Source organism: Microbaculum marinum, assembly GCF_037855135.1.
Classification (GTDB): Bacteria; Pseudomonadota; Alphaproteobacteria; order Rhizobiales; family Tepidamorphaceae; genus Microbaculum; species Microbaculum marinum.
In genome coordinates this window covers 229,272-343,102 of record NZ_JAZHOF010000007.1, presented here as the reverse complement: position 1 = coordinate 343,102, position 113,831 = coordinate 229,272, and the positions used below count along the sequence as shown (strand labels likewise).

Sequence of the window (113,831 nt, the reverse complement as noted above, 5' to 3'; positions counted from 1 at the left end):
CATCGGATTGTCGGCAGGCGGCCTGTTCGTCGGCAATTTCGCGCCACGGAGCGTGTGGCTCATCGAGCCGTCCATACGTCTCGTCGACGAGGGGGGGCGTCTGCACCTGGAAGCCGGCGACCCGGAAGAACCATACAGGGATCCGGACCCGGGGGCCCGGCGGGTCAATCCGGTGGCGGCATTCGCCGTGCTTTTCGCGCTGCTCGACGAGCCGGGGGAAGCCGGGGGACGAGGGCTGCACTCGCTCGGAGCGCGCGACGCGAAGGTCAGGATCGATCATGCGGACGGCACGTCGGGGACGGTCAAGAACGTCGACGTTGGTCTCTACCGCGGCGATGCCGCCGGCGTCGTGGCCTTCAATGCGGCGATCGGCCGGGAAGCGGGCTCGCCCGCTCTGGAAGGTGAACTGCGGCGCGAATCGGGGCATTTCGAACTGAATGGCGAGTTTGCCAACCTGTCCGCCACCGATCTGACGCCACTAATGCCCGGCGCAACGCAAATCGTGGTGACGGGGCCGATCTCCGGGTCGTTTCGGTCCAATATCGCCCCGGACGGACAGTTCGATCAGTTGTCCGCCGATCTGGCAATCGGCGCGGGCTTTTTCGGCATGGGCGACGTCCGCCGCCTGGTCGACGAGGTGGACATCGCCTTCGACTGGAACTACGCGACCGGTGTGGTCGACATCCGGCCGTCCCGGATACTGGTCGGCAACAGCCGGGGAACCGTCAGCGGCCAGATCGCGGTCCCGAGCCGTGGGGATTTCAGCTACGGGACGTTGCCGCTCAGGCTCGAGTTCCGAGACATCGTACTTGACGATCCCGATACGGGGGTTCCGGCCAGTTACGATTCGGCGACGCTTGAAGCCTTCTTCGTTACCAAGCAGAAGTTTCTGCACATCTCCAGGCTGGACCTGGTCGGTGCAGGAACCGCGGGCTCATTCGTCGGTTTCGTCGGCGGCGAAGGGGAGTCTCCGGGCGTCAAGCTGGCGGGCACGCTGACGCCGACATCTGTGGACTCGCTGAAAAGGGTCTGGCCGCCGTTCCTGGCCGACAAGGCGCGCCGCTGGTTCGTAAAGAACGCCCTTGATGGCGACATCGTCGAAGGACGCGTCAACGTCGACATTGCGCCAGGCGACATCGCCGCAGCGATCCGCAAGGTGCCGCTGCCGCGCGAGTCGTTCAGGATCGACTTCAAGATCGACGACGCGGTCCTACGGTTTCTCAAGCAGATGCCGCCGGTGCGCGATGTCGATCTCGAAGGCAGCGTGGACGCGCTGGAATTTCTCGCCCGCCCGCTCGGGCCGGCCCGCATCGACCTTCCCGACAACCGCTCGATCGACGTCACCGACGCGCGTTTCTTCATCCCCGACATCCCGGCGAAGCCGTCCACCGGCATCTTCGACGTCGATCTGCAGGGCAGCGTATCCGACATCCTCCGCCTGCTGGACTATCCCCCGGTCGAACTCGCAAAGCGCCGCAACATGGACATCGAAGGATTCCAGGGCGAAGGCGAAGTCACGTTTCGTCTTGAAATGCCGTTGATCGAAGGGTTGCGGTTTTCCGACGTCACGCTCTCCGCAGATGGCGACATCGACAACTTCGGCGCGGAGGAATTCGCCGGCGCCCGGCAGATCGAGGATGGCGACATCGACGTCGTGGTCGCCGACGGACGCGTCACGATCGACGGCGATGCCCTGGTGGAGGGCGTTCGCGCCGACATCTTCATGGAAGATTCCATCGATGCGTCCGGAGAGCCGGGTGCCAGGTCGATGACCATGACGCTCGACGAGGAAGCGCGCGAGCGGTTGGGAATGCCGCTCGATTCGATCCTGAGCGGGCCGATCGTCGCGACGGTGTCCGACGTCAAGGCGACCGCCGACGGGACGACGCAGTCGATCGAAACCGATCTGACGGATGCGACCATCTCGTTCCCGGCGCTCGGCCTCGAGAAACCGGCAGGCGAATCCGCCAAGGCCAATTTCCAGCTCACCCAATCGGGCGGCGCCACGACGCTGAGTGAACTGAAGGTGGTGTCGGAATCGATGCGCGTCGAGGGATCGGCGGAATTCGGCAAGGGCGGCACGCTGATCAGCCTCTCGCTTCCGGTCCTGCGCACGCCGCGCGGTACCGACGTTTCCGTTTCCGGCCGTACCGAATCGGGCGTTCGCAGCTTCACACTCGAGGGAAAGTCACTGGACCTGCGGGACGTACTGGCAAATGCCTCCGATGTTGCAGAAGCGGATTCAGACGCAGACGGCGCGGAGATGCGGATCGCGATCGACGTGGACAAGGCGATCGGCGTGGGGGGAGCGACGCTGTCCGGGCTGCAGGGTGCGATGACACGGGTCGGGAACGCGACGCGGCGCGTCGACGTCAGCGCCATGACCGCGAGTTCGGTGCCGGTGACCGTGCGATACTCCGACGACGGCGACAACGCCGACCTGTCGATCAAATCGTCCGATGCCGGCGGCGTTCTCGCATGGACTGGCTACTATCCCCATCTGCGCGGCGGTGAACTGCAACTGACCGCCTCGCGTCGAGGAGCCGCGGCGCCGCTTGCGGGCTCGATCGACATCAATCACTTCCGGATCGCCGGCGATCCGTCGCTGGCCCGGCTCATAGAGGACGGCGAGCAAAAGGCCGCCGCGGCTCCCTCATCGCGGACCAGCCCGTCACCCGGCGTCCCGCAACGGGTCAATGCCACCGATGTCGGCTTCGACCGGCTGACCGCCGACTTCGAGCACGACAAGCAGGGAATGCGGGTCAGCAACGGCGTGCTGCGCGGTCTCGCGGTCGGCGCGACCGTCGAGGGCACCATCGATTTCGAGTCCGGGCGGATCGCCCTGCACGGCACCTACGTGCCGCTCTATGCGCTGAACAATCTCTTCGGGCAGTTGCCGCTGTTTCTTGGTCCGCTGCTCGGCGGCAAGAAGAACGAGGGGCTGCTCGGCATCACCTACTCGCTGTCGGGCTCCACGAAATCGCCGGTCCTGACGATCAATCCGATCTCCGTGGTGGCGCCTGGCGTGTTCCGATACATCCTCGGCATGGACAATCCCAAGGCGTACACGCCCGGCAATCGCGCGCCGGTCCTCGACCCCGCAAGTCCGATACGCTGAACGGCGAGCCTATACGGGCCGCAAGAGGACGTGCTTCTTGCGGCCGAACGAAAGCTTGATCACGCCCTCGGGCCCGACATCGGCGGCGCCGAGCGTCGCGGCGGGATCGGTGACCGGCCGGTCGTTCACGCGGATCGCATTGTTGGCTACGGCGCGGCGGACTTCACCATTGGATGCCGCAAGCCCTCCGGCCACGAAGGCGGCGAGAACGCCAATTCCCTCGGTGATTTCGGCGGCAGATATCTCGACCGTCGGCAGGGACGCGGCGAGCGCGCCTTCTTCGAACGTGCGCCGCGCCGTGTCGGCCGCCTGTTCGGCCGCCGCGCGGCCGTGCAGCAATGCGGTCGCCTCGTTGGCGAGCACTTTCTTGGCTTCGTTGATTTCCGAACCGCCGAGCGCTTCCAGGCGGGCGATCTCGCCAAGCGGCAGTTCGGTGAACAGCTTCAGGAACCGGCCCACGTCACCGTCCTCGGTGTTGCGCCAGAACTGCCAGTAGTCCCAAGGGCTCAGCATGTCGGACTTCAACCAGACGGCGCCGGCGGCGGTCTTGCCCATCTTGGCGCCGGAGGAGGTGGTCAGCAGCGGGCAGGTCAGCGCGTAGAGCTGGCCCGTTCCCATGCGACGGCCAAGATCGATGCCGTTGATGATGTTGCCCCACTGATCCGAGCCGCCCATCTGCAGCTCGCAGCCGTAGCGCCGGTTGAGCTCGACGAAGTCGTAGGCCTGCAGGATCATGTAGTTGAATTCCAGGAAGCTGAGCTCGTGCTCGCGGTCGAGTCGCATCTTCACCGAATCGAAGCTCAGCATGCGGTTGACGGAGAAGTGGCGTCCGACATCGCGCAGGAAGTCGATGTAGTTCAGCGGCGCCAGCCACTCCGCGTTGTCCGGCATCACCGCACCGGTTTCGTTCTCTCCGTAGTCGACAAAGCGGGAGAAGACCTCCTTCAGGCTTTGCTTGTTGTCCTCGATCTGGTCGTAGGTCAGCAGACGCCGGGTCTCGTCCTTGCCCGACGGATCCCCGACGCGCGTCGTGCCGCCGCCCATCAGGGTGATCGGCTTGTGCCCGGTCTTCTGGAACCAGCGCAGCATCATGATCGACAGCAGGTGGCCGACATGCAGCGAGGGTCCGGTGCAGTCGTAGCCGACATAGGCGGTTATCCGGCCTTCGGAGGCCATGCGATCGAGGTCTGCAGCGTCGGAGCACTGATGGATGAAGCCGCGTTCGTCGAGAATGCGGAGAAAATCGGACTTGAAGCCACTCATGGCGTCTGGTTATCCCGGCTGCCAGTAAACAACGACGATGCCTGCGACGGCCGGGATCGTCTAACAGAGGCGACCCGATGACGGAAGCGCTGACCGCAGTCGGATTGATGAGCGGCACCTCGATGGACGGTGTCGACGTGGCGCTGATCGAGACCGACGGCGTGGACATCACGGCATTCGGCCCGACCAGTTCGAGACCCTATCTGCCGGCGGAGCGACAGACGATTGCGGCTGCGGTGAGCGAGGCCCGTGGCATGACCCATCGAACCGGCCGCGGCGGTGTGATCGGCGAAGCGGAGCGCGTCGTGACGGAGGCGCACGGCGAGGCGGTCGAGACGTTCCTGCGCGACAACGGCATCGAAGCGGCTTCGGTCGACGTCGTCGGATTTCACGGCCAGACGATCCTGCACCGTCCGGAGCGGCAACTCACGGTGCAGCTGGGTGACGGGCAGGGCCTAGCGGACCGGCTCGGCATCGATGTCGTCTACGACCTGCGCGCCGCCGACGTGGCGGCTGGGGGGCAGGGGGCTCCTTTCGTGCCGGTGTTCCACAAGGCGCTCGCGGCGCGGACCGGGCTTCGGACCCCGATTGCGATCCTCAATCTCGGCGGCGTGGGCAACGTCACATGGGTCGGCGACGGTGATCCCATGGCTTTCGATACCGGCCCGGGCAACGCCCTGCTCGACGACTGGGTGCAGAAGACCGCCGGCAGGTCCTTCGACGAAGACGGCCGGCTCGCCGCTGCGGGCACCGTCGACAATGCGATCCTCGCCCGACTGATGGGCAACCCGTATTTCGACGCAAGGCCGCCGAAGTCGCTCGATCGCAACGACTTCGATATCGCCCTGCTGGAGGGCCTCGGGGTGGAGGACGGGGCGGCGACGCTCGCCGCCTTCACCGCGGCTTCGGGGGCGCGATCTGCGGAGTGGTTCGCCGAACCCGTCCGCCAGTGGATCGTCGTCGGAGGCGGCGCCCGCAATCCGACGATCCTGGCAATGCTCGCTGCCCGTGTCGACGCTCCGGTGACGACCGGCACGGATATCGGCTGGTTGGGAGACCATGTCGAGGCGCAGGCCTTCGCCTATCTCGCAGTACGCTCGCTCCGCGGCCTGCCGCTGTCCTATCCTACGACCACCGGCGTGCCCGGACCGTTGACCGGCGGGGTGCTCGTCAGGGCCGCACGATGATCTTGCCGACGGCCGCCGCCTCCATCGCCTCGTGCGCGGCGACGATATCGTCGAGTCCGAATTCGGGGCCGAGATGGTGAACGAGCTTCCCCGCTGCCAGCATCTCGGTGATGGCGGCAATTCCGGCGGCGCGTTCGGCCTCGTTGAGTTCGTAGACCAGGAAGAACTGGTAGCGGATCGTGTTCTGGAGCGAGAAGGATCCCGGAATCGTGACCTCCGGGCCGACGCCGTAGATGACTACCGAGCCGCGGGGTTTCAGCACGTTCGGGATCAACGAGGCGTTGGCGTTCAGGTCGAGATCGATGATCGCGTCGACGCCCATCTGCATCGTCAGGTCGCGGATCCGCGCAGCGACGTCCTCGCGCTTGTAGTCGATGGCTTCGTCGGCGCCGGCCTTCCTGGCCATCTCCGCCTTTTCCGGCGACGACACGGTCGTGAACACGCGGGCGCCGCGTGCCTTGGCGAACTGGATGGCGTAATTCGCCACCGCACCCGCTCCACCGGGAACTAGAATGGTCATGCCCGGCTCCGCCTGCGCGTAGGCGACGGCCTGCACGGCCGTGAGCGCCGGAATTCCCAGGCACGCGCCGACTTCGAAGCTGGTATCGCCGGGCAGCGTAACGGCCATATCCTCCGGCAACGTCACATATTCGGCCGCGGTGCCGAACGGGCGCTTCCACTGGCCATTCCAGATCCACACCCGCTCGCCCAGCCGATCGGCGGAAACACCTTCTCCGACCTCGTCGATGGTGCCGGCGCCGTCGGAATGCGGAATGACGCGCGGAAAGGCGATCTTGCGGGTGCGGCCGGCGCGTGTCTTGACGTCGGAAGGATTGACGCCGGAAGCGGCGATCTTCACCCGCACTTCGCCAGGGCCCGGCTCCGGCGTGTCGACCTCACCGATCTTCAGGACATCGGCGGCCGCGCCGTTCGCTTCATAATAGGCTGCCTTCATTTCAGTTTCCCCCCGATGGACATTGACCCGGATCCTCGCGGCGACACTTACCACCTGCGCCGGCGGGAATGTAGGCCAAAGCAGTGTGCCGGCCATGCGGGAGGGCAGAAATGGCTGGAGGCAAGGGCGTCGCACTGATCGTCGGAGCAGGATCGGGCCTGAGTGCCTCCCTGGCGCGGGCGCTCGCGAAAGACGGGTATCGCATCGCACTGGCGGCGCGATCGACCGACAAGCTGGCCGCACTGTGCGACGAGACGGGTGCCACTGCGTTCACCTGCGACGCATCGGATGCCGACGACGTGGCGAGACTGTTCGAGGCGGTCGACCGTCTCGCGGGCGAACTCGAGGTGGTGGTGTTCAACGCAAGCGCACGCGCCCGCGGAGCTTTGGTGGATCTGGATCCAGCGGAGGTCGAGAAGACATTGCGCGTGTCCGCCTTCGCCGGATTTCTGGTGGGGCAGCAGGCTGCACGGCGCATGATACCTCGCGGCGAGGGGGCGATCCTGTTCACCGGAGCATCGGCCAGCGTGAAGGGTTACGCCGGATCCGCTCCATTCGCCATGGGCAAGTTCGCGCTGCGCGGTCTCGCACAGAGCATGGCCCGGGAACTCGCGCCGAAAGGGGTACACGTGGGTCATTTCGTCATCGACGGCGGTATCCGAAGCGAACGCCGGCCCGCGGATCCGCACAGGCCCGATGCGCTGCTCGACCCGGATGCCATCGCGGCGTCCTATCTGCACGTTCTCAAGCAGCCGCGCAGCGCATGGAGCTGGGAGGTCGAATTGCGGCCGTGGGTCGAGACGTTCTGAGCGCGTCTATCTAAGCGGCCCCGAGGCGGCTAGGTTTGAGGGACGGGACCAGGCGCGGGGAGATTGAGGCAATGGCGATCGGGGAAACGGCGTCCCGCGGTGTCCGTGTGGCCACGGCGAGCCTCGCGGCGACGCTGCTGGCGATAACCGGATGTACCACTGCGCTCGAGCCCATGGAGCCGGGCTCGTTCTACAGGATCGCAGCCGATCGTATCGGCGGCGCACCCGGCACGATCCTCCGCAGCGAGCAGATGGCCGGCGCGCCGGCGGGAACCTCCGCCTATCGCGTGCTCTACCGATCAACCGGCCTGAAAGACGAGCCTATCGCGGTGTCCGGAATCGTCGTGGTGCCGGAAGGCGTCGTCCCCGATGGCGGCCGCCCGGTGATCGCCTGGGCACATCCGACGACGGGGGTGGCCAACCGGTGCGCGCCGACCCTTACGCCCAATGTCTTCAAGCAGATCCAGGGGCTGCCGGAGATGCTTGCTCTCGGCTACGTCGTCGCCGCCACCGACTATCCGGGGCTCGGGACGCCCGGCACGCATCCCTATCTGGTGGGGGTCAGCGAAGGGCGGGCCGTGCTCGACTCGGTGCGCGCCGCCCGCAATCTGGCCGAGGCGCAGGCGAGCGGCACCTTCGCGGTCTGGGGACATTCCCAGGGCGGCCAGGCATCGCTTTATGCCGGCCAGCTCGCCCGGACCTACGCACCGGACCTGAAACTCGCCGGCGTGGCCGCGGCCGCACCGGCGACCGACCTGGCGCAGCTCCTGCGCGACGATATCGGGACAAAGGGCGGCAAGGTGCTGACGGCCTATGCGCTGTGGTCGTGGAACAGGGTCTACGATGCGCCGCTGGGACCGGTGCTCGATCCGGCCGCCAAGCCCACCGTCGATGCGATCTCCGCCGACTGCATCGAGAACCTGGGAGAGGATCTGGCCGTTGCCAGGCTCGAGAGCAGGATCAACACCAATTTCCTGCACGGCGACGTGACCGAGATCGAGCCCTGGAAGACGCTTCTGGCTCAAAATGCCACCGGCGGGGCGCCGGCGGGTGCGCCGGTCTTCCTGGCGCAGGGAACAGCCGACGAAACGGTTCGGCCGCAGGTCACTTTCCAGTTCGCCAAGTCGCTCTGCGAGACGGGCACGCCGGTGCGCTTCGACTGGCTGCCTGGCGTCAATCACGATCGCGCCGCGGCGGTCAGTGCGCCGACGGCGGTCGAATGGATGCAAGGCCGCATCCAGGGTCTCGCAGCACCGAACGACTGCAGGCGCTTGCCGCCGCCGCCAAACGTCGCTTCGAGCGGCTGACCGCCACGCCGTGCGCGCGAATGGGAGCGCGGCGGCGTCTTTCGCTGCGCGATGACGCGGCTGCGGCAGGCGATGTCGCGGGCGGTGCGAAAAAACGACGATGTGAAGCGTAGCCTCGGCTGAACTCAGGCATGGCCCCGGGGCGATCGTCGATGTTCCTGTCCGTATTCGAACTGTTCAAGATCGGAATTGGCCCATCGAGCTCCCATACCGTCGGACCGATGGTTGCGGCGTCTCGCTTCCTGGCCCTGCTGGAACGGCGGGGCTGTGCCCATGTGGCCAGGCTCTCCGTATCCCTGCACGGTTCGCTCGCTTTCACCGGCATGGGACACGCCACCGACCGCGCCGTGATCCTCGGTCTCGCCGGAGAGAGGCCGGACGGCGTCGATCCGGACGGTGTGGACGCGATCCTTGCGGAGGTATCGGCGCGCAGGACCGTGTCGCCGCCCGGTTTGCCTGCGCTTTCGTTCGATCCGGCGACCGACATCGTGTTCGACTACGGACCGCCGCTCCAGGGCCATGCCAACGGCCTGCGCTTCTTCGCCCACGGCGTGGGCGGCAATGTCGTGCTCGAGGAAACCTACTATTCGATCGGCGGCGGCTTCGTGAAGACGCAAGCTGAACTGAACCGGGTGGGGGATGACGAGAGCCCGCTGACCCGCGACCTGGACGTGCCGTATCCGTTCGCCAGTTCGGCGCAGATGCTTGCAATGGGCCGCGAGTGCGGCCTGTCGATCGCCGAGATGAAGCGCGCCAACGAACTCACCCGTTGCGCCGACTGCGACCTCGATCCGAAGCTCGACATTATCTGGCAATCGATGAACGGCTGCATGGGCCGCGGCCTGACACGGCAGGGCCAGCTTCCTGGCGGCCTGAAGGTAAGGCGGCGGGCCGCGGCCATCTACGAGAAGCTGAAAGCCGAAGCCGGCCGCAACCGGACCTTCGAGCACACGGTGATGGACTGGCTGTCGGTCTATGCGATGGCGGTCAACGAGGAGAACGCCGCCGGCGGACGGGTCGTCACGGCTCCGACCAACGGTGCCGCCGGCGTCATCCCCGCAGTGATCCGCTACTACCTCGACCATTGTCCGGACGCGGATGCCGCCGGCATCCGGACCTTCCTGCTGGCAGCCGCGGCGATCGGCGGAATCATCAAGCACAACGCCTCGATCTCCGGCGCCGAGGTCGGCTGCCAGGGCGAGGTCGGATCCGCGTCCGCGATGGCGGCCGCGGGTCTCGCCGCGGCGCTGGGCGGCACCAACGAGCAGGTCGAGAATGCCGCCGAAATTGCGCTGGAGCATCATCTGGGCATGACCTGCGATCCGGTCGGCGGCCTCGTCCAGGTGCCGTGCATCGAACGCAATGCGCTGGGCGCCGTGAAGGCGGTCACCGCCGCGTCTCTGGCCCTCAGGGGCGACGGTAGCCACTTCGTCCCGCTGGATACCTGTATCGAGACGATGCGCCAGACCGGTCTCGACATGAGCGAGAAATACAAGGAAACCAGCAAGGGCGGGCTGGCGGTCAACGTCGTCGAGTGCTGACGGCGCGGCGCGAACGTTCCGACCCGAAATGCGTCCGCCGGCCGCCCCGCCAGTGGCTCAGAAATTCACTGGATTGCGATCTTGGGTTGTGTCACCGTCGCGCGTTTTCGGGCGACGAGGTCAACGGGGTTCGGGGTCCATGGAGATGCATTCAACACGTTTGCCGTTTGCCGACGCAAGCGGCCGCCTGTCCCGCATTCTTCTGCCACTGGTTCTGACGGTTGCATTCGCCTCGCCGACGATTCCGGCGCGGGCCGACGACGACGTACCCGGGTTCGTCGCCGAGATCGTGCCGGAACTGGAAGAGTACATATCCCAGGGCATGTCGTCCTTCGACTTGCCGGGCCTGGCGGTCGGCATAGTCACCGGCGACAAGCTCGTCTACGCCAAGGGCTTCGGAACCCGTCGGAAGGGTGGCGAGCCGGTCGATACGAAGACGGTTTTCCAGATCGGTTCGACGAGCAAGGCGTTCCTGGCCACGATGCTGGCGATCTCGGTGGACCGCGGAGATTTCAAGTGGGACGACCGGGTCGTCGATATCGACCCCACGTTCCAGATGAAGGATCCCTGGGTCACGCAGGAGTTTCGGGTCTTCGACATCATTTCGCAGCGGTCGGGCCTGCCGCCCTACGTCAACGACATCTTCAGCATGCTGGGGTTCGACAGGACCGCGATGATCCGGTCGCTGCGGTTCGTCGAGCCGCGGACGAGCTTTCGCTCGACGTTCAGCTACACCAATCTGACGCATCTCGTGGCCGGCGGCATCGTGACCCGTGCGGCCGGTGCTGAGGACTGGGAAGCGGCTCTCCGCAGCGAGATTTTCGAGCCGCTGGGGATGGACGATTCGTCGGCCAGTGCCGCCGGTATCGAGGCAGCCCCGAATCATGCCGTCGGCCACCGCTGGACGGCGGACGGTACCGTAGAGGTGCCCTTCACGCATCTGTTCCCGTACAATCTCGACGGAGCCGGTGCGATCAATTCCAACGTCGAGGACATGGCGCAGTGGCTGCGCCTGCAACTCGCAGACGGCAAGTTCGACGGGGACGAAATCGTTTCGAAGGAGAACCTCGCGGCCACCCGGGTGCCGCGGGTCGGCCTGTCGGACACGTACTCCTATGCGATGGGGTGGGGTCTCCAGTCGACGCCGAACGGCGAGATCATCTGGCACAACGGCGGCACACTTTCCTTTGGCGCATTCGTTGGAATCCTGCCTTCCAGAAATGCCGGCATAGTCGTTCTCAGCAACGAGACGAACATGGGCTTCCCGGACGCCGTCGGCTTGTGGGTTCTCGACCGGTTCCTCGGTAATCCCGAAATCGACTACGCGGCGCAGAAACTGAACGCGGCCAAAGCGCTGGGCGAGACCGCGTCGGCCCAGCAGGACGCCTCGGCCGGGCAACGGTCACCGATGCCGTTCGAGCAGCTTGCAGGTGACTACCGCAATGATGCCATGGGCCCCGTGACTGTGACGCAGGAAGGCGATGCCCTTGCCGTGGCGTTCACCACCGGGGCCTCGATCACTCTGACGCCCTGGCGCGAAGACGTCTTCGCAGCGACCCTTGCGCCTGTCAGCGGATTCGAGACGATTTCCGAGTCGCTTGGTCCTGATCCCATCGCCTTCGCGCAGTTCCAGATCGACGGATCGGGCAGCCACAATCTCCTTCGGCTGTCCATGGAGGACGGCCAGAGCTACGTGTTCACGCGGGTTCGGTCTGCCTCGGAGGAAGGATCCGGCGAGTAGCCGCTCGGCATGGCCGCCGGAAGTCGAACTGCAGATTGCCCCCAGCCGGTTGCAATGACATAAGAACGGGATGTTCGACACCCTCCTGATCGCCAACCGGGGCGAGATCGCGTGCCGGGTCATCGCCACTGCCCGTCGCATGGGGCTGACGACGGTCGCGGTCTATTCGGATGCCGACGCAGGAGCCATGCATGTCGAACTGGCCGACATGGCGGTGCGGATCGGTCCGGCACCAGCCACCGACAGCTACCTGCGTGCCGACCGCATCATCGAGGCGGCGCGGGAGACCGGGGCCGGGGCGATCCATCCCGGCTATGGCTTCCTGTCCGAGAACGCAGCCTTTGCCGAAGCCTGCCAGAACGCCGGATTGATCTTCGTCGGGCCGGATGCATCCGCGATTCGCGCGATGGGGCTTAAGGACGGTGCCAAGGCGCTGATGGAGAAGGCGGGGGTGCCGGTCGTGCCCGGCTTTCACGGCGCCAAGCAGGACGCGGACTTCCTGCGCGAGAAGGCATACGAGGTCGGCTATCCGGTTCTGATCAAGGCCGTCGCCGGTGGCGGCGGCAAGGGCATGCGCCGCGTCGACAAGGCGATCGAGTTCGACGATGCCCTTTCGGGCGCCAAGCGGGAAGCCAAGTCGGCGTTCGGGGACGACCGCGTCCTGATCGAGAAGTTCGTTTCCAAGCCGCGCCACATCGAGATGCAGGTGTTCGGCGATTCCCACGGCAACGCCGTCCACCTGTTCGAGCGCGACTGCTCGCTGCAGCGCCGCCATCAGAAGGTCATCGAGGAAGCGCCGGCCCCGGGCATGACCGAGGGCCTCAGGACCAGGATGGGCGATGCCGCGGTGAAGGCCGCGCTCGCCGTGGGCTATCGCGGCGCCGGAACGATCGAGTTCATCGTCGACGGTTCAAAGCCGCTGTCCGACGATTCGCCGTTCTATTTCATGGAGATGAACACGCGGCTGCAGGTCGAGCATCCGGTGACGGAAGCGGTGACTGGCCAGGACCTCGTGGAGTGGCAGTTGCGCGTTGCCGCGGGAGAGCCGCTGCCGCTGATGCAGGAGTCGATAGCGCTGTCGGGGCACGCCGTCGAGGCGCGGTTGTACGCCGAGGATCCCGATAACGGCTTCCTGCCGTCGACCGGCCGGTTGCAAGTCCTCGAACTCGCTGCCGGCGATGGCATCCGCATCGATACCGGTGTGCGCGAGGACGACACCGTCGCACCGTTCTACGATCCGATGATTGCCAAGGTCATTGCCTGCGGCGCAGGCCGCGACGAGGCGCTGGACCGCCTGTCGGCCGCGCTGCGCGCCAGCTTGGTTGCCGGCCCCCGGTCCAATATCGGCTTTCTCCAGAAGCTCGCCGACGATCCGGATTTTCGCTCGAACCACTTCGATACCGGCCTGATCGATCGAAAGCTGGACGGCCTCGTCAGCGTCCCCGACTCGTTGCGCGAGGCCGCGGTGGCCCTAGGCGCACTGCGGCTGATCGAACGCGAGGGGGAGCGCATCGAGACAGAGCGGAGGCGCCGCTCGAACGAGGCAGCCTCCCCGTGGAGTGTCGCCGACAGCTTTCAGCTCAGCGGCATACGGCACGTTGCCAGGCCCATCCTCGTCGACGGGGCACCAGGGACGGTCGGGATTGAATGGGCCGAGGGCGGTCCGGCGGTACGCGTCTCGGGCCCGGTCAACGGCGAGGACGAGCTGGATGCGGATCTCGTCGACACCGTCGAGGGGATCTATGTCCTCGTCGACGGTCGGCAGTTCCTGGTCGCGAGCCGCAATGCGCTTTCCGGTGACCTGGACACGCCGGATGGAGACGCCATCGTTCGCGCTCCCATGCACGGCAAGGTGATTTCTCTACATGTGGAGACGGGAGCGACCGTCGCGCGCGGCGACAAGCTTGCGGTGATCGAGGCCATGAAGATGGAGCATACGCTGACCGCCGGTCGGGCCGGAACGGTCTCCGAAGTGGCTGCGAACGAAGGCGAACAGGTTGGCGAAGGCCAGAAGCTGATCGTCATTCACGCAGAGGAATAGGCCGGCCGTACTCTATCTCGCGATAAGCTCGACCTCGGAATCGCGGCCCGGCTCGACCACGAATTCGCGGCTGTACAGATTGCCGTCGTGGCGGGCGACGACCGAATACTCGCCTGCGGCCAGCACGTGTGCGGGGAAGGCCCCGTAACTTTCCTTCACCACGTCGCCGCCCGGAGACAGGATGCTCCAGGCGGTATTCGCCAGAGCTTCGCCACCCTGTTCGTTGACCAGCTTCAGCGTCACTTCGGCAGCGCGATGCATGATCGTCGCCTCGGTGAGTTGGCCGGGCTGCACGCGAATATCCGCGCGCATCACGGAATTGGCGTCGCCGAAGCGGCTGACGACATGATAGGTGCCGGCGTTGAGGGGAATGATCTTGCCTGCGGGCGCCTCCTCGACGAGCAGCTTGCGCTGTCCGTATTCATCCTGTTCGGACGAGTAGATCGACAGCGACACCTGTCGGTCCGACAGCGCTTCCTCGAGCTCGCCAAGCGGCGATACGCGCATTCCACCCGCATTCAGGTCAAGCGCCTGCTGTTGCGGGCCGTCGACCAGTGAAACACGCGACGCCGTGTTCGCCAGGCCGTAGGCGACATGGACGATGTAGTCGTCCGCCGGCAGGCTGAAGACCGGGGCCGCATTGTGGCTTTCCTCGACGAGCTCGAATGACCCGTCGGCGGCGGGCTGGGCGCGATAGATTCGCCAGGACAATCCGTCTAGCAACGTCTCGCCACCCTCGACGAGACGGGCGGTCACCTCGAGCTGCCGGCTCGGCCTGGCAATGTCGCTGAGCGGCGTTTCGAAATTGCCGTCCGGATTCATGTCCAGCCCCTGCAGCAGATCGAGCGGCGTGCCGCCGGGCAGGGTGACCGGTCTGTCGGAGGAGGGGGCGCGCATCAGCGGTCGTGCCCGCGGCAGCGGGACGGAGGTGACCTGGGCGACGACGATTGGCGATGCGGGCGCCGCCCCGGCGACCTCCTGCTCGCCGGTAGCGTGGACGGGCGACGCTGCAGCCACCGGCGCGGCGAGTGCGGCGAGCACAATGGGACCCAACCAGAATCGTACCGGACGTGACAGGAGTTTCTGGAGTACGGTCATGGAATCGGTGCCGGCTGGATTCGTCACCGTGGAACGTATCGTGTGACGGGATCCGCTGTCGAATTACTAGTGGGTTGTAGCCGGCCGATACTCTCGGCCGGCTGCAACTGAGAGCAGAGAATGTGGCATGGATGCGGCGTCGTCGCGCGGCTGCGGCCGTTCGACCGCAACCGCGCGACCGGCCCATTGCTCACGATGGCGGTGCAACGCGGATCTCCTTGGATTCCGCAGAGCCGATCGAAAAGGTCTCGGTCGTGGCAGTGTCGCCGACGGTGAGGCGAACCTCGTAGTCGCCGGGTGCGAGAACGTAGTCCAGCTCCTCGCGCACCGAGGCCCCGACCTTCTGGCCGCTGGCATCCATCACGTCCCAGCGCACCCGGTCGGAAGGGTCGCCGTCCACGACGAACTTCACGAAGCCGGCCTGCTGCTCGATGGCGACTTCCGCCAGCTGGCCGGTCGAAACTTTGACGTCGGCCTCGGCGCGGACGTTCTGCGAACCCAGCCGGGCGACAACGAAGTAGTCGCCGCTGGGCAGACGGAACACCGGCACCGGCCGCGTCGAGGCGGTGATGCTGGTCCTCTTGCCCGACATGTCCTTCGTGGCCGAATAGACGTCGTAACGGATCGGCACTCCGGACGGTTCGCCGGACAGGCCGGTCACAGATGTCTTCAGTTGAAGTGCCCCGAGGTCGATGACGATCTGGCGCTCGGTGCGTTGGTTGGCAGCGACTTCGACCTCGGTCGATCCTTCCGCTTCGCCGGTGGTTGCAACCACGCGATACTTGCCTGCGGGCAGCCCGAATTCGGCGATCTGGCGCGCCGACCTCGCGATCTCCTTTCGTTTGCCCGACAGGTCGGCATTGGCTTCCTGCACAATGAACATGACATCGTCGAGGGGATCGCCGTTTTCGGTGACCGATGCCGAAACGACCAGCATGCCGGCGCCGAGCACCACCGCTTCCTCGGTGAGCTTGCCGGCCTCTACCGACACCTCTTTGCCGGCCTTTGCGCTCTTGAACTGGCCTTCGACGTAGTAGTCGCCGGCGGGCAGGAAGAAGTCGGCCTTGGCGCTGCCGCTGCGCGCGATCTCCTCACGCTTGCCGCTCATGTCCTTGGCTGCGCTGTAGACGATCCAGTAGGCCTGGCCAAGCGGCTCGGCGCCCTCGCTGGGCAATGCCACAATCGTCAGACGTCCCGCGCCGAAGACGAAGACTTCCTCGGCGACGCCGTTCTCCGGGATCTCGATTTCCCGCCCCTGTCGGGCCTGCTTGTGGGAGACCTCGACCCAGTACCGGCCGGGGGGAAGTTCGAGTTCCGGGAGGGCACTGCCGCTGCGCTTTACCTCCTTGCGCTTGCCGCTCGCATCCGCCTGGGGCTCGGATATGACCCAGTATGGCCCCTTCTGAAGCGGTTCCATGCCTTCCGCCGGTACTGCCGAGAGCTTGAGGTTGGGCCCTGTATGTGCCGGTTGCTCAACTGGCTCCGGCTGCGGCTCGGGTTCCGCTGCGGCGACCTCCTGAACGGCGGTGTCGAGCGCGTCGGTGAGCTCTCCGGCGTTCCTGGCCTGGAAGAACTGACCGCCGGTGAGTTCGGCAAGGCAGGAGAAGCTTGCGGCTTCCTCAGCGGAGACGTCGAAGCCGACAACGTGTGCCGTGAAGTCGATCCCGGCCGACTCGAGCTCGGCGGCAAGCGCACACGGGTCGGCGTTGCAGGTCTCGATGCCGTCGCTGACGAGGATGACGGTCGCCGGCACGTCGGTATATTTCAATGCCTCCGCGGCGCGGCGGACCGCCTCCGTGAGCGGCGTCCTGCCCTTCGGCGAAATGCCGTCGATCACCGACATGTAGGCGGAGGAATCGACCGGGCCGACAGGGACGACGGTTTCGATGTCGCCGCAGTCGCCTTCCGAACGGTGCCCGTAGGCCAGGATGCCGAGGCGCACGTCCGAGGGAATGTCGCCAAGAACGTCGCGTACGACCTCGCGGGCGATGACGATCTTGTTCTTGCCGTCGATCTGCCCCCACATGCTGTTGGAGGCATCGAGCACCAGCATGACGTCGCGCTGTTGGGCGTGAATCGGACTGGTCAGGCTTAGGGCGGCGAGAAGAAATACGACGATTGAGACAATTTGCTTAAACATGATTGGAAATCCGGATCTTTGAACGATAAACAGCAGGAGATCCCTCTATAAAGCGGCAGTCCGCCGACGTCACGACCCCATTGGCAGGCGGCCGCCCCGAAAAATCGGCACCATTGAGCATGACGCAAACGTCTACCGAACTGATGACCTATCTTTCGGCCCGCCGGTCGATTCCGGCGGCCAGGCTGATCGAACCGGCGCCGTCGGGCGCTGAACTGGAACGGATCCTGACCGTCGCGGCGAGGGTGCCCGACCACGGCAAATTGGCACCGTGGCGGTTCATCGTCCTCGCCGGCGCGGACCGGAACGCGTTCGTCGACCGGCTCATGGAAATCTGGCGGACGAACAATCCGGACGCCTCCGAGGAGGCCGGGCGTATCGAACGCGGCAAGCGCGACGGCGGCCCGCTGCTGGTCGTCGTCGTATCGCGCGCCGGTGAGCACCCGAAGATCCCGGTGTGGGAACAGGAACTCTCCGCCGGTGCCGCCTGCATGAACTTCATCCACGCCACGAACGCCCTCGGCTATGCGGCGCAGTGGCTTACCGGCTGGCCGGCCTACGATCGCGACGTGGCCGCCGTACTGGGTATGGAGGAGGGCGAGCGCATCGCAGGATACATGCATGTGGGAACTCCGGACGAAGGCCCGATCGAGCGCGACCGGCCGGACCTTGCCGACATCGTCAGCCATTGGCGCGGCTGAGATGGCCGGGCGCCGTCAGGTCCGCGGCGTATTGCTCGACAAGGACGGCACCCTCATCGACTGCGACGCCACCTGGGAACCGGTTATCCGACAACTCGTCGCCGAGCTTCGGCCCACCGGCGAACCGGCAGCGCTGCTGGAGGCGGCGGGCCTCGACCGGGCGACGAGCCGGTTCCGTGCCGGCTCGGTCTGGGCAGCGGGCTCGACAAGGGACCTCGTGCGACTGTGGTGGCCGCAGCTGGAGGCGGACGACGCCGACGCCCAGTGCGCCCGCGTCGATGCCATCTGCGCGGCGATGGGCCCGCATACGTCTGCTCCGCTGCTCGACCTGGACGAATTGATCCGGGAACTGGAAAGGCGCGACCTTGTTGTCGGCATCGCCACCAACGACTCCATCGCCTCGCTTTCGGCGTTCCTGGATAGGCAGGGCCTGGCCGGTCGCATCCCCCATCTGATCGGCTACGACAGCGTCGCCCGCGCCAAGCCGCACGCCGACATGGTTCATGCTTTCTGCGGCGCCACAGGGCTCGATCCGGAGGAAGTGGCCGTCGTCGGCGACAACACGCACGATCTTGAGATGGCGCGAGCGGCGGGGGCAGGCTGGGCGGTCGGCGTCCTAAGCGGGAACGGCTCGCGCGACGACCTGGCGCCGCATGCCGACGTGATTCTCGACGGGGTGTCCGATCTTCTCGCCTGGATCGACGGCGGGGCGGCGTAGCCAGGGCCGCGCCAAGTCGGATCGGCTCCCGGGCGCGCCTGCACTTTCCTGTTCATAGCGCCGCAGGCGAGGCGTCGCGGCTTTGCCGTTCGGCATCGAGACGCTAGTTTCGGGTCCATGACCGTCAATCTCATCAAGCTTTGCGTCGGCGCCGACTCCGTCGAGGATCTCTCCGGGTGGATCGATCAGCGGCTTGCGGCGAAGCGTCGCGCAGGGACGGTTGCCGAGCAGGTCCATGTCACCCGCATGACCCCGAAACGGCAGGATGAACTGCTCGACGGCGGGTCGCTGTATTGGGTGATCAAGGGGATCATCCAGTGCCGTCAGCGCCTTCTGGAACTGAGACCCGTGACCGGCGACGACGGAATTTCGCGATGCGGTTTCGTGCTGGAGCCCAAGGTCGTGCTGGTCGAGCCCCGGCCGCGCGGGCCGTTCCAGGGCTGGCGGTATCTCGATTCCCGGGACGCACCGCCCGACCTGGGGGCATCGACGTCGGGCATCGCCGAAATGCCCACCGACATGCGTCGCGAGCTCGTCGAGATGGGCCTGCTGTGAGGTCCCGACATTGCGATTCTGCTCAAGGACGCCAATTCTAGGGAGAGCAAAGCGTCCAGGCGGCACGAAGGATAACAGCGAAGATGTCCGGGGACCGGAAAACCCCAACGACACGAGCCGATGCGAATCCGGTCGAGGAGGCGAGCAGTCGCTCGCAGATCGATGCCTTTCTGGCCCAGGCGCGGACCATGTCCTCCGCGCGTCCGGCGGGCGGGCGGGGCAGGCTTGTCTTCGCCATGGACGCGACGATGAGCCGCCAGCCGACCTGGGACACCGCGTGCAAGCTGCAGGCGGAGATGTTTCACGAAACGGCAGCGATCGGCGGTCTAGATGTGCAACTGGTCTATTTCCGCGGTTTCAACGAATGCCGGGCCAGCCGATGGGTCAGCGACCCCGGCGCGCTCGCCGGGCTGATGACCCGGATCGATTGTCGTGGCGGCCACACGCAGATCCGCAAGGTGCTGTCGCGGACGCGAGACGAGAGCCGCAAGAAGCCGGTCCAGGCGCTCGTCTATATCGGCGACTGCATGGAGGAATCGATCGACGAGTTGTGCGCAATCGCCGGCGAAATCGGATTGACCGGCACCCGCGCGTTCATGTTCCACGAGGGCCGCGACGCGATCGCGGAGCGCGCTTTCCGCGAAATCGCGCGCCTGACCAACGGTGCCTACTGCCGGTTCGATGCCGGATCGGCACAGCATCTGCGCGAACTGCTGTCGGCCGTTGCCGTCTATGCGGCCGGCGGGCACAAGGCGCTGTCCGATTACGGCAAGGGACGGGGCGAGGCCCAGCGGTTGCTGCAGCAGCTGCGCTGAGGTGAACTAGACGATGGGCGCCTTCTTGCTCGGTCTGATCGGAATCGTCCTGGCGATCCTGGCGTTCCGCGCCTTCGTCCAGGCCAATCCCGCGTCTCTTGCCGTGGGACTGCGAAGGGGAGGGGGCATCGCCCTGCTTGTGGTGGCAGCCGGCCTTGCCGTGCTGGGACGCTTCGCGTTTGCCGCGCCGATCGCCCTCGTCGGCCTCTCCCTGCTGGGCTTCCGCAGCAATCCCTTTGCCGGGATGGGGGCGCGCACCCAGCGCACCGGCGGTCAGACCTCCTCGGTCCGATCTCCCTGGCTCGAGATGATTCTCGACCATGACAGCGGTGAGCTTGGGGGGCACGTCCTGCGCGGCCAGCATGCCGGCCGCGCCCTGGAATCGCTCGACGAGGAAACCCTGCTCGACCTTCTCGCGGAACTCGACGACCAGGAGAGCCGGCAGCTACTCGAAGCGTATCTGGACCGCCGGATTCCCGGTTGGCGTGAACACGCTGAGGCGGATCCGGGTCCGGGGGAGGGAGGTGCGACCGGGTCTGGCCAGCGCGGTTCCCAGGGGCCAATGACGGAGCAGGAGGCCTATGAGGTGCTGGGCGTGACGCCGGGGGCCGATGAATCCGACATCCGCAAGGCCCACAGGGAACTGATGCTGAAAATGCATCCCGACCGGGGCGGGTCGACCTACCTTGCCGCGAAGATCAACGAGGCCAAGGAGTTTCTGCTTCGCAAACATGGCCGACGCTCCTGACCGCATCAGTTCCGGGCCGGGAAGCAGCCGAAGGCGTGCTGCTTCAGTTCGGCGCAGGCAGTATAGGCGGTATTCTGATCAAATCCCGCGAACCGGGCCCGCCACAGTGTCTCCCCGCCTTTCGACGTCGTTTCCGTGAATGCGGTTGCCGAGCCCAGCATACCGGGAGCCCGGGCCCGCGCCTTCTGCAGCGTGGCATACGCCAGTTGCTCGTTGTTGAAAGCGCCGACCTGGATGACCCAGTCGCCATTCTGGACCGTTGCCGGCGCCGCGGCATTGGTGTCGCCCTGCTCGACGACCTGGGCGGGGACCGGGGTGGCGGCGGCGGCGACAGCGGGCGGCGCGACGCTGCCCGTGGTGTCGCTCGGGGCTTCGAGGGGCAGCGACTTGCCTGCGGCACCGGCTGTCACCAGGGTACCGGGAACCCGGATTGACGGTACAACCAGCTTCGGAACCGGGATGATCTGGGCGGCCGAGGTCCGCACCGGCAGGGACGCCTGGTCCGGGCGGCTCGGCGGCAGCGGCGCGTTGGCGAACATCATCGCGCCGCTCGTCGCGGCTTTCTTGATGTAGGTTTCCAGCAGGTCCTGCATGTGCGCATCGCGGGTCGCTCCAGTCCTGCCGCCCATCACGACGCCGACGATGTGGCGTCCATCCCGCCGCATCGATGACACGAGATTGAAGCCGGACGCGCTGATGTATCCCGTCTTCATCCCATCGACACCGGCGACGCGGCCGAGCAGCTTGTTGTGGTTCCCGTACGTCGCACCTTTCCACGTGAAGCTCTTGGTCTGGAAGTATCCATAGTACTGCGGAAAGCGCCGCATGGTCTGAATGGCCAGCGTCGCCATGTCGTGCGCCGTCGTGTACTGGCCGCTGTCGGGAAGACCGTGCGGGTTGCGGAAGTTCGATCCGCGCATGCCGATGGACCTTGCAGTCTGGGTCATTCGGGCTGCGAAATTCGACACCGAACCGCCGAGATTCTCGGCGACCACCACAGCCACGTCGTTTGCGGATTTCGTTACGAGCGCGCGGATCGCCTGATCCACGGTGATCGTCTCGCCCGGCCTTATTCCGATTTTCGAAGGCGCCTGGTTGGCGGCGTTCTGGGATGCCTTCAGCGGCGTATCCAGCCGGATCTTCCCCGCATCCAGGTCCTCGAAGACGAGATACAGGGTGAGGATCTTGGTGAGCGAGGCGGGATAGCGCTTGTCGTCGGCATATCGCGAGAAGAGGATATTGCCGTTGGACGCGTCGATAACGAACGCAGCGTACCTGTCCTCCGCCTTGGCCGGCGGTGCGGCGAGAACCGCGATCCCGACTGACGCCAGCGCGACACCCCTGGCCAGTCGTCCGAACGATGAACTGAAGTTCTTCCGGAATTGCCGGAGTACGCCGATCATAGATCGATCCCCATTCCGTTAGCAGGTCGTTGCGTTCCGAAGAAAGGCTGGCGCGAGATGCTCAACGACGATGCCGTCGACCATTGATGCAGTCTCAAACCGGGATCCGCCTGGTCGTCAGGTCTTCCCCGCCTTCCCCGCAGTCGTGCAAGCAACCTCTAAACATGGTCCCAATTGCAGCGATTATGCGGCGACGTCGAACCCGCCGCATAGATTCAACGTTGAGCGTACGGGCGAGCGAGTTAGGAAACCGTAAAGGCTGTTCCTGATCGGGCCATTTGGCCGCCGCCTCATTTATTGTGCACTGCAAAACAATCTTGACATTAATGCTGCAATGCATATATCAGGATCGCAATGCAATAAGGCCGGTCGCGCCGGCCATGACGCCGCCCCGATCTAATGAAGGAGACCCGCCCATGATCAACGGTTTCGAAGATTTCCAGAAGCTCGGCAAAGAGAACATGGACCAGGCGATGAAGAGCTTCGGCTCTTTCAACAAGGGCTTCCAGGTGCTCGCCACCGAGATGGCCGACTACTCCAAGAAGTCGCTCGAGGATGGTGCCTCGACCTTCGAGAAGCTGATGTCGGCAAAGTCGCTCGATAAGGCCTTCGAGATTCAGACCGACTACGTCAAGTCGTCTTACGAAGGCTTCGTCGCGCAGGCCACCAAGGTCGGCGAGCTTTACGCCGACCTGGCCAAGGACGCCTACAAGCCTTTCGAAGGCGCCGTTGCCAAGGCAACGAAGTAAGCTGCAGGCGACAGCCTGACCTGAGTTGAGTATGCGCGTAGGGCCCGGCCGTAAGGTCGGGCCTTTTGCATTTTTTCGACGCCGTGAACCCCTAAGCGTCGAAATTTGTCCGCCCTGCCGTCGCGGCGGGTGGAAACGGGCACCTTCTCTCCCTAACTTAATCGTCGTCTAGCCTGTTGTTGCCCGTGCCCCTAAGATGGGAGTCGCGGAAGGTGGCCGCGGCTTTTTTTGAATGTCTATCGTCCTTGTTGCGCGATGCTGACAGGTGCGGGAGAGCGCATAGAAATGAAAGGATCGAAAGGTTCCGATCCCCTCGTGCACAGGCAACTGGTCATGGTCCGCCGGGGGGCGGATGGCGGTGGCGACGATGAATCCGGAACGGGCATCGTCACCAAGGTTCGTCCCAAAACCAAACGGCCGAACCTGTACCGCGTCCTCATACTGAACGACGACTACACACCGATGGAGTTCGTCGTTCACGTGCTCGAGCGGTTCTTCAACAAGGGACCGGAGGAGGCGACCCAGATCATGCTGCACGTCCACCACAACGGCGTGGGCGAATGCGGCGTTTACACATACGAGGTCGCCGAGACGAAAGTGACCCAGGTCATGGATTTCGCACGCAAGCACCAACATCCATTGCAGTGCGTCATGGAGAAGAAGTAGGATCGACACGTGCCATCGTTCTCGAGAAGTCTTGAGCAAGCCCTGCATCGCGCGCTCGCCGTCGCAAACGAGCGCCATCACGAATATGCGACCCTGGAGCACCTGCTGCTGGCGCTGGTCGATGACCAGGATGCCTCGGCGGTCATGCGGGCATGCAACGTCGACATCGACGCCCTGCGCCAGAACCTGACAGACTACATCGACAACGAGCTCGACAACCTGATCAGCGAAACCGGCGAGGATTCCAAGCCAACGGCCGGATTCCAGCGCGTCATCCAGCGCGCCGTCATCCATGTGCAGTCGTCCGGTCGCGAGGAGGTGACCGGGGCGAACGTGCTGGTCGCCATCTTCGCGGAGCGCGAGAGCCACGCTGCGTTCTTCCTGCAGGAGCAGGACATGACGCGCTACGACGCTGTCAATTACATCAGCCACGGCATAGCCAAGCGGCCGGGCTATTCGGAGACGCGCACCGTGCGGGGATCTGACGACGAGACGACGGAAAGCGAAGACGGCGAGAAGAAGAAGTCGGATGCTCTCGAGGCCTATTGCGTCAACCTGAACCAGAAGGCGCGCGAAGGCCGCATCGACCCGCTGATCGGACGCGAGTCGGAGCTGCAGCGCACGATCCAGGTGCTCTGCCGGCGCCAGAAGAACAATCCGCTGTTCGTCGGCGATCCGGGCGTCGGCAAGACGGCCATCGCCGAGGGACTTGCCCGTCACATCGTCAACGGCGATGTGCCGGAGGTGCTGCAGAAGGCGACGATCTTCCAGCTCGACATGGGCACGCTGCTCGCCGGCACGCGCTATCGGGGTGATTTCGAGGAGCGTCTGAAGGCTGTCGTCAAGGAGATCGAGAAATATCCCGGCGCCATCATGTTCATCGACGAGATCCACACCGTGATCGGCGCCGGTGCGACATCGGGCGGAGCCATGGACGCCTCAAACCTGCTGAAACCGGCCTTGCAGAGCGGTCAGCTGAGATGCATGGGCTCGACGACCTACAAGGAATACCGCCAGTATTTCGAGAAGGATCGGGCTCTCGTCCGCCGGTTCCAGAAGATCGACGTGAGCGAGCCGACGGTTCCCGACGCAATCAAGATCCTCAAGGGACTGAAGCCATATTTCGAGGATTTCCACGGCGTCAAGTACACCAACGACGCCATCAAGTCGGCGGTCGACCTGTCTTCGCGCTACATCCATGATCGCAAGCTGCCGGACAAGGCGATCGACGTCATCGACGAGTCCGGCGCCTCGCAGATGCTGTTGCCCGCTTCCCGGCGCCGCCGTTCGATCGGCGTCAAGGAGATCGAGGCGACGGTCGCGACGATGGCCAGGATTCCGCCGAAGACGGTGTCCAAGTCGGATTCCGAGGTGCTCGCGCATATCGAAGAGAACCTCAAGCGGGTCGTGTTCGGCCAGGACAAGGCAATTTCGGCCCTGTCGGCGGCGATCAAGCTCGCGCGCGCCGGCCTTCGCGAGCCTGAGAAGCCGATCGGTTCCTACCTGTTTTCTGGGCCCACCGGTGTGGGCAAGACCGAGGTCGCAAAGCAACTCGCCCAGCTGCTCGGTGTCGAACTGCTGCGCTTCGACATGTCGGAGTACATGGAGCGCCACACGGTCTCGCGCCTCATCGGCGCGCCGCCAGGCTATGTCGGCTTCGACCAGGGCGGCCTGCTGACCGACGGCATCGACCAGCATCCGCACTGCGTGTTGCTGCTCGATGAGATCGAGAAGGCCCATCCCGACCTCTTCAATATCCTCCTGCAGGTGATGGATCACGGCAAGTTGACCGACCACAACGGCAAGCGTGTCGATTTCCGCAACGTCATCCTGATCATGACGACGAATGCGGGCGCGGCCGACATGGCGCGTGCTCCCATCGGCTTCGGACGCAGCAAGCGCGAGGGCGAGGATGTGGAAGCGATCAACCGCATGTTCTCGCCGGAATTCCGCAACCGGCTCGACGCCACGATCGCGTTCGACAGCTTGCCGGCAGCCGTGGTGGCGACAGTCGTCGACAAGTTCGTCCTACAGCTCGAAGCGCAGCTGTCCGATCGCGGCATCACCATCGAGCTGACGGAGGAGGCCAACAAGTGGATCGCCGACCGCGGCTACGATGAACAGATGGGCGCACGGCCGCTGTCGCGGGTCATCCAGGAGCACATCAAGAAGCCTCTCGCGGACGAGGTGCTGTTCGGCAGGCTGAAGGGCGGCGGTGTGGTTCGGGTCATCGTCGAGACACCGGAAGGCGGCGAGACCAGGCTGGGCTTCGAATTCCCCGAGCCGGAGGCCAAGCCAGCGCGCGAGAAGCCGGTCAAGAAACCGTCCAAGCCGAAGAAAAAGACGGCTGCCCAGAAGGGCAACGGGTCTCCCGAGACCGATAGTCCGAAAGGCGGCGGTTCACGCACTGGGCCGAGCGTTCCGAAGATCCCGCTGACGAGTGAATAGCGCGCCTCGACCTCCGGCCCGCCGGTAGGTCTCGCCCATGCGCGGCGAGACCACCGACGCCGGCGGATGGAGCCGGAGCGATGCGGTGCGCATGGGCGCGGCCCGGGCGCTCAGCGTTCCCGGCATCGTGCTGTTCGGCTCGTTCCTTGGATTTGGCGCCTTCGCGCGCGCGGCAGGACTCGATGCCGGCCAATCGCTGTTCGTGACCATCGCAGTCTTCGCATTGCCCGGACAGGTCGTGCTGGTCGATCAGATCGCCGGTGGCGCGGGAGTCGTGGCCACCGCCATTGCGGTGACGCTGACGGCCGTCCGTCTGCTGCCGATGACCGTCGCAATCCTGCCCGTCATGCGGACGTCGAGGACGTCGATCCCGAAACAGGTACTGCTGTCGCATTTCGTTGCGGTGACGGTCTGGATCGAGTCGATGCGACGAATGCCCGATCTCGACCGCCGGCTCCGCATTCCGTTCTTCCTCGGCGTCGTCCTGACGCTCTGGCCGATCTGCATGATAGCCACCGTTCTCGGCTACTACATGGCCGGTGGTGTGCCGTTGCCGATCTCGGCGGCGCTGATCCTGCTCACCCCGCTCTACTTTCTGCTCTCGATGATGTCGGCAGCCAGGCATCGGATCGATTGGCTCGCGATTGCCGGCGGCCTTTGCCTCGGTCCCGTGTTTCACCTCTATGCTCCCGGCCTCGATCTGCTCTGGACCGGGCTTGCGGGGGGGACGTTCGCCTACCTGCTCGGGCGCGCGAGGCGCGCATGAACGGTGTCGGAGCAGGGGTGTGGCCTTACCTGTTCATCGTCCTGGCCGGCTTTGCGGCGACAGACCTCTGGCGCATTCTTGGCGTGTTCCTGTCAGCCCGGATCGATGAGGACAGCGAGGTCCTGCTGTGGGTGCGCGCAGTCGCGACTGCCCTGGTCGCAGGGCTGGTCGCCCGGCTGGTCATCTATCCCGTCGGCGACCTGGCCTCCACCGCACTGACCGTTCGCCTCGCGGCAGCCGCCATAGGAATCGCCACCTTTTTCATCGTCCGCCGCAACATGCTCGCCGGCATTCTTGCCGGTGAGGCCGCTCTTCTCGCCGCCGTGTGGCTTGTGCCGGGCTAGGGCGGATCACGCCGCGAAGGCCGCCTTCACCGTCTCCGCGGTCGCCGCCAGCACGTCCTTGTCCTCCATCGTCCGGCCGTGCGGCTTGAGCGGCACGTCGGCCCAGCGGGGGATGATGTGGAAATGCAGGTGGAACACGGTCTGGCCGGCCGCTTCGCCGTTGAATTGCTGGATCATGAAGCCGTCGGCGCCGAGAGCGTCCGTGAGCTTCGGGGCAAGTTTCTGCACGACGCCCATGAGATAGGAGAGGTCGTCCGCACCGATGTCGGTCAGCCCGGTTGCCTTCACTTTCGGAATGACCAGCATGTGCCCCTTCGAGCGTGGCATGATGTCGAGGAAGGCAAATGTCCGATCGTCCTCGTAAACCTTGAAGCAGGGAATCTCGCCGCGCAGAATCCTGGCGAAGATGTTGTCGTCGTCATAGGCGGGCATCGCGGCCTCCGTGCCGTTGGGTTTCGACCGCTAGAAGCCAGAGCAGCCCGGCCCGGTCAACCGCGCGCACATCGGGTGCGCGCGAGGCAGTGCGAAAATCTTCTCCCAGGCATCGCCACCGCCGTAGTCCGGCCTATGTTGCAGCGGGTCGGCATCTCAACAGCAAGGAGCCCCCGATGGGAATCAAGCCGCTTTTCACCGCGACCGCGACTGCCGTCGGCGGCCGCAATGGACATTCCGAAGCATCGGACGGGTCGGTTTCGGTCGACCTGTCCGTACCCAAGGAGATGGGCGGGCCCGGCAATCCGGACACCACCACGCCGGAGCACCTGTTTGCGACCGGGTATGCCGCCTGCTTCGGCGGAGCGCTGGACTTCGTTGCGAGCCAGCACAAGAAGAACGCAAAGAATGCCGCCGTCACCTGCAGCGTCACGATTGGCCCGCGCGACGAGGGCGGCTTCGGCCTCATGGTGAAGCTGCACGTCAAGGACACCAGCCTTCCGGAGGCCGAGCTTCGGGAACTGGCCAACGAGGCGCACGAGAAGATCTGCCCGTACTCTCACGCGACCCGCGGGAATGTTCCCGTGGAGATCGAGGTCGAGGGCGTCTGAGCGCCACGGCGCCGGGAGGCTCGTACAGACATCGGAACTTCGGGAGGCCGTGGCGGCCTCCCGCTGTCTCCGGCGACGTCGAGATGCGAGTTACCCGGCCGCCCCGGCTTCGGTCGCTTCGGGGACTTCGACGAGCTCGCCGGTCCTGACGTCGTAGATGTACCCGTAGATCGGGATGCGGGCCGGCACCAGCGGATGATCTCGCACACGCTTGACGTCGGCGACGACGCTCTGGGCATTGTCCGAGATCGTGAGCCAGTCGATATAGTCGCCTTCATGCGAGCCGGGACCGGCGCCGTGGTCGTGCCAGCCGCTGGCATCCACGGTCGACGTTTCGAGGCTCGATTCCAGCAGGCCGCGCATGACATCGTCGGTGAACGTCTCCATCCCGCAGTCGGTATGGTGCACGATGAACCACTCGCGGGTTCCAAGCAGCTTGTAGGAGATGACCAGCGAACGGATGGCATCGTCGCTCGCACGCCCGCCGGCGTTGCGAATGACATGGGCGTCGCCTTCGGACAGGCCGGCATACTTCGCCGGGTCGAGACGGGCATCCATGCAGGTGAGGATGGCAAATGCTCGTGCCGGCGGCATCGGCAGGTCGCCCTTGTCGAAATCTGCCGCGTACTTCGCATTGGCCGAAAGGACTTCGTCGCGAATCTTGCTCATGCCGTGCTGCTCCCGTTTGTGCTGGCCGGTGTTCCGGGCAAACCCGAACCCGTGCCGCTGAGGATCATTCGCGCCACGAAGCGTTGCAGAGGTGCAGAGCGGATGATCCCGCACATATCTAGCGCAGGGGTCGATTTCTCCAATCGGTCGAGGTCCGCGAACAACTGGACGCGGATCCGAAATTCGCCAACGAATCGAGGTTGAGCGCTATGAAAGCCCATGCGTTTCCAGTCTGCCCGGAGACGACAACTCGAAAGGACATTGGAGATGGATGAAGTTCCCGTCCATGTTCTGGTCGCCGCGGCAGGTTTCGTCGCCGGGATCGTTTTCGGGGCCACCGTGCAGCGGACCAATTTCTGCACCATGGGGGCGCTGTCAGACATCGTATTCATGGGAAGCTATTCGCGGTTCCGCGCCTGGCTTCTGGCGATCGCCATCGCGATCCTCGTTAGCCAGGCAATGGACTATGCGGGTATCGTCGACCTCGACCAGTCGATCTACCTCACCACCAACTTCGGGTGGCTCGGGGCAATCGTAGGCGGTCTGCTGTTCGGCTTCGGCATGACGCTTGCGGGAGGCTGCGGCAATAGGATCCTTGTGCGCGCCGGAGGCGGCAACCTGAAGTCGATCGTCGCAGTGCTGTTCCTCGGCATCTTCGCCTACATGACGTTGCGCGGCCTTGTCGGCGTGGCGCGCGTGGAAATGGAGCAGGCCGCCAATATCGACCTCTCCCGCTACGGCCACGCCACGCAGGCCGTGCACGACGTGCTGGCGACATCGCTGGGCCTGGGCGGCGAGGCGATCCGCTGGCTGGTTACCGCCGTCGTCGCATTCGGGCTGCTGTGGTACTGCTTCAAGGATCGGGAGTTCAGGTCGTCGCCCCGCGATATCGCGGCGGGCGTCGTCATCGGCCTGCTGATCCCGGCCGGCTGGTGGATTACCGGCGTACTCGGCAACGACGATTTCGACCCGACGCCTCTCGGGTCCTTCACCTTCGTGGCGCCGACTGGCGACAGCATCCAGTATCTGATGACCTTCACGGGTGCCGCCATCAATTTCGGCATCGCCACCGTCTTCGGCGTGATATTCGGTGGCTTCGTAGCTGCAGTCGCCTTTCGCGAATTCCGTCTCGAGACCTTCACCGACGCCAATGACGTCCTGCGTCACATTTTCGGTGGAGCGATCATGGGTATCGGCGGCGTCATGGCCCTCGGCTGCACAATCGGTCAGGGCGTCACCGGCCTGTCGACGCTGGCGCTCGGGTCCTTTGTCGCCTGGTTCTCGATCATGGCCGGTGGTTTCCTCGGCCTGAAATATCTGGAAGAAGGGTCGCTGCCGGGTGCCGTCAAGGCGCTCCTGACGCGATCATGACCCCTGCGGGACGTCGGAGATTTCCTGCAACGCCTTCCGCATGGCAGCGGGCAGCGGCCGGGGACGTCGCGAGGCCGCGTCGACATAGACGTGCACGAAGCCGCCCTGGGCGGCTGCGGTTTCTCCGTCCTTGGCAAAAATTCCGACGCCGTAGGTCACGCTCGATGTGCCGATACGGTCGACCCTCAGGCCGCCCTCGATCGGCTGCGGGAACGCCAGCGGCGCGAAATAGTGGCAACTGCTGTTGACCACGAGCCCGATGATGTCGCCGCTGTGAGGGTCGACGAGACCGTTCTCTACCAGGAAGCCGTTCACCACCGTGTCGAATAGCGAGTAGTAGACGACATTGTTGAGATGGCCGTAGATGTCGTTGTCCATCCACCGGGTGGTAATCGGCTGGAACACGCGGTAGCGATCGCGGCTGTCCGGAGTGGGGCGGGACACGGGCAGTCATTCCTTGGCTTGCAGGGTCTTCTGAGGCACGCGACCGTAGTCCCCGCGCGTCGGGCGCTCAACTGCCCTTTCGGAACGGTGCGTATTCCTTCAGCGCTTCCGATTCCGCTTCGACGTAGTGGCGCTCCCGATTGAGATAGTCGGAGACCGCATCGCGCAGACCCGGATCGGCTATGAAATGGGCGGAATGGGTGGTGACCGGAAGGTAGCCGCGGGACAGTTTGTGCTCGCCCTGTGCACCGGCTTCCACGAAGGCGAGCCGATTGACGATGGCGTGCTCGATCGCCTGATAGTAGCAGACCTCGAAATGCAGGAACGGGTGGTCCTCGAGACAGCCCCAGTTGCGGCCGAACAGCGTCGTTCTGCCTGCAAGATTCAGGGCGCCGGCAATCCAGCGCCCGCCGCGACGCGCCATCACGAGCACGATGTTATCGGCCATCGTCTCGCCGAGCAGCGAGAAGAAGGTCCGGTTCAGATACGGCCGCCCCCATTTGCGCGAGCCGGTATCCATGTAGAACGCGTAAAACGCATCCCAGTGGTCCTCGGTGATGTCGCTGCCCGTCAGCCGGACGATGTCGATTCCCGAAGCCACTGCTTCCCGCCTCTCGCGCCGGATCGCCTTTCGTTTGCGCGACGACAGCGCGGACAGGAAATCGTCGAAGCTGTCATAGCCTTCGTTGGCCCAGTGGAACTGGCGGTCCGTGCGGCGCAGCAGGCCCAGGCCGCCCAGCAGGTCGGCCTCGTCCTTTTTCAGGAACGTCCAGTGGACGGAGGAGGCATGGTGGCGACTGCAGAGCTCGATGGCCGCCGCGGTCAGCGCGTGGCGGTACCGGTCGCGCTGCGGCCCCGGCGCAACGAGCAGCCTCGGCCCGGTGACCGGGGTGAACGGCACCGAGACCTGGAGCTTGGGATAGTAGCGTCCGCCGGCCCGTTCGTAGGCATCGGCCCAGCCGTAATCGAACACGTACTCGCCTTGCGAATGGTTTTTCAGGTAGCACGGCATGGCGGCGACGAGACCACCGCTGTCGTTCTCGATCAGCAGGTGCTGGGGCAGCCAGCCGGTCTTCGCCGAGACGGTGCCGGAGTCCTCCAGCGCCTTCAGGAAGGCATGGGAAACGAAAGGATTGAAGGTCTCGACCCCCTGGGACATTCCCGCATCCGGCGATTGGTCGACGCCGATGCTGCAGGAATCCCAGTCGGCCGCGGCCACCTGTCGCAGGCCATCGACGACCCGCACGGCAATAGCGGCATCCTGCTCGATTTCGCAGGCCGGTCCGTTTTCCGTGCTTCTCACGCTCTAAAACCCTCGAAGATGATCTGGTCGGCCCAGCGCCGCCCGCGCTCGCGCTGAGCATCCGTGCGCACCGTCCAGGTCAGCAGCGGCGTGCCGAAGATCCAGCGCAACGCAAGCGGCGCGACCGCCGGCAGATCGTCGATGCAATAGGCGACGAAATGCGGTCTGGTCCGCCCCGCGTGAAGCAGATGTCTCTGGACGTACGTGTCCCAGGCGCTGGCTCCTTCCGGCTTCTCCTCCTTGAAAGATTCGGCAACGATCCCGCGAGGCAAGGCCGGCGCCTGAATTCGGAAGGAATCAACCGTCTTCGGATCGAAAGACATGACCGCCACGGGGCCGCCATAGCCCTCCAGGACCTCGGCAATTCGGCCGCAGAACGCGGACTGTCCCGACCCGTCGGTCTTGACCTCGATGATGAGCGGGACCTGACCGGCGACGACGTCCAGAAACTGGCGCAGGGTAGGGATCCTGTCATCTGTTCCCTTGAAGGGTACCGCGGCGAGTTCCGCAGCGGACATCGCCGAAAGGCGTCCGCTGCCGGTCGTCAGCCGGTCCAGCGAAGAATCGTGAAAGACCACGGGTTGGAGATCGGCGTCCGCCTGCACGTCGATCTCTATCGCATAGTTGCCCTCGATGGCCCTGCGCGCCGCCGACAGCGTATTCTCGATCACGCCGCTCGCAGCGTCGTGCAGGCCGCGATGAGCGACTGGTCGTCCGGTCAGCCAGTCGAGACCGGCCATGCGAGGTCAGTCTTCGATCTCGAAGACGCCCTCGACCTCGACTGCGACGCCGAACGGGAGCGAGGACGAACCGACCGCCGCGCGGGCGTGCCGGCCCTTGTCGCCGAGCGCCTCGACCATCAGGTCCGATGCTCCGTTGACGACCTTCGGCTGATCGCCGAAATCCGGGGTGCAATTGACGAAGCCATTCAGCTTGACGCAGCGGACCTTTTCGAGATCGCCGACGGCCACCTTCACCTGGGCCAGCAGATTGATCGCGCACAGCCGCGCGGCCGCCTGTCCCTGTTCCACGGAATAGTCAGCACCGAGCTTGCCCTGATGCTCGATGCCGCTGGAGCCCATCGGCACCTGTCCCGACACGAACAGGAGGTTGCCGGCGCGCACGAAGGGCACGTAGTTCGCGGCCGGCGCCGCTGGCGACGGCAGGGTGATGCCCATGTCGGCAAGGCGCGATTCGACGGTGTCGGACATGATGTGCTCCTGGCTGGCGAATTGATTTCTGTCCGTTGATCCCCGATTTGATCGCGACTGGCAAGCGCCCCATTTCGGTCCTTGTAAATCCTTACCGCTTTCGCGGAAAGTAAGGCGACATTTCGATGAAAGAGTCACATCAGATGATGCAGAAATTCGGTGCCTTCGTCCTCCTCGCGCCGGCTCTTCTCGTGGCCCGCCCTGTCGAAGCGGCGATGCCGTCGATCATTCCACACCGGGCGATTTACGATCTCGAACTGGACGTTACGCGCAGCAGTTCGGGACCCGGCGACATCAAGGGCCGCCTGGTCTTCGAAGCGACGGGGACCGAGTGCGAGGGCTTTACTGTGAATACCCGTTTCGTCACCCAGATCATTGGGGAGCGCGGGAGCCTGGTCAACGATCTCCAGTCGGCCACCTGGGAAGCCGGCGACGGTTCGAGCTACCGTTTCATCACCAAGAATTTCCTCAACCGGAAGCTTCAGGAGGAGACGGACGGCATTGCCTCGCGAGACGGTGACGATATCAGCGTCGATCTAAAGCGGCCTGAGGAGGAGGAGTTCGAGCTCTCCCCGAAAACCCTGTTTCCCAGCCAGCACGTGCGCAGGATCCTGCAAGCGGCCGAGGCGGGTGAGAGGATCGTCGCCGCCGACGTCTATGACGGCTCGGATACCGGGCGGAAGGCCTTTGCCACGACAACGGTGATCGGCGAGCGCCAATCCTCCAGCGACCACACCGAAGAGGTCGGCGATGATGTCCTCGGCGGCTTGGCCAGCTGGCCGGTCACGATCGGCTATTTCGATCCGGACAGCGACCAACCCGAGATCCCGACCTACGAGTTCAGCTATGATCTGTTCGAGAACGGGGTCAGCCGTTCCATCGTCCTCGACTACGGCGACTTCGTTCTGACGGGCGAGCTGTCCGGGCTGGAGATGCTCGCCAGCACGCCCTGTGAGCAGTAAGGCGCGCCGACCCTCAGTCTGCTTGCCGTTTCAGGGGCCGGCTCGTGAAGCCGATGCCCCGCTGGACTGCGGCGTCGCCGAACCGGTCGCGAACCGCATCCACCGCGCGTTCGGCGGCTGCACGGCGGGCCGGGCCGGGATCGATGAGATCGGTCAGGTCGGCCGGCGCCTCCGGGCCGAACTCCGAAACGCCGATGCCGATCAGCCGGAACCGGGTGCCGTCGGCCGCGTCCAGCAGCATGCGCCGGCCGGCGTCGAAAATGCGGTCGGCCAATTGGGTCGGCGCGCTCACCGTTTGTGACCGGGTCAGAATACGGAAGCCGGCGGTCTTGAGCTTCAGCGTAATCGTCCGTCCGGAGAGGTCGGCCTTCTTCAGGCGCCGAGACACCTTTTCGCTCAGGCCCCAGAGGATGCGGTTCAACTCCTCCGGATCGGAAATGTCGTCGTTGAAGGTGGTTTCGGAGCTGACGCTCTTGGCCGCCCGGTTCGGCGAAACCAGCCGGTCGTCGAGACCGCGCGACAGGCGTGACAGCCGGATCCCCTGCGAGCCATAGGCGCGGGCGAGATCTGCCTCGCTCCGCGACTGCAGATCGCCGATCAAGCGGATCCCGTCGCTCGCAAGCCGGTTCTGCATCGCCGTGCCGACGCCGAATATCGTCCCGACCGGCTTCGCCTTGAGGAACGCCATCGTCTCCGCGCGGCCAATGACGGAGAAGCCGCGCGGCTTCTTCAGGTCCGAGGCAATCTTGGCGAGGAACTTGTTGTGGCTGAGACCGATGGAAACCGAGATCCCGATCTCGGCCTCGACGCGCCGCGCGAACCGCACGAGCGTTCCCGCCGGTGCCATCTTGTGGACACCCTCCGTGCCGGTCAGATCGAGAAACGCCTCGTCTATCGACATCGGCTCGACGAGCGGGGTCAACTCCTGCATCAGCCCACGCACCTCACGCCCCACCGCGACGTATTTCTGCATGTTCGGCCTGATGACGACGGCATCGGGGCAGGCCTTCAGCGCCTTGAACATCGGCATGGCCGAACGCACCCCGTTGATGCGGGCGATGTAGCAGGCCGTCGACACGACGCCGCGCCGGCCGCCGCCTATGATCACCGGCCTGTCGGCAAGCGACGGGTCGTCTCGCTTCTCGATTGCCGCGTAGAAGGCGTCGCAGTCGATGTGGGCGATCGAGAGACTCAGCAGTTCGGGATGCCGGATCAGTCGCGGGCCGCCACAGCTCGGGCATCGCAAACCTGCTTCGAGCGGCTGCGCTGAGCAGTCCAGACAGATGGCGGGCACAGCCGGCATTCCGTCTCTCGGCCGGTGGAACGGAAGGTGATCATAGAGCCGTACGCCCCGATCTGCGCAAGCGTTTTCAGGGGTGTTCGCCGATGCTCCACAACCTGGCCGCGCCGCGCACGCCGCTGGCGTCGCCGAAGCGGGGCGGGCGGATATCCGCCCTGACGGGGGCATCTGCGAAGATGAAGGGCATCATCGCGTCCGGCAGCCCCGTGTAGAGATGGCTGAGCTGCGAAAGACCGCCGCCCAGGACGATCACCTCCGGGTCGATCATGTTGACGATCATGGCGAGTGCGCGCGCGAGGCGGGACTGGTGGCGGTCCAGCGTTGCCTGGCAGCCAGGATCGTCGGCTGCTCGCGCGGCAATATCGCGCGCGCTCAAGACCTCGCCGGTCGCTGCCTCATGGTCGCGCTCCAGGCCGGTGCCGGAGATCCACGGCTCCAGGCAACCCGGCCGCCCGCACCAGCACATCGGGCCGGGGTGCTCGTCCGGCTGCGCCCACGGAAGCGGGACGTGGCCCCATTCGCCCCCGGTGCCGTTCGGCCCGTCGACGATCTGCCCGTTGACGACGATGCCGCCCCCGCAACCTGTGCCCATGATCACGCCGAACACGCTTCTGGCGCCTGCGGCCGCACCGTCGGTCGCTTCCGAAAGGACGAAGCAGTTGGCGTCATTGCAGAAGCGCGCCGGCCGTCCGAGAGCTGCCTGGGTGTCTTCGGCGAAAGGCTTGCCGTTCAGCCAGACGGAGTTCGAATTCTGCACGTAGCCGGTAACCGGCGAGACCGAACCCGGCATACCGATCCCGATGGATCCGCGCGCGCCGGCCAGCGACTCGAGTTCACCGATGGTGTCCACGATCGCAGCGATCGTCGCGTCGTAGTCGTTGCGCGGGGAATCGCGCCGGGTCTCGGCGAGGATGCGATCGGAACGATCGAACGCAATCCCGGCGATCTTCGTGCCGCCAAGATCAATTCCAAGCCGCAAGGGCGTTTCGGTATCGGTCATGCCTCGATGTCGCGCGAGGGGAGTGGGGCATATGTTCTATCCCTCCGCATCGTCCATGAGAACCCGCCGCGCCGCCGCCACTGCGGTCGGGTTCAGTCCGGCGTCTTCGGAGAACATCAGCAGCAGCGGCTCATCGGACATCAGGTGGTCCAGGACCGCGCCGAGAAAGCCGGGTTCGCCTGCGGCCTGCCGCAACTGCTCCGGCCCGATTCCGGCATTGGCCAGAAATCGTGCGATCCGCTCCGGCTCCCGTGCAAGGAACGACAGGGCCTGGAGCGCCAGGGCCTCGGCTGCATCACGGTGGGAGAGAGACGTCATGTGACTTTGACCGGTTTGCTTTTGCGTAAGGATTCACTTCTAAGGTTACCGTGGTTCGCGGCAACTTCGAAACCGGCGTTCAACAGACCGGGATGCGGGCCGAGAATTCTCCCGAGGCGTCCGGGGACACGATGGCTATGGCGAAGAAGATACTGATCGTCGAAGACAACGAGCTCAACATGAAGCTCTTCAACGATCTGCTCGTCGCCAACGGCTACGAGACGGTGCAGACGCGGCAGGGCACCGAGGCGATGAAACTCGCGCGCGAACACCGCCCCGATCTCATCCTGATGGACATCCAGTTGCCCGAGGTGTCCGGCCTCGACGTCACCCGCTGGATCAAGGAAGACGACGAACTGCAGTCGATTCCGGTCATCGCGGTCACCGCCTTCGCCATGAAGGGCGACGAGGAACGCATCCGGAAGGGCGGCTGCGAAGCCTATATCTCCAAACCGATCTCCGTGGCCAAGTTCGTCGAAACCGTGAAGCACTACCTGGGCGACGGCGAGGCGGACGATCAGGCGAAATAATTGCAGTCCCTCGATACGAGCGCCGTGCGCGGACCGATTGTCTCCGCATAAGGCGGCTTAATAGATATCGGCGAATTCGACGCGGATTCAGCGATCGGCGCCGAGACATCTTTACCTTAATGGCCTATTGCCGTTCCCTTTCGTAAAATTAAATTGATTCTTTCGCCTGCGGGGCTAACCTCTGGGCCGATTAATTCCTGTCCCGTTGGGGCCCGAGGCAGGGCGACTCCATGGACAGCGACCGAATACCCTACGGAATGCTCAGGTCCGCCGCATCTCCTGGGTCCGTGGGGTTAGGCCGGTCGGAGTGCGGTTAGAGTGGCCTCCTCGTATGACCCGCCTCCGACCGGCCACCGATTGCCGAGATGCGCGCGGCTTCCAGCGATACTCAACTCCCGGGACCGCGCTCAGCTCAGCGCGATCCAGGTCGTCTTCAGTTGAGAGTACTTGTCGTAGGCGTGCAGCGACTTGTCGCGGCCGATGCCGGACTGCTTGTATCCGCCGAAGGGCGTCGTGATGTCGCCCCCGTCAACGTCGTTGATCGCCACGAGGCCGCACTTGATCGAACGCGCAAGCCGGTGCGCCCTGTTGATGTCGCGCGTCCATACCGCGGCGGCGAGCCCGTACATCGAATCGTTGGCGATCCGCAGCGCCTCGTCCTCGTCCTTGAACGTGATGGTGGACAGGACCGGCCCAAAGATCTCTTCCTGGGCGATGCGCATCTTGTTGTCGACACGGTCGAAGATGGTCGGCTCGACGTAGACGCCGCCGGTCTCCTCGAGTGCACGGCTGCCGCCGAATGCGAGTTCGGCACCTTCCCCGCGGCCGGTCTCGATGTAGCCAAGCACGCGATCGAGTTGGGTCCGGTCGACCACGGGTCCCATGGCGGTCTTCTCGTCCAGCGGATTGCCGGGCTGCCATTGTGTTCCCAGGGCCTTGATCTTCTCCATCAGGGCGTCGTGCACGCCTTCCTGCACGATCAGACGCGTCGCCGCCGTGCAGGTCTGGCCGGCGTTGTAGAAGACGCCGACGGCGGTCTGCTTGGCGATCTCGTCCAGATCGATCGCATCCGCGAACACCACGTTCGGCTTCTTTCCGCCGCACTCGAGGCTGACGTGCTTCATGTTTGACTCGCCGGAGTACCTCAGGAAGTACTTGCCGACCTCCGTCGATCCGGTGAAGGCGATCATGTCGACGTCCATGTGCCGGCCGAGCGCCTGGCCGGCCGTCTCCCCGAAGCCCGGCAAGACCTGAACGACGCCTTCGGGGAAGCCTGCCTCCAGCGCCAGCTCGCCTATCCGGATTGCGGTCAATGGCGACTGCTCGGCCGGTTTGAGTATGACGCTGTTCCCCGCCGCCAGCGCCGGTCCGAGTTTCCACGAGGCCATCAGCAGCGGATAGTTCCAGGGAACGACGAGGCCGACGACGCCCAGCGGCTCGCGGGTGATCATGCCAACGGCTTTGGGACCCGTCGGCGCCAGTTCGTCGTAGACCTTGTCGATTGCCTCGGCGTACCACTCGATGCAGCTGATGGAGCCCGGTATGTCGACGGATCGGGAATTCGAGATCGGCTTGCCGACATCCAGCGTCTCTAGCATCGCCAGCTCTTCGGCATGGTCCTGGAGGAGCTTGACGAAGGCCTTCATCACCGCCTTGCGCTTGCGCGGGGTCGCCATCGACCATTCGCCGCTGTCGAAGACGCGTCGGGCCGCCTTCACGGCGCGGTCAACGTCCTCCACGTCGCAGGCTGCGACCTGCGCGAGCACGGTACCGTCGATCGGGCTGACGCAGTCGAAGGTCTTGCCGGACGCGGCATCCCTCAGCCCTCCGCCGATGATCGCCTGGTTGGGGATCCGGACGGACCTGAGCGTGTCGGTCACTATCGGGGCATTCATGGCGCGCTCCTCATCGTGATTGTCATTGTTGAGGCGATCATACCAAAAAAGGCACCGTCCTGGACGGTGCCTTTGCAAGTCGCAGCAATCCGATTTGCGGCTATTTGATCTTGGCTTCCTTGAACTCGACGTGCTTGCGCACGACCGGATCGTACTTCTTCACGGACATCTTTTCCGTCATCGTCCGGGTATTCTTCTTGGTCACGTAGAAGTAGCCCGTGTCGGCGGTGCTCACGAGCCGGATCTTGACCGTTGTCGGCTTGGCCATCTGCATTGTCCTCGTTGTGGAACCCGTCGTCCACCGCAATGGTGCGGGAGCGGGAATGTATTTCGTGCGGCAACCTACGCCCCGGCGGTCAAAAGTCAAGATTGCGGCGGCGAAATCAGCGGTTCGCCCTTCGTCATCCATCGGATGAAGGCCATCGCCGAATAGAGGCCGAAGAACAGAGCTATGGCCATCGGCATGCCGAAGCCCGGCCAGGCGTCCATCGCAACCCCGGCGATCGGCGGACCGATGATCATTCCCAGTGCGTAGAGCATGACGAAGAGGCCGTTGGCGGCCGCCAGGTCGGCACCTGTAAACCGGGCCCCGAGCTGCGTCAGGCCAATGGTGTAGAGGCCGGCCGATATGCCGCCCCACACGAAGATGATGGAAAAGATCAGCCAGGGCGTGTCGATCGTGAACGGCAGCAGCGCGGCCCCGACGAAACCAAGGGCTGCGCAGACGGCCATGGCCAGTGTCCGGTTCGTCCGGTCGGCAATCAGCCCGAGAGGTATCTGGGAAACGACGTTGCCGAGTCCGGCCATGGTAATCAGGAGTGCCGCCTGCGTCTCGCCCATGCCACCGCGGATCCCCCACAACGCCATGAAGGCGAACATGGTTGACTCGCCGGACCCGTAGACGAAGGCCGCAAGTGTCGCGGCCGGCGCCATGAAAAGAAGCGCAACGAGCCTGTGTCTGGCGCGTCCTTCCACTTTCGGTACGAAGCCGCCGGCCATGGTGACCGGAACGGCGGCAGCCAGAAGGGCACCGATTGCGATGATGAAGGGGATCGGGCTGTCGCTCCCGAACACCGCGAGGACGGCAGGTCCCAGTGCAAACCCGATCGACAGGACCGACGCATAGATGCCCATGATGAATCCCCGCCTGTGATCGGGGGCGGTGGCGTTGATCCAGAATTCACTGGTCACGAACAGTACGGTGATCGCTGCGGTAAGAATGAAGCGGAGCGGAAACCAGAGCCAGAACGGCGCCGGCGACAACAGCAGGAGCGAGACGCAGCCTGCGAGGATCGACAGATAGATGAGCCGCGTGGTTCCGAACTGTCGGACCAGTGCGGTCGTCATCGGGGAAATGACAAGTGCGGCGAAGCCAGCGAATGCCGTGTTGATCCCGATCCATGTGTCGGAGATGCCCCGCGCCTCCAGCATCAGCGAGAGAAGCGGCAACGTAAGGCTCAGCGAAAAGCCGACGACGGAAATGCAGGCGATCGCCGCAATGATCGAGCGCAGGCGCCCGGCGGCGGCCGACGCCGATTGCGTCTCCGATCTGTCGACCGAATGCTGAACCACGATACGACATCATCCTTGGCGGGAAGGCCGTCGGTCCGATCTTGTCAGAGGAGATCGCGGCGGAATCGGCTTCCGACCGCGTAATAGTAGGGGACCGGCAGGTCGGCGGCGAGTCCCCCAGCCGTATCGAGGTGCGCCTGCAACTCTTCCATCGCGACCTTCGTGATGTTGGGAAGCCTGAGCGACTTCACGTCCGAGAGCGGCACCCAGACGAGGTCGCCGAGTTCGTCGCTGGGGCGCTGATCCCTGGGAAGGTCGAGTGCGATCGCGGAGGCGTCGATGGCGAAGAACCGATTGTCGAACCGCCTGGGCCGGCGCGGTGGCGTGATCGCCCGCATGAAGTAGACGAGCGACGAAGGATCCGGCAGCAGTCCGTGTGCGATGAAGCCCTGCCAGTCCTCCGGGGCGCTTTCAGGGGCGGGCGCCGGTCTGCCGATCAGCAGGCCCGCCTCCTCGAATGCCTCCCGGATGCCGGCAAGCGCGATCGCTCGCGCCCGCCTGTTGCTTGGCCTGCCGCGCATCTTCGCCTTCAGGCGGGCGATCGCGTCCTCGCTGGGCTCCGCCGCTGCCGGTGCGCTGGCATCGTCCGGATCGACCCGGCCGCCGGGAAAGACAAAGGCTCCGGGATAAAAGACGTGCGCATTGCTGCGTTGCCCCATCAGCACGTGAGGCACGCCCTTCCTTCGGTCCAGAATTACTATGGAAGCTGAATCGGCCGGTTTGAGATTGGGATACCGGAGGCGTTTCTCCGCCTCACCGACGAGCGGTATCTCTTTCGTCATGTCTCGAGTTTGGCCGGGGCATAGCGTTCGGGATCGAGGCCGTCCCAATCCTCTCGGCCGTCCGAGCGGGGGTCGAAGCCGTGCATGTAATTGGCCCATTGCAGACCAACCAGCGCACCTTTCACGCTCGGCAACAGGATCATGCACATCGCCACGATGATCGCCGTCCAACCGACCGCCTGCAGCCAAAGCGCGGGCGCGAACATGCGCTCGATGACAAGCACCACCGGCACCACGATGTGGCCGACAATGACGATGGTGAAATAGGGAGGCGCGTCGTCGGCTCGATGATGGTGCATCTCCTGTCCGCAGGACGGGCAGGAATCGACGACCTTGAGATAGCCCCGATAGAGCTTGCCCTGTCCGCAGGACGGGCAGCGCAGCGTCAGTCCTCGCAGCATCGCTTCGCTGACGTTGCGAGGTTCAAGCGCCATCTGGCCCTCGTGCCATCGCATGGATTGGGAATCGGTCATCGTGGTCCTATCGACGTTTCTTGGTGCCGCGGCCCTTGCTGCCTTTGCCCGGGGGCGCACGACCGGAATCCCTGCCACGCGCACCGCCGCGCCGTGCAGTGCGGCGGCTGCCGGCCTTCGCACTTACATAGCGACCCTCACTGACGATCTCAAACCTCAGGGCGCCGGCAAGCGGTACGGCCTCGACGAGTTTCACCTCGACCTGATCGCCGAGCGTGAAGGACTCACCGGTCTTGTCGCCCACCATTCGCTGACCGCCCTCGTCGTAACGGTAATAGTCCGCGCCGATCGTGCCCGCCGGAATGAAGCCGTCCGCGCCGGTTTCCTCAAGCCTGACAAAGAGGCCGGAGCGGGTGACGCCGGTGATGCGTCCTTCGAACACCGCTCCGATACGGTCGGCGAGGAAATTCGCCGTCAGACGGTCCACGGTTTCCCGCTCGGCTGCCATGGCGCGGCGTTCGGTCGCGGAGATATGCGCGGCGATTTCGTCGAGTTCGCCGATTTCGGCGTCGGTCAGCCCGTCCTTGCCCAGATCGAATGCACGGACGAGGGCCCTGTGGACGATCAGGTCCGAATAGCGGCGGATCGGCGAGGTGAAATGCGCGTAGCGGCGCAGGTTGAGGCCAAAATGGCCGTAGTTCTCCGCCGAGTACTCCGCCTGTGCCTGGCTGCGCAGCACCACTTCGTTGACCAGCCGCTCGTGCTCGCTGCCGGAGACGCGCTCGAGAATGCCGTTGAAATGGTGGGGCAGGAGAACACCGGCCTTCGGCAGCTTCAGATCGATGGACGTGAGGAAGTCGGCCAGCGCAGCGAGCTTTTCCGGAGAGGGTGAGTCATGCACGCGGTAGAGCAGGGGAGTGTGACGATTTTCCAGTGCCTCGGCAGCAGCGACGTTCGCCAGTATCATGAACGCCTCGATGAGGCGGTGGCTATCGAGCCTCTCGGGAACGTAAACCCGTTCCACCCGGCCGTTCTTGTCGAGAACCAGCTTGCGCTCCGGGATGTCGAGTTCGAGAGGTTCGCGCGCGTCCCGCGCCCTGGCGACGGCAGCGTATGCGTCCCACAGCGGCTCGAGAACTGTCTCCGCCAGCGGCCCGGACATGTCGTCCGGCCGCCCGTCTATGGCCGCCTGCGCCTGGGCATAGCTGAGATTCGCCGCGACCTTGATCATCGCCCGGGCGAACCGGTGCCGGCGCATCCGCCCGTCCGGGCCAACGATGATCTCCGCCACGATGGCAGGCCGGTCCTGTCCCGCCTTCAGGGAACAGAGGTCCGCCGAAAGCCGCTCGGGCAGCATCGGCACGACCCGGTCGGGAAAGTAGGCGGAGTTGCCGCGTTCGCGCGCCGATCGGTCGAGCGGGCTTCCCGGGCGGACATACCAGGCGACATCGGCGATCGCGACGGTGATGACGAAACCGCCGGGATTGTCCTGATCTGTGTCGGGAGCGGCATGCACCGCATCGTCGTGGTCCTTCGCGTCCGGCGGATCTATGGTGATCAGCGGCAGCTTGCGCAGGTCCTCGCGGCCTTTCAGCGGAGCGGGCTTGGCGGCATTCGCCTCCTCAATGGCCGCTTCGGGAAATTCATGCGGGATGCCATGCGTGAGGATCGCGATCAGGCTGACGGCCTTCTCGCCTCTCATGTCGCCGACGATGTCGCGGATGATCGCGTGGGACGGGCCGGAGCGTGTCCCCCGCTTCACTTCCACCGCGACCAGGTCGCCGCGTTTCGCGTCTCCCGCATCGCCTGGAGCCACAACCAGGTCCCGGCGATCCTTCTTGTCGACGGAATGGATTACGCCGCCGCCGCCGGACTGCGGTTCGAACACGCCTATGACCGTTCGCGGCTTGCGGTCCAGCACGCGAACGACACGACCTTCGTGAAGGAACCCGCCGTCTTCCCCCTCGATCTGCCTGATGCGCACCATTACCCGGTCGCCGATGCCGGGGGCGGGAACGCGCGACTTTCTGTTTCTTTCGGCAACGATCGAGATGATCGGGGCAGCGCCGTGCGCTTCATCGTCCCAATCGGTGGGACTTGCGATCAATTCACCGTCGCGGTCGCGGCCGGTGATTTCCAGTTCCTCGACCGGGGCGAGGTGTCCCGCACGCTTGATCCCCTTCCGCCGCCCCTCGATCAGGCCTTCATCAGCCATTTCGCGGAGCAGCCGTTTCAGGGCGATCTTGTCATTGGACTTGATGCCGAAGGCCTGAGCGATCTCGCGTTTGCCCGCCTTGCCGGGATGCTCCCGCAGGAATTCGAGTATCGCCTCACGGCTGGGCAGCGTAGCCTTGTCCCTGGTCCGTCCACCTGCGGGCCGGCGACCGGCTGCCATCAGTTTTTCCCGGCCGACTTGGAAGCACGCTTGGAGGTTTTCTTGCCGCCGCCCTTGGCCGCCTTGGCGGCAAGCAGTTCGGCGGCCGTATCCATTGTGACCGATTCCGGGTCGGTCCCCTTGGGCAAGGTCGCATTGATCTTGCCGTTGGTGACATAGGGACCGTAGCGGCCCGCCTTGACCTCGATCGGGCCGCCGAAATCCGCGTGGTCGCCGAGCGCCTTGATGGTTGCCGCGGCGCCCCGCCTGCCGCCACGCTGCTGCTTCTCCGCGATTGCCGCGACCGCACGGTTCAAGCCGACGGTGAAGACCTCCTCCACCGAATCCAGATTGGCAAAGGTGCCGTCATGCAGAACGAACGGGCCATAGCGCCCGATGCCTGCCGTGATAGGCTTGCCGGACTCCGGATGGATGCCGACCTGGCGCGGCAGCGACAGGTAGGCCAGGACCTGTTCGAACTCAATCGAGGCGGGATCGACGCCCTTCGGCAGGGAGGCGCGCTTCGGCTTTTCGCCGTTCTCGGCTTCGCCAAGCTGGGCGTAGGGGCCGAACCGGCCCGTGCGGACCGTCACTTCCAGTCCGCTTTCCGGGTCGGTGCCCAGAACCCGCACGCCGTTCTCCAGGACGGCGGTCTCGTCGCCGTCGCCCAAGGCCGTCAGATCGCGGGTATAGCGGCAGTCGGGATAGTTCGAGCAGCCGATGAACGGCCCGTTCTTGCCGCGCTTGATCGACAGCCGTCCGGTCTCGCAGGACGGGCACGTTCGCGGATCGGTTCCGTCGGTCTTCGGCGGGAACAGGTAGGGACCGAGGATTTCGTTGAGCGCCTCGAAGACCTCGGAGGTCTTGAGGTCGCTCGTTGCCTCGATCTCGGCGGTGAAGTCGCGCCAGAACTCGCGCAGCACGTCCTGCCAGCCGATCTCGCCGTTCGAGATGCGGTCGAGCTTCTCTTCCAGATCGGCGGTGAAGTCGTACTCGACGTAGCGTTTGAAGAAGCCTTCGAGAAATGCAGTAACCACCCGCCCCTTCGCCTCCGGGAGGAGGCGGCGTTTGTCCAGGCGGACATACTCGCGATCCTGCAGTACCTTCAGCGTCGCCGCGTAGGTCGACGGCCGGCCGATGCCGAGTTCCTCCAGCCGCTTGATCAGCGTCGCCTCGGTGTAGCGCGGCGGCGGTTCGGTAAAATGCTGCGTCGCCGTGATCTTTTCCAAATCGAGGCTTTCGCCTTCCCTGACCGGGGGCAGGCGGCGGTCGTCCTCGTTTTCCGCATCGTCGTCGCTGCCCTCCTGATAGAGGGTGAGGAACCCGTCGAATCGCTGCACGGTTCCTACAGCACGAAGACCGTAGACCTTGCCGTCGGAACCGGCCGCCTCGATGTCGACGGTGGTGCGCTCCAGTTCGGCCGATTCCATCTGGCTGGCCAGCGTGCGCTTCCAGATGAGTTCGTAGAGGCGCGCCTGATCCTCGTCGAGACTGCGGGCGACGTCGGAGGGCCGACGTCCCAGGTCGGTCGGCCGGATCGCCTCGTGCGCTTCCTGGGCGTTCTTCGCCTTCGTGCGATAGACGCGCGGTGAGGACGGCAGGTAGCGCTCGCCGTAGTCGGACCGGATCACGTTGCGCGCGGCGTTGATCGCCTCGGGAACGATCTCCACGCCGTCGGTACGCATGTAGGTGATGAGGCCGACCGCCTCGCCGTTGACGGTGACGCCTTCGTAGAGCCGCTGCGCGGTGCGCATCGTCCGGTCGGCGGAGAAGCCGAGCTTGCGTGAGGCTTCCTGCTGAAGCGTAGACGTCATGAACGGCGGCTGCGGATGGCGCTTGACCGGCTTCTTCTCGACCGAATTCACCCGATAGGTCGCGCCTTCGAGCGCCTTCCTGAGCGTATCCGCCCAGTCCCCGGAGTTGACCGTCAGGCGGTCGATCTTCTTGCCGTCGGCGGCCGTCAGACGCGCCTCGAAGCCGTTCCCCTCGGACAGAAGGCCGGCCACGATCGACCAGTACTCCTGAGGGACGAAGCTTTCGATCTCCGCTTCGCGGTCGCAGACGATCCTGAGCGCCACCGATTGCACGCGGCCGGCGGAACGGGCGCCGGGAATCTTGCGCCAGAGGACCGGCGACAGCGTAAAGCCGACGAGGTAGTCGAGCGCCCGGCGGGCGAGGTAGGCCTCGACCAGCGGCCCGTCGATCTCTCGGGGGTGGGCGATGGCGTCGAGAACGGCCTGCTTCGTGACCGCATTGAACACCACGCGCTCGACCGGCTTGTCCTTGAGCACGCCCTTGCGGCGAAGCACCTCCAGCACGTGCCAGGATATGGCCTCGCCCTCGCGGTCGGGGTCCGTCGCCAGGATGACGCGATCGGCCGCCCTGACGGCCTTGGTGATCTCCGAGACCTGCTTGCTCTTTTTCGGATCGACCTCCCAGGTCATCTCGAAATCCTGGTCCGGCTGGACGGACCCATCCTTCGACGGCAGGTCGCGGATATGGCCGAACGACGCCAGCACGTTGTAGTCGCTGCCGAGGTATTTATTGATCGTTTTGGCTTTCGCCGGTGACTCGACGATTACAACATTCATGGTGATGCCGGTGACTTTCGGTAAATCGAAGCGGCGCTTCGCCGCGAGATATCGGCCGCGAAAATGGGGAATGCTTCATCCCAAGTCAAACTCCGCCTTCTCCCCGGCCAGCATGGCCGTGCCCCGCGCAGTACGGACATACACTTAAAAAGTGTATTTATTTAAATGCACAACTTAAGGTAAATACATTGGCGGGATGCACGATCGCCACAGCCGCGAATGCTGCCTTGGCTATCTGAGCGTCACATCTCGAGGCAACGCTTGAGGCTAAGGGGCATTATGTGGCACGACTACGGAAAAATCAGAACACATCCAAACAAAACAAGCACTTAGACGGGATTCCCGCATCGGATGCGGTAGAATATCTGTCCGGTGTCCTGCCGGAGATGATCCAGCTCGCAGAGAGGGCCGGCCTGGATCTGGTAGCGTATCTGCTGAAGATGGCGGATGACGCGGCCAGGGAAGAAGCCGCAACCGCGAAGCGCACCGGTCGCTAGTCCTATCTACTCTTTAGATCAGCGAGACGCGTTGGCCGGCGTGGCGTTCGATTCGTCCCGCGAGCTCCAGTTCGATCAGAGCCAGCATGACCTGTCCGGCCGAAAGGCCCGTCAGCCGCAGGATGTCGTCGATCGCGACCGGGCTCGGTCCGAGTGCATCGATAATTTGTCGACGGTCCGACTCGTCGATGTCCTCCGGTCTTCTCGAGCCCGTATCAGGCTCGGACAGAGGTGCAACCGGCGGCGGCGGCATCCCCAGCATGGGACGCAGGACTTCCAGCACATCGTCGGCCTTTCGGGTCAACGTCGCTCCCTGCCGAATCAACCGGTTGGTGCCGTCCGCTCTCGGGTCGAGCGGCGAACCCGGCACCGCGAAAACCTCACGACCCTGCTCAAGCGCGCAGCGTGCCGTGATCAGCGAGCCGGACCGGGCGGCCGCCTCAACCACGACCACTCCGTACGACACACCCGAGATAATCCTGTTCCGGCGGGGAAAGTCCTTGGCACGGGCCACCCAGTCCGGCGGCATCTCGGAGAGGATCGCGCCGGAAGTCTTTATTTCCTCCGCCAGTGGAACGTTCTCGGCGGGGTAAAGGTGACCGTGTCCGCCCGCAACTATGGCGATTGTTCCACCCGCGAGCGATGCCTGATGAGCGGCAGTATCGATCCCGCGCGCCAGCCCGGAGACCACCACGATTCCCTCCGCCGCCAGGTCGTTGGCCAGCATCGTGACCAACCGGCGCCCGAGCGCAGAGCAGTTTCGCGATCCCACGATGGCAACCATCGGCCGGCCGGTGACCGCAAGGTTGCCGGATGCGTAGAGAAGCGGCGGCCCGCCCTCCACACCGGCAAGCCGCGGCGGATAGCCGGCTTCTCCCGCCGTGACGAGGCGCGCACCCAATCGCGACGCCATTGCCAGTTCGCGTTCCGCATCGTGGAGCGGACATATGCGGATCGACCGCTTCAGACCTCCGCGGGCCGACAGTTCCGGCAGGGCTTCCAGCGCTTCCCTGGCGCCCCCGAAACGGTTGATCAGGAGGCGGAAGGTGGCCGGCCCCACATTTTCGCTGCGCAGAAGCCGCAACCATTCAAGCTTCTGGCGATCCGTCAGGACGGCGGCGTGCCTTCCCCCTTTGCCGGTCACGACCTGGCGCGGCCGATGCGGCTCTCCTCGCCACGAACAAGTCGACGGATGTTCGCTGCGTGCCGGAAAAACAACAGAACCGTGAGACAGGCGAACAGTCCGGCATTCTGCCATTGGCCGACGACCGCAAACAGGATCGGAGACAAGAAACTGGCGACGAGCGCGGAGAGCGACGAATACCGCGTGGTGAAGGCGGTCAGCAGCCAGAGGGCGGCGAAGAAGAACGCGGCCGGCCAGTACAGCCCCAGCAGCAAGCCGATGTAGGTGGCCGTCCCCTTGCCGCCGCGGAATTTCAGCCATACCGGGAACAGGTGGCCGAGAAAGGCGCCGAGCGCAGCGCACAGCGCGGTGTCCGCCCCCCATTGGGCGGCGATCACCACCGCTGCGGTACCCTTCAACGCGTCACCGAGAAAGGTCAGTCCCGCGGGCAGCTTGCGGCCGGTGCGCAACACGTTGGTGGCGCCGACGTTGCCGGAGCCGATGGTCCGAAGGTCGCCCAGCCCGAACAGCCTCGTCACGATGGGACCGAACATGATCGAGCCCGCGAGGTACCCGAACACCAGCGCTGCGAGCAGGTAGGGCAGAGCGGCACTCCAACTTGTCGGTTCGGGCATGTCGTGCGTTCCGGCCTCGGTCAGCGGGAACCGTAATCGTAGACAGTCCGCCCGGCAACGATCGTCCGCAGAACGCGACCCTGCATCCGGGCATCCTCGAATGGCGTATTCTTCGATCGCGACGACAGTTCGTCCACCTTGACGATCCACGGCATGTCGGGATCGAAGAAGATGATGTCGGCTGGTTTGCCCGCCTCCAGGCTTCCCCCTTCCAGACCGAGAAGCCCTGCCGGCCGTGTGGACATGGCATCGATCAGGCGGATCAGCGGCACGTCTCCGGAATGGTACAACCGCAGCGCGGCAGCCAGCAGCGTCTCCAGACCTATGGCACCGTCTTCGGCCTCGGCGAAGGGGTGGCGCTTGGTCTCCACGTCCTGAGGATCGTGGCTCGAGACGATCACGTCGATAAGGCCTTCCGAAAGAGCCTCGACAAGCCCCAGCCGATCGTCTTCGGTCCGAAGTGGCGGCGACAGCTTCACGAATGTGCGGTAGGCGCCGACGTCGTTCTCGTTGAGCGTCAGATTGTTTATGGACACTCCGGCGGTGACGGGCAGGTTCTTGTCCTTGGCGCGGCGGAGGGTCTTCAGCGAGGCTGCCGCGGACAATTGCCCGGCGTGATACCGACCTCCCGCGAGCCCGACGAGCTTCAGATCCCGCGACAGCATGACGGTCTCGGCCTCGGCGGGAATGCCGGGAAGGCCGAGGCGTGTCGCCGTTTCGCCTTCGTGCATGACGCCTTCGCCGACCAGGTCGGGATCTTCCGGATGGTGCACGATCAGGGCATCGAAATCCCTGGCGTATGTCAAAGCGCGGCGCATGGTCTGGGCGTTGGTGATCGGCCGCCTGCCGTTGGTGAAGGCGACAGCACCGGCCTCCGAAAGGAGCCCGATCTCCGATATCTCCACGCCGTTGAGATCCTTGGTGAGGCCCGCCATCGGCCGCACGCGTACGATCGACGTGCCGCGCGCCAGCCGCTGTACGTAGTCGACGAGCGCGACGTCATCGATCACCGGATCGGTGTCCGGCATGCACACCATTGTCGTGACACCTCCGGCCGCTGCGGCGCGGCTGGCGGAGGCGATCGTTTCGCGATGCTCGAAGCCGGGTTCGCCAGTGAACACCCGCATGTCGACGAGCCCCGGCGCGACGACCTTGCCGCCGGCGTCGACGATCTCCGCGTCTTCGGGAAACGTCTCAGCGCTGAGATGCGAGCCGATATCGGCGATGCGCCCTTTCCGTACCAGCAGCCCGCCGATTTCGTCGCGACCTGTAGACGGATCGACGAGCCTGGCGTTGTGGAAGCCGACCGGAGCCACACGCTCGCGCTCGAACCTTTCCGGAGATCCCCATACTGCCATCTGCGACCTCACGCGTTCGGCAGGTTGCGGGCGAGAGCCTCGAGCACCGCCATACGCACGGCGACGCCCATTTCGACCTGCTCGCGGATGACACTCTGCGGGCCGTCGGCGACGTCGCTGTCGATTTCCACTCCGCGGTTCATCGGGCCGGGGTGCATGACGATGGCATCGGGTCTGGCGAGGGCCAGTTTCGCCGCATCGAGGCCGAAATAATGAAAGTACTCCCGGACCGACGGCACCAGCGCACCCTGCATGCGCTCTCGCTGCAGCCGCAGCATCATCACGACATCGGCGTCGCGGATACCGGTTCCAAGGTCAGTGTAGATCTCGACGCCGGTGCGCTCGATACCAGCGGGCAGCAGCGTAGACGGCGCCACGAGACGGACCCGGGCGCCGACCGCGCTGAGCAGCAGGATGTTGGAGCGGGCGACGCGGCTGTGCAGGATGTCGCCGCAGATCGCTACCGTGAGACCCTGCAGGCGACCCTTGTGGCGGCGCATCGTCAGCGCGTCGAGCAGTGCCTGCGTCGGGTGCTCGTGTGCACCGTCCCCGGCATTGACCACCGAACAGCCGACCTTCCTGGCGAGAAGTTCCACCGCGCCCGCCGAATGATGGCGAACGACGATCAGGTCGGGATGCATCGCATGCAGCGTCACGGCCGTATCGAGAAGGGTCTCGCCCTTCTTCACCGACGACGAACCGACCGACATGTTCATGACATCCGCCCCGAGGCGCTTGCCGGCGAGTTCGAACGAACTCTGCGTCCGGGTCGACGCTTCGAAGAACAGATTGATCTGGGTTCGGCCGCGCAGCGTCGACAGCTTCTTCTCGACCTGGCGGTTGATGTCGACGAAGCCGTCGGCGAGATCGAGGAGGCTGACGATGTCGGCCGGCGAAAGCTGGTCGATGCCCAACAGGTGGCGATGCGGAAAGGTAATCGGCGAGGGGGCGGGCGCAGCGGTCATCAAAGCCGTGCGTATAGGCGGAGTCCGCGCGGCCGGCAAGCGCGCACTTGGCCTTCCGGGACAACTGTGGACGAATGGCCGGCGGGCGCGCTTGACGGGCCACGCAGGAGTCGTCAACTCTAGTGGCGGCCCGGTCGGGGCCTCCACGTCCGCGGAAAGGGCTGCGCCCACGATCGCTCCGGACTGGACTGACGTTCTCAGATCCCTTTTCGGTCTGCCGGCGGACACAGGCCTCGGAAAGGGGATTCCGTCATGACCGACCGCGACCAGCGGGCAGCCGACCCGTTTCGGCTCAATCTCGAACAGCAGAAGAAGCGCGCCAAGGACCTGCTCAAGGCGCTGAAATCGGGCGACCCGGACGCAATGGAACGCATCCGGGCGAACCATCCGGATGCTCGCCGCGACGGCTCCCGCCCGGACGGCCTCGACCGGCTATCGGACGCCCAACTCGTGATCGCACGTGAACTCGGCCTCCCGAGCTGGCCCGCCCTCAAGAGCCATATCGCGGCTATGGAGCGCAACCGGTCCGACATGCAGTCGGGTCGAACGCTGGACACTGACATGGACACGCTGCACATCCGGTGCGGAATGGACGTGAAGCAGGCCCTGTCCGACGCAGGGTTTTCCGGCGACTTCCTCGAATACTCCGATCCGTTCTGCCAGGGCCCGGTTGTGGCTGCCGACGACTTCCTGGACCGGCGGGCCGGCTTCCTGGCTGACGCCTACGGCGCGGAAATGGGGCTGACGAAGGCGCGATGCCTGGCTCGACTCGAAAGCGAAGAAGCGGCACTGGCGTCGGCCGCCGCCCGGTACGAGCGGGTGGTGCTGTGGTTCGAACACGACAGCTACGATCAGCTCATTCTGGCCCGTTGTCTTGTGCAGTTCGCCGAGTTCGGCGCGGCTTCGACGCTGGAACTGATAGACATCGACCGCTTTCCCGGCTCGATCAGGTTCATCGGTCTCGGGCAGCTGCCGCCCGAGGCGCTGAGGCTGCTCTGGTCGAAGCGCCGGGCCATCTCGCGCGAACAACTGGACCTGGGCGCCCGGGTCTGGAGGCATCTGCGGGCTCCGGAACCCGTTTCATTGTACGGCGCCGTGGAGGCGGCTGCGAGGGGCCCCGGCGCAGCGGCGCTTCCCCACATGCGGGGCGCCGTCCTCCGGCACCTCCAGGAGCTTCCTTCCGTGCGCAGCGGCGCGGGCTTCACCGAGGCGATGGTGCTGGAGATCCTGTCGGGCGGCCAGATGCCGATCGGCATGGTCTACCGCGACCTGATGGTGGAGAAGGAGCCGCAGCCATGGCTCGGCGACCTGATGTTCCTGCACATCGTCGAGACGATGCTTGCCGCCGCCGATCCGGCAATCGCCGTCGATCCCGACGGCGCGGACGCGCACTGGCCGCAGCGCCGGATCGCGCTGACCGGGGCGGGACGGGCCGTGCTGGCGGGCGAGCGCGACTACATGTCCCTCGGCCCGCCGGAACGCTGGGTCGGCGGCGTGCGGATCGCCGCAGGATCGGACAACTGGCGGTGGGATTTCGAAGGCGGGCGGCCGGTGCGGATGCCGGCTCAGGTCTGACGCACAAGGCCGGCCGCGTCGTCGCCGGGTTCGCCATCGGTCCCCACGACGCGATTGCGGCCGGTGGTCTTCGCCGAGTACAGGCGCTTGTCGGCCGCCGACAGCAGCGAAATGAAGTTGGTCCCGTCCTGGGGGGACGTCGCAAGCCCGATGCTGATGGTCAGCGGCTCGCGCAGGTCCGGGTTCCTCAGCGTCGCCGTCTGCCAGTGCAGCCGGTCGGCAAGCGACCTGGCGCCATCGGCCGCCAGATTGTTGGAGACGACGACGAACTCGTCCCCGCCAAACCGGTAGATCCGGTCCGAATCTCGCAGGCTGTGCGTCAGCATCTGGGCCAGCGACCGCAGCACCGCATCGCCGACGAGATGGCCGAACTCGTCGTTGACCCGCTTGAAGTCGTCGATGTCGATCAGCAGCACGCTGACCGGCATGCCGCGCTTGATCGATCCCATGATCATGTTCTCGGCCTCGCTTTCCATCTGGCCGCGATCCGAGACCCCGGTCAGCCCGTCGCGGCCCGTGCGCTGGAGCAGTTCCTCGTAGCGCTGCCGGTAGGTGAGGGCGTCGAACACGTCGAGCAGGCGGGGATGGGCGAAGCCGTCGAAGACCCGCGGCTCGAAATACCGCAGGTAGGCGGTCACCAGGACGGCGCAGATGCACGCCGTCGTCGCCTTTGCCACCCAGCCGCCGAGGAAGGTGTCGACCGGCACCTCGGCCACCAGGTGCAGCACCGGCCAGAACATCAGCTGGTCGAAGGTCAGCACGATGACGCCGCTGGCGGCGAGGCGCGCCAGCATCGAGCCCCTGTACCAGCGGCCGAGTTGCTCGTAGACGAGGATGATCAGGATGCCGTCGGCGAGCAGCAGCAGCGTGCCCCAGATCATCAGCGTGCCCATCTGGTCCATGAACAGGAAGTCGGGGGCGGGGCCGGCGGTGGGGACGATGACGTTGGCGCGCAGCAGGGCGACGAGGCCGATGGTCAGGATGTTGCCCATGAACAGGCCGTAGATCGGCTGCCGCACGGCGACGGCGTCCTCACGGATGTAGACGAGCAGCAGCAGCATGATCTTGCCGGAGAACAGGATCGTCGATCCCGGCGAGACGACGATGCCCGGCGGCACCGCGACGTAGAAGGTGGCGGCAAGGTAGGTCTCGAGGAAATGCATCGCCCCGAGCGCGCAGAAGAAGATGCCGATGCCGTAGCGATGCCTCAGGCCGAACAGCGTCGCCATGACCATGAAATACAGTGCGAGCTGCAGCAGCAGCAGCCCCAAATCCGCTATCGCCACGAATCATCCCCAAGCGTCGGATGTTCAGCCGCACAGTCGACGCAGTGCAAATCAATACGCCACTTAAGTTCTGATTTGCAGCCCCCGGATGCCTAAAAATTCCGCAGATCCGGCCGAATCCCGGCGCGGCCGGACGCGTGCCGGAGATATTATACCACCACCAGCAGTGTCAGCCACATCGGAAGGGTCACCGTCGCGCAGATCGTTTGCAGCGTGATGATCTCCGCCATCAGCCTGTCGTCGCCGCCGAGTTGCCGGGCGAGGAGGTAGGCGTTCGCGGCGGTGGGAGCGGCGAGTGCCACGATCGCCGTGCCGAGGGCGGCGCCGGACAGCTGGAAGACGGTGGCGTATCCGAAACCGATCAGGGGCATGACCAGGAGCCTGAGAGCGGTGCCGATCAGGTGTCTGGCGCGCGGTCGGCGCAGGGCCCGGATATCCAATCCCATCCCCACGGCGACGAGCGCGATCGCAAGCGCCGCACGCCCGAGGATGTCCAGCGTCGCGGCGACCGGTCCGGCAGGCCGAAGCCCTGTCGTGCTGAGCACAAGCCCGATCACGCAGGCGATGATCAGCGGATTGCGGGCGATCTCCCTGACCAGCACCAGCAGAGGCGGTCGCGCGCCGCCGGCATAGTGGGAGAGCACAACGACGGCCATAAGGTTGAGGACCGGCACCATGGCGACGATCGCCACGGCGATCAGCGTCAGCCCTTCGGTCCCGAAGAGACTGCCGGCCAGCGCCAGCGCGACAAAGGTGTTCCAGCGTGTCGCGCCCTGGAAAACCGAGGTGAAGGCGGGCCCCTCGAGCCCGATGGCGGACCTGAGCAACGGCTGCAACATCAGGCACAGCGCGCCCATCGTTACCACCGACAGGAACAGGGTGGCGCCGAGCGCCCGCCAGGACAGCACGCCATAATCGGCGAGCCCGAGGGTCAGCACGATCAGACAGGGAAAGAGCACGTAATACGCCAGCCGGTCGATGCCGGTGCGCCCCGCCTCGTCGATGAGTCCGAACCGCCGAACGGCCCAGCCCGCCGCGATGACGACGAGCACGGGCAGCAGGCTTTCAAGCGCTGTCAGCATGGCGCGCTCCGGGTGGCACTGTCACGGCGCGGGGTCCGGCCGCAAGGCGGCGAGGCGGTCGATGGCGCCTTGCAGGATGTAGGCGGCCGCCACCTTGTCGACGATCTCGGCGCGCTTCCGTCGGCTGGTGTCGGCGTCGATCATCGCGCGGGTAACTGCGACGGTCGATAGCCGCTCATCCCAGAGCAGGATCGGGAGGTCGACGATTCCGGCGAGATTGCGCGCAAAGGCCCGAGCGGCCTGTGCCTTGGGACCCGACGTCCCATCCATGTTGAGCGGAAGACCGATCACAAGGCCCGCCACCGCGTTCTCGGAACACAGCCGTGCGATGACTGCTCCGTTGTCCCTGAACTTGCCCTTTTTGAGGCCCACGAGCGGCGACGCAATACGCCGTCCGCCGTCGCAGAGGGCGATTCCGATCGTTCTTTCGCCCGGGTCGATGCCAAGCAGCGCCCCGCGGGCGGGCAGGGCTGCAGCGAATGCTTCGGCATCGTCGTAGGGCGCGTTCATGCCGATGCTCCTACCAGACTGAGCGCCGCTCCGCAGCGGTTGTTGCCGTAATGGGGGTGCGCTAAGTGTCGGAGTGAATTCCCAGACGGCGGCCGCGACCGCCGCCAGGCGCGAGAGGGAGACCTTCCGACATGAGGATTACCTGGTTCGGACACTCGGCGTTCCGAGTTGAAACCGGCAACGCCGTCATCATCATCGATCCGTTCCTGACCGACAACCCGACCTGGAACGGATCGGTCGACGATGCCACGAACGGTGCGACGCATGTCGTGCTGACGCACGGCCATTCCGATCACATCGGCGACACGGTCGATATCTGCAGGTCGACGGGCGCGGTGCTGGTGGCCAACTTCGAGATCTGCATGTACCTGTCGGGCAAGGGCGTGGAGAACTTCAGTCCCGCCAATCACGGCGGACGGCTGCACTTCGACGATTTCGACGTTGCATTTGTCCAGGCCTGGCATTCGTCGTCCGAGATCGTCGACGGCAAGCCGCTCTATCTCGGCAACCCCGCCGGGGTGATAATCTCTCCCAAGTCCGGCGCCGGAAAGGTGCTGTACCACATGGGCGACACCGACATCTTCTCCGACATGGGACTGATCAACGAGATCTACAAACCCGCCGTGGGCATCGTACCGATCGGCAACCGCTTCACGATGGGCGCCGAACTGGCGGCGATGGCGTGCAAGAAGTACTTCGACTTCGAGACGGTCATCCCCTGCCACTACGGTACGTTCCCCATCATCGACGCGACAGCCGACAAGTTCGTCTCCGAAGCCTCGGGCGTGAACGTGGTGGTGCCGGATCGCGGCGTGGCCATCGACGTGTGACCGGGTCGCCGGGCAGGGGAAGGATGCCGGCGAGCGACGGCGGCCGTCCGGCCCTGTCCCGCTGGTCGACCTGGTGGCCGCACGATCGCCGATCGTGCGGCAGTCGTAGGGGGTCGGGTGTTTTCGGGCCCGATTGACGCGTGCTTCCGGGGGCGCCTAGTATTCGAAGCTTAAAATAAAGCTCAGCTTCCAGACGAACCGGGGAACACAATGAAACGCACACTGTGGCTTGGAGCTGCGATTGTCGCCGTCCTCTCGGGGCCGGCCCACGCCGAGGAAGTCACATTGCGCGCCGCGAGCGCGTTCGGCCTGGGCACCGCGTTCGCAAAACCTTTCGAAACCTTCGTCGAATGGCTCAACGCGAACGGCAAAGGCGTGATCCAGATCGATCTCGTCGGCGGCCCCGAGGCGGTGCCGCCGTTCGAACTCGGCAATGCGGTGTCGAGCGGCGTCGTCGACATGGGCAACGTGCCCGCCGCCTTCTACACCAACATCATTCCGGAAGGCGACGCGCTGAAGCTTGCGAAGAACCCGATCGAGGAACAGCGGCAGAACGGCTGCTACGAGCTCATCGACTCACTCCACCAGGAGAAGATGGGGGTGAAGTATCTCGCCCGGTTCGGCGACCGGATCCCGTTCCATCTCTACCTCACAAAGCCGGTGGAGGGTCCTGACCTGAGCGGCCTGACCATCAGGACGACGCCGGTCTACCAGGCGATGTTCGAGACGCTGGGCGCAAACCTCGTGCGCACCGCCCCCGGCGACGTCTACACGGCGCTCGAACGCGGCACGATCGACGGATACGGCTGGCCCATTCAGGGCGTCCTCGATCTCGGCTGGCACGAGCAGACCAAGTACCGTGTCGATCCGAGCTTCTACGGTGTCGAGGTGGGCGTGATCGTCAACCTCGATACCTGGAATGGCCTGAGCGACGAGCAGCGCGCATTCCTGGAGAAGGCTGCGGGCGAACTGGAGGCGATGAACGCCGAGTCGATCGAGATCAACGCGAAGGAAGACGCCGCCCAGCGCGAAGCGGGGATCGAGGTGATCGAATTCACCGGCGATGATCGCGACAAGTGGCTGAACACGGCCTACGACGAGGGCTGGAAGGCGATCGACTCGATCAATTCGGATTTCGCTGCGAAGTTGAAGCCCTGCTTCGGCTAGGCCGGCAGCCTTTCCAGGATGGCCCGCTCCTCGATGCGGTCGGTCCGGCTGGAAGGCGTCTATCGCACCGTCACGACGGCGCTCGCAATTCTGGCCGGCATCATCCTGTGCGCGATCGCGCTGGCGATACCGGTCGACGTGACACTCAGGGCCTGCTGCTCGTCCGCGATCTTCGGCTTGGGTGACCTGACCGAGCACGGCATCGCCGCGGCGACGTTTCTCGGTGCGCCCTGGGTGCTCTGCAAGAACGCCCACGTCGCCGTCGACATCTTCGTCAATCGCCTGTCCGAGCAGTCACGCAACCGTCTCGACGTGATCGTGAACCTGATAGGGGCAGCTGTCTCGGCCGTGTTCTTCTGGTACGTCCTGCAGGCCCTGATCATTGCCGCCTCGCGCGGGTCTATGGTGCGCGGCATCATCGTCGTTCCGGAGTGGCTGACCTTCCTTTCTCCGACGGTTTCGGGGGCTCTGCTGGCGATCGGCTTCCTGCTCAGGATCGGCGTATCCGCCCGGACTTGCCACGCGCCGGGGCTGTAGCCGATGGACTGGCCGCTAACACTCTGCCTGATGCTCGGCGGTCTGGTATTGCTGCTCGCCATCGGGCTGCCGGTGGCCTTCGGCTTCATCGCCGTCAACGTGGTCGGCGCGTTCTTCATCCTCGGCGGCGAGAACGGCCTCGTCCAGATGGCGCGCAATTCGGTCCAGTCGGTCAGCAGTTTCCAACTGGTGCCGATCGCCCTGTTCATCCTGATGGGCGAGATCATGTTCCAGTGCCGGCTGGCCCACAGGGCGATCGACGCGGTGGATCGTGTTGTGACGAGGATCCCGGGGCGGCTTTCGATCGTCTCGGTGCTGGCCGGCACGATATTCGCCGCTCTCTCCGGTTCGACGATCGCGAACACGGCGATGCTGGGGTCGACACTGCTCCCGTCGATGCTGAAGCGCGGCTACCATCCGATGCTGGCGATGGGACCGATCATGGGATCGGGCGCCATCGCGATGCTGATCCCGCCATCCGCGCTGGCCGTGCTGGTCGGCAGTCTGGCCGGCATATCGATCGCCGGCTTGCTTGTGGCGGGCATCATCCCGGCGCTCATCCTGTCGGCCCTGTTCGTGGCCGTGATCATCTCGGTCGCCACCCTGCGTCCCCAGTACGCCCCGTCGGACGATCTGCCGGAAATGGACCTGTGGAGCCGTTGGCAGCCGTTCCTTGTCCACGTCGTGCCCCTTTCAGGAATCTTCGTCGTGGTGATCGGCAGCCTCCTGGCCGGGCTTGCGACTCCGTCGGAGTCCGCGGCACTCGGCTGCGTCGCCGCGCTGATCGCGGCCGCCGCCTATCGCTCGGTCTCCGCCGACGCGCTCATGACTGCCGTGATGGAGACCGTGAAGCTCTCGGTGATGATCCTGTTCATCATCGCGGCCAGCCAGACCTTCAGCCAGATCCTGTCGTTCAGCGGCGCGACGCGCGGGCTGATCGGGCTTATCGAGGCCTACGATCTGACGCCGATGCAGATCCTGCTGGGAATCATCCTGATCCTCCTGTTTCTCGGCTGCTTCATCGATCAGGTGAGCATGCTGATGGTCACCGTTCCGATCTTCGTTCCGCTGGCGGCGAGTGCCGGCATCGACAAGATCGTGCTCGGGGTCATCTACCTGCTGACGATGGAAATCGCGCTGCTGACGCCGCCCTTCGGCCTGCTCCTGTTCGTGATGCAGGGCGTTGCGCCGCCCCAAATCCGAATGCGCGACATCTACAGCGCCGTCGTGCCGTTTCTTGCAGCGAAGCTCTTCGTGCTGGCGCTGGTCGTCCTGTTCCCGCTGCTGGGCACCTGGCTGCCGGCGCAACTGGGGCGATGACTGCAATTCGCGGGATGGCCATGGCCGGGATTCGCACGCGTTGCCTTGGGCGGACCGCCGGTGCTATAGGCGTCTCGACGGCAGCTATTCGCCGAATTCCCGCAGATTGATACAAGGATCGCGGCCATGTCGGTCGACATCGACACCGTTAAGCGCATTGCGCGTCTGGCTCGCATCGCCGTCACCGAAGACGAGGCGCAGCACCTGCAGGGCGAGCTCAACACGATCCTGGGCTGGGTGGAGCAACTGGGAGAGCTCGACGTTACCGATGTCGAGCCGATGACCAGCGTCGTCCAGGTCGAGATGAAGAAGCGGCAAGACGCGGTGACCGACGGGGGCATCGCCGACGACATCGTCGCCAACGCGCCGGAAACCGAGGACCACTACTTCGTCGTTCCGAAGGTGGTGGAGTAGATCCGGCCATGACGGTGACCATCGCCGCGGAGAGTCCGTTGCAGGACGACGTGCGAGCGCTCGTCGCGGATCTGAACGAGACGCTGCTCGAGCTGTCGCCGCCGGAATTCTGCTTCCATATGACTGCAGAGGAAATGGCGGGCGCCGATACGACGGTGTTCGTCGCACGGGACGGCGGGGCCGCGGTCGGCTGCGGCGCCCTCAGGCGTCACGGCGGCGGGGTCGCCGAAGTGAAGCGGATGTACACGCGTCCCGGCCACCAGGGGCAGGGGATCGGCGGGCGGATCCTCGACGAGATCCTCGCGCTGGCGCGGCAAGAGGGGATTGGCCGCCTCGTGCTGGAGACCGGCGACCGGCACGATGCAGCCTGGCGGATCTACGAGCGGGCCGGGTTCAACCGCTGCGGAGCCGTGCTCGACTATCCCGATTCCGGGTATTCCATCTTCTACGAGAAGTCGCTTCAGATATGACCGACCTGACCAGACTGACGATTTCCGAGGCCCGCGACGGGCTGAAGGGCAGGACGTTTTCGGCCGTCGAGCTGACCGACGCCTATCTTGCCGCCATCGAGGCCGCGCGGCGCCTGAATGCCTACGTTGCCGAGACGCCGGATCAGGCGCGCGAGATGGCGGCTGCTTCCGACCGGCGCCTCGCCAACGGCGACGCCCGTCCGCTGGAGGGAATACCGCTCGGCATCAAGGACCTGTTCTGCACCAGGGACGTGCACAGCCAGGCCGGCAGCCACGTGCTGGACGGCTTCAAGCCGCGCTATGAATCGACGGTCACGGCAAACCTGTGGGCCGACGGTGCGGTGATGCTGGGCAAGCTCAACATGGACGAGTTCGCCATGGGCTCGTCCAACGAGACGTCCTACTACGGGCCCGTCATCAATCCCTGGCGATCAAAGGCCAACAACGCGGATCTGGTTCCCGGGGGGTCCTCTGGCGGATCGGCCGCAGCGGTGGCGGCCCGTCTCTGCGCGGGCGCGACCGCCACCGACACCGGCGGCTCGATCCGCCAGCCGGCCGCTCTCACCGGCACCGTCGGGATCAAGCCGACATACGGGCGCTGCTCCCGGTGGGGCATCGTCGCCTTCGCCTCGTCGCTCGATCAGGCCGGGCCGATCGCCCGTACCGTCCGCGACGCGGCGATAATGCTGCGGTCGATGGCATCGGTCGATCCGAAGGACACCACCTCCGTCGACATCGAGGTACCCGACTACGAGGCCGCCGTCGGCAAGTCGGTGAAAGGCATGCGGATCGGCATCCCCAGGGAATACCGGCTGGACGGCATGCCGGCGGAGATCGAGGAATTCTGGACCCGCGGCGCGGCCTGGCTCAGGGACGCCGGCGCCGAACTCGTCGACATCTCGCTGCCGCACACGAAGTACGCCCTGCCAGCCTACTACATCGTCGCGCCGGCCGAAGCGTCGTCGAACCTCGCCCGCTACGACGGGGTTCGCTACGGGCTCAGGGTCGACGGCGACGACGTCATCGACATGTACGAGAAGTCGCGCTCGGCGGGCTTCGGCGCTGAGGTGAAGCGCCGCGTGCTGATTGGGACCTACGTGCTGTCGGCCGGCTACTACGATGCGTACTACCTGCAGGCCCAGAAGGTTCGCACGTTGATCAAGCGGGACTTCGAGACGGTGTTCGCAGATGGCATCGACGCGATCCTCACTCCGGCGACTCCGTCGGCGGCCTTCGGCGTCGCGGCGATGTCGACGGCCTCGCCGATCGAGATGTACCTGAACGACATCTTCACGGTGACGGTGAACATGGCCGGCCTGCCCGGGATCTCGGTGCCGGCGGGGCTCAACGCCGAAGGGCTGCCGCTCGGGCTGCAGCTGATCGGCCGGCCCTTCGACGAGGCGACGCTGTTCCGGGCCGGCCAGGTGGTCGAGGATGCCGCCGGGACGTTCTCGCCGGACGGCTGGTGGAGCTAGGCCGGGAGTGCCCCGAGACGGTTCGAGCCGGAACGTCAGCCTTGATATCGGCTCAATGACCGCTTAATCACGGCGGCCGGTCGGGCCGCCCTGCTGATGCCACATTGCTGCGGGGATTTTCCCGCTCAGGGCCTCGGCCCGGCGAGGTGCCATGGGGATTTGCGCGAGGCGGGATCCCCGGATAGGTTGTCTGCCCAGACGGGCCCGCCGGGGTACGGCGTAGAGAAGAAAGAAGGCGCGGGCGGTTCTGCATGTCCGATATTTTCCGTGAAGTCGAGGAAGACGTCCGCCGCGAGCAGCTCAAGAAGCTGTGGGACAGGTACGGTATCGTCGTCATCGCCGTCGCCGCGCTGATCGTGCTGGGCACGGCCGGCTGGCGCGGCTGGCAATGGTATTCCGAGCGCCAGGCGGCAGCGCTGGGGGCGGAGTACTACGAGGCGGTGCAGCTTGCCCGCGACCAGCCTTCCGAGGCTGAGGCCGCCTTCAACGAGATCGCCGCGAAGGGCGGCGGCTTTGCGGCGCTGGCGCGCCTGCGCGCCGCCGCGGCGCGCGCCGAGGGCGGCGACCTCGACGGCGCGGTGTCGGAGTACGACGCGATCTCCTCCGGTTCCGGGGTGCAGACCGACCTGCGCGATGTCGCCCGGATCCGGGCGGGCTACATACTGTTGCAGCAGGACGACCGGCCCGGCGTCGAGCAGCGTGTCGGCGATCTGGCGGCAGAGGGCAATCCGTGGCGCAATTCGGCGCGGGAACTGCTCGGGCTGGCGGCCTACCAGGACGGCGACACGGATACCGCGACGGCCCGCTTCGAGGAAATTCTCGGGGACAACGAAACACCCTCCGACATGCGGGCCCGGGCCCAGCTGATGATATCGCTGCTGGCGGCCGATCGCCCGATGTCGAGCGGCGAGGACGCTGCAGCGGAGCAATGATGCCGGCAATTTCGACGCCCCTGCGGTTCACCGCCATTCTGCTGCTGCTCGCCGGAGGCATCTCCGCCTGCAGCGAACCGCCGTCGCTCGAAGACTTCACCCTGGTCGGCAATCCCTTTGCCGAGAAGGAGAAGCGTCTTCCGGGCGAACGGCGCGAGGCGATCAAAAGCACCGGCGGTATCACGGTGGACGAGTCCGTTGCGGCTTCGCCCGTCAGCATTCCTCCGGCCCAGGATATCGGCGGCTGGTCGCAGCCCGGCGGAGTCGCCTCCAACGCCCCCGGCAACGTTGCGATATCCAGCGGCGGCGGCGGCTGGTCGGTGTCCGTCGCCCGGGTGGACAAGCGCGGCCGGCTCACGGCGACGCCGATCGTCTACCGCGGCGTCGTAATCGTCATGGATCAGCAGGCGAACGTATCGGCCTATTCCCTGAACGGTGGCGGACGCAGCTGGTCGGTGGCGCTCAAGCCCGAGAAGGAGGACAGTCCGTCCTTCAACGGCGGCATCGCGGCCGAGGGTGGCTTCGTCGTCGCGGCGACCGGATACGGCACCGTGGCAGGCGTGAGCGCCACCGACGGCGGCATCCTGTGGTCGATGGAACTGGGGGCGCCTGCGCGCAGCGCGCCGACGATCGCGAACGGCAAGGCCTACGTGGTCTCCGCCGACAACATCATCTATTCGATTTCGATCGACGACGGCTCGATCCTCTGGAGCTATTCCGGCATCGGCTCCTCCGCGGGCGTGCTCGGCAACGCGAGCCCCGCCGTTTCCGGCGACCAGGTGATCGTTCCCTATTCCTCCGGCGAGATTCTGTCTTTCAGCACCGAGACCGGCGATCCGAAGTGGATCGACGCGCTGACCGGGGCCAATCGCTTCACCGCAGTTTCCGGCCTGACGGACGTTTCGGCCGCTCCGGTAGCCTATGACGGGCAAGTGTACGCCGTCAGCGTCTCTGGCCGGATGATCGCGGTCGGCATGCGGGACGGCAACCGGATCTGGGCGCAGAACGTCTCGGGCGCGCATACCCCGGCCGTTGCCGGCAACAGCATCTTCGTTGCGACGCTCGGCGGCGAAGTGGTGGCGCTGGACCGAAGGTCCGGCGCGGTGCGGTGGATCACCGACCTGTCGCAGTCCACGGATTCGAAAGCCAAACGGCCGACGAGTCTCGCCGGTCCGCTGCTGGCAGGCAGTCAGCTCTGGCTGGGCACCTCCGATGGTCGTCTGATAACGCTGGATCCTTCCAATGGGACGGTCGTTTCGACGCAGACAATCGGCAATCCGGTCTATATTAGTCCGATCGCCGCGGGCGGCCGGATTCTGGTCCTCGACAACTCGGGCAAGCTGTCGGCCTTCTGACAGCGATTCCCTTCGACCGGTTCGAATGTGGCGGACCCGGCGGCACAGTAGTCCGACAGGGAATCGCCCGGAGCAATGGCGCATACGCTCAAACCACTGACGGTCGCGATCGTCGGCCGTCCCAACGTCGGCAAGTCGACATTCTTCAACCGGCTCGTCGGCCGGCGGCTCGCGCTCGTCGACGACCGGCCGGGCGTGACGCGCGATCGGCGCGAAGGCGAGGCCAAACTCGGCGACCTCGCCCTGACCATCATCGACACGGCGGGGTTGGAGGAGGCGGACGCCGACAGCCTGGAGGGGCGCATGCGGGCCCAGACCGAGCGCGCCGTCGCCGATGCGGACGTGTCGGTGTTTCTGATCGACGCCCGTGCCGGCGTGACACCGGCCGACAGGCACTTCGCCGACCTGCTGCGCCGATCCGGAAAGCCGGTCGTGCTCGTGGCCAACAAGTGCGAAGGCGCGGCCGGCGAAGGCGGATTCTACGATGCCTATTCCCTCGGCTTCGGCGAACCTGTCCCGTTTTCCGCCGAGCATGGACTGGGGCTTGCCGATCTCGTCCTCGCACTGGAGGAGCACGCCTCGGAGGACGCGGTGCCGGGATCGGCCCGGCGCGACGAGGAGAGCGGGCCGGTCCGCGTCGCCGTGGTCGGCCGCCCCAATGCGGGAAAGTCGACCCTGGTCAACAAGCTGATCGGCGAAGACCGCATGCTGACCGGGCCTGAAGCCGGCATTACACGAGACTCGATTTCGGTGGACTGGCAGTGGAAGGGCCGTCCGGTGCGGCTCGTCGACACCGCCGGGCTGCGGCGCAAGGCAAGGGTGCAGGCGAAGCTCGAGAAGCTTTCAGTCGGCGACGCGCTGCGCGCCATCCGTGCGGCGGAAGTCGTCATCCTGGTGCTCGACGAAAAGAGCCCATTTGACAAGCAGGATCTGCAGATTGCCGACCTCGTCACCAAGGAGGCGCGCGCCCTGGTCATCGCGGTGAACAAGTGGGACCTGACTGAGGATCCCAAGTCGCGAATGAACGAAATGCGCGAAATGGCGGACCGGCTGCTGCCGCAGGTGCGGGGAATGCCGCTTGTCCCCGTCTCCGGCCTGACCGGCCATGGCCTGGGCAAACTCATGGAGGCGGTCTTCACGATCCGCGAGAAATGGGAGACGCGGGTTCCGACGTCTGCTCTGAACCGCTGGTTCGGTGCCCTCATGGAACACCATCCGCCGCCGGCCGTCGCGGGGCGGCGCATCAAGCTGCGCTACGTCACGCAGGCCAGCAACCGTCCGCCGACCTTCGTCGTCTTCGGGACCCGCACCGAAGCCCTGCCCGAATCCTATCGGCGCTATCTCCTGAACGGATTGCGGGACGCCTTCGACCTGGTCGGCGTCCCAGTACGCCTGCATCTGCGAAAGACCGAAAATCCCTTTGAAAAGGGCTCATAGCGGTTCTTAGGGCAGGGCCTCTCGGCACAACTGACCTGATGGCAGGCGGCGCCGGCATGTGCGGACGGAGATGCTACTCCGACGCGCTCGGCTCGAGAGCCTTCAGCCAACGGCCTTCCCTGTAGCTGTAGATCTGCCCGCTGCGTGACTGATCTGCGCGCACGGTGTCGATCACGTATGGCGCCACCTCCTCCGGCGAAGGATACAGCGTCCAGTCCTGGCCGGGGTAGGTCTTGCGCAGCATGGTGGTGTTTACCCGGCCCGGACTGAACAGGTTGACCTTCACCCGGGTCTGCTCGAGTTCGGCCGCGTAGGTTCTCACCAGGATCTCAAGTCCGGCCTTCGAGGCGGCATAGGCCCCGCAATAGGCCCTCCCGGAATGTGCCCGGCCGGAGGTCATGAAGACCGCTCGGCCGGCGTCGGAGAGGCGGAGCAGGGGGTCGAGAGAACGGATCAGCCGCCAGTTGGCGGTCAGGTTGACGCCGATCGTCTCGTTCCAGTCCTTCTCGCGGATATGGCCGACGGGCGTCGTGACGCCGCCGACGGCAGCGTTCCCCACAAGGATATCGAGTTTTCCCCAGCGTTCGTGGATTGCGGCGCCCAGCCGGTCGATCGCGGGATAGTCGGTGAGGTTGAACGGGACGAGCGTGGTGGACGAGCCCGCCGCCTTCACTTCGTCGTCGAGTTCCTCCAGCGCGCCGACCGTTCGGGCGACGGCGATGATGTGGGCGCCTTCGCGCGCGAGCCCGATCGCGACTGCGCGGCCGATGCCCCGCGAAGCGCCGGTGACGACGGCGATGCGGTCTTCGAGACGACGTGAACTCATGCGAAGGTTCTAGCCGGTCTCGGCGAGAAGCGACAGTTTCTGGGCGCGCTCCTCGGCTATGACGTCGGTCAGCGGCGTCGGGTAATCGCCCGTGAAACAGTGATCGGTGTATTGCGGCTCGGCAGGATCGCGACGGTTGTGTCCCATGGCCCGATAGATGCCGTCGACCGAGAGGAACGCCAGCGAATCGGCACCGATGAACCCGCACATTTCCTCCAGGGTCATCTTGGCCGCCAGCAGGTTCTCCCGCTCGGGGGTGTCGATGCCATAGAAGTCGGGATGGGTGATCGGCGGGCTTGCGATCCGCATATGGACTTCTCTGGCGCCGGCTTCACGCATCATCTGCACGATGCGGGCGGAGGTGGTGCCGCGCACCAGGCTGTCGTCGATCAGCACGACGCTCTTGCCGGCGACCTGGCTGCGGTTGACGCTGTGCTTGAGACGGACGCCGAGCGCCCGGATCTGCTGTGTCGGCTCGATGAAGGTCCGCCCGACATAGTGGTTGCGGATGATGCCGAGTTCGAACGGGATGCCCGAGGCCTGGGAATAGCCGATTGCCGCCGGGACGCCGGAATCCGGCACCGGCACGACCACGTCGCTGGGAGCAGGCTGCTCGGTCGCCAGTTCCTGTCCCATGCGCTTGCGCACGTCGTAGACGCTCTTGCCGCCGACAACGGAATCGGGCCGTGCGAAATAGATGTACTCGAAGATGCATGGCCGCGGCTTGCGGGGCGAAAACGGGAAATGCGATTCGATCCCGTCCTTGGAGATCACGACGACTTCGCCATTCTCCACGTCGCGCACGTACTTCGCGCCGATGATGTCGAGGGCGCAGGTTTCCGAGGCGAGGATCGGGGTCCCGTCGAGTTCGCCGAGAACCAGCGGGCGGATGCCGAGCGGATCGCGGGCGCCGATCAGCTTCTTGTTGGACAGGGCGACCAGGGAATATGCGCCTTCGATCTGGCGCAGGGCATCGATGAACTTCTCGACGAGGTGGGCACCGGCGCTGCGCGCCACGAGGTGCAGGATGATCTCGGTGTCGGACGTCGACTGGCAAATGGCGCCGTCGCGGATCAGCTTGCGACGCAGGGTCAGCGCATTGGTCAGGTTGCCGTTGTGGCAGACGGCAATGCCGCCGCCGGCAAGATCGGCGTAGAGCGGCTGCACGTTGCGCAGGATGGTGTCGCCCGTCGTCGCGTAGCGGCAATGGCCGATCGCTGCGGAGCCGGCGAGGCGCTCGATGATGGCCGCCTTGGAAAAATGGTCCCCGACAAGGCCCATACGGCGCTCGGAATGGAAATGGTGGCCGTCAAAGGAGACGATGCCGGCCGCCTCCTGTCCGCGGTGCTGCAGGGCATGGAGGCCCAGCGCCGTGAAGGCGGCCGCGTCGGGATGTCCATAGACGCCGAACACGCCGCACTTTTCACGCAGGTAGTCGCCGTCCTCGGGGTCGGGAACGGCTGAAATACCCTCGGTGGGGTTTGTCATCGGATGCTCCGGGTCGATGCGGCGCGCGGGATCACCTGCGCAGGCTACGACAGTTGTCTCTCAGATAGACTCGAATCCGCACGAAACAAGCGCGCGGCCATCACTGGTTGCCACTGCGGGTGCTATCGAGCAGCTGGTTCAGGCCGTCGCGCTCCGAGTTCTGATAGCCCTGTCCCGTCGAAGGAATGCTTCCCGTCGTTTCCTCGCCGTCGGCGGGAGCGGTGTCCTGGGGCGTGATGGCGTCATTCGGCGTAGTTTCGTCGCCGCCGTCGACGCCGTCGCGCAGCTTGTCGAGGATTGCGCGTTCCGGGTCTTCCGGCAGCAACGCGATGATCGCGTCGCCGGTCTGCTTCAGGATCGGCGCGGACCGCGCTTCGCGAATCCACTCGGGCTGGTTCTCCGGCGGCACGAGCCAGGCCAGGAACATGTAGGCGATCACAACCAGCAGCAGGCCGCGGAACAGGCCGAACACGAAACCCAGCGTGCGGTCGAGGGCGCCGATGCGGCTGTCGAGAATGAAGTCGGAAATCCGCATCGTGATGAAAGACACGATGATCAGGGTGATGACAAAGATTCCGACGGCAAGCGAGATGTCGGCCAGCCAGTTCGGCTGCAGCATCGCGCGCACGTCCTCCTGGAACCGCGGAAAGAAGTAAAGCGTCGCGCCGGCGGCAACCACCCAGGAGGCTATCGACAGGACCTCGCGCGTCAGTCCCCGCACCATGGCGAGCAGGGCCGAAATGAGCATCACTGCAATTACGATGAAATCGAGCCCCGTGATGATCATCCGGCGGGGTGCCTCCTTGCCGACGTCCGCGCGTTAATTACGCCTAATTCCCCTGACGCGCAAACATCTCGATAGCGTCTCCGCGGCCGTTGTTCAATGCGCCGCAAAGGCTTGCGGCGGCTCAGTCCTCCGCCGGGGACGGGGCCGCGGCGGCGATCCGGGCGACAAGGCCGGCAAGCGACTCGATCGATTCGATCGGCACCGGCGGCGAATCTCCGGCCTCTGCTACGTTGCCGGCTGGCGCCACGGCCCGGGAAAACCCGAGTTTCTGCGCTTCCCGGAGCCGGGCGGAGGCATGCGCCACGGCACGCACGGCACCCGACAGGCTGACCTCGCCGAAGAACACCGCGTCCGAGGGCAACGGTGCCTGGGCGAGCGAGGAGACCAGGGCGGCTGCGGCGGCAAGATCGGCAGCCGGCTCGAGGATGCGCAATCCGCCGGCTACGTTCAGATAGATATCGTGGCCGCCGAGCTTCAGCCCGCAATGGGCATCGAGCACCGCCAGCACCATTGACAAGCGATTCGAATCCCACCCGACGACCGCCCGCCGCGGCGTTCCCAGGGGCGAGGGGGCGACAAGGGCCTGCATTTCCACCAGCAGGGGCCTGGTGCCCTCCATGCCGGCGAACACGGCCGCCCCGGGGCTCGCGGCGTCCCTGTCGCCGAGGAACAGCGCGGAGGGATTGGAAACCTCGATCAGGCCCTGTCCCGACATCTCGAAGACGCCGATCTCGTCGGTCGGGCCGAACCGGTTCTTGACCGCCCGCAGAATGCGGAAGCGGTGGGCGCCGTCGCCTTCGAAGTAGAGGACCGCGTCGACCATGTGCTCGACGACGCGCGGACCGGCGATCTGGCCGTCCTTGGTGACGTGGCCGACCAGGACGATGGTCGTTCCGGCCTTCTTGGCGAAGCGGATCAGGGCCTGCGCGGCTGCGCGGATCTGCGTCACCGTCCCCGGCGCGGACTCGACCGAATCCGTCCACATGGTCTGGATCGAATCGATGATCACCAGGTCCGGCGGGGTGCCGGCGGAAATCGTCGTTAGGATGTCCTCGATCCGGGTCTCGGCGGCAAGCGAGACTTCCGCATCGCCCAGACCCAGGCGGTCCGCACGCAGCCGAACCTGGCCGATCGCCTCCTCCCCGGAGACGTAGACGACGCGGCGGCCGCTCCCCGACACGGCGGCGGCGGCCTGGATCAGCAGCGTCGACTTGCCGATGCCCGGGTCGCCGCCGATGAGGATCGCCGAACCGCGCACGAAGCCGCCGCCGGTGACCCTGTCGAGTTCGCCGATCCCGCTGACCGTCCGCGGCGCGTCCTCGGACGTCCCCTTCAGCGGCACCAGTTCGACGACGCGACCCTTGCCGAGACCGGGTCCGGGCGCCGCCAGCGCGCCGCCGCCGGTCTCCTCCACGAGGCTGTTCCAGGTGCCGCACGCTTCGCACCGGCCCGCCCATTTCGGGCTGACGGCGCCGCAGGCCTGGCAGATATACTGGGTCGCGCGCCGCGCCATTACCCGTCCTTGCAGATCCGGTGAAACCGCTGCCCGAGGCTGGTCAGCACCTCGTAGCCGATAGTGCCCGCCCGGTCGGCCAGATCGTCGACGGTGAATCGCTCTCCGAGAAGTTCGGCGTAACCGCCCGTATTCACGTAGCGATTCGGCACGTCGGTAACGTCGACGGCGATCAGGTCCATCGAAACGCGCCCGATGATCGGCGCAGGATGATCGGCGAAGTAGACCACGCCTCCAGGCTTGGCGTCCGTAGAACCTGCGGCGCGGAAATAGCCGTCGGCATAGCCGACGGAGAGGATCGCCATGCGGGTGTCGCGCTTCAGGCGCTGGGCCGCGCCATAGCCGACCGTCGTGCCGGCCTCCGCCAGTCGCGTTCTCAGGACCCGCGCCTCGACACGCACGACCGGGCGCATCGGGTTCGGCCGGCCGGCGACCGCGCGGCCGCCGTAGATGGCGACCCCGGGGCGGACGAGATCGTGGGTATACGGGCCGCCCAGGATCGTGCCGGCGGAATTGGCCAGCGAGGCGGGGGCGACCGGCAGCTTGTCGCGCAATTCGTCGAACAGCGCGACCTGGTAGGCGTTGAGCGAATGGTTCGGGGTGTCGGCGCAGGCGAGGTGGCTCATGACCAGCGACAGGCGGAAGTGCTCGAACAGCTCCGGGCGGCCGGCGAGAACCTCGACTTCCTCGGCGGTGAGCCCGAGGCGGTTCATGCCGGTGTCGATATGGATGGCTGCGGCTCGTTTTTCTCCGGTCTCGCGGCAATGCGCCGACCAGGTCTCGATCTCGGTCAGGCTGCCCAGGACGGGACGCACGTTGTGCAGGTGATAGGTATGGTGGGCGTCGGGCGCCAGGCCGTCGAGGACGTAGATCTTCGCCTCCGGCGCGATCGCCCGCACCCTTCGCGCCTCGGCGAGGATCGCCACGAAGAACACCCGGCAGCCGGCCTCCCACAGGGCGGGGACCACGTTGCCGAGCCCGAGCCCGTAGGCGTTGGCCTTGACCACGGCGGCGGTTTCCGCGTGCGGCGACATCGCCTTCAGGTCGCGCCAGTTCTCCTTCAGCGCCTTCAGATCGATGGTGAGGCGGCCTGCCGTCTCGAAGTGCTTCAGGTCCGAAAGGGAGATGTCGCCTGCCGCGGTTCCGGCCGGCGGGCCTGTGCCTGACTCCGACGTCATTCGATGCGTTCCGGCAGACGCGCGTCGTTTGCCAGGTTCTCGAACCGGGTGAACTCTGCCTGAAAGGCCAGGTTGACCGTGCCGGTCGGGCCGTGGCGCTGCTTGCCGATGATTACCTCAGCCAGGCCGTGCGCCCGCGCCATCTCGTCCTGCCATTCCTCGAATTCGGGTGTGCCTTCACGCGGCTTCTTGTTCTTCAGATAGTACTCCTCGCGATAGACGAAGAGGACCACGTCGGCGTCCTGTTCGATGGAGCCCGACTCGCGCAGGTCGGCGAGTTGCGGGCGCTTGTCGTCGCGCGACTCGACCTGCCGGGACAGCTGCGATAGGGCCAGGATCGGAACGTGAAGTTCCTTCGCCAACGCCTTTAGGCCCGTGGTGATTTCGGTGATCTCCTGTACGCGGCTGTCCTGCGAGCGCCGGCCCGATCCCTGCAGCAGCTGGAGATAGTCGATGATGATCATGTCCAGCCCCTTCTGCCGCTTCAGCCGGCGTGCACGGGCCGCGAGCTGGGCGATCGTCAGGCCGCCGGTCGCATCGATGTAGAGCGGAATCGACTGCAGCCTGGTGGCGACCTCGACCAGCCGGTCGAACTCGTCGCGGGTCGTCTTGCCGCGGCGGATCGTTTCCGACGCCACCGCCGCCTGCTCCGAGATGATGCGCGTGGCAAGCTGTTCGGCGGACATTTCCAGAGAGAAGAAGCCGACGATGCCGCCATCCAGCGTCTCGAGCCGGCCATCCGGCAACATCTGCGAGCTGTAATGCTCGGCGACGTGGAAGCCGATATTGGTGGCGAGCGACGTCTTGCCCATCGCCGGCCGGCCGGCGAGGATGACGAGGTCCGACGGCTGCAGCCCGCCGAGCACCTCGTCGAGATCGCGCAGGCCTGATGCAATGCCGGACAGATGGCCGTCGCGCTGGTAGGCCGCGCTGGCCATGTCGATGGCGTCCTTCAAGGCATCGGCGAAGCGCAGGAACCCGGACCCGTACTTGCCCGTTTCCGCAAGCTCGAACAGGCGCTGCTCGGTCTGCTCGATCTGCTTGGCCGGCGACATGTCGACCGGGGCGTCGAAGGCTAGGTTGACCATGTCCTCGCCGATCGTGATCAGCCGCCGGCGCGTTGCCAGTTCATAAATGGTCCGGCCGTAGTCCTCCGCGTTGATGATGGTCGTGGCACCTGCCGCAAGCCGGGCGAGGTACTGGGTGACGGGCACGTCGCCAATCGGCTCGTCCCGCTCCAAGAACGTCTTCAGCGTGATCGGCGTCGCCGTCTTGTTGGCCCGGATCAACTGGCTGACGACATCGAAAATGCGCTGATGCACGGATTCGAAGAAGTGCTCGGGAACCAGGAAATCCGAGACCCGGTAGAACGCCTCGTTGTTGACCAGAATCGCGCCCAGCAGCGCCTGCTCGGCCTCGATATTGTGAGGCGCCGTGCGAAACTGTTCGGTGTCGTCACGCTCGCTTACGGAGCGGCTGAGGGCCTGGACTGTCATGGGTCTCAAGTAGGACGAGTCGCCTCCCGTGGCGAATCAGCCCCGCCCATTCTGCCCGCATTTCCTTCTAATCAACAGGCAGGCAACAGATGCGAAATCTGCCCTTGCTTTCTACTCCGCCGCCGCCTCCTGGCGGGGAATCAGATCGCCGTCGCGTTCGCGCAGCTTGTTTTCCGCTTCCTCGATGTAGGTGCGCGTGAGCGGCACGGTACGAAGCCTCTTCGTGATCTGGATCTGGAAGTTCATCATGCCCTGGTTGCGGAAGGAGATTTCCGAACCGGCGAGGTAGAACTCCCACATCCTGCAGAAGCGCTCGTCATAGAGCTCGGCTGCGCGGTCCCGGTTGGCCATGAACCGGCGGCGCCACTCCCGCAGCGTCTCCGCGTAGTGCAGGCGCAGGATCTCGATGTCCGTGATGAACAGGCCCGACTTCTCGATGACCGGAATGACTTCCGAGAGGGCAGGGATGTAGCCGCCCGGGAAGATGTATTTCTGGATCCAGGAATTGGTGTCGCCGGGCCGGCCGAACCGGCCGATGGAGTGCAGCACCATCACGCCGTCGTCGGTCAGCATCTCGCGACATTTCTCGAAGAACTCGCGATAGTGCCCGACGCCGACATGTTCGAACATTCCGACCGAGACGATACGGTCAAACTGCTCCTGGATCGCGCGGTAGTCCTGGAGGCGGAAGTCGACCCGGTCGCCCATCTGCTTGTCCGCCGCGCGGGATCTGCTGAGGGCGTGCTGTTCCTCGCTGAGGGTCACGCCGGTGACGGAAACGGGATTGGTCTCCGCGAGATACAGCCCGAGCCCGCCCCAGCCTGACCCGATGTCGAGGACCCTGTGCCCCTTCTCGAGCAGCATCTTGGCAGCCAGGTGCCGCTTCTTGGCGAGCTGCGCTTCTTCGAGCGTCGACGATTCGCTTTCGAAGTAGGCGCACGAGTACTGCCGGTCACCGTCGAGGAAGAGATCGTAGAGCGTCCCGTCCAGGTCGTAGTGGTGGGCGACGTTGTCCTTGGCCTTGCCGATCGGGTTGAACTGGCGGATGCGCCGGGTCGCGTAGCGGAGCCCCCTGATCGCCAGCACCCACCAGGGAAGGACTTTCCAGTCCTCCTCCTCGAGCACTATTGCGAGGAAGTCGTAGATCGTGCCCTGCTCGACGATGAAGGTGCCGTTCATGTACGCCTCGCCGAGCTTCAGCTCGGGATTGCGTAAGACGGCCCATTCGGTGGACTTGTCGGCGAACCGTACATGCACGGGTTCACCGGTCCCGTCGCCGAAGACGAGCTTGTTGCCGGCACTGTCGACAACGTGGAGGTCGCCAGATTTGACGACCTTGTTCAGGCAAGTACGAAGCAGGCTGCCCATGGCCCCCGACCAACTGCTATTCAGTTTGAAGGGTGCGATTAAAACATCAAGAAGCCATCCGATTCAATCGGTTGGGACGTATCGCAGCCGGGAAAATCGGACGTTTCCCGGCTGCGATACGAAAATCAGGCCTTGTCTTCGTCGTCTGCAACGTCTTCCGATTCGGCGACTTCATCGGCTTCTTCGGCGAGTTCCGCCTCTGCGCCTTCTTCGAAGAACTCCTCGGCCTCGACTTCGGCCTCCGCCTCTTCGTATTCGTCGGCATCGATCGTGACGTCTTCGCCGCGAGCCTGGCGCTCGGCTTCTTCCTGCGAGCGCGCCACGTTGATGGCGACGTTCACCTCGACTTCCGGATGAAGGCGGATCGGTACATCGACCAGGCCAAGCGTCTTGATCGGTGCGTTGAGCACGACCTGAGTCCGGGCGATGCTGAATCCGGCTTCGGTCAGCGCCTCGGCGATGTCGCGGGTGGATACCGAACCGTAGAGCTGGCCGCGTTCGCTGGCCTGACGGATCAGGATGACCGATTCGCCGTCAAGCTTGCTGCCGACCGCCTCGGCCTCCTTCTTCTGCTCCAGATTGCGGGCCTCCAGCTGGGCGCGCTGTTCCTCGAACAGATTGCGGTTTGCATCCGTGGCGCGCAGCGCCTTCTTCTGAGGCAGAAGAAAATTGCGGGCAAATCCGTCGCGTACGCGCACGACGTCGCCCATCTGGCCGAGCTTCTGAATGCGCTCGAGGAGAATGACTTCCATGGTGTGCTCCTTGCAGTCCCAAGCGATGAACCTGCCGAAGCGGGACGTGCAAGATCGCCGCTCCGCGTGATGTTTCTTGCGGAACGGGCGAAAGCTGTGGCCGGACTGGAGATCTGGTCATCGCTTCAGCTGTCCCGCCGTCTGGCGGTTAGGGCCGGCTACCGCTTCGGTGCCGGCCCAACCGGAACGCCGCGGCGCACGGCCGCGGCGGCAATCACTTCATGATGTAGGGCAGCAGGCCGAGGAACCGGGCGCGCTTGATCGCGCGGGCGAGTTCGCGCTGCTTCTTCTGCGAAACCGCCGTGATCCGGCTGGGGACGATCTTGCCCCGCTCGGAAATGTAGCGCTGCAGCAGCTTGACGTCCTTGTAGTCGATCTTCGGCGCGTCGGCACCGGAGAACGGGCACGTCTTGCGACGCCGATGGAACGGCCGACGCACGGGAAGCTGCGCGATGTTGGGTATCGACATCAGTTGTCTCCCTTGTCGTCGCTGGATTCGTCACGGCGCGGTCGCCGGTCGCGGTCGCCGCCCCGGTCTCCGCGATCGCCGCGATCACCTCGGTCGCCCCGATCCCGGTCGCCGAATCGGCCGCCCCGGTCGCCGCGACGGTCGTCGCGCCGCGTTAGGATGGCCGACTGGCCTTCCTCATGTTCTTCGACGCGGACCGTCATGAAGCGGAGGATGTCGTCGCTGATCCGCATCTGGCGTTCCATCTCCGTGACCGCGGTATGCGGCGCGTCGATGTTCATCAGCGAATAGTGGGCCTTGCGGTTCTTCTTGATCCGGAAGGAAAGGGGACGAACGCCCCAATACTCGGTCTTTGCGATCGTGCCGCCATTTTCCTCGATGACGGCCTTGTACTGCTCTGTCAGCGCCTCTACCTGCTGCGCCGACACGTCCTGGCGTGCCAGGAACACGTGCTCGTATAATGGCATTGATGCTCTGCCTTTCCGTTTCGACATCGATCGTCTTCAGCGCAAAGCCTCTTCGAAGCCTTTCGGGAAAGGCATTCGAAACAAGGTTCCGAGAGCGGAGACACGGGAAGCCGGGCAACGCGCCCTGCCGGTCGGGTGACGACCGGCCTTCCGTTCAGCCTCCAGCCGAAGGACGACCAGAACCGCGCTGATATACGCAAACCGGCCGAAAAGGCAAGCGCGGCGGAGGGCGCGCGAATCGTTTTCCGGTTGTGCCCCGGCGCATCACGGCTTGACACTTGTGCGATCAACGTGTCTGTGCGGGCCGCGATCCGGCGCCTGCGGGCCCGGCCGCATCATCAGAGCGAGGACCATGTCGACTGTATTCGTGTTTCCGGGTCAGGGCAGCCAGACTGTCGGAATGGGCAAGGCAATCGCCGAGGCCTATCCGGCTGCGCGCGCGGTATTCGACGAGGTCGACGAGGCGTTGGGCGAGAGGCTGTCGGCGATCATCTGGGAGGGTCCGGAGGACAGGCTGACGCTGACCGAAAATGCCCAGCCGGCCCTGATGGCCGTATCGATGGCTGTCGTCCGGGCTCTCGAGGGCGAGGGCGTCGGCGTGTCCGATGCCGCCAGCTACGTCGCCGGTCACTCGCTGGGCGAATATTCCGCGCTCGCCGCCGCTGGCGCACTCGGGCTGGCCGACACCGCACGACTGCTGCGCACGCGCGGCAAGGCGATGCAGGCCGCGGTTCCGGTCGGCGAGGGCGCCATGGCCGCGCTGCTCGGCCTCGACTACGACGTTGCCGTGGAAGTCGCCGCGGAAGCAGCCGAGGGCGAGGTCTGCCAGGCGGCGAACGACAACGCCGCCGGTCAGGTGGTGGTCTCCGGCGCAACCGCCGCCGTCAAGCGGGCCTGCGAGATAGCCACGACCAAGGGCGCCATGAAGGCGGTGCTGCTGCCGGTCAGCGCACCGTTCCACAGCGCCATGATGGCGCCTGCGGCCGACGTCATGAGGCAGGCACTCGCCGAGACCGAGATTTCGGCTCCGTCCGTGCCGCTCGTCGCCAACGTCGTCGCCGGACCCGTTACCGATCCGGACGAGATCCGCACGCGGCTGGTGGAGCAGGTGACGGGAACGGTACGCTGGCGCGAAAGCGTGTTGTGGATGGCTGCCCACGGCGTCACCGATCTCAAGGAAATCGGCGCCGGCAAGGTGCTGTCGGGGCTGACGCGGCGCATCGACCGCTCGGTCAAGGCATCGGCGATCGGCACGCCCGACGACATCGCGGCCTTCCTGGACGCTCGGTCCTAACCCCGAACATCAGCGAAGCGGGAGTCCCATGTTCGATCTGACGGGAAAATGCGCACTCGTAACCGGAGCCAGCGGCGGACTTGGTGGTGCGATCGCCGCGGCGTTGCACGCCCAGGGTGCAACGGTGGCTGTTTCCGGTACGCGCTCCGACGCGCTGGAGGCGCTCGCCTCCGGCCTCGGCGACCGCATTCACCCGCTCGTCTGCAACCTACAGGACGCTGCCTCCGTCGAGGCTCTGGCAGGCCAGGCCGAGGAGGCGATGGGCACGCTCGATATTCTTGTCAACAATGCCGGAATCACCCGCGACAATCTTTTCATGCGCATGAAGGACGAGGAGTGGGATACCGTCCTGCAGGTCAACCTGACGGCGGCGTTCCGCCTATCCCGCGCGGCGGTACGCGGGATGATGCGCAGGCGGTCGGGCCGCATCATCGGAATCACCTCGATCGTCGGCGTCACCGGCAATCCGGGGCAGGGCAACTATGCCGCCGCCAAGGCCGGCATGATCGGCATGTCCAAGGCGCTGGCCCAGGAAGTCGCCTCGCGCGGGATCACCGTGAACTGCGTTGCTCCGGGTTTCTTCGAGTCGCCGATGACCGATGCGCTGAACGAAAAGCAGCGCGAGACGATCCTCGGCAAGGTTCCTGCGGGGCGCCTCGGCATGGCGCCTGAAATCGGCTCGGCGGTGGTGTATCTGGCGAGCGACGAGGCGGCCTACGTGACCGGCCAGACCCTCCATGTGAACGGGGGAATGGCAATGATATGAAGACCTTCCGCCCACACCGGCGCAACGCGGGGCCGGTGCTGCGGGATTCTGGTCAATATCGGGAAAGTGTGTTACTAGCCGCGAGCCCAGGGTGTCGGCATGACGACCGGTTACCCGGACTGACAACGGATGCGGCATCCGAAGGAGGCTTTGTCCGCCTCGCGCCCTTCCCGACAGGCTGAACGGCACTAACGTGGACTACATTAACTATCGGGGATGACAGGATGAGCGACATTGCGGAACGGGTGAAGAAGATCGTGATCGAGCACCTCGGCGTGGAAGCCGACAAGGTGACCGAGAATGCGAGCTTCATAGATGATCTGGGCGCGGACAGCCTCGACACGGTCGAGCTGGTGATGGCCTTCGAGGAAGAGTTCGGTTGCGAGATCCCGGACGATGCCGCCGAAACCATTCTCACCGTCGGCGACGCGATCAAGTTTCTCGAAAAGAACGCGTCATAAGGCACGGTGGGCGCCTGCAGCAGTGATGCCGGCGCCCCGCCAGTCCAGCCAGTTGTCAACGAGCGAGCCGGAACCTCATTCATGAGGCGTGTTGTCATTACGGGCCTCGGCATGGTGACGCCGTTGGGCTCCGGTGTAGACTATAACTGGAGCCGGCTGCTTGCCGGGGAGAGCGGTGCGACGAGAGTCGAGGACTTCGACGTCTCCGACATCGCCTGCAAGATCGCGTGCCGGATTCCGCGCGGCGACGGGTCGAACGGGACCTACAATCCCGACGACTGGCTCGAGCCGAAGGAACAGCGCAAGGTCGACGATTTCATCATCTTCGCCATTGCCGCGGCCGATCAGGCGCTTCGGGACGCCAACTGGAAGCCGCAGGAATACGAAGACCAGATCCGCACGGGGGTCCTCGTCGGCTCCGGGATCGGCGGGCTTCAGGGCATCGAGCAGGGCGCCTTCCAGCTTGCCGAGAAGGGCGCGCGGCGGCTGAGCCCGTTCTTCATACCGGGCCGCCTGATCAACCTCGCCGCAGGCTATATTTCCATTCGGCACGGCCTCAAGGGCCCGAACCATGCGGTCGTGACGGCATGCTCGACGGGTGCCCACGCCATCGGCGACGCGTCGCGGATGATCGCCCTGGGCGACGCCGATGTCATGGTCGCCGGCGGCACCGAGGGCGGGGTGTGCCGGCTGGCGCTGGCCGGCTTTGCGTCCTGCCGGGCGCTGTCGACAAGTTTCAACGACGAGCCGACACGGGCTTCGCGCCCCTACGACCGCGACCGCGACGGGTTCGTCATGGGCGAGGGCGCCGGCGTCGTCGTGCTCGAGGACTACGAGCACGCCAAAGCGCGCGGCGCCAGGATCTACGCCGAAGTCATCGGCTACGGGATGTCGGGCGACGCCTACCACATCACTGCGCCGGCGCAGGATGGCGACGGCGCCTACCGCTGCATGCAGGCGGCGGTACGCCGGGCCGGGATCGACGTCTCCGAAATCGACTATGTCAACGCGCACGGCACGTCCACGCCGCTCGGCGACGAGATCGAGCTTGGCGCCGTGACCCGGCTGCTGGGCAACGCCGCCGGCCGGGTGTCGATGTCGTCCACCAAGTCGGCGATCGGGCACCTGCTGGGCGCCGCCGGTGCCGTCGAGACGATCTTCTCGGCGCTGGCGATACGCGACAACGTCGCACCGCCGACGCTGAATCTCGACAACCCCTCCGTCGAGACCGTGATCGACCTGGTCCCGCACGAGGCCCGCAAGCGGGAGATCAATACCGTTCTCTCCAACTCCTTCGGCTTCGGCGGAACTAACGCGTCGCTCATCCTGCGGCGCGAGGCGGCCTGATATTTTCCCGTGTCGGCGCCGGTCCGGCGATCCACGGTTTTGCCTCATTCGGCAATAGCATGGCGCCGGACGCACGGATGACGCTGAGATCTCGCGACTGCCGCGCAGTCGTGATCGGTGAGGGGGTATCGTGACCGACGATCATTTGGACGAGCCGGTAGGCGCCACCCGTCCTTCGCCGCGCAGCCCGCGCGAAGCCCTTCAGCCCGAGCCCGCGCCGGCGCCGCCGAGGGCCTCCAGGCGCGCTCGCAGCAAGCTCGTCGTCGCGTTGAGCGGCATATTCACCTTTCTCGTGCTGGTCTGCATCGGGGTCGGCGCGGTACTGGTCATCGGCAAGTACCAGTTCGAAAGTGCCGGTCCGCTGGAAACGGCCAGAAACGTCACCATCCCGCGCGGCCAGGGGCTGATGGCGATCGCCAAGCAGCTCGAGCGCGAGGGAATCATCGATCAGGCCTGGGTATTCCTGGGCGGCATCGTCATGAACAAGGCGCGCGACGACCTCAAGTACGGCGAGTACCTGATTCCCGAGCAGGCCAGCATGCACGAGGTGATGGACATCCTGGTGGAAGGCAAGGCGATCCTCTACCAGGTGACGATTCCCGAGGGCTACACCAGCGAGCAGATCGTCGCCCGGCTGCGCGCTGATCCGGTGCTGGTCGGGGAGATCGCCGAGGTGCCGGCGGAGGGAACGCTGCTTCCCGAGACCTACAGTTTCGACCGCGGGACCAGCCGATCCCAGATGATCGACCGGATGAGGCATGCCCAGGCACGCGTCCTGGAAGAGGTCTGGGAGCGGCGGGCGGATGACGTCCCGATCAGTTCGCCGGAAGAGCTGGTCACGCTGGCGTCCATCGTCGAGAAGGAAACCGGCCGGGCCGACGAGCGTCCCCGCGTGGCGGGCGTGTTCATCAACCGCATGAAGAAGGGGATGCGGCTGCAATCGGATCCCACGATCCTGTACGGCCTCTACGGCGGCAAGGCATTCTTCGAGCCGCGCACCCTGACGCGCAGCGAACTCGACGCTCCGAACGCCTACAACACCTATCAGATCGACGGGCTGCCCCCCACCCCGATCGCCAATCCGGGACGCGCGGCCATGGAAGCGGTGGCCAATCCCTCCCGCACCGAAGAGCTGTTCTTCGTGGCCGACGGCACCGGCGGCCATATCTTCGCGGCGAGCCTCGACGAACACAATCGCAACGTCGCCAAGTGGCGCGAGGTCGAGAAGCGTCGTCGCGAGCAGGCCGAACGGGAGGCGCAAGCCCAGGCCGAGGCCGAGGCCGAGACGGAAAGCCAGTCGCAGGGCGGCTCCGGCGGGGGATTGAAGGGACTGAACCTGAAGGTGGACTAGGCCGCCGAAGGCTTGTAAGCCTCGGCGCCCGCGGGCTAGATTTCGCCCGCGCCGACGGAGCGAGTCCGTCGAACGCTCCCGAAGCCCGTAAATCCGGATAATAACGATGACGTTTGCGAGTATGACCGGCTTCGCCCGCGTCGAGGGTGGTTTCGCCGATCGTGACTGGCATTGGGAAATCCGGAGCGTCAATGGCCGCGGGCTCGACGTCCGGCTGCGCCTGCCGTCGGGTTTCGAGCGCCTTGAGCCCCCTATCCGGGAGCGGGTGCAGAAGACACTGTCGCGGGGCTCGCTGACAATTGGCCTCCAGATGCGCCGATCGGAGACGAGCGGGGCGCTGCGGGTCAACGAAGCCGCGCTCGATGCTGTCATCAAGCTTTGCGACGAACTGACGTCGTCCGGCCGGGTTGCGCCACCGCGCGCCGACGGCCTGCTGGCGATCAAGGGCGTCATCGAGGTCGACGAGGAAACAGACGACGAAGCCAGCCGCGCAGCGCTCGATGCGGCGCTGCTGCAAAGCTTCGACGAGGCGCTTGGCAAGCTGGTCGACATGCGCAACAGCGAAGGTGGGAGGCTGAAGGCCATTCTCGACCTGCGGCTGGACGAAATCGAGACGCTGACGCGCCGTGCCGACGCCAACCCGTCCCGCTCGCCCGCCGCAATCGGCAAGAGGCTGGGCGAACAGGTTGCGCAGCTCATGGACGCCGCTCCCGCACTCGATTCCCAACGCCTGCATCAGGAGGCTGTTCTGCTGGCCACGAAGGCCGACATCCGCGAGGAACTCGACCGTCTGTCCGCCCACGTCACCGGAGCCCGCGAGTTGCTGAACGGCAAGGGCGCCGTCGGTCGAAAGCTCGAGTTCCTGACGCAGGAGTTCAACCGGGAGGCCAACACGCTCTGCTCGAAATCGAACGATGTCGAACTGACCAGGATCGGCCTCGAACTCAAGTCGGTCGTCGACCAGATGCGCGAGCAGGTCCAGAATGTCGAGTGAAGGACGTGGCCCAGACATGGCGGATGAGGCGCTCAAGCGGCGCGGAATGATCCTCATCCTGTCGTCCCCGTCGGGGGCTGGGAAAACGTCGATCTCCCGAGCGGTGCTGCAGGAAGAAAACGAACAGGACGCTGGCAGCATCCATCTGTCCGTATCGGTCACGACGCGCAAGCGCCGTTCCAGCGAGGTCGAAGGCGTCCACTACAAGTTCCTGTCGCCGCGTCAGTTCGAGTCGCTCCGTGACCACGAGGACCTGCTCGAATGGGCGGAAGTCCACGGCAACTACTACGGCACGCCGCGCGAGCCGGTGGAAGCCGCGCTCGCCCAGGGGCAGGACGTGCTGTTCGATATCGACTGGCAGGGCACGCGCCAGGTGCTCGAGAAGATGCGTGCGGATGTCGTGGCCGTCTTCATCCTGCCGCCTTCTGCCGCCGAGCAGCGCACCCGGCTCGAACGCCGCGCCGAGGACGACGGCGCCGTCATCAAGCGACGCCTGGCGAACGCGCGCGACGAGATCGGGCATTGGGAGGAATACGACTACGTGCTGGTCAATCGTGACCTGAACGACAGCGTAGCCAAGGTCCGCGCCATCCTCCACGCCGAGCGGTGCCGCCGCGTGCGGCTCGTCGATCTGCCCGAGTTCATCGAGGTCCTGGACCGGGATCTCGCCGGTCAGCCCTGATCTATCCTGCAATTCGCGCGGCGCGCGCAAGGTCCAGAAATCCCTCGACCGGCACGTCTTCCGCCCGTCGGGTCGGATCGATCCCGGCGGCCGCGAGCAGTTGCTCCGGCATCGCCGTGAAGCCCTTCAGGCTGGACCGCAGCATCTTGCGGCGCTGGCCGAAGGCCGCGGCCGTGAGTCGTTCGAGCGTCCTGAACTCGACGCCAGCCGGCATCTCGGTCGGAACGATCTGCACGACGCTCGATGTGACCTTGGGGGGCGGGGTAAATGCCCGCCGATCCACGTCGAACAGTATCTTCGGCCGTGCCCGCCACTGCGACAGGATCGACAGACGGCCGTATGCCTTCGACCCGTGTGGGGCCACGATGCGTTCGGCGACCTCGCGCTGGAACATCAGGGTCAGCGAATCCCACCAGGGCGGCCAGTCCGGGCCTCCCAGCCATCCGACCAGCAGCAGCGTGGATACGTTGTACGGGAGGTTGGCGACGATCCGGGCCGGGCGGCCGACCATGGAGCCGATGTCCAGCCTGGTGGCATCCTCCTCGACGATGTCGAGCCTGCCGGGGAAGGCCTCGGCGAGTTCGCCGAGGGCGGCGATACAGCGCCTGTCCTTTTCGATCGCCAGGACGCGGCCCGCGCCTTCGATCAGCAGCGCCCGTGTCAGTCCGCCGGGGCCCGGGCCGACCTCGACGATATCCGCGCCCTTGAGCGGCGCGGCCGCGCGGGCGATCCGGCGCGTCAGGTTGAGGTCGAGCAGGAAGTTCTGGCCGAGCGCCTTGCGGGCAGCGAGGTCGTAGCGTCGGATGACGTCGCGCAAGGGCGGCAGTTCTGGCGGGACGGACGCCCCTGCGCCCGTCATGGAACCCGCGAAAGACGGTCGGCCATCCTGAGGGCGGCAATCAGGCTGGAGGGGGACGCACGACCGGTTCCCGCCAGCGGCAGCGCGGTACCGTGGTCGGGAGAGGTGCGCACGATCGGCAATCCGAGCGTCACGTTGACGGCAGTCTCGAAGGCGATCGTCTTGATCGGGATCAGCGCCTGGTCGTGATACATGGCGATGACGGCATCGTAGCCCGACCGCGCGGTATCGTGAAACAAGGTGTCGGCGGGATGGGGCCCGGTCGCTGCAACTCCCGCCTCGCGCAGCTGCAGGACGGCAGGCGCGACGATGTCCCGGTCTTCCAGGCCGATACGCGCGCCTTCGCCGGCATGCGGATTGAGCCCGGTCACCGCCAGCCGGGGCGTCTCGATTCCGAATCTTGCCGTGAGTTCGCGGGCGACGATCATCGCCGTCTCCACAATCATCCCGGTGGTCAGAAGGCGCGGGACGTCGGCAAGCGGCACGTGGATCGTGACGGGGACCACACGCAACTCCTCGGACGCAATCATCATCACCGGCCGCGCGGTCAATCCGTGCCGGGTGACTAGGTCCCCGAGAAATTCGGTGTGCCCGGGAAAGGAGAATCCCGAGTCGTACAGCGTTTCCTTCTGGACCGGACTTGTCATGACGGCTCGGCCGGCGCCCGACACCACTTCATCCACGGCCCGTTCGATGGACTCGAGCACCGCCGGCGCGTCGTCACGCGATGGTGCCCCGGCGCGGCCCGAGCGTACAGGGTTATCGAGTGCGAGTACGGGTAGGGCGGAGGGAAATGTCGCCGCCGCCTCCGGCGCATCGGAGATCACCCTGACCGGCACGTCGAGACCGGCGGTCTTGAACCGGCTGCTCAGGAAGGCGGGGTCGGCGAGGCAATAGAAGGGCGCGATGCCGTCCTGCAAGCGCCTCTGCCACGCCTGGCCTGCGAGTTCCGGCCCTATGCCGGCCGGTTCGCCCATCGTCACCGCCAGCGGCGCCATCGAGTCGGCCGCCGCCTTCGCGGAGGTCACGCTCAACGGTATTCTACGACGGCGCTCTGCTTGAGATCGATCAGCAGCCGGCGCGACAGGCGTTCGCCCTGTTCGTTCATCAGTTCGGCCTGCACCTGCTTGCGGGCTGCCGAGTCGTCCTTGATCTCGACACGGTCGCAGACGCCGAGCATCTCGATGGCCGAAGGCGTTTCGTTGGGTGCGGAAATACCGTTGACCTGCACATCGGCGAGGCTTTCCGAAACCAGCGGACCGAGATCGGACAGATTGCGCCGGACGATGTCCTTCACCACCACGTCGCGGTAGTTCTTGGCGAGTTGCAGCGCAGTGTCGCAGCCGGAGTACTGGTTACGATAGGCGCTGGCATCGGCCTTGCGCTGCCGGATATAGTCCGCCGAGCTGTTCTGCGGGATGATGAATATGATCTGCTGGATGGCGAGCTCTTCCGTCGTCGTCGGCATTTCCTCGCCCTTGCGGGCCAGTGCCGTCTCGATGTCGCGATCGCGGATGTTGACCGAGCTGTTGAAGCGGGCGCGCACCACGTCGCGCCAGGAGAGGTCGGCCTCCAGACGCTTCTTCAGCGTCGCCGGGTTGACGCCGATCTGCTGCAGCGCCTGGGAGAACTGCGCGGGCGGCAGCTTGACGCGCGTCGCAATCACCCCGAAGGCGTCGTCGACCTGGGCCGCCGTGACGGTGACGCCCATCCGGTTGGCTTCCTGAAGCTTGAGCTTCTCGTCGATCAGTTCGTCGATCGCCCTCTGGCGCACGTTGCCGCCGGCCGCGCCGCCGCTCGTGGCGGTGATCAGTTTCGATCTCTGGGAAATGTCGTACTCGGTGATCGGATCGTCGTTCACCAGGATCTCGATCGAAGACGCAAGCGCGACGCCGCCCGAGGCGATGGTCGCGCACGCCGCCAGGACGGCAATAGCTGCTCCGGCGAACGCATTCGCCAGGCGGGAATTCGTGAATGGTCCGGTTGATTTGGTCATCCGGTGCTTTCCGTACATGGAGAAGGGGTGCCTATACAATATGGCAGGCGAATGGCGCAATCGGCCCGACGGCGACGCAATCGCATTTGCACCCGACCGACGGCCGGCTCAGTTGGTGTCGCCTTCGGATATCGACTGCCGGAAGGTGCCTTCGGTCAGCGTCCGCAGCGAGAACTTGAACATGATCCGCTCGTCGGGAAGCGTGTCCTGATCACGCTGGTACTGACGCTCGTAGGCAATTCCGATCGAGATGCATTCGTTCTCGTAGCCGAAGCCGAACGAATTCGAGATCCACTGCGGCGACTCCGCCTGAGCGAAGGTATTCTTCGATACGCCCGAAAGCTCGTAGCGGCCGCCGCCCCAGACGCTCCAGTTCTCGTCCAGGCGGAGTTTCGCCTGACCCTGGATCTCCTCGCGGTTCTCGTCGATTCCCTGTTGGGGGTCGGCTGCGATGTTGGAATATATCACGGCCGTGCGGACCGGGCCGTAACCGCCCGAGACCTCGAAGTCGTACCGTCTCGGATCGAAGTCGTCCTCGTCGAGACGGATCCGGTTGACGATCTGCAGCGACGAAATCGGCGAGAAGTAGAGCGCTGCGACGTAATCGGAACGATCGGTTTCCAGACCCGATCCCAGCGGGAACGGATTGTTCCCCGCGAGTTGGTAGGACTGTCCGAACAGTCCGCCGACCTGAATGCCGCTCGTCGTCTGCATGCTGTAGCGCACCCCGACATTCGCGCGGGTGCCGCCTTCCATCAGGTCGTAGCCGGAGAACTTGTCCAGGTCGAACAGGTTGGTGTCGTCGAACACGAGGCTCAGGGCGTCGTTGTTCGGAATCTCGTAATTGTCCTGCGCGTCCGGACGGGCCACGACCTGCGCGATCGGTTCGATGATCTGGTAGCCCCAGTCGTCGGATATCAGGATCGGATAGCGGTACTCGACGCCGAGCGCGGCCATTCCGCGGACGATGTTGTTGGTGTCGCCCGGCAGGAACTGGTCGATGATCGGCTTCGAGGACAGGCCGTCGTCGAACAGGGGGTCGTCGACCGAGATCGAATACAGGTCGCCGCGCACAGACGCGAAGGGCGTGAACACCTGCCCGATGCTGTCGGTGATCGTGCGGTCCCAGCGGATCTCGGAAATGAGCCGGTTGCTCGTGCCCGGCGTGCCGATCAGGTCGCAGGCCTGGGGCGAAAGAAGGTCCAGCGTGTTCGAATTGGGACCCTTGGCCAGAACGTTCGCGGCCCTGAACGGGCAGAACAGCGGATTGAGCATGTTCTTGCCCGGCTTGTCCGGATTGGGGATCTTCTTGGAAGCGAACGGATAGAGCGGCAGGAACTCTGGGTCGTCCCGGGTCAGGCTCAGGACGTTCGCGTCGAAGGAGAGGCGTCCGCCGAGGATGGATTCCCCGAAAATGTAGTTGTAGTCCACAACCGGATGAACGAACGGCTGCACGCCGTCGTTGTTGGTGCGCGACTCCTTGAACACCTGGTAGTGGATGGTGCGGGCATCGAACCAGTTCCGGGCGCTCTGGCCGGTCAGGTACAGCTGATCGCGTACCTCGTTGGCGTCGGTCAGATCGTAGGTCCGCAGGAAGATGTCGTCCGACTGCAGCGTCCCGGTCCAGCCCCATTTCCAGAAGTCGTTGATCTGGAACTCGCCGGCGGACTGGACCGCGCCGCGGAAATCCTGGTGATTGTCCGACGTGATCGGGAACTGGCCCGGATCGAGCTGATAGATGCCAGCGCCGCGAACGTAGTAGCCGCCCCTCTCGAAGCGCTGGCGCCACTCGAACGAGCCCAGCGGGCCCTGCAGCGTATAGGTCGTGACCGAGACGGTGAGGTCGTAATCGGGGGCGAGGGCGAAATAGTACGGGATATCGGCCGCATAACCGAGATCGGCGTCGTACACGAAGCTCGGACGAAGGAAGCCGGACTGCTGCTTCACGGTCGGATCGGGATGGCTGAAGAACGGCAGGTACGCGATCGGCATCCCGAAGAACTCGAACGAGGCGTCCTCGTAGTAGACGGTCTGTTCCTCTTGGTTGTGGATGATCCGCTTCGCCTTGATCTGCCATACCGGTGGCTTCTCGGGCTGCTCCTCGCAGGGCTCGCAGGCCGTGTAGACGCCCGAATTGAACACCGTGACGTTGTCGTCGAACCGCTCCGCCGATGCCGCGGCGAAGCGCGTCTCGTCGGTCGTGACCAGGGTCAGTTCCTGCACGAAGCCGTCGCGGAAATCGTCGGTCAGTTCTGTGGTCTCGGCATAGATCACGTTGCCGTCGGGCTGGGTGATCTTGACGTGCCCGCGGGCGAACACCTTGCCGGTGTTCTGGTCGTATTCCACCCGGTCGGACTCGATCGTGTAGCCCTTGTAGTAGATGTCGACGGCGCCCTCGGCCGACACGACGTTCCTGTCGAAATCGTAGATCAGTTCGTCCGCCTCGAGCACCATGCGGGCGTCCGGGTCGTCGGAGACGATCTGGTCGAAGGCGGAGGATGTCGGCATCTGCGCCAGGGCCGGGGCAGGGAGGAACGCGACCGCGAGTCCCGTGATCGCGGCCAGTGTGGCTACACCGATGCCCGGCATCGTGCGGCGAATCCGATCGCAGTGAGTCTGATCGGCAGCCATCACTAGCCGTCTTCCTGATACAACAGCACAGTCGATCCCAGCAGCGTCGCTACAAGTGGCGGAGTCCACGCAGCAGCAAACGGCGTCACCGCTCCCGCGGTGCCGAAATCCCCTACCAGTTTGGACACGACATAAAGCACGAACCCCGCGACCACGCCACCTAGAATCATCCGTCCGATATTGCCGAAACGGAACACTCTAAGCGAGACCGTGGCAGCAATCAGGACCATCGCGCAGAGGAGTAAAGGTCTCGCTAAGAGCGTCTGGTATTGCAGTTTATACTGAATCGCCGGTAACCCGGCCCGCTGGGCGATCTCGATCTGCTCGGGGAGATCCCAGAACGAGATCGTCTCCGCCGACGCCAGGCGCTCGGCCACCTGCGATTTGCTCAGATAGGTGCTGAGCAGGTAGGACTGGTGGAACTGCGGAGGCATGCCCGGCTGGATCAGCCAGCCGTTGGTCAGCCGCCAGTTGCCGTTCTCGAGCCTGGCGGAGCGTGCCTCGAAGCGCTCCCGGAACTCTCCGTTCCCGTCGAACATGATCGCCGTCACCGAGCGCAGGCGCTGGCCGTCTCCGGACGCGGCGTTGGCGTGCAGAACCGACGGACCGTCGACGCCGTCCTGACGCAGCCAGATCGACTGCCCGGCAAAGCCGAACGGTGTCGAGTAGGAGCCGAACGCCTCCGCGAACAACGCCTCGTGGCGGGCCTTGAAGTCGGCCGCCAGAGGGTTGTAGAGGGTCGTCGCGGCTATACCGACCAGCAGGGCGATGATCAGGGCGGGGGCGCAGAACTGCCACACCGACATGCCGACGGAGCGCGCCACCACCAGTTCCAGGCTCTTGGTCAGCATCAGGAACGTCATCATCGCCGCAAACAGCACGGCGAACGGCAATACCAGCTCCGTCAATGACGGCAGCCGATAGAACGACAGAAGCAGAACGGTGCCGATCCCCACGTCGTGATTGCCCGCCCGGCGCAGGTTCTCCACCGAATCGATCAGGAAGATCAGCGCGATGCAGGTTCCGAACACCGCCGCGAGGTTCAGCAGGAACCGCTTCGACAGATAGACGGTCATGGTCCGGTCGACGCTCATCGCGCCGTCCCCCAGCCCGACCGCCCCAATCGACGCATGGTCGCCTCGAACAGCGCCTCGAGGCGCTCGCGCGTGTGCCGGGGGTGAAGCGTTTCGATGCTGACCTGTGGCACCGGGATCGCGTCCATGATGCGCGCCATGCGGCGGCCCTGGCCGAAGGCGATCCACGCCGACCCGACGATGCCGACCACGGGGGTCAGGTACATGAGGCCGACGGCCCAGGACTCTCGCGCCGCAATGTTGCTGGCGCTGAAGCCGATCGTACGCAGCACGCCGACGGCCACGATCGCCAGCAGGATCGAGTTTCCGCGCCCGGTCCGGTTGGTGCGCGGGTAACCGAGCGTTGCCAGCGAAATGAACACGAAGGACAGCGGATACAGAATGCTTGAGAGGCGCTCGTGGACTTCCGACCGGAACTTGCCGGGGAACTGCTTGAAGTAGGGGTCCTCGGGATCGGGGTTGAGCAGTTCGCTCATCCGCATCTCGCGGGGCCTGTACTCGACAGTGCCGTCTCCGACCGTGAGGTTGGACAGGTCGAATATGTAACGGTCGAACCTGATGACGGTGATCTCCTCCGGGCTGCCCTCCTGCTGATGCATGCTGCCGGCGTTCATGACCAGATAGGCGCTGTCGCCCGTGCGAATGATTCGGCCCTCTTCCGCCAGATAGGTCATGATCTGTTCGGGATCGCGGGCATCGTGAACGAGCAGGCCTAGGAGCGTGCCGTCCGCAGCGCGGTCGCGAATGTGGAATGTCAGGTTGTCCTCGACCGTGGTGAACAGGCCTTCCACGACGATGTAGGTCAGCACGTCGGCGCGGATCTGCGCGATCGTGTTGCGCAGGGTCCGTGCGCTTTCCGGCATCACGTAGAGACTGATCCCGGCAGTCAGCAGGGTGACGATCAGTCCAAGCACCACGAAGGGCTTGTAGACCAGCCAGGGCGACGACCCGGCCGCATTGATCACGACCAGCTCGCTGTCGGCGTTGATCCGGTTGAGAGTGTAGAGGCAGGCGATGAACAGGCCGACCGGAGCGATGACCATGACCAGGGCGGGCAATGCCAGCACCGTCATGTACATGAACAGCCAGAGGGTCTGGCCCTGCGTGGTGAGCAGGTCGATTTCCTTGAGGGCCTGCGTGACCCAGACAACGCCTGTCAGCACCAGCAGCGAGATCACGAAGGCGCCGGCGGCAATGCGGAAAATGTATCGACCTATCAGGTTCATCCGCTTCCGTTACGCACTCGACAATGACAATCCGGCCGGCGCCGCTCGCGGAACCGGATAATTCGACTTGATGGCGAGAATTGGCCGCTGCCCGGGCAGCCAGTGCCATCTCCGATTGAGCCGCCCCCTCGCGCCGGCCCCATTGATGGTGTATTTGGGGACACGCTGTCGATCAAGTGATTGTAACATCTCGTAACAGATTTGAACCCCCAGTCGAGGCACAAATCCGCATGTCCGAACTGCCCAAGATCACCTTCCAGAAGCTTGCCGAACCGAAAAAGGGCGTGGCCGTGCTGCTGGCTGGCGCCGGCCTTGCCTTGGGCCCCACCGGCCGCGCGCTGGACGAGGCCTCCTCGGGCGCGATCTCCCGTGCCGCCAGGGCGGCAGAGTTTACCGGCAAGCCGAAATCCTCGCTCGATCTCTATGCCCCGGCGGGCCTCGACCTGGACCGCGTCATCGTGATCGGCGTCGGCGATGCCGCGGCGATGAGTAGTCAGGACTGGTTCCTGCTGGGCGGATCGGTCTCGGGAAAGCTGTCGAACAACATCGCCACGGCGACAGTGGTGCTGGAACTCGATGCAGGCGATCTCCCGGATGCTGCGGCCGCCGCCGAATTCGCGGCCGGCGCCAAGCTCGCGGCCTACAAGTTCGACCGGTACAAGACGAAGAAGAAGGATGACGAAAAGCCGGACGCGCCGCCGCGCCGCCTGGTGATCGCAGTGGCGGATCACACTGCCGCCAGGAAGGCCTTCTCGGATCTCGATGCGATCACGGACGGGACGCTGCTCGCCCGCGATCTGGTCAACGAGCCGGCCAACGTGCTCGGACCGGAGGAGTTCGCCGCCCGGGCGAAGGAGCTCGAAAAACTGGATGTCGACGTCAAGATCCTGGCCGAAAAGGACATGCAGAAACTCGGCATGAATGCGCTGCTGGCGGTGGGGCAGGGCAGTGAGCGGCCGAGCCGCCTCGTGATCATGCGCTGGAACGGGCTGGGCAAGTCGTCGAAGAAGAAGCCGGTCGTCTTCGTCGGCAAGGGCGTCGTATTCGATACCGGCGGCATCTCGATAAAGCCCGCCGCCGGCATGGAGGACATGAAGGGCGACATGGGCGGTGCAGCCTGCGTCACCGGGTTGATGCACGCGCTCGCGGCCCGGAAGGCGAAGGTCAATGCCGTCGGCGTCATCGGTCTTGTCGAGAACATGCCCGACGGCAGGGCCCAGCGGCCCGGCGACATCGTCACCTCCATGTCCGGCCAGACCATCGAGGTCATCAATACCGACGCGGAGGGCAGGCTCGTGCTGTGCGACGCACTGACCTACGTCCAGCAGAAGTTCAAGCCAGCCTTCATCGTCGATCTCGCGACGCTGACGGGCGCGATCATCGTCGCGCTGGGCAATCACTATGCCGGGATGTTCTCCAACGATGACGAACTGGCGAACCGGCTGTCTGCGGCCGGCCAGGAGACCGGGGAGAAGGTCTGGCGCATGCCGCTCGGCAAGGAATACGACAAGCTGATCGATTCCAAGTTCGCCGACATGAAGAACGTCGGCGGACGCTGGGGCGGTGCGATCACCGCCGCGCAGTTCCTCAAGCGCTTCGTCGAGGACGACGTGCCGTGGGCGCATCTGGATGTCGCCGGTACGGCGATGGGTTCGCCCAGCTCCGAAGTGAATAAGAGCTGGGGGTCGGGCTTCGGCGTGCGGCTTCTCGACCGGCTGGTTGCGGAGCACTACGAGGGCCGATAGCGAATGGCGGGTTGCCCGTGTGCGGTCCGGTTTTCAATAGCGCGCCGCTCGGAAACCGCCTCGACGTGGGCTTCTCGCACGGCTGCACGAAACAGGCTGTCGGGTCCGTAGGCGGACGACGGCGTTACAGGATTCGAAAGAGGAAATCGATCGAAGGCAGATGGAAGCTGAACCGCACCCGCAACAACGTGACCGTCTACGGGCGCTGTATTCCTACGAAGTTCTCGACACGGCTCGCGAAAAGGACTTCGACGACATTGCACAACTGGCCGCCCGGATCTGTGGTACCCCCATCGCTGTGGTCAACCTGATCGATGCGGAGCGCCAGTGGTTCAAGGCGGAAACCGGACTAGGCGTCCGTGAAACGCCGCTGGCAACGTCGATCTGTTCGCATGTGATTCTCGAGGACGACTTCGTCGAGATCCGGGATACCCTGGAAGACCGGAGAATGGTCGCCAATCCGCTGTGCTGCGGTGATCCGGGATTGCGCTTCTACGCCGGAGCGTTGCTCAAGACCGATGCCGGACTGCCGATCGGAACGCTGTGCGTCCTCGACTATGACCCGCGGGAACTGACGGAGCTGCAGCGCGATACGATTCGCATTCTCGCGCGCCAGGTCATGGCGCAACTGGAAATGCGCAAGGCTCTGCGGGCATCAAAAGTGCTGCGCCAGGAAGTGGACCATCGGGTCAAGAATTCCTTGCAGTCCCTTTCGGCCTTTGTCCGGATCCAGGGCAGGTACTCCGAAACGGAGGAAGCCAGATCGGCGCTGTCGACGGTGCAGAACAGGATCGAAGCCGTGGCGACCCTCCATGAGCAGTTGTATCGCGCAGATGCGGGGCCGTTGATCGACGTCAGCCAATATATCGGCAACCTGCAGAGCTACTTCACAGGCTACGCGCCTCCGAACGTTTCCGTGCAGGTCGCTTCGGATTCGGCCGCGATAAGCTCGCAGCAGGCTGCCGCCCTCGGCACGCTGATCAACGAGTTCGTCGCGAATTCCATCAAGCACGCTTTCCCGGATGGCCGACCCGGACAGATCTCCATCTCGCTGGAGCGGGAAGACGACGGCGACATCCGGGTCGTGTGCGCCGATGACGGAGTGGGGCTGCCGAAGGGCATCGGCTCGAAGTCCGGCGGGCTCGGGATGAAGGTCGCCGAGGTGCTCTGTGCCGAGCTGGGAGGTGATTTGACGATCGATCCGTCACCCACCGGACTCGTGATCTCGTTTCGCTTCACGCCGCAAGGCGTAGCGACCGTTTAATCATCGACGGGCTCGAGCCGGCGCATTCGCGATGACCGAAGTCCTCTTCTACCATCTCGAACGCCGCCCCCTGGAGGCGGTCTTGCCGACGCTCCTGGAAAAGTGCCTGGAAAGGGACTGGAAGGTCGTCGTCCAGGGCGGATCCGAAGAGCGCCTGCAGTCGGTCGACGCTCACCTGTGGACCTATCGCGACGATTCTTTCCTGCCGCACGGCTCCACGGGCGACGGCGATGCCGAATTGCAGCCGATCTACCTGACGACCGGCCCCGACAATCCCAACGGTGCCGCGGTCCGGTTCCTCATCGACGGTGCCGAGCCGCCCGACCTGATCGACTATCAAAGGGCGATCTTCATTTTCGACGGCCGTGACGAGACTGCCGTCGGCCAGGCCCGCAACCACTGGAAGACGGCGAGGGCGGCGGGCCACACCGTGACGTACTGGCAGCAGAACGAAGCCGGCCGGTGGGAGCAGAAGGCTTGAGCACCGGCCGCGGCGGTGGCCGCCTCGCGTGGTTCGACGAGCTCTACCGGGACGCCGGAGAGGACGCCGGCAACGTGCCGTGGTCACGGTCCGGGCCGCATCCCGGCCTCGCGCACTGGGCGGCATCGGCGCCCGAACATGGCGGCAGCGCGATCGACGTCGGCTGCGGTCTCGGCGACAACGCGGAGTACCTGGCCGAGCTCGGCTACGAAACGACGGCATTCGATCTGTCGGAGACGGCGATCGCCTGGGCGCGGCGGCGCTTCCCCAGGTCACCGGTGGCGTATGCCGTCGCCGATCTCTTCGATCTGCCGACAGCCTGGATTGGGGCGTTTCACTTCGTCGACGAGATCTACACGCTTCAGGCATTGCCTGAAGATATGCGCCAGAACGCATTGGCCAACATAGCAAAACTCGCTGCGCCGGGAGGCCGGATCCTGGTCGTCTGCATCGCCAGCGACGATGCAGGCAGGACGGACGGGCCGCCCTGGCCGCTGGCGCGGTCGGAGATCGACGGGTTCCTCCGCCACGGCTTCGGGACCGAATCGTTTCAGGACCTCGTCCTGGGGGAAAACGACCGTCGACACTTCGTGGCGACGTATCGCCGGCTCTGACGGACGGCACGCCCGCCGGCCGGGTCAGGCCGATGCCACCGCCTCCAGCTCCGCGCCGGCCTCGAGCCACTCCTCCTCGGCGCGCGCCAGCGCTTCCACCGTCCGCGCCCGTTCGCGCGACAGTTCTGCGCCCTTGGCCGGATCGTTGGAAAACAGGTCCGGATCCGCAAGCTTGCCGTCCAGCTGCGAGATCCGCCTGGACAGCTCGGCCATCCGCCGCTCGGCCGACTTCTGCCTGTCGCGCAACGGCGCGAGTTCGGCACGTCGCTGGGCGGCGGAGCGGCGCTGCTCTCCCTTGCTCGAGGGAATTGCCTCTTCGGCGGCCGGGGCCGGCATCGCCATCTCGGCGGCGACAGTGTCGAGATCGCCGGCGAGCACGCGGCGCCGGTAGTCCTCCATGTCGCCATCGAACGGCACCACCGTGCCGCCCGCCACCAGCCACAGCCGGTCGGCGGTGGTTTCGATCAGGTGGCGGTCATGGCTGATCAGGATAACGGCCCCTTCGTACTCGGCCAGCGCGCGAACCAGCGCCTCTCGGGCGTCCACGTCCAGGTGGTTGGTTGGTTCATCCAGGATCAGCAGGTGGGGGGCGAAGAAGGTCGCCAGGCCGAGGAGCAGCCGCGCCTTCTCGCCGCCCGACAGCTTGCTGGCGGGAATATCGGCCTTCTCGTAGCCGAACCCGAACTGGGCGGTCTTGGAGCGAACTTCGGCCTCGCGGGCCCCGGGCATCAGCTTGCGCACCGCCTGGTAGGGAGAGAGCTCGGGACTCAGTTCGTCGAGCTGGTGCTGGGCGAAGAAGCCGACCTTCATCTTCTCGGCCGACATCACGCGTCCGCCGGCGGCCGCGAGCCGGTTCGACAGGAGCTTGGCGAGCGTGCTCTTGCCGTTGCCGTTGGAGCCGAGCAGGCCGATCCGGTCGTCGTGATCGAGGCGCAGGTTCAGGTCCCTCAGCACCGGTTCGCCGCCGTATCCGACGGCCGCGCCGTCGAGTTGGACGATCGGCGATGCGAGCGGCTTTTCGGGCGAGGGGAATCGAAACGGCACGGTGGAGCCGTCGACGATCGCCGATATCGGCTGGAGCTTCGCCAGGGCCTTCAGGCGGCTCTGTGCCTGCCGCGCCTTGGAGGCCTTGTAGCGGAACCGGTCGACGAACGCCTGCATGTGCTTGCGCTGCTCGTCCTGCTTCTTGAGCATCTTCTCGGCCAGCGCCTGCTTTTCGCGGCGCTGCCGTTCGAACTGGTCGTAGGTGCCGCGGTACAGCGTCAGCTTGCCCTGGTCGAGGTGGACGATCGTGTCGACGACCGTGTTCAGGAGATCCCGGTCATGGCTGATGACGATCAGCGAGTACGGATACCTGGACAGATAATTCTCGAGCCACAGCGTGCCTTCCAGGTCGAGATAGTTGGTCGGCTCGTCGAGCAGCAGCAGGTCCGGAGCGGTGAACAGCACCGCGGCCAGCGCGACGCGCATCCGCCATCCGCCGGAAAAGGACTCGAGCGGCCGGTTCTGCGCCTCGACGTCGAAGCCGAGGCCGGCAAGGATCCGCGCGGCGCGGGATTCCGCGGAATAGGCATCGATTTCGCTCAACCGCGCGTGGATCTCGCCGATGCGGACCCCGTCGACGCTTGTCTCCGCCTCTTCGAGGAGCATGGCGCGCTCGGTATCGGCGGCTAGCACGAAGTCGATCAGCGACGTCGGACCGGCGGGAGCCTCCTGCTCGACGGTGCCGATGCGCGCCTTGGCGGGCAGGTTCAGCGTCCCCGATTCCGGCGCGATCTCGCCGAGCAGGAGCCGGAACAGCGTCGTCTTGCCCGTGCCGTTGCGACCGACCAGTCCGGCCCGCGTCCCGGTGGGCAGCGTCGCGGCGGCCTGGTCGAGCAGGGTTCGTCCGGCAATCCGGTAGGTGAGGTCGGCAATCTGTAACATGGCGCCTATTTGCCGGTCCGTTCCGCCGAGCACAAGGGCCGTCGCGCAACAATTGCGCCCGTTCTGCGTGTGCCGACGACTGTGCTAGCATTCGACCTCCGGCCGACGCTTGCCGGATCCGCAGCAAACCCAGGGGAGAGCAGAACATGTGCGTACCAGGATGCCACGAAGCGGTCATGCGCCAGTTGAGCCGCCGCGGGTTCTTCAGGGGAGTGGGAGCGGCGACGCTGGCCGCTGCGACATTGCCCGCGGCCGTCGCGCCTGCCCGCGCGCAAACGGTGAGTTTCCAGAAGGCCGTCGACCTGACGCACTCGCTGCCGCCGGATTTCCCGACCTATTTCGGCGACCCGCAGCTCGAGATCGAGAAAGTGTTCGCCTTCGACAAGGACGGCTTCAATCTGAACGTCTGGCACCTCAACGAGCACACCGGCACGCACATGGACGCGCCGATCCACTTCTCCCAGGACGGGCAGTCGGCCGACCAGATCGAGATCGAGAAGCTGGTGGTCCCCATCGCCGTCATCGACGTGAAGGCGAAGGCGGCAGAAGATCCCGACTATCAGGTCTCGCCCGACGACATCAGGGCGTGGGAAAGCGCCAACGGCGAACTGCCGGAGGGGTGCTGCGTCGCGATGAACTCCGGGTGGGACGCCCACGTCGGCACCGACAAGTTCCGCAACGCGGACGGCGACGGGGTCATGCATTTCCCGGGCTTTCATCCGGAGGCCGCCGACATGATGATCAGCGACCGCAAGGTCGTCGGCATGGGTGTCGACACGCTGTCGCTCGACTTCGGCAAATCGCCGGACTTCAAGACCCACTACACCTGGTTGCCGACGGGGCGGTGGGGCATGGAGGCAATCGCAAATCTCGATGCGATTCCCGCCTCCGGCGCGACGCTCGTCGTCGGTTCACCGAAAATTGTCGGGGCGACGGGCGGTCCGAGTCGTCTGATCGCCCTCGTTTGACGTACCAGGGGCCGGTGGAACGTTCCGCCGGCCAGCCTGTTCTCCCGGCAGGCGTGAGCCGGCGCGACCAGGAGGATATTGTCACATGCGTATTTTGCTCATTGCCCTGCTGACGTTGGTCGCCGGACTGGCGGTGCCGGCATCGGCCCAGGAAGGACCTGGCAGCTTTGCACGGTGGACCCATTTCAATGGCGGCATGGTTCGCCTGGACGCGAACTACGTGGCCTCCGACACCTGCCAGGCGGCCGTCGACGCGTGGCGCGGCTCGCCCTCGGGCCCGGCGGTCGGTGATCTCGTCATCCCGGTGACGATCGTGATCGGGCCCAATCCGAAAGGCTGCACCGATACGCGTGTCGTGCGCCGGATCGTGTCGGTCGGTGCGACCAGCGCGACCGAGTTGATACAGATCTATTTCGTGACTACATCTGGGAAGATACTGAAGGTCGAGAAGGTCGCGATCTCAACCTATTGATCGGGATGCCCGGGGGCCTCGATTCAGAGGCCCGAGTCATGGCAGTGTTCCGGCCGGCGAGCCCGGTACGTTTGCGGGCGAACAAGGAGATTTTCAATGCGCGCGTGGCCTGCTGTTCGTCCGTTGGCTGCCCTTGCGGTCGGCGCGTTTCTCGCAACCGCCGGGGCCGTGGTCGCCGCGCCGCCGTTCTGGGGGGCAACCTATGCCTATGTGCAGGGACCCGATGATCCCGCCAACCTGACCGGCGGCCGACCGGTCCATGTTGCAGCGCTGCTCCCCGGCGACTTGGCCTGCACCTCGCTCGCCGGCGCCCGCCTCGATGATCCGCCTCCCTACCCCAGGGTGCTGGACTCGCTGCGCGCCGCGCCGGTGATCGTCACGCTGGCGCAATCCACCTGTCCGGAACCGGGCGAGAACCGCTGGCTCTATTTCGTGGTGCCGCACCCGTATCAGGCGGACATCCTGAACCTCATCTACGTAACCCCCGACGGCAAGCCGCTGGCGAACCAGAAGGTGTCGATCTCCGGCGGGACCGGCGGGCGCTACAACTAGGACAGCACAAGGACCGCGGGCAGGCTGTCACGACAGCCCGATGCCCGTTTCCCGCTGAAAGACGATCAGGTCGAACGACGGCGCCGTTCCCGAAAGCTGGGTCAGCAGGCAGTGCGCCTGTCCCCGGTGGTGGGTTTGGTGGTTGAAGAAGTGGATCAGAGCCGGCGCCAGCGGCTGCGTGATATCTGTCGGGTTGGAGATCGTCCGATAGGTGAACATGCCTGACGTCTGTTCCTCCGACAGGCTGTCGACGTAGTCGGCTATCCGCGCATCCTCCGTTCTGCGCGCTTCCAGCAGATCGGAGAAGTCATCGTAGAGTATGACGTCGAGTTTTGCCGGGGCGTCGCCCGTGCCCGTGAAGCGCCGCATCCAGATGCGGTCGCCGACGAGTATGTGGTTGAGCGTGCGATGGAGGGACCCGAAGAAGGCGCCGCACTCGCGGCGGTATGCTTCGTCCGGCAACGCCGCTGCGGCGGCATACAAGCGTTCGTTGGCCCACCCGTTATACCCGGCCATCATCTGGAAATGAGATTTCATCGCTCGCTTCCTCCGATATTAGGTAAGTAATATTGACCTAAGTGGCGGGTGCGGTAAAGCGCAATCCGCATTGCTTGCAGGCCGCAGGAAGGCCCGCTATAAGCCGCGCGGACCGCTGCAGAAGGCAGCCGAAATCACCCCACGCGACAAACAACGAGGTCGAGCCGACATGGCGATCGAGCGCACACTTTCCATCATCAAGCCCGACGCGACGGCGCGGAACATCACCGGCAAGATCATCGACAAGCTGGAAAGCGCCGGCCTGCGCGTGATTGCGCAGAAGCGCGCACGGTGGTCGAAGGCCGATGCCGAAGCTTTCTATGCGGTTCACAAGGACCGCCCGTTCTTTGGCGATCTGGTGGCGTTCATGACGTCCGGTCCGATCGTCCTGCAGGTCCTGGAAGGCGAGGGGGCCGTTGCAAAGAACCGTGAGGTCATGGGAGCGACCAACCCGGCCGACGCCGCTGACGGAACCATCCGCAAGGAATTCGCCGAGAACATCGAGCGCAACTCCGTGCATGGCTCCGACAGCGCGGAGAACGCCCGTGGCGAGATCGCGCAGTGCTTCAGTGAGGAAGAGATCGTCGGCTGACGGTCCGCTCCTGGTCAGATTCGGGAAAGGCCGGCCTCAGAGCCGGCCTTTTCATTTCCGGGCGTCCGAACTACCGTCCCGTTTGGTCCCCCGCAGGAAGCCTGTTCCATGAACAAGCCGCTCGACAAGAAAATCGGCTACTCCGCCTGCCCGCACGACTGCCCGTCCACATGCGCCCTCGATGTCGAGTTACTCGACGCGCATACGATCGGTCGCATCCGCGGTGCCGCCGACAACGACTACACCGCCGGCGTGATCTGCGCGAAGGTCGCCCGCTACGCGGAGCGCATCCACCATCCCGACCGGCTGCTGCGCCCGATGCGTCGCAAGGGCGAGAAGGGCAGCGGCGAATTCGAGCCGGTGAGTTGGGAGACGGCGCTCGATATCGTGGCCGAGCAATTCGAGACGGCCGCGCAGCGCCACGGCAGCGAGACCGTGTGGCCCTATTTCTACGCCGGCACCATGGGGCTCGTGCAGCGCGACGGCATCAACCGCCTGCGCCACGCCAAGCGCTATTCCGGTGAGTACGACACGATCTGCACCAACATGGCGTGGACCGGGTTCATCGCCGGCACGGGACGGCTGGCGGGCCCAGATCCGCGCGAGATGGGCAGGTCCGACCTCGTCGTGATCTGGGGGACCAACGCGGTCGCCACCCAGGTCAACGTGATGACGCACGCGGTCAAGGCACGCAAGACCCGGGGCGCGAGGATCGTCGCGATCGACGTCTACATGACCGAGACCATGCGGCAGGCGGATATTGCCCTGCTGCTGAAGCCCGGCACCGACGGCGCGCTCGCCTGCGCGGTCATGCACGTCCTGTTCCGCGACGGTCATGCCGACTGGGAGTACCTGGACAGGTACACCGACCGGCCCCGCGACCTCGAAGCCCACCTGCGGTCGCGGACGCCGGAATGGGCCTCGGCGATCACCGGCCTTTCGGTCGCCGAGATCGAGGAATTCGCCGCCATGGTGGGGCGGACGCCGAGGACATATTTCCGGCTCGGCTATGGCTTCACCCGCAACCGCAACGGCACCGCCAACATGCATGCCGCCTCGTGCATCGCCGCGGTGACAGGCGCATGGAAGCACGAGGGCGGCGGCGCCTTCCACAACAACGGCGCCATCTACAAGCTCGACAAGCGGATGATCGAAGGCAGCGATCTGCGCGACCCGTCGGTGCGGATGCTCGACCAGTCCCGCATCGGCGCGATCCTGACCGGGGACCGGGAGGCACTGCGCGGCGGGGCGCCGGTCACCGCCATGCTGATCCAGAACACCAACCCCGTGTCGGTCGCCCCGGAGCAGGACACGGTGAAGCGCGGTTTCGCCCGCGGCGACCTGTTCACCTGCGTCCACGAGCAGTTCATGACGGAGACGGCCAGGATGGCCGACGTCGTCCTGCCGGCGACCACCTTCCTGGAGCATGACGACATCTACAAGGGTGGCGGCCACCAGTACCTGATCTTCGGGCCGAAGCTCGTCGAGGCGGCCGGCGAGGCGCGCGAGAACCACTTCGTCCACGTCGAGCTTGCACGGCGGCTGGGTGCCGAGCACCCGGGCTTCGCGATGACCCCGCGCGACCACATCGACTGGATGCTGAAGTCGTCCGGATACGGAACGCTGGAGGAACTGGAGGCGGGGCGCTGGCGCGACCTGCAGCCGGATTTCGAGACCGCTCATTATCTGAACGGCTTCGCGTATCCCGACGGGAAATTCCGGTTCAGCCCCGACTGGACGAAGGTACCCTCGTCGAACGATGGTCCCATGGGCCCGTGGCAGCAGATGCCGGAGTTGCCCGACCATTTCGCGGTGATCGAGGATGCCAACGAGCTCTATCCGTTCCGGCTGGCCACGTCGCCGGCGCGCGGCTTTCTGAACTCGACCTTCAACGAGACGCCCACATCGCGTCAGCGGGAAGGCCGTCCGACAGTCATGGTGCATCCCGACGACGCAGCGCCGCTGGACATCGCCGACGGCGATGAAGTCCGGCTCGGCAGCCCGCGCGGCGAGGTGTCCCTGCATGCGAAGTTCTTCGAAGGGGTGCGGCGCGGCGTTCTGGTCGCCGAGGGCATCTGGCCCAACGACGCATTTCCGGACGGCAAGGGAATCAATACATTGACGGGAGCCGACCCGGTCGCCCCGTATGGCGGGGCCGCGTTCCACGACAATCGCGTCTGGCTGCGCAGGTCGGCCTGACAAGGCTGCCCGAAGCAATTTGAACAGGGACGAGGACGCCGGATGATCCTGATCGGTGCGAACTATCGGTGTGTTTTGGGCGTCCTCGGCGCCGCCCTTCTGTCCACGGCATTTGTGATGACGGCCGTCGCGCAGCAGGCTCCCCAACTGCCGGTGGACGAGGATGCGCGGCTGGCGCTGATCGACCACTGCGTCCTCGACGAGAGCGCCCGGGGCGGCCAGTACGACAATGTCGCCGACCGCTGCAAGTGCGCGACGAAGGCGATCATGTCCCAGATGTCGCAGAGCGAAATGCAGGCGGTGGCCAAATGGCGCAAGCCGACCAGCGCGCTCAAGACCCGCTGGCAGCAGGCATCGGACGCCTGCGGCTAGCCGGCGGCCGCGTCCGGAACCTCACGCAAGGACACCGGCGGCACCGCCAGCGCCGGCAGATCGGTGACGTCCTCGTCGATGAAGACACGGTCTCCGACCAGTCGGGCCCTGCCGGTGGCAACCAGGCGAAGCGCGAGCGGGTAGACCCGATGCTCGACGGCAAGGACGCGCTTCGCCAGCGTCTCGGCGGTGTCCTTGTGCGATACGGGCACCGCCGCCTGGACGATGATCGGACCGTTGTCCATCTCGGCGCGGACGAAATGCACCGTGCAGCCGGTGATCTTGACGCCGGCCTCGAGCGCGCGCTCGTGGGTGTTCAGGCCGGGAAACGCCGGCAGCAGCGACGGGTGGATGTTGATCAGCCGGTCGTGCCAGCGCTCGACGAAACCGGGGCTGAGGAGCCGCATGAAGCCGGCCAGGCATATGATTTCGGCGCCCGACCGCTCGATCGCGCTGCTGGCGCCCTCTTCGAACGCCTTCCGGCTGCCCTTGCCGCGGTAGTCGATCACTTCGGTCGCGATGCCGGCGGCGCTGGCCGTCTCCAGCCCCTTGGCGTCCGGGCGGTTTGACAGGACCAGCACGATCTCGGCGGGAAAGTCCGGTGCTCTGCTTGCCTCGACCAGGGCGGCCATGTTGCTGCCGCGCCCCGAAATCATGATCGCGACGGGGACACGGCCGTTCATTGCCGAAGTTTCCCGCCGTATCGGACCGGTTGGTCGGTCCTGCCGGAAGAGAGGCGGCCGAGAATCCATGCGGTCTCGCCCGCCTCGGACAATCGTGCGCGGACCGCGTCCGCGTCCTGTTCGGCGACGACCGCGACCATTCCGACCCCGCAGTTGAACGTGCGCAGCATTTCGCTTGCCTCGATGGAGGCGATGTCGGCAAGCCACGAAAAGACCGGGGGAGGGGCGAAGCTGGAGAGGTCGATGTCAGCGACCACGCCTGCGGGCAGGACACGGGGCAGGTTCTCGGTCAATCCGCCCCCGGTAATGTGGGCGAGGGCCTTCACAGCGCCGGTCGCTGCGATCGCCTCCAGCACGGGCTTCACGTAGATCCGGGTCGGCTCCAGCAATGCCTGCCCGAGCGCCTGGGCCGGCGCGAACGGGGCCGGATCCGTCCAGGCAAGGCCGGCGTCCGCGACGACCTTGCGGACCAGCGAAAATCCGTTCGAGTGGACGCCGGATGAGGCGAGGCCGAGCAGCACGTCGCCGGCCCGGATATCCCGGCGCGGCAGCAGCCGGTCGCGCTCGACCGCGCCGACCGAAAAGCCTGCGAGATCGTAGTCGCCCCCGGCGTAAAGGCCGGGCATTTCGGCGGTCTCGCCGCCGATCAGCGCGCAGCCCGCCCGCCGGCAGCCTTCCGCTATGCCCTTGACGATGCCGTAGCCGACATCCGGCTCGAGCCGGCCGGCGGCGTAGTAGTCGAGGAAGAACAGCGGCTCGGCGCCCTGGACGACGAGGTCGTTCACGCACATCGCCACAAGGTCGATGCCGACGGTGTCGTGGATGCCGGTCTCGATGGCGATCTTGACCTTGGTGCCGACCCCGTCATTCGCCGCCACCAGCAGCGGATCGCTGAACCCGGCCGCCTTGAGATCGAAGATGCCGCCGAAGCCGCCGATCTCGGTATCGGCGCCGGCGCGGGCCGTTGAGCGGACGAGGGGCTTGATCCGGTCGACGAAAGCGTTGCCGCGGCCGATATCGACGCCGGCGTCGGCATAGCTCACGACGCCTTTCGCGCGCGCATCCTGAGTGCTCAATCCGGCCTCCCTGGCAAGGCTTCATAGAAGCAGACCCCCGGCGAAAGACAATACCGGTCGCCGCGGTGTCAACAGGATCGGCAACCCGCATCCCGTCGGGTCCCGGCATGCGGCCGAACGCGGGCCTCGAGGTCACCTTGCGTTATCCCGCCGCATGTCACGCACTGTCGGAATGGCAGGCAGGGCTGATTCGGCGTTGTGGCGAACTGTATGCGGCGTTCTGGCCGGCGCTTCGCTCGGCTTGGCCTGCCTGGCGGGGCCGTCTGCCGTGCGTGCCGAGGCATTCGACCCATACGAGGTGCGCGGCATCGTCGTTTCCGCCGTCGCCGAAGACGCCGTCGCCGCCAAGAAGCTCGCCATGGACGAGGCGCTGTCGACCGCTGCCAGGCGGATCTTCGATCGGGTCGCCGTCGCGCCCGCGGACATCGAGATCGGCGCGGCCGACGCAGCGACGCTGCTGTCGTCCCTGGAGAACTCGTCCGAACGGTTCGGGCCCGGCGGATATTCGGCGACGGTGACGGTGCGGTTCGATCCGCTGCTGGCACGGGGATATCTGGCGGATCGGGGCATCGCCGTCGTCGATCGGGTGGCGCCCCCGATACTTCTGATCCCGCTGGTAGTGGAGGGCGGCGAGATCCGCATATGGGACGATGCGGCGGCCTGGGCCCGCACGCTCGGCGCGGTTTACAAGGAGACCGGCCTGACTCCCGTCCGCATCGCGAATGGAACGTCCGCGGACAGGGCCGCCCGCCTCGACCGGCTGATGGAAGCCGATCCTATCACGCTCGGCGAGTTCCGGATACGCTACCGCACACGATTCGCCGCCATCGCCCGTCTGGACCGCGATGCCGAGGGCGAGCCAATGCTGCTGAGCCTCGTCGGCACGGATGCAGCCGGGCCGGTCAACGCCACGGTGGAGCTGCGCGACGGTACGCTGGAGAACGCCGCGTCGGCGGCGGCCGGACTTTTGTCGAGCCGTTGGAAGGAGGTCGCCGGAGGCGGAGGAACGATCGGGCCTGTGTCCGGCAGGGGCCTGCCGGTGCGCGTGTTGCTGCCCGGCGGTCCGGCCGGGTGGGAGCCGCTGAAGCTGCGCCTCGAAGGGAGCGGGGTGATCGACGCTCTGAGCGTCGCGAGGCTGGACGACACCGGCGCGGACGTCGAGATCTGGTATGCGGGACGTCTGGACGAGTTGCCCGGTCGGCTGGCCGCGGCCGGGCTTGATCTGTTCGAAGCGGGCGGTACTTGGCTGCTGCAAGCCTATTGAGCTTTGCCTGTCTCTCATCTAACCCGTCGTCCCCGCCGACCGCGCCCGGAAGCCGTTTCCGTGCCTGTATGGCGGTCGGCCCTCATCGCGAGCACATGGTGACCTTTCCCAACTTCATTTCGATCTCGCGGCTGCTGCTGGTTCCGGCGGTGGTCTATGCACTGATAACCGGGCAGTTTCACCTCGCCTTCTGGCTGTTCGTGATCGCCGGTATTTCCGATGCCGTGGACGGCTTCATCGCCAAGACGTTTCATTCGGAGTCCGAGCTCGGCGCCTATATCGACCCGCTCGCCGACAAGGCGCTGCTCGTGTCCATCTACGTGTCCCTCGGGATTCTCGGCGAGATGCCGGTCTGGCTGGTCTTTCTCGTGGTCAGCCGCGATGTGTTCATCATTTGCGCGGTAATGTTGTCGTGGATGCTGGCGCGTCCGGTTGCGATGTCGCCGCTGATGATCAGCAAGGCGAACACGACGGGCCAGATCGTGCTGGCGGCGGTGATACTTGGCGATCTCGGCTTTGGGTTGGCGATGACGAACGTGCGGAACGCGCTGGTTTTCGTTGTGGCGGGACTGACGGTACTATCCGCGCTTGCCTACCTGGTCGATTGGCTCAGGCACATGGCAATAGCGGACGGGCCGGCGACGCCGGACGGGCCGCCCGAACGGCCGGCTGATGGGGAAGTGCCATGACGTTGCAGCGACAGCTCGTATTCTGGTTCGTCGCCTTGTTGTTGCTGATCGTCGTGCTGTTCGTGCTGCGGCCGATCCTGCTGCCTTTCGTCGCCGGCATGGCGCTGGCCTATGCGCTCGACCCGCTCGCCGACCGGCTGCAAAGGCTCGGCCTGAGCCGGCTTCTGGCCACCAGCGTCATCCTCGTGGCATTCGCGCTCGTGTTCATCCTGTTCCTGGTGGCGCTCGTTCCGCTGCTGTCCCACCAGCTGTCGCAGCTCATGGACGACCTTCCTCAGTACAGTTCTCGGCTGCAGGATCTTTTCAACAGCCTCACGCGCGAATGGATGCAGGTCGGCTGGGTGCGCGATCTGCTTGGCATGGAGCAAGGCGAATCGGCGCCCTCCGCCGCGAGCCGCGACCTGTTGGGCAAGGCAGCGGGCTGGGTCGGTCAGCTCGTGCAGGGCCTGGTCACCGGGGGCCTCGCTCTGGTCAATCTGTTCGCTCTTCTCACGGTCACCCCCGTCGTCGCCTTCTACCTCCTCAACGACTGGGATCGCATGATGGGGCGCATCGACAGCTGGCTGCCGCGCGAGCATGCCGACACCATCCGGTCGCTGGCGCACCAGATCGACGACGTCCTGGCCGGCTTCGTCAGGGGGCAGGGACTGCTTTGTCTGGTGCTCGGGACTTTCTATGCGATCGGCTTGTCGGTTATCGGGCTGAATTTCGGACTGGTGATCGGCTTCGGCGCCGGATTGATCAGTTTCATTCCATACATCGGATCGATCGTCGGCTTCCTGGTGTCGATGGGCGTTGCGCTGGCACAGTTCTGGCCGGACTGGATCATGATAACGGCGGTCGCCGCCGTCTTCCTCGCGGGACAGTTCCTGGAAGGCAACATTCTCCAGCCGAAGCTGGTCGGCGGCCACATCGGCCTGCATCCCGTCTGGCTGATCTTCGCATTGTTCGCGTTCGGATACCTGTTCGGTTTCGTCGGAATGCTGCTGGCGGTTCCCCTGGCCGCGGCCCTCGGTGTGCTGGCGCGTTTCCTGCTCCAGCAGTACCTTGACAGCAAGCTCTACAAGGGCGGCAGCGGAGAAGCGCCGCCGTCATGATCGTGCCGCGTCAGCTGGTCCTGGAACTGCCGCACCGGGAAGCGCTGGGACGAGACGATCTGCTGGTCAGCCGCTCCAACGATGCGGCGGTTCGAGCGATCGATTCATGGCCCGACTGGCCGCATGCCGGCCTGGTGCTGGTTGGATCGCCCGGAAGCGGCAAGACTCATCTCGTCGAGGTCTGGCGCCAGCGCTCCGGCGCCGTCCGGCTGGACGCTGCCGCGGTGTCGGGCGATCCGGCAGACCTTATCGGCGATGCTCCCGCAATCGCGGTGGAGGATTGCGGTCCTGGCCTCGACGAGGCGGCGATGTTCCATTTGCTCAACGCGGCCGAACGCGCCGATCTTCCCGTGCTGCTGACCTCCCGAGAGCCGCCGCCGCGCTGGACCCTGGGCCTGAGCGATCTGAATTCGCGCCTGAGCCGGCTTCCCGTGGTCGAGGTTGCGCCGCCCGACGAGGAGGTGCTGCAGGCCGTCGTGATCAAGCTGTTCGCCGATCGGCAGATCGCCGTCGATGAGGCGGTACTGCGGTATATTCTGGTACGCATGGAGAGAAGTTTCGCGGCGGCGCGCGACATCGTCGCCCGGCTCGACCGGCTTGCCGCGGAATCGAAGCGCCCGATATCGCGGTCCTTGGCGGCGCGTGCACTTGCAGAGGCGCATACGTTGGCGAATCTCGAAAGTCCCGGGTCGCATGAGTGAATCTCGCACGGTATTAATTGATTTTCACATGTCGTTCTTAGTGTTCGGCGTCTTTCAGACGGAACGATGAGTATGCAGCAGCCGGCGAAACTGGTGAACGAGGCGGAGGGAGTCGGCGCCCCCCGCCCTATCGCGGACTCAGAGGCGGCGGCGCCATTGCCGCCGGAGCGTTCGAAGGATGACTGGATGTCGTCTCCCGATCGTTTCGTCAATCGTGAGCTGTCCTGGCTGGGGTTCAACCGACGGGTCCTCGAAGAGGCGGAAAACCGCGGCCATCCGCTGCTGGAGCGGCTCCGGTTCCTCTCGATTTCCGCCAACAACCTGGATGAGTTCTTCATGGTTCGCGTGGCTGGCCTCAAGGGGCAGGAGCGCGAAGGAATCGTCAGCCGGAGCCAGGACGGACTGACGCCGCGCCAGCAGCTGGCGGAGATCGACGCCGCGGTGCGGGCCCTGACGACGGACCAGCAGAAAGCGCTGGCCTCGCTTCGATCGGAGATGTCCGAGGCCGACATCGATCTCGTCGAGGCCACGCAGACCACGATGAAGGACCGCGAATGGCTTGAGCAGCACTTTCTCGAATACATCTTCCCGGTGCTGACGCCGCTCGCGATCGATCCTGCCCATCCATTTCCGTTCATCCCCAACCTCGGCTTCACGGTCGCGCTTGAGCTGAAGCGTATCGAGGACGGGCGTCCGATGCGCGCCCTGGTCCGCATGCCCAACAAGATCGACCGTTTCGTGCCGCTGCCCGACGAGACGCACGGAGGGCGCCTGAAGCAGCGGTTCATCCGACTCGAAGGGGCGATCGAACTGTTCACCGGAAGGCTCTTTCCCGGCTACACCGTCACAGGCGGTGGTGCGTTCCGGGTCATCCGTGACAGCGACATCGAACTGGAGGAAGAAGCCGAGGATCTGGTCCGCTTCTTCGAGAGTGCACTCAAGCGGCGCCGGCGCGGGTCGGTGATACGGCTGGAACTCGAGAGCGCGATGCCCGGACCCTTGCGCGGCTTCGTTGCGAAGGAACTCGGCGTCCAGAACGACGAGATCCACGTCGTCGACGGTGTCCTGGCCCTTTCGGAATTCTCCCAGCTCGTTTCGGTCGACCGGCCGGAGCTCAAGTTCCCCGCATATACCGCGAGGTTCCCCGAACGTATCCGCGATCATGGCGGCGACTGCTTCGCGGCGATCCGGCAGAAGGACCTGATCGTCCACCACCCCTATGAGTCCTTCGACGTGGTGCTGCAGTTCCTCCGTCAGGCCGCCGCCGATCCGGACGTGGTTGCGATCAAGCAGACGCTCTATCGGACCAGCAACGACTCTCCGATCGTCCGGGCGCTCGCAGACGCTGCGGAATCGGGCAAGTCGGTGACCGCCGTCGTCGAACTCAAGGCGCGCTTCGACGAAGAGGCGAACATCCGCTGGGCACGGGACCTGGAACGCGCCGGCGTCCAGGTGGTCTACGGCTTCGTCGAACTGAAGACGCATGCCAAGCTGTCGCTCGTGGTACGTCGTGAATCCGGCCAGCTTGCCTCCTACGTCCACATCGGCACCGGCAACTATCATCCGGTGACGGCCCGCATCTACACGGACCTGTCCTATTTCACCGTCAACCCGGCGATCACGCGCGACGTCATCCGCATATTCAATTTCATCACCGGCTACGCCGAGCCGCAGGGCCTGGAGTCGATGACCGTGTCGCCGTACACGATCAAGAAGACGGTGCTCGACAACATCTGGCGGGAGATAGGACACGCGGAGGCGGGGAGGCCGGCGGCGATCTGGGCGAAGATGAACTCGGTCGTCGACGCCGACGTCATCGATGCCCTCTACAAGGCAAGCCAGGCGGGCGTGCAGGTCGACCTGGTCGTCCGCGGCATCTGCTGCCTGCGCCCCGGCGTGCCGGGCCTGTCGGACAACATCCGCGTGAAGAGCATCGTCGGCCGGTTCCTGGAGCACTCGCGAATTTGCGCGTTCGGCAACGGCCACGCGCTTCCCTCGCCGGAGGCACTGGTCTACATCAGCTCGGCCGACTGGATGCCGCGCAACCTGGTGCGGCGGGTCGAGGCGATGGCGCCCATCACCAACCCGACCGTTCACGCGCAGGTGCTGGACCAGATCATGGTGGCGAACATGAAGGACAACCAGCAGAGTTGGCGCCTTCTGCCGAATGGCGATTCGGTCCGGATCCTGCCGGAGAAGGACGACAAGCCATTCAATGTGCATCACTATTTCATGACCAATCCGAGCCTGTCGGGACGTGGAAAGTCTGTTGAACAACATTCACCGAGGTCTATCGCCGGCGGAATTACCGGCGCCTGAGGCCGCTGCTGCACTCAATGCCGCTCCCGGCCGCCTGGGCCACCTGGAGCCGGTAGCCGTCGTCGATATCGGATCGAACTCCGTCCGACTCGTCGTTTACGAGGGTCTGACGCGCAGTCCGACCCCGATATTCAACGAGAAGGTGTTGTGCGGGCTCGGCCGCCACGTCGCGACGCTCGGCCGTCTCGAGGACGCCTCGGTGGCGCTGGCGCTGGAGTCGCTGGCCCGTTTCCATGCGCTTTCAAGGCAGATCGGCGTCGGGTCGATCCATGTCATCGCGACGGCGGCGGTGCGCGAAGCGAGCAACGGTTCGAAGTTCGTCGAACAGGTGGAAGCCATCGTCGGCCACAAGATCAGGGTGCTCGACGGGGCCGAGGAAGCCGAACTGTCCGCCTACGGCGTCATCGCCGGCATCCACGATCCTGACGGGATCGCCGGCGACCTCGGCGGCGGCAGCTTCGAGGTGGTCGACATCCGCGGCGACGGCATCGGCACCGGCGAGACGCTGCCGCTCGGCGGCCTGCGCCTGCAGGATCTCGCCGGCCGCTCCATGAAGAGGGCGGAAAAGCTTGTCGTCGACGCGATCGGCGACTCCAAGGTGCTCGCCGACGGCAGGGATCGGGACTTCTACGCGATCGGCGGAACGTTCCGCGCGCTGGCGCGACTGCACATGGCGCAGTGCGGCTATCCGCTGCACGTCACCCACGGCTACGAGATCGGCGCGGCCGAGGCGCTGGAGTTCGTCCGGCTGGTGCGCCGCGTCAAACCGGATTCGCTGGACTCCATCGACGCCGTCTCGTCGGCCCGCCGCGACCTGCTGCCCTACGGCGCCATGGTGGTCGAGCATGTCCTGCGCCGCAGCGAGCCGAGGCGCATCGTCATGTCGGCGCTCGGGGTGCGCGAGGGCCTGCTCTACACGCTGCTCGACGAGGCGGGCCGCAAGAGCGATCCGCTGCTTGCCGCCTGCGCCGAACTGTCCTTCCTGCGCTCGCGCTCGCCGGCATTCGCCCGGGAACTGTGCTCGTGGACCGACAAGTTCCTGGAGTCGACGGGGCTGGACGAAACCGCCGAGGAGCGCCGGCTCCGGCATGCCGCCTGCCTGCTGGCGGACATCGGCTGGCGCTCGCACCCGGACTACCGCGGCGAGCACAGCCTCAACATCATCGCCTATGCCTCGTTCACCGGCATCGATCACCCCGGCCGTGCCTATCTCGCCCTGGCGGTCTTCTACCGGCATGCCGGGCTCGTCGATGATCACCTGAGCCCGCGCATCCGCGAACTGGCGTCGGCGCGCATGATCGATCGGGCGCGGATCCTCAGCGGCGCCCTGCGGGTCGCCTATCTGATCAGCGGTGCCATGCCCGGCGTGATCGACAAGGCCGACCTCGCCGTCGAGCACCGGACCGTCGTGCTGCACCTGCCCGGCGAACTGGCGAAACTGTCCGGTCCGCGGGTGCTCACCCGCCTCAAGCAGCTCGCCAGGCTCATCGGCCGCAAGGCGGAAATCGTCACGTCTGACTAGTCCGGATCAGCCGGCGTCGGCCTTCTGACCGGTTTCGGAGCCTGCCGGTTTGCGCCGCCGCCTCTTCCTGGACTTGGCCGGCTTCTCGGGCGGATCGCGCTCATCGAACGACAGCCGGTTGCCGTCGACCGCGAGCGACAGGCGGCCATGCTTCAGGTCGAGGGCCTTGTCGCCGAATATCTCCCGCCGCCACCCCTTCAGAGCCGCCACGTCGGCGTCGTCGTCCGCCGCAATCGCCTCGATGTCGTCGCTGGTCGCCACGAGGCGCGAGGCGACCTTGTTCTGCGCGGCCACAGCCTTCAGCAGCACCTTCAGCAGGTCGGAGACCGGACCGGACATCCGCTGCGGGCCGTTCGGGCGCGGAATCGGCGGCAGCTCCTTGTCGGGGAGCTCTTTCACCTGCCTGACGAGCTTGAGGATCTCGCGGCCGGCGGAGGAGCGTTCGTAGCCCTTCGGCACGGCCCTGAGCCGGGCCAGGGAGGATTCGGAATCGGGCAGGTGCACGGCGATCTCGTAGAGGCCGTCGTCCTTGAGGACGCGGCTGCGCGGCACGTCGCGGGTCTGGGCCTCCTTCTCGCGCCATTCCGCGAGCGCCTTGAAGGCGGCGAACTCCCTTGGCTTGCGCACCTTCATCTTGAGCCGCCGCCAGGCCTCCGCCGGATCGGTGTTGTAGGTTTCCGGAGAAGTCAGGATGTCCATCTCCTCGCGGATCCATTCGTGCCGCTCCACCTTGTCCACCTCGGCCTGGAGCGCCTCGTAGATCGGTTGCAGGTGGATCACGTCGGCCGCCGCATACGCCAGCTGCGCGTCGCTCAGCGGCCGTCTCGACCAGTCGGTGAAGCGATGGCTCTTGTCGATCGTCCCCTGGACGATCTCGCGGACCAGCGCCTCGTAGCCGACCGACTCGCCATGGCCGCACACGGCGGCGGCCACCTGCGTGTCGAACAGCGGGTGCGGGATCAGCCCGCCCAGGTGATAGATGATCTCGACGTCCTGGCGGGCGGCGTGGAAGACCTTCGTCACCGTCTCGTCGGCCATCAGGTCCAGGAACGGCTTGAGGTCAAGGTCCGGCGCCAGGGCATCGACGAGGGCGACGTCGGTGCCGGGCGCTGCCATCTGGATCAGGCAGAGTCGCGGCCAGTAGGTGACGTCCCTGAGAAACTCGGTATCGACGGCGACATAATCGTGGGAGGAAAATGTGCGGCAGGCCTTGTCGAGATCGGCAGTCTTCGTAATCAGCTTCATGAGGTTTCCATGACCGGCCTGTTCAACGTCAGGGGGTCCCCTGGAACCGGCCGGTCGCTTGATCGTCTTGTTGATTCGGACATGTTCTCTCCGACACTAGGGCGATTCTTTGCGACCGTCCCGGCGTTCGGCAAGCCTGAAGATAGCCGGCGACGTCCTCAATAGCGACACGAACCGTGTCCGCGCCGAACGCGGTATGCGCTTGCCCGCGGCGATGCGCCAGAGCGCGATCAGGATGAAGGCGCCGTGCACCGCGCTGGTGAACATGAACAGCGAGGAGGCGCCGAACGTCTCGATCGTCCACGACGACACCAGTGGTCCGACCATCGCCCCGACCGCGAAGAAGAATGTCAGCCCGGCGGCGACCAGAACGTACTGGCCGGGCGGCGCGAGGTCGTTGGCGTGGGCCGCCGACAGCGAATAGAGCGGCAGCGCGAAGGCGCCGAACAGGAAGATGCCGAGATACAGCCGCCAGGGCTCGCCCGGCCCGGTGGCGCTGAGCAGCAGGCCGGCCAGCACCGCCCCGCTCGTCGCCGCCAGTAGCGTCCAGCGCCGGTCGAGCTTGTCGGAGAAGATCGCGAGCGGAATCTGCAGGGCGGCGCCGCCGAC

General features: G+C 65.4%; 106 protein-coding genes (2 of these 106 cut by a window edge). 56 read left to right on the top strand and 50 right to left on the bottom strand.

The genetic code is table 11. The features are described from left to right. Window positions 1–3,118, top strand: partial view of a YhdP family protein gene (locus V3328_RS18295; protein ID WP_340331137.1) — the 3' portion only. The gene continues 284 nt to the left of window position 1, outside the view; the window shows 3,118 of its 3,402 coding nt (coding positions 285–3,402); its start codon lies beyond the left edge, outside the window; it ends in the stop codon at window positions 3,116–3,118. A 9-nt stretch (window positions 3,119–3,127) separates the two neighbouring features. On the opposite strand, the gene tyrS is transcribed toward V3328_RS18295, so the two are convergent. Beyond that, complete coding sequence (tyrS, locus tag V3328_RS18290) at window positions 3,128–4,381, bottom strand: tyrosine--tRNA ligase (RefSeq protein ID WP_340331136.1); 1,254 nt, start codon at window positions 4,379–4,381, stop codon at window positions 3,128–3,130. Window positions 4,382–4,458: 77 nt separating this feature from the next. Between tyrS and V3328_RS18285 the strand changes: the two genes are divergently transcribed. Further along, window positions 4,459–5,568: an anhydro-N-acetylmuramic acid kinase gene (locus V3328_RS18285; RefSeq protein WP_340331135.1), complete on the top strand. Its 1,110-nt coding sequence runs from the start codon at window positions 4,459–4,461 to the stop codon at window positions 5,566–5,568. Here the strand turns inward: V3328_RS18285 and V3328_RS18280 are convergent. Then, on the bottom strand, window positions 5,552–6,523 hold the full coding sequence (locus V3328_RS18280) for an NADPH:quinone reductase (RefSeq protein WP_340331134.1): 972 nt from the start codon (window positions 6,521–6,523) through the stop codon (window positions 5,552–5,554). The two genes, V3328_RS18285 and V3328_RS18280, sit on opposite strands and share 17 nt — an antisense overlap. Window positions 6,524–6,633: 110 nt before the next feature. Between V3328_RS18280 and V3328_RS18275 the strand changes: the two genes are divergently transcribed. From V3328_RS18275 to V3328_RS18255, 5 genes are all read left to right on the top strand, one after another. Continuing rightward, entirely contained in the window at window positions 6,634–7,332 is a 699-nt protein-coding gene (locus V3328_RS18275; RefSeq protein ID WP_340331133.1) for an SDR family NAD(P)-dependent oxidoreductase, read from the top strand. Between the two features lie 71 nt (window positions 7,333–7,403). Beyond that, window positions 7,404–8,639, top strand: a complete 1,236-nt coding sequence (locus V3328_RS18270) for a lipase family protein (protein WP_340331132.1) — start codon at window positions 7,404–7,406, stop codon at window positions 8,637–8,639. Window positions 8,640–8,791: 152 nt separating this feature from the next. Beyond that, window positions 8,792–10,180 (top strand): L-serine ammonia-lyase, encoded by a 1,389-nt coding sequence (locus V3328_RS18265; protein ID WP_340331131.1) that lies wholly within the window; start codon window positions 8,792–8,794, stop codon window positions 10,178–10,180. A 145-nt stretch (window positions 10,181–10,325) separates the two neighbouring features. Next, the gene (locus tag V3328_RS18260) at window positions 10,326–11,921 is read left to right on the top strand and encodes a serine hydrolase (protein ID WP_340331130.1); all 1,596 of its coding nucleotides are present in this window, start codon (window positions 10,326–10,328) and stop codon (window positions 11,919–11,921) included. Window positions 11,922–11,991: 70 nt separating this feature from the next. After that, window positions 11,992–13,962, top strand: a complete 1,971-nt coding sequence (locus V3328_RS18255; protein ID WP_340331129.1) for an acetyl/propionyl/methylcrotonyl-CoA carboxylase subunit alpha — start codon at window positions 11,992–11,994, stop codon at window positions 13,960–13,962. A gap of 12 nt (window positions 13,963–13,974) precedes the next feature. On the opposite strand, the gene V3328_RS18250 is transcribed toward V3328_RS18255, so the two are convergent. Then, the gene (locus V3328_RS18250; protein WP_340331128.1) at window positions 13,975–15,087 is read right to left on the bottom strand and encodes a hypothetical protein; all 1,113 of its coding nucleotides are present in this window, start codon (window positions 15,085–15,087) and stop codon (window positions 13,975–13,977) included. A 163-nt stretch (window positions 15,088–15,250) separates the two neighbouring features. Continuing rightward, complete coding sequence (locus V3328_RS18245) at window positions 15,251–17,200, bottom strand: VWA domain-containing protein (RefSeq protein ID WP_340331127.1); 1,950 nt, start codon at window positions 17,198–17,200, stop codon at window positions 15,251–15,253. A 119-nt stretch (window positions 17,201–17,319) separates the two neighbouring features. On the opposite strand from V3328_RS18245, the gene V3328_RS18240 reads away from it, so the two are divergent. The 5 genes from V3328_RS18240 to V3328_RS18220 all read left to right on the top strand — a co-directional run bounded on the left by V3328_RS18240 (window position 17,320) and on the right by V3328_RS18220 (window position 20,737). Further along, entirely contained in the window at window positions 17,320–17,901 is a 582-nt protein-coding gene (locus tag V3328_RS18240) for a nitroreductase family protein (protein WP_340331126.1), read from the top strand. Window position 17,902: 1 nt separating this feature from the next. Continuing rightward, window positions 17,903–18,619: an HAD family hydrolase gene (locus tag V3328_RS18235; protein WP_340331125.1), complete on the top strand. Its 717-nt coding sequence runs from the start codon at window positions 17,903–17,905 to the stop codon at window positions 18,617–18,619. A gap of 117 nt (window positions 18,620–18,736) precedes the next feature. After that, window positions 18,737–19,174: a DUF1489 family protein gene (locus tag V3328_RS18230; protein WP_340331124.1), complete on the top strand. Its 438-nt coding sequence runs from the start codon at window positions 18,737–18,739 to the stop codon at window positions 19,172–19,174. A gap of 188 nt (window positions 19,175–19,362) precedes the next feature. Further along, window positions 19,363–19,989, top strand: coding sequence for a vWA domain-containing protein (locus V3328_RS18225; protein WP_378759024.1), 627 nt, complete (start codon window positions 19,363–19,365; stop codon window positions 19,987–19,989). Window positions 19,990–20,002: 13 nt separating this feature from the next. Continuing rightward, window positions 20,003–20,737 (top strand): DnaJ domain-containing protein, encoded by a 735-nt coding sequence (locus tag V3328_RS18220; protein WP_340331122.1) that lies wholly within the window; start codon window positions 20,003–20,005, stop codon window positions 20,735–20,737. A 5-nt stretch (window positions 20,738–20,742) separates the two neighbouring features. Here the strand turns inward: V3328_RS18220 and V3328_RS18215 are convergent, their stop codons facing one another. Further along, complete coding sequence (locus V3328_RS18215; RefSeq protein WP_340331121.1) at window positions 20,743–22,140, bottom strand: serine hydrolase; 1,398 nt, start codon at window positions 22,138–22,140, stop codon at window positions 20,743–20,745. A gap of 416 nt (window positions 22,141–22,556) precedes the next feature. Here V3328_RS18215 and V3328_RS18210 point away from each other — a divergent pair, with 416 nt between their 5' ends. The 5 genes from V3328_RS18210 to V3328_RS18190 all read left to right on the top strand — a co-directional run bounded on the left by V3328_RS18210 (window position 22,557) and on the right by V3328_RS18190 (window position 27,113). Then, window positions 22,557–22,889, top strand: coding sequence for a phasin family protein (locus V3328_RS18210; protein WP_340331120.1), 333 nt, complete (start codon window positions 22,557–22,559; stop codon window positions 22,887–22,889). 333 nt (window positions 22,890–23,222) lie between these two features. Further along, entirely contained in the window at window positions 23,223–23,555 is a 333-nt protein-coding gene (gene clpS / locus V3328_RS18205; protein WP_340331192.1) for an ATP-dependent Clp protease adapter ClpS, read from the top strand. Between the two features lie 9 nt (window positions 23,556–23,564). Further along, a complete protein-coding gene (gene clpA / locus V3328_RS18200) occupies window positions 23,565–26,003 on the top strand; it encodes an ATP-dependent Clp protease ATP-binding subunit ClpA (protein ID WP_340331119.1) in 2,439 nt (812 codons plus the stop codon). Window positions 26,004–26,040: 37 nt separating this feature from the next. After that, the gene (locus V3328_RS18195) at window positions 26,041–26,769 is read left to right on the top strand and encodes an AzlC family ABC transporter permease (protein WP_340331118.1); all 729 of its coding nucleotides are present in this window, start codon (window positions 26,041–26,043) and stop codon (window positions 26,767–26,769) included. Continuing rightward, complete coding sequence (locus tag V3328_RS18190; RefSeq protein ID WP_340331117.1) at window positions 26,766–27,113, top strand: AzlD domain-containing protein; 348 nt, start codon at window positions 26,766–26,768, stop codon at window positions 27,111–27,113. Before V3328_RS18195 ends, V3328_RS18190 begins: the two co-directional genes overlap by 4 nt. A gap of 6 nt (window positions 27,114–27,119) precedes the next feature. Here the strand turns inward: V3328_RS18190 and V3328_RS18185 are convergent, their stop codons facing one another. Continuing rightward, window positions 27,120–27,545 carry an HIT family protein gene (locus tag V3328_RS18185; protein ID WP_340331116.1) on the bottom strand — a complete coding sequence of 142 codons (426 nt, stop codon included), beginning with the start codon at window positions 27,543–27,545 and terminating at the stop codon, window positions 27,120–27,122. 176 nt (window positions 27,546–27,721) lie between these two features. Between V3328_RS18185 and V3328_RS18180 the strand changes: the two genes are divergently transcribed. Continuing rightward, complete coding sequence (locus tag V3328_RS18180; RefSeq protein ID WP_340331115.1) at window positions 27,722–28,156, top strand: organic hydroperoxide resistance protein; 435 nt, start codon at window positions 27,722–27,724, stop codon at window positions 28,154–28,156. A gap of 90 nt (window positions 28,157–28,246) precedes the next feature. Here V3328_RS18180 and V3328_RS18175 read toward each other — a convergent pair whose 3' ends face one another. After that, window positions 28,247–28,825: a beta-class carbonic anhydrase gene (locus V3328_RS18175; RefSeq protein WP_340331114.1), complete on the bottom strand. Its 579-nt coding sequence runs from the start codon at window positions 28,823–28,825 to the stop codon at window positions 28,247–28,249. A 267-nt stretch (window positions 28,826–29,092) separates the two neighbouring features. On the opposite strand from V3328_RS18175, the gene V3328_RS18170 reads away from it, so the two are divergent. Then, on the top strand, window positions 29,093–30,196 hold the full coding sequence (locus tag V3328_RS18170; RefSeq protein WP_340331113.1) for a YeeE/YedE family protein: 1,104 nt from the start codon (window positions 29,093–29,095) through the stop codon (window positions 30,194–30,196). Here the strand turns inward: V3328_RS18170 and V3328_RS18165 are convergent. The 4 genes from V3328_RS18165 to V3328_RS18150 form a co-directional block, all read right to left on the bottom strand. After that, the gene (locus V3328_RS18165) at window positions 30,191–30,640 is read right to left on the bottom strand and encodes an acyl-CoA thioesterase (RefSeq protein WP_340331112.1); all 450 of its coding nucleotides are present in this window, start codon (window positions 30,638–30,640) and stop codon (window positions 30,191–30,193) included. The two genes, V3328_RS18170 and V3328_RS18165, sit on opposite strands and share 6 nt — an antisense overlap. A gap of 67 nt (window positions 30,641–30,707) precedes the next feature. Continuing rightward, entirely contained in the window at window positions 30,708–31,943 is a 1,236-nt protein-coding gene (locus V3328_RS18160) for a GNAT family N-acetyltransferase (RefSeq protein ID WP_340331111.1), read from the bottom strand. Then, window positions 31,940–32,683 (bottom strand): glycerophosphodiester phosphodiesterase, encoded by a 744-nt coding sequence (locus V3328_RS18155; RefSeq protein ID WP_340331110.1) that lies wholly within the window; start codon window positions 32,681–32,683, stop codon window positions 31,940–31,942. The genes V3328_RS18160 and V3328_RS18155 overlap by 4 nt, the downstream gene beginning before the upstream one ends. 6 nt (window positions 32,684–32,689) lie before the next feature. Continuing rightward, complete coding sequence (locus V3328_RS18150) at window positions 32,690–33,154, bottom strand: RidA family protein (protein WP_340331109.1); 465 nt, start codon at window positions 33,152–33,154, stop codon at window positions 32,690–32,692. A gap of 215 nt (window positions 33,155–33,369) precedes the next feature. Here V3328_RS18150 and V3328_RS18145 point away from each other — a divergent pair, with 215 nt between their 5' ends. Continuing rightward, entirely contained in the window at window positions 33,370–34,116 is a 747-nt protein-coding gene (locus V3328_RS18145) for a cell envelope integrity EipB family protein (protein WP_340331108.1), read from the top strand. 13 nt (window positions 34,117–34,129) lie between these two features. Here the strand turns inward: V3328_RS18145 and V3328_RS18140 are convergent, their stop codons facing one another. The 3 genes from V3328_RS18140 to V3328_RS18130 all read right to left on the bottom strand — a co-directional run bounded on the left by V3328_RS18140 (window position 34,130) and on the right by V3328_RS18130 (window position 36,734). Then, the gene (locus V3328_RS18140; protein ID WP_340331107.1) at window positions 34,130–35,419 is read right to left on the bottom strand and encodes a DNA polymerase IV; all 1,290 of its coding nucleotides are present in this window, start codon (window positions 35,417–35,419) and stop codon (window positions 34,130–34,132) included. Window positions 35,420–35,486: 67 nt separating this feature from the next. Next, on the bottom strand, window positions 35,487–36,416 hold the full coding sequence (locus tag V3328_RS18135) for an ROK family protein (RefSeq protein WP_340331106.1): 930 nt from the start codon (window positions 36,414–36,416) through the stop codon (window positions 35,487–35,489). A 36-nt stretch (window positions 36,417–36,452) separates the two neighbouring features. After that, a complete protein-coding gene (locus V3328_RS18130) occupies window positions 36,453–36,734 on the bottom strand; it encodes a DUF3572 domain-containing protein (RefSeq protein WP_340331105.1) in 282 nt (93 codons plus the stop codon). A 137-nt stretch (window positions 36,735–36,871) separates the two neighbouring features. Here V3328_RS18130 and V3328_RS18125 point away from each other — a divergent pair, with 137 nt between their 5' ends. Next, window positions 36,872–37,264: a response regulator gene (locus V3328_RS18125; protein ID WP_340331104.1), complete on the top strand. Its 393-nt coding sequence runs from the start codon at window positions 36,872–36,874 to the stop codon at window positions 37,262–37,264. Between the two features lie 407 nt (window positions 37,265–37,671). Here the strand turns inward: V3328_RS18125 and V3328_RS18120 are convergent, their stop codons facing one another. From V3328_RS18120 to topA, 7 genes are all read right to left on the bottom strand, one after another. Then, the gene (locus tag V3328_RS18120; protein ID WP_340331103.1) at window positions 37,672–39,159 is read right to left on the bottom strand and encodes an aldehyde dehydrogenase; all 1,488 of its coding nucleotides are present in this window, start codon (window positions 39,157–39,159) and stop codon (window positions 37,672–37,674) included. Between the two features lie 100 nt (window positions 39,160–39,259). Next, a complete protein-coding gene (gene rpmG, locus V3328_RS18115) occupies window positions 39,260–39,427 on the bottom strand; it encodes a 50S ribosomal protein L33 (protein ID WP_340331102.1) in 168 nt (55 codons plus the stop codon). 95 nt (window positions 39,428–39,522) lie between these two features. Further along, window positions 39,523–40,731, bottom strand: a complete 1,209-nt coding sequence (locus V3328_RS18110; protein ID WP_340331101.1) for an MFS transporter — start codon at window positions 40,729–40,731, stop codon at window positions 39,523–39,525. A 44-nt stretch (window positions 40,732–40,775) separates the two neighbouring features. After that, window positions 40,776–41,405, bottom strand: a complete 630-nt coding sequence (locus V3328_RS18105) for an NUDIX hydrolase (RefSeq protein ID WP_340331100.1) — start codon at window positions 41,403–41,405, stop codon at window positions 40,776–40,778. Between the two features lie 104 nt (window positions 41,406–41,509). Beyond that, complete coding sequence (locus V3328_RS18100; RefSeq protein WP_340331099.1) at window positions 41,510–41,947, bottom strand: DUF983 domain-containing protein; 438 nt, start codon at window positions 41,945–41,947, stop codon at window positions 41,510–41,512. Window positions 41,948–41,993: 46 nt separating this feature from the next. Then, window positions 41,994–44,321, bottom strand: coding sequence for a ribonuclease R (gene rnr, locus V3328_RS18095; RefSeq protein WP_340331098.1), 2,328 nt, complete (start codon window positions 44,319–44,321; stop codon window positions 41,994–41,996). Beyond that, window positions 44,321–46,891, bottom strand: coding sequence for a type I DNA topoisomerase (gene topA / locus V3328_RS18090; RefSeq protein ID WP_340331097.1), 2,571 nt, complete (start codon window positions 46,889–46,891; stop codon window positions 44,321–44,323). Before topA ends, rnr begins: the two co-directional genes overlap by 1 nt. A gap of 281 nt (window positions 46,892–47,172) precedes the next feature. Between topA and V3328_RS18085 the strand changes: the two genes are divergently transcribed. Then, window positions 47,173–47,388: a hypothetical protein gene (locus tag V3328_RS18085; protein ID WP_340331096.1), complete on the top strand. Its 216-nt coding sequence runs from the start codon at window positions 47,173–47,175 to the stop codon at window positions 47,386–47,388. A gap of 13 nt (window positions 47,389–47,401) precedes the next feature. Here V3328_RS18085 and dprA read toward each other — a convergent pair whose 3' ends face one another. The 4 genes from dprA to V3328_RS18065 are packed head-to-tail and all read right to left on the bottom strand — an operon-like array spanning window position 47,402 to window position 51,469. Then, window positions 47,402–48,532 (bottom strand): DNA-processing protein DprA, encoded by a 1,131-nt coding sequence (dprA, locus tag V3328_RS18080; RefSeq protein ID WP_340331095.1) that lies wholly within the window; start codon window positions 48,530–48,532, stop codon window positions 47,402–47,404. Continuing rightward, window positions 48,529–49,146 (bottom strand): glycerol-3-phosphate 1-O-acyltransferase PlsY, encoded by a 618-nt coding sequence (plsY, locus tag V3328_RS18075; RefSeq protein WP_340331094.1) that lies wholly within the window; start codon window positions 49,144–49,146, stop codon window positions 48,529–48,531. Before plsY ends, dprA begins: the two co-directional genes overlap by 4 nt. Before the next feature lie 20 nt (window positions 49,147–49,166). After that, the gene (locus tag V3328_RS18070; RefSeq protein ID WP_340331093.1) at window positions 49,167–50,504 is read right to left on the bottom strand and encodes a dihydroorotase; all 1,338 of its coding nucleotides are present in this window, start codon (window positions 50,502–50,504) and stop codon (window positions 49,167–49,169) included. Between the two features lie 8 nt (window positions 50,505–50,512). Continuing rightward, window positions 50,513–51,469, bottom strand: coding sequence for an aspartate carbamoyltransferase catalytic subunit (locus tag V3328_RS18065; protein ID WP_340331092.1), 957 nt, complete (start codon window positions 51,467–51,469; stop codon window positions 50,513–50,515). 252 nt (window positions 51,470–51,721) lie between these two features. Between V3328_RS18065 and V3328_RS18060 the strand changes: the two genes are divergently transcribed. Next, window positions 51,722–53,044 (top strand): DUF1835 domain-containing protein, encoded by a 1,323-nt coding sequence (locus V3328_RS18060; protein WP_340331091.1) that lies wholly within the window; start codon window positions 51,722–51,724, stop codon window positions 53,042–53,044. On the opposite strand, the gene V3328_RS18055 is transcribed toward V3328_RS18060, so the two are convergent. The 3 genes from V3328_RS18055 to ruvX all read right to left on the bottom strand — a co-directional run bounded on the left by V3328_RS18055 (window position 53,035) and on the right by ruvX (window position 55,922). Next, window positions 53,035–54,330 carry a GGDEF domain-containing protein gene (locus V3328_RS18055; RefSeq protein WP_340331090.1) on the bottom strand — a complete coding sequence of 432 codons (1,296 nt, stop codon included), beginning with the start codon at window positions 54,328–54,330 and terminating at the stop codon, window positions 53,035–53,037. The two genes, V3328_RS18060 and V3328_RS18055, sit on opposite strands and share 10 nt — an antisense overlap. 149 nt (window positions 54,331–54,479) lie before the next feature. Next, a complete protein-coding gene (locus tag V3328_RS18050) occupies window positions 54,480–55,412 on the bottom strand; it encodes an AEC family transporter (protein WP_340331089.1) in 933 nt (310 codons plus the stop codon). Window positions 55,413–55,433: 21 nt separating this feature from the next. After that, complete coding sequence (ruvX, locus tag V3328_RS18045; protein WP_340331088.1) at window positions 55,434–55,922, bottom strand: Holliday junction resolvase RuvX; 489 nt, start codon at window positions 55,920–55,922, stop codon at window positions 55,434–55,436. Between the two features lie 131 nt (window positions 55,923–56,053). Between ruvX and V3328_RS18040 the strand changes: the two genes are divergently transcribed. The 10 genes from V3328_RS18040 (at window position 56,054) to der (ending at window position 65,859) form a co-directional block, all read left to right on the top strand. Further along, window positions 56,054–56,752: a metal-dependent hydrolase gene (locus tag V3328_RS18040; protein ID WP_340331087.1), complete on the top strand. Its 699-nt coding sequence runs from the start codon at window positions 56,054–56,056 to the stop codon at window positions 56,750–56,752. Between the two features lie 210 nt (window positions 56,753–56,962). Further along, window positions 56,963–57,919: a TRAP transporter substrate-binding protein DctP gene (gene dctP / locus V3328_RS18035; RefSeq protein ID WP_340331086.1), complete on the top strand. Its 957-nt coding sequence runs from the start codon at window positions 56,963–56,965 to the stop codon at window positions 57,917–57,919. Window positions 57,920–57,952: 33 nt separating this feature from the next. Next, complete coding sequence (locus V3328_RS18030; RefSeq protein WP_340331085.1) at window positions 57,953–58,456, top strand: TRAP transporter small permease; 504 nt, start codon at window positions 57,953–57,955, stop codon at window positions 58,454–58,456. A 3-nt stretch (window positions 58,457–58,459) separates the two neighbouring features. Next, the gene (locus V3328_RS18025; protein WP_340331084.1) at window positions 58,460–59,776 is read left to right on the top strand and encodes a TRAP transporter large permease; all 1,317 of its coding nucleotides are present in this window, start codon (window positions 58,460–58,462) and stop codon (window positions 59,774–59,776) included. A gap of 126 nt (window positions 59,777–59,902) precedes the next feature. Beyond that, on the top strand, window positions 59,903–60,190 hold the full coding sequence (gene gatC, locus V3328_RS18020; protein ID WP_340331083.1) for an Asp-tRNA(Asn)/Glu-tRNA(Gln) amidotransferase subunit GatC: 288 nt from the start codon (window positions 59,903–59,905) through the stop codon (window positions 60,188–60,190). Between the two features lie 8 nt (window positions 60,191–60,198). Next, window positions 60,199–60,660: a GNAT family N-acetyltransferase gene (locus V3328_RS18015; RefSeq protein WP_340331082.1), complete on the top strand. Its 462-nt coding sequence runs from the start codon at window positions 60,199–60,201 to the stop codon at window positions 60,658–60,660. Continuing rightward, a complete protein-coding gene (gene gatA / locus V3328_RS18010; RefSeq protein WP_340331081.1) occupies window positions 60,657–62,135 on the top strand; it encodes an Asp-tRNA(Asn)/Glu-tRNA(Gln) amidotransferase subunit GatA in 1,479 nt (492 codons plus the stop codon). The genes V3328_RS18015 and gatA overlap by 4 nt, the downstream gene beginning before the upstream one ends. Before the next feature lie 251 nt (window positions 62,136–62,386). Beyond that, window positions 62,387–63,067 (top strand): tetratricopeptide repeat protein, encoded by a 681-nt coding sequence (locus V3328_RS18005; protein WP_340331080.1) that lies wholly within the window; start codon window positions 62,387–62,389, stop codon window positions 63,065–63,067. Next, window positions 63,067–64,422, top strand: coding sequence for an outer membrane protein assembly factor BamB family protein (locus V3328_RS18000; RefSeq protein WP_340331079.1), 1,356 nt, complete (start codon window positions 63,067–63,069; stop codon window positions 64,420–64,422). Before V3328_RS18005 ends, V3328_RS18000 begins: the two co-directional genes overlap by 1 nt. A gap of 75 nt (window positions 64,423–64,497) precedes the next feature. Continuing rightward, entirely contained in the window at window positions 64,498–65,859 is a 1,362-nt protein-coding gene (der, locus tag V3328_RS17995; RefSeq protein ID WP_340331078.1) for a ribosome biogenesis GTPase Der, read from the top strand. Between the two features lie 73 nt (window positions 65,860–65,932). Here the strand turns inward: der and V3328_RS17990 are convergent, their stop codons facing one another. The 10 genes from V3328_RS17990 to rpsF all read right to left on the bottom strand — a co-directional run bounded on the left by V3328_RS17990 (window position 65,933) and on the right by rpsF (window position 76,203). After that, complete coding sequence (locus tag V3328_RS17990) at window positions 65,933–66,685, bottom strand: SDR family NAD(P)-dependent oxidoreductase (protein ID WP_340331077.1); 753 nt, start codon at window positions 66,683–66,685, stop codon at window positions 65,933–65,935. A 9-nt stretch (window positions 66,686–66,694) separates the two neighbouring features. Further along, a complete protein-coding gene (purF, locus tag V3328_RS17985; protein WP_340331076.1) occupies window positions 66,695–68,173 on the bottom strand; it encodes an amidophosphoribosyltransferase in 1,479 nt (492 codons plus the stop codon). A 100-nt stretch (window positions 68,174–68,273) separates the two neighbouring features. Further along, window positions 68,274–68,960, bottom strand: coding sequence for a CvpA family protein (locus tag V3328_RS17980; protein ID WP_340331075.1), 687 nt, complete (start codon window positions 68,958–68,960; stop codon window positions 68,274–68,276). A 121-nt stretch (window positions 68,961–69,081) separates the two neighbouring features. Continuing rightward, window positions 69,082–70,473 (bottom strand): DNA repair protein RadA, encoded by a 1,392-nt coding sequence (gene radA / locus V3328_RS17975; protein ID WP_340331074.1) that lies wholly within the window; start codon window positions 70,471–70,473, stop codon window positions 69,082–69,084. After that, on the bottom strand, window positions 70,473–71,651 hold the full coding sequence (gene alr, locus V3328_RS17970) for an alanine racemase (RefSeq protein ID WP_340331073.1): 1,179 nt from the start codon (window positions 71,649–71,651) through the stop codon (window positions 70,473–70,475). Before alr ends, radA begins: the two co-directional genes overlap by 1 nt. Beyond that, window positions 71,648–73,147 carry a replicative DNA helicase gene (locus V3328_RS17965; protein ID WP_340331072.1) on the bottom strand — a complete coding sequence of 500 codons (1,500 nt, stop codon included), beginning with the start codon at window positions 73,145–73,147 and terminating at the stop codon, window positions 71,648–71,650. Before V3328_RS17965 ends, alr begins: the two co-directional genes overlap by 4 nt. Window positions 73,148–73,258: 111 nt before the next feature. After that, window positions 73,259–74,515, bottom strand: a complete 1,257-nt coding sequence (locus V3328_RS17960; protein WP_340331071.1) for a cyclopropane fatty acid synthase — start codon at window positions 74,513–74,515, stop codon at window positions 73,259–73,261. Window positions 74,516–74,640: 125 nt separating this feature from the next. Further along, complete coding sequence (gene rplI / locus V3328_RS17955; protein WP_340331070.1) at window positions 74,641–75,267, bottom strand: 50S ribosomal protein L9; 627 nt, start codon at window positions 75,265–75,267, stop codon at window positions 74,641–74,643. A 214-nt stretch (window positions 75,268–75,481) separates the two neighbouring features. After that, window positions 75,482–75,736 (bottom strand): 30S ribosomal protein S18, encoded by a 255-nt coding sequence (rpsR, locus tag V3328_RS17950; protein ID WP_340331069.1) that lies wholly within the window; start codon window positions 75,734–75,736, stop codon window positions 75,482–75,484. Next, on the bottom strand, window positions 75,736–76,203 hold the full coding sequence (gene rpsF / locus V3328_RS17945) for a 30S ribosomal protein S6 (protein ID WP_340331068.1): 468 nt from the start codon (window positions 76,201–76,203) through the stop codon (window positions 75,736–75,738). Before rpsF ends, rpsR begins: the two co-directional genes overlap by 1 nt. A 352-nt stretch (window positions 76,204–76,555) precedes the next feature. Here rpsF and fabD point away from each other — a divergent pair, with 352 nt between their 5' ends. From fabD to gmk, 7 genes are all read left to right on the top strand, one after another. After that, window positions 76,556–77,497, top strand: coding sequence for an ACP S-malonyltransferase (fabD, locus tag V3328_RS17940; RefSeq protein ID WP_340331067.1), 942 nt, complete (start codon window positions 76,556–76,558; stop codon window positions 77,495–77,497). Between the two features lie 28 nt (window positions 77,498–77,525). Further along, the gene (gene fabG / locus V3328_RS17935) at window positions 77,526–78,263 is read left to right on the top strand and encodes a 3-oxoacyl-[acyl-carrier-protein] reductase (protein WP_340331066.1); all 738 of its coding nucleotides are present in this window, start codon (window positions 77,526–77,528) and stop codon (window positions 78,261–78,263) included. A 224-nt stretch (window positions 78,264–78,487) separates the two neighbouring features. Continuing rightward, window positions 78,488–78,724, top strand: a complete 237-nt coding sequence (locus V3328_RS17930; RefSeq protein WP_340331065.1) for an acyl carrier protein — start codon at window positions 78,488–78,490, stop codon at window positions 78,722–78,724. Window positions 78,725–78,805: 81 nt separating this feature from the next. Continuing rightward, complete coding sequence (gene fabF / locus V3328_RS17925; protein ID WP_340331064.1) at window positions 78,806–80,071, top strand: beta-ketoacyl-ACP synthase II; 1,266 nt, start codon at window positions 78,806–78,808, stop codon at window positions 80,069–80,071. A gap of 130 nt (window positions 80,072–80,201) precedes the next feature. Continuing rightward, window positions 80,202–81,422 (top strand): endolytic transglycosylase MltG, encoded by a 1,221-nt coding sequence (gene mltG, locus V3328_RS17920; protein WP_340331063.1) that lies wholly within the window; start codon window positions 80,202–80,204, stop codon window positions 81,420–81,422. Between the two features lie 106 nt (window positions 81,423–81,528). Continuing rightward, complete coding sequence (locus V3328_RS17915; protein WP_340331062.1) at window positions 81,529–82,416, top strand: YicC/YloC family endoribonuclease; 888 nt, start codon at window positions 81,529–81,531, stop codon at window positions 82,414–82,416. A gap of 16 nt (window positions 82,417–82,432) precedes the next feature. Continuing rightward, a complete protein-coding gene (gene gmk / locus V3328_RS17910) occupies window positions 82,433–83,098 on the top strand; it encodes a guanylate kinase (protein ID WP_340331061.1) in 666 nt (221 codons plus the stop codon). A 1-nt stretch (window position 83,099) separates the two neighbouring features. Here the strand turns inward: gmk and rsmA are convergent, their stop codons facing one another. From rsmA to lptF, 6 genes are all read right to left on the bottom strand, one after another. Continuing rightward, window positions 83,100–83,957, bottom strand: a complete 858-nt coding sequence (rsmA, locus tag V3328_RS17905) for a 16S rRNA (adenine(1518)-N(6)/adenine(1519)-N(6))-dimethyltransferase RsmA (protein WP_340331060.1) — start codon at window positions 83,955–83,957, stop codon at window positions 83,100–83,102. Beyond that, window positions 83,954–84,985 carry a 4-hydroxythreonine-4-phosphate dehydrogenase PdxA gene (gene pdxA / locus V3328_RS17900; protein WP_340331191.1) on the bottom strand — a complete coding sequence of 344 codons (1,032 nt, stop codon included), beginning with the start codon at window positions 84,983–84,985 and terminating at the stop codon, window positions 83,954–83,956. The genes rsmA and pdxA overlap by 4 nt, the downstream gene beginning before the upstream one ends. A gap of 2 nt (window positions 84,986–84,987) precedes the next feature. Beyond that, window positions 84,988–85,953 carry a SurA N-terminal domain-containing protein gene (locus V3328_RS17895; protein WP_340331059.1) on the bottom strand — a complete coding sequence of 322 codons (966 nt, stop codon included), beginning with the start codon at window positions 85,951–85,953 and terminating at the stop codon, window positions 84,988–84,990. 108 nt (window positions 85,954–86,061) lie between these two features. Further along, window positions 86,062–88,542 carry an LPS-assembly protein LptD gene (locus V3328_RS17890; protein ID WP_340331058.1) on the bottom strand — a complete coding sequence of 827 codons (2,481 nt, stop codon included), beginning with the start codon at window positions 88,540–88,542 and terminating at the stop codon, window positions 86,062–86,064. A 44-nt stretch (window positions 88,543–88,586) separates the two neighbouring features. Next, window positions 88,587–89,660 (bottom strand): LPS export ABC transporter permease LptG, encoded by a 1,074-nt coding sequence (gene lptG / locus V3328_RS17885; protein ID WP_340331057.1) that lies wholly within the window; start codon window positions 89,658–89,660, stop codon window positions 88,587–88,589. A gap of 14 nt (window positions 89,661–89,674) precedes the next feature. After that, complete coding sequence (lptF, locus tag V3328_RS17880) at window positions 89,675–90,904, bottom strand: LPS export ABC transporter permease LptF (RefSeq protein WP_340331056.1); 1,230 nt, start codon at window positions 90,902–90,904, stop codon at window positions 89,675–89,677. A gap of 230 nt (window positions 90,905–91,134) precedes the next feature. Between lptF and V3328_RS17875 the strand changes: the two genes are divergently transcribed. The 4 genes from V3328_RS17875 (at window position 91,135) to V3328_RS17860 (ending at window position 95,008) form a co-directional block, all read left to right on the top strand. Continuing rightward, window positions 91,135–92,649, top strand: coding sequence for a leucyl aminopeptidase (locus V3328_RS17875; protein WP_340331055.1), 1,515 nt, complete (start codon window positions 91,135–91,137; stop codon window positions 92,647–92,649). 160 nt (window positions 92,650–92,809) lie between these two features. Beyond that, the gene (locus tag V3328_RS17870) at window positions 92,810–93,913 is read left to right on the top strand and encodes a sensor histidine kinase (protein WP_340331054.1); all 1,104 of its coding nucleotides are present in this window, start codon (window positions 92,810–92,812) and stop codon (window positions 93,911–93,913) included. A 31-nt stretch (window positions 93,914–93,944) separates the two neighbouring features. Beyond that, window positions 93,945–94,394, top strand: coding sequence for a DNA polymerase III subunit chi (locus tag V3328_RS17865; protein ID WP_340331053.1), 450 nt, complete (start codon window positions 93,945–93,947; stop codon window positions 94,392–94,394). Then, the gene (locus tag V3328_RS17860; protein WP_340331052.1) at window positions 94,391–95,008 is read left to right on the top strand and encodes a class I SAM-dependent methyltransferase; all 618 of its coding nucleotides are present in this window, start codon (window positions 94,391–94,393) and stop codon (window positions 95,006–95,008) included. The genes V3328_RS17865 and V3328_RS17860 overlap by 4 nt, the downstream gene beginning before the upstream one ends. A gap of 24 nt (window positions 95,009–95,032) precedes the next feature. On the opposite strand, the gene V3328_RS17855 is transcribed toward V3328_RS17860, so the two are convergent. Then, window positions 95,033–96,934 carry an ABC-F family ATP-binding cassette domain-containing protein gene (locus tag V3328_RS17855; protein WP_340331051.1) on the bottom strand — a complete coding sequence of 634 codons (1,902 nt, stop codon included), beginning with the start codon at window positions 96,932–96,934 and terminating at the stop codon, window positions 95,033–95,035. 146 nt (window positions 96,935–97,080) lie between these two features. On the opposite strand from V3328_RS17855, the gene V3328_RS17850 reads away from it, so the two are divergent. The 3 genes from V3328_RS17850 to V3328_RS17840 all read left to right on the top strand — a co-directional run bounded on the left by V3328_RS17850 (window position 97,081) and on the right by V3328_RS17840 (window position 98,926). Beyond that, the gene (locus V3328_RS17850; RefSeq protein WP_340331050.1) at window positions 97,081–97,902 is read left to right on the top strand and encodes a cyclase family protein; all 822 of its coding nucleotides are present in this window, start codon (window positions 97,081–97,083) and stop codon (window positions 97,900–97,902) included. 85 nt (window positions 97,903–97,987) lie between these two features. Beyond that, window positions 97,988–98,374 carry a hypothetical protein gene (locus V3328_RS17845; protein ID WP_340331049.1) on the top strand — a complete coding sequence of 129 codons (387 nt, stop codon included), beginning with the start codon at window positions 97,988–97,990 and terminating at the stop codon, window positions 98,372–98,374. Between the two features lie 96 nt (window positions 98,375–98,470). Continuing rightward, the gene (locus V3328_RS17840) at window positions 98,471–98,926 is read left to right on the top strand and encodes a hypothetical protein (protein WP_340331048.1); all 456 of its coding nucleotides are present in this window, start codon (window positions 98,471–98,473) and stop codon (window positions 98,924–98,926) included. 27 nt (window positions 98,927–98,953) lie between these two features. On the opposite strand, the gene V3328_RS17835 is transcribed toward V3328_RS17840, so the two are convergent. Further along, window positions 98,954–99,463: a DinB family protein gene (locus V3328_RS17835; protein WP_340331047.1), complete on the bottom strand. Its 510-nt coding sequence runs from the start codon at window positions 99,461–99,463 to the stop codon at window positions 98,954–98,956. Window positions 99,464–99,632: 169 nt separating this feature from the next. Between V3328_RS17835 and ndk the strand changes: the two genes are divergently transcribed. The 3 genes from ndk to V3328_RS17820 all read left to right on the top strand — a co-directional run bounded on the left by ndk (window position 99,633) and on the right by V3328_RS17820 (window position 102,626). Continuing rightward, complete coding sequence (gene ndk, locus V3328_RS17830; RefSeq protein WP_340331046.1) at window positions 99,633–100,055, top strand: nucleoside-diphosphate kinase; 423 nt, start codon at window positions 99,633–99,635, stop codon at window positions 100,053–100,055. Between the two features lie 108 nt (window positions 100,056–100,163). Then, a complete protein-coding gene (locus V3328_RS17825; RefSeq protein WP_340331045.1) occupies window positions 100,164–102,254 on the top strand; it encodes a molybdopterin-containing oxidoreductase family protein in 2,091 nt (696 codons plus the stop codon). A 42-nt stretch (window positions 102,255–102,296) separates the two neighbouring features. Next, window positions 102,297–102,626 (top strand): hypothetical protein, encoded by a 330-nt coding sequence (locus V3328_RS17820; protein WP_340331044.1) that lies wholly within the window; start codon window positions 102,297–102,299, stop codon window positions 102,624–102,626. Here V3328_RS17820 and purN read toward each other — a convergent pair. Then, a complete protein-coding gene (purN, locus tag V3328_RS17815; RefSeq protein WP_340331043.1) occupies window positions 102,623–103,309 on the bottom strand; it encodes a phosphoribosylglycinamide formyltransferase in 687 nt (228 codons plus the stop codon). The two genes, V3328_RS17820 and purN, sit on opposite strands and share 4 nt — an antisense overlap. Continuing rightward, entirely contained in the window at window positions 103,306–104,385 is a 1,080-nt protein-coding gene (gene purM / locus V3328_RS17810; RefSeq protein WP_340331042.1) for a phosphoribosylformylglycinamidine cyclo-ligase, read from the bottom strand. The genes purN and purM overlap by 4 nt, the downstream gene beginning before the upstream one ends. 268 nt (window positions 104,386–104,653) lie before the next feature. On the opposite strand from purM, the gene V3328_RS17805 reads away from it, so the two are divergent. The 6 genes from V3328_RS17805 to V3328_RS17780 all read left to right on the top strand — a co-directional run bounded on the left by V3328_RS17805 (window position 104,654) and on the right by V3328_RS17780 (window position 111,977). Next, the gene (locus tag V3328_RS17805; RefSeq protein WP_340331041.1) at window positions 104,654–105,649 is read left to right on the top strand and encodes a DUF2066 domain-containing protein; all 996 of its coding nucleotides are present in this window, start codon (window positions 104,654–104,656) and stop codon (window positions 105,647–105,649) included. Further along, entirely contained in the window at window positions 105,628–106,338 is a 711-nt protein-coding gene (locus tag V3328_RS17800) for a CDP-alcohol phosphatidyltransferase family protein (protein WP_340331040.1), read from the top strand. Before V3328_RS17805 ends, V3328_RS17800 begins: the two co-directional genes overlap by 22 nt. Then, a complete protein-coding gene (locus V3328_RS17795) occupies window positions 106,335–107,435 on the top strand; it encodes an AI-2E family transporter (protein WP_340331039.1) in 1,101 nt (366 codons plus the stop codon). Before V3328_RS17800 ends, V3328_RS17795 begins: the two co-directional genes overlap by 4 nt. Beyond that, on the top strand, window positions 107,432–108,136 hold the full coding sequence (locus V3328_RS17790; protein WP_340331038.1) for a P-loop NTPase family protein: 705 nt from the start codon (window positions 107,432–107,434) through the stop codon (window positions 108,134–108,136). The genes V3328_RS17795 and V3328_RS17790 overlap by 4 nt, the downstream gene beginning before the upstream one ends. Window positions 108,137–108,208: 72 nt before the next feature. After that, window positions 108,209–110,455 (top strand): RNA degradosome polyphosphate kinase, encoded by a 2,247-nt coding sequence (locus tag V3328_RS17785; RefSeq protein WP_340331190.1) that lies wholly within the window; start codon window positions 108,209–108,211, stop codon window positions 110,453–110,455. After that, window positions 110,406–111,977, top strand: coding sequence for a Ppx/GppA family phosphatase (locus tag V3328_RS17780; RefSeq protein ID WP_340331037.1), 1,572 nt, complete (start codon window positions 110,406–110,408; stop codon window positions 111,975–111,977). The genes V3328_RS17785 and V3328_RS17780 overlap by 50 nt, the downstream gene beginning before the upstream one ends. 6 nt (window positions 111,978–111,983) lie before the next feature. On the opposite strand, the gene rnd is transcribed toward V3328_RS17780, so the two are convergent. Beyond that, window positions 111,984–113,222 (bottom strand): ribonuclease D, encoded by a 1,239-nt coding sequence (gene rnd / locus V3328_RS17775; protein ID WP_340331036.1) that lies wholly within the window; start codon window positions 113,220–113,222, stop codon window positions 111,984–111,986. 96 nt (window positions 113,223–113,318) lie between these two features. Next, window positions 113,319–113,831, bottom strand: the end of a protein-coding gene (locus V3328_RS17770; protein ID WP_340331035.1) for an MFS transporter. It continues 726 nt past the right edge of the window; 513 of the gene's 1,239 nt are visible here — the last part of the coding sequence; its start codon lies beyond the right edge, outside the window; the stop codon is at window positions 113,319–113,321.

Bases quoted from the DNA above. Each gene is read 5' to 3' on its own strand.
- V3328_RS18275 (WP_340331133.1), top strand. From the start codon at position 6,634: ATGGCTGGAGGCAAGGGCGTCGCACTGATCGTCGGAGCAGGATCGGGC.
- der (WP_340331078.1), top strand. From the start codon at position 64,498: ATGGCGCATACGCTCAAACCACTGACGGTCGCGATCGTCGGCCGTCCC.
- V3328_RS18120 (WP_340331103.1), bottom strand. From the start codon at position 39,159: ATGAATGCCCCGATAGTGACCGACACGCTCAGGTCCGTCCGGATCCCC.
- ndk (WP_340331046.1), top strand. From the start codon at position 99,633: ATGGCGATCGAGCGCACACTTTCCATCATCAAGCCCGACGCGACGGCG.
- radA (WP_340331074.1), bottom strand. From the start codon at position 70,473: ATGGCGCGGCGCGCGACCCAGTATATCTGCCAGGCCTGCGGCGCCGTC.
- rpsR (WP_340331069.1), bottom strand. From the start codon at position 75,736: ATGTCGATACCCAACATCGCGCAGCTTCCCGTGCGTCGGCCGTTCCAT.
- V3328_RS17895 (WP_340331059.1), bottom strand. From the start codon at position 85,953: ATGACCAAATCAACCGGACCATTCACGAATTCCCGCCTGGCGAATGCG.
- V3328_RS18180 (WP_340331115.1), top strand. From the start codon at position 27,722: ATGGGAATCAAGCCGCTTTTCACCGCGACCGCGACTGCCGTCGGCGGC.
- V3328_RS18000 (WP_340331079.1), top strand. From the start codon at position 63,067: ATGCCGGCAATTTCGACGCCCCTGCGGTTCACCGCCATTCTGCTGCTG.
- V3328_RS18155 (WP_340331110.1), bottom strand. From the start codon at position 32,683: ATGGCCGGTCTCGACTGGCTGACCGGACGACCAGTCGCTCATCGCGGC.
- clpS (WP_340331192.1), top strand. From the start codon at position 23,223: ATGGTCCGCCGGGGGGCGGATGGCGGTGGCGACGATGAATCCGGAACG.
- dctP (WP_340331086.1), top strand. From the start codon at position 56,963: ATGAAACGCACACTGTGGCTTGGAGCTGCGATTGTCGCCGTCCTCTCG.
- fabD (WP_340331067.1), top strand. From the start codon at position 76,556: ATGTCGACTGTATTCGTGTTTCCGGGTCAGGGCAGCCAGACTGTCGGA.
- V3328_RS18040 (WP_340331087.1), top strand. From the start codon at position 56,054: ATGAGGATTACCTGGTTCGGACACTCGGCGTTCCGAGTTGAAACCGGC.
- rnr (WP_340331098.1), bottom strand. From the start codon at position 44,321: ATGGCAGCCGGTCGCCGGCCCGCAGGTGGACGGACCAGGGACAAGGCT.
- V3328_RS18210 (WP_340331120.1), top strand. From the start codon at position 22,557: ATGATCAACGGTTTCGAAGATTTCCAGAAGCTCGGCAAAGAGAACATG.
- V3328_RS18140 (WP_340331107.1), bottom strand. From the start codon at position 35,419: ATGCCGGCTGTGCCCGCCATCTGTCTGGACTGCTCAGCGCAGCCGCTC.
- plsY (WP_340331094.1), bottom strand. From the start codon at position 49,146: ATGCCCGAACCGACAAGTTGGAGTGCCGCTCTGCCCTACCTGCTCGCA.
- topA (WP_340331097.1), bottom strand. From the start codon at position 46,891: ATGAATGTTGTAATCGTCGAGTCACCGGCGAAAGCCAAAACGATCAAT.
- V3328_RS18280 (WP_340331134.1), bottom strand. From the start codon at position 6,523: ATGAAGGCAGCCTATTATGAAGCGAACGGCGCGGCCGCCGATGTCCTG.
- V3328_RS18215 (WP_340331121.1), bottom strand. From the start codon at position 22,140: ATGATCGGCGTACTCCGGCAATTCCGGAAGAACTTCAGTTCATCGTTC.
- alr (WP_340331073.1), bottom strand. From the start codon at position 71,651: ATGACGTCGGAGTCAGGCACAGGCCCGCCGGCCGGAACCGCGGCAGGC.
- V3328_RS17795 (WP_340331039.1), top strand. From the start codon at position 106,335: ATGACGTTGCAGCGACAGCTCGTATTCTGGTTCGTCGCCTTGTTGTTG.
- V3328_RS18060 (WP_340331091.1), top strand. From the start codon at position 51,722: ATGACCGACCGCGACCAGCGGGCAGCCGACCCGTTTCGGCTCAATCTC.
- V3328_RS18225 (WP_378759024.1), top strand. From the start codon at position 19,363: ATGTCCTCCGCGCGTCCGGCGGGCGGGCGGGGCAGGCTTGTCTTCGCC.
- V3328_RS17930 (WP_340331065.1), top strand. From the start codon at position 78,488: ATGAGCGACATTGCGGAACGGGTGAAGAAGATCGTGATCGAGCACCTC.
- V3328_RS18245 (WP_340331127.1), bottom strand. From the start codon at position 17,200: ATGTTTAAGCAAATTGTCTCAATCGTCGTATTTCTTCTCGCCGCCCTA.
- V3328_RS18220 (WP_340331122.1), top strand. From the start codon at position 20,003: ATGGGCGCCTTCTTGCTCGGTCTGATCGGAATCGTCCTGGCGATCCTG.
- V3328_RS18150 (WP_340331109.1), bottom strand. From the start codon at position 33,154: ATGTCCGACACCGTCGAATCGCGCCTTGCCGACATGGGCATCACCCTG.
- V3328_RS17890 (WP_340331058.1), bottom strand. From the start codon at position 88,542: ATGCCGGGCATCGGTGTAGCCACACTGGCCGCGATCACGGGACTCGCG.
- tyrS (WP_340331136.1), bottom strand. From the start codon at position 4,381: ATGAGTGGCTTCAAGTCCGATTTTCTCCGCATTCTCGACGAACGCGGC.
- V3328_RS18170 (WP_340331113.1), top strand. From the start codon at position 29,093: ATGGATGAAGTTCCCGTCCATGTTCTGGTCGCCGCGGCAGGTTTCGTC.
- fabG (WP_340331066.1), top strand. From the start codon at position 77,526: ATGTTCGATCTGACGGGAAAATGCGCACTCGTAACCGGAGCCAGCGGC.
- rpsF (WP_340331068.1), bottom strand. From the start codon at position 76,203: ATGCCATTATACGAGCACGTGTTCCTGGCACGCCAGGACGTGTCGGCG.
- V3328_RS18255 (WP_340331129.1), top strand. From the start codon at position 11,992: ATGTTCGACACCCTCCTGATCGCCAACCGGGGCGAGATCGCGTGCCGG.
- V3328_RS18135 (WP_340331106.1), bottom strand. From the start codon at position 36,416: ATGACCGATACCGAAACGCCCTTGCGGCTTGGAATTGATCTTGGCGGC.
- V3328_RS18240 (WP_340331126.1), top strand. From the start codon at position 17,320: ATGACGCAAACGTCTACCGAACTGATGACCTATCTTTCGGCCCGCCGG.
- rpmG (WP_340331102.1), bottom strand. From the start codon at position 39,427: ATGGCCAAGCCGACAACGGTCAAGATCCGGCTCGTGAGCACCGCCGAC.
- purF (WP_340331076.1), bottom strand. From the start codon at position 68,173: ATGACAAACCCCACCGAGGGTATTTCAGCCGTTCCCGACCCCGAGGAC.
- purN (WP_340331043.1), bottom strand. From the start codon at position 103,309: ATGAACGGCCGTGTCCCCGTCGCGATCATGATTTCGGGGCGCGGCAGC.
- V3328_RS17790 (WP_340331038.1), top strand. From the start codon at position 107,432: ATGATCGTGCCGCGTCAGCTGGTCCTGGAACTGCCGCACCGGGAAGCG.
- V3328_RS18025 (WP_340331084.1), top strand. From the start codon at position 58,460: ATGGACTGGCCGCTAACACTCTGCCTGATGCTCGGCGGTCTGGTATTG.
- V3328_RS17990 (WP_340331077.1), bottom strand. From the start codon at position 66,685: ATGAGTTCACGTCGTCTCGAAGACCGCATCGCCGTCGTCACCGGCGCT.
- gmk (WP_340331061.1), top strand. From the start codon at position 82,433: ATGGCGGATGAGGCGCTCAAGCGGCGCGGAATGATCCTCATCCTGTCG.
- V3328_RS18265 (WP_340331131.1), top strand. From the start codon at position 8,792: ATGTTCCTGTCCGTATTCGAACTGTTCAAGATCGGAATTGGCCCATCG.
- V3328_RS17845 (WP_340331049.1), top strand. From the start codon at position 97,988: ATGCGTATTTTGCTCATTGCCCTGCTGACGTTGGTCGCCGGACTGGCG.
- V3328_RS17825 (WP_340331045.1), top strand. From the start codon at position 100,164: ATGAACAAGCCGCTCGACAAGAAAATCGGCTACTCCGCCTGCCCGCAC.
- V3328_RS18125 (WP_340331104.1), top strand. From the start codon at position 36,872: ATGGCGAAGAAGATACTGATCGTCGAAGACAACGAGCTCAACATGAAG.
- V3328_RS18100 (WP_340331099.1), bottom strand. From the start codon at position 41,947: ATGGCGCTTGAACCTCGCAACGTCAGCGAAGCGATGCTGCGAGGACTG.
- lptG (WP_340331057.1), bottom strand. From the start codon at position 89,660: ATGACCGTCTATCTGTCGAAGCGGTTCCTGCTGAACCTCGCGGCGGTG.
- V3328_RS18190 (WP_340331117.1), top strand. From the start codon at position 26,766: ATGAACGGTGTCGGAGCAGGGGTGTGGCCTTACCTGTTCATCGTCCTG.
- lptF (WP_340331056.1), bottom strand. From the start codon at position 90,904: ATGAACCTGATAGGTCGATACATTTTCCGCATTGCCGCCGGCGCCTTC.
- V3328_RS17960 (WP_340331071.1), bottom strand. From the start codon at position 74,515: ATGGGCAGCCTGCTTCGTACTTGCCTGAACAAGGTCGTCAAATCTGGC.
- V3328_RS18065 (WP_340331092.1), bottom strand. From the start codon at position 51,469: ATGACCGCTGCGCCCGCCCCCTCGCCGATTACCTTTCCGCATCGCCAC.
- V3328_RS18285 (WP_340331135.1), top strand. From the start codon at position 4,459: ATGACGGAAGCGCTGACCGCAGTCGGATTGATGAGCGGCACCTCGATG.
- V3328_RS18260 (WP_340331130.1), top strand. From the start codon at position 10,326: ATGCATTCAACACGTTTGCCGTTTGCCGACGCAAGCGGCCGCCTGTCC.
- rnd (WP_340331036.1), bottom strand. From the start codon at position 113,222: ATGAAGCTGATTACGAAGACTGCCGATCTCGACAAGGCCTGCCGCACA.
- rsmA (WP_340331060.1), bottom strand. From the start codon at position 83,957: ATGACGGGCGCAGGGGCGTCCGTCCCGCCAGAACTGCCGCCCTTGCGC.
- V3328_RS18230 (WP_340331124.1), top strand. From the start codon at position 18,737: ATGACCGTCAATCTCATCAAGCTTTGCGTCGGCGCCGACTCCGTCGAG.
- V3328_RS18185 (WP_340331116.1), bottom strand. From the start codon at position 27,545: ATGCCCGCCTATGACGACGACAACATCTTCGCCAGGATTCTGCGCGGC.
- V3328_RS18070 (WP_340331093.1), bottom strand. From the start codon at position 50,504: ATGGCAGTATGGGGATCTCCGGAAAGGTTCGAGCGCGAGCGTGTGGCT.
- ruvX (WP_340331088.1), bottom strand. From the start codon at position 55,922: ATGAACGCGCCCTACGACGATGCCGAAGCATTCGCTGCAGCCCTGCCC.
- V3328_RS18145 (WP_340331108.1), top strand. From the start codon at position 33,370: ATGCCGTCGATCATTCCACACCGGGCGATTTACGATCTCGAACTGGAC.
- V3328_RS17980 (WP_340331075.1), bottom strand. From the start codon at position 68,960: ATGATCATCACGGGGCTCGATTTCATCGTAATTGCAGTGATGCTCATT.
- V3328_RS18005 (WP_340331080.1), top strand. From the start codon at position 62,387: ATGTCCGATATTTTCCGTGAAGTCGAGGAAGACGTCCGCCGCGAGCAG.
- V3328_RS18270 (WP_340331132.1), top strand. From the start codon at position 7,404: ATGGCGATCGGGGAAACGGCGTCCCGCGGTGTCCGTGTGGCCACGGCG.
- V3328_RS17785 (WP_340331190.1), top strand. From the start codon at position 108,209: ATGCAGCAGCCGGCGAAACTGGTGAACGAGGCGGAGGGAGTCGGCGCC.
- V3328_RS18030 (WP_340331085.1), top strand. From the start codon at position 57,953: ATGCGGTCGGTCCGGCTGGAAGGCGTCTATCGCACCGTCACGACGGCG.
- V3328_RS17865 (WP_340331053.1), top strand. From the start codon at position 93,945: ATGACCGAAGTCCTCTTCTACCATCTCGAACGCCGCCCCCTGGAGGCG.
- gatA (WP_340331081.1), top strand. From the start codon at position 60,657: ATGACCGACCTGACCAGACTGACGATTTCCGAGGCCCGCGACGGGCTG.
- V3328_RS18015 (WP_340331082.1), top strand. From the start codon at position 60,199: ATGACGGTGACCATCGCCGCGGAGAGTCCGTTGCAGGACGACGTGCGA.
- rplI (WP_340331070.1), bottom strand. From the start codon at position 75,267: ATGGAAGTCATTCTCCTCGAGCGCATTCAGAAGCTCGGCCAGATGGGC.
- V3328_RS17870 (WP_340331054.1), top strand. From the start codon at position 92,810: ATGGAAGCTGAACCGCACCCGCAACAACGTGACCGTCTACGGGCGCTG.
- V3328_RS17965 (WP_340331072.1), bottom strand. From the start codon at position 73,147: ATGACAGTCCAGGCCCTCAGCCGCTCCGTAAGCGAGCGTGACGACACC.
- V3328_RS17820 (WP_340331044.1), top strand. From the start codon at position 102,297: ATGATCCTGATCGGTGCGAACTATCGGTGTGTTTTGGGCGTCCTCGGC.
- fabF (WP_340331064.1), top strand. From the start codon at position 78,806: ATGAGGCGTGTTGTCATTACGGGCCTCGGCATGGTGACGCCGTTGGGC.
- V3328_RS17855 (WP_340331051.1), bottom strand. From the start codon at position 96,934: ATGTTACAGATTGCCGACCTCACCTACCGGATTGCCGGACGAACCCTG.
- V3328_RS17850 (WP_340331050.1), top strand. From the start codon at position 97,081: ATGTGCGTACCAGGATGCCACGAAGCGGTCATGCGCCAGTTGAGCCGC.
- V3328_RS18175 (WP_340331114.1), bottom strand. From the start codon at position 28,825: ATGAGCAAGATTCGCGACGAAGTCCTTTCGGCCAATGCGAAGTACGCG.
- V3328_RS18235 (WP_340331125.1), top strand. From the start codon at position 17,903: ATGGCCGGGCGCCGTCAGGTCCGCGGCGTATTGCTCGACAAGGACGGC.
- V3328_RS18050 (WP_340331089.1), bottom strand. From the start codon at position 55,412: ATGCTGACAGCGCTTGAAAGCCTGCTGCCCGTGCTCGTCGTCATCGCG.
- V3328_RS17840 (WP_340331048.1), top strand. From the start codon at position 98,471: ATGCGCGCGTGGCCTGCTGTTCGTCCGTTGGCTGCCCTTGCGGTCGGC.
- gatC (WP_340331083.1), top strand. From the start codon at position 59,903: ATGTCGGTCGACATCGACACCGTTAAGCGCATTGCGCGTCTGGCTCGC.
- V3328_RS18130 (WP_340331105.1), bottom strand. From the start codon at position 36,734: ATGACGTCTCTCTCCCACCGTGATGCAGCCGAGGCCCTGGCGCTCCAG.
- V3328_RS17835 (WP_340331047.1), bottom strand. From the start codon at position 99,463: ATGAAATCTCATTTCCAGATGATGGCCGGGTATAACGGGTGGGCCAAC.
- V3328_RS17915 (WP_340331062.1), top strand. From the start codon at position 81,529: ATGACGTTTGCGAGTATGACCGGCTTCGCCCGCGTCGAGGGTGGTTTC.
- V3328_RS18195 (WP_340331118.1), top strand. From the start codon at position 26,041: ATGCGCGGCGAGACCACCGACGCCGGCGGATGGAGCCGGAGCGATGCG.
- V3328_RS17875 (WP_340331055.1), top strand. From the start codon at position 91,135: ATGTCCGAACTGCCCAAGATCACCTTCCAGAAGCTTGCCGAACCGAAA.